This is a genomic window from Bacillus sp. FJAT-50079, assembly GCF_018343515.1.
Taxonomy (GTDB): Bacteria; Bacillota; Bacilli; order Bacillales; family Bacillaceae_C; genus Lederbergia.
Window position 1 is genome coordinate 539,485 of sequence record NZ_JAGYPD010000003.1, and the last position, 115,343, is coordinate 654,827.

Genomic DNA, 115,343 nt, shown 5'->3' on the forward strand with positions numbered 1-115,343 from the left:
TCATTTGGGACTTGAGAATTCACTTCAACAGTTTCTATTGTTTTTAAATCCGTTAGGGTCTTCCATATTATTTTTAAGTTTAGCTTTCCTTTTTAAAGGAAGGAAAAAATATATTTGGTTACTCATTATTGATTTCCTTTTATCTTTTCTTTTATATGCAAATGTTTTGTACTATCGCTTTTTTAATGATTTTATTACGCTACCAACATTAACGCAGACACAAAACTTTGGTGATGTAAGTGGCAGTGTCATTTCTTTGTTAAAACCTTATGATTTTTTATTTTTTATTGATATTATCGTACTTATCGCTCTTCTTGCTTTTCGATTTAGAAAAGTAGAAGTTATTGAATTGCCACGTCGTAAAGTTGCCGCTTTATTTTTTGTGGCGATTGCGATTTCTCTCGTCAATCTTGCTTTAGCAGAAGAGGACCGTCCTCAATTGCTTACAAGAGGATTTGACCGAAATTATATTGTGAAATATTTAGGGATGTACAATTACACGATTTATGATGCTTTTCAAAGCACACAGGCGTCAGCGCAAAGAGCAATGGCAGACGGCGACGACATCACAGAAGTGATTAACTATACGAAATCTAATTATGCCGAACCAAATCCAGCTTATTTTGGAATTGGAAAAGGAATGAATGTCATTTATTTGCATTTGGAATCTGTCCAAAACTTTTTGATCGATTATCAATTGCATGGAGAAGAAGTTATGCCATTTCTCAATTCATTAACAAGAGATGGAAACACGTTTTATTTTGATAACTTTTTCCATCAAACGGCACAGGGGAAAACGTCTGATGCTGAATTTATGTTAGAAAACTCATTGTATGGATTGCCACAAGGCTCAGCTTTTACGACGAAAGGATTAAACACATATCAAGCTGCGCCGGCTATTTTAGGTCAGCAAGGCTATACTTCCGCGGTATTCCACGGAAACTCAGGCAGTTTCTGGAATCGTAATGAAGTTTATAAATCATTAGGCTTTGATAAGTTTTTTGATGCGAGTTATTATGAAGCAAATCCTGAAGACATGGCATCTTACGGCTTAAAAGATAAGCCGTTCTTTGAGGAATCGATTCCGCTATTAGAATCATTGCCACAACCTTTTTATACAAAATTTATTACTGTATCACATCATTATCCGTACCCGATTGATGAAGAAGATGCGACAATTGGGCCGCATACAACAGGTGATAAGTCAGTCGATCGATACTTCCAAACAGCAAGATATGCGGACGAAGCTTTAGAGCAATTCTTCACATATTTAAAGGAATCTGGATTATACGACAATTCGATCATCATTATGTATGGTGACCATTATGGTATTTCACAAAATCATAATAAAGCTATGGCAAAAGTGCTTGAAAAAGAGATTACACCATTTGAAGGTGCTGGTTTACAGCGTGTGCCATTGCTCATTCGTGTTCCAGGCATGGAAGGTGGAGTCAATCACGAATACGGCGGACAAATTGATATACTTCCAACTCTTCTTCATTTACTCGGCATTGATACAAAAGAATATGTGCAATTCGGCACAGACTTATTATCAAAGGATCATGATGACTTAATTCCGTTCAGAAATGGTGACTATGTCAGCTCATCAATTACAGCTGTCGAAGGGAAGTTTTATGACTCGCAAACAGGAATGGAATTAGAAGAAGATCGATTGGAGCAGGCGAAGAAATATCAAGAAATTGTTCAACATAAATTGATGCTTTCAGATAAAGTCGTGAATAGAGACTTATTACGGTTCTATGCACCAGAGGGCTTTACACCAGTTGATCGATCTAAGTATAACTATAGTAAACCTCAAGATAATAATGATATGGATCAATAATCACAAACGAATATAATAAAAAGCTCAGATTACTCTGTGCTTAGACTGTAGACAACTTTGATAAAAAATAGAGTTTGTCTACGGTCTTTTTTTATTTTCTGAGAAATAAATTTTCAAACAATCATCAAGTTTTCCAAATTAATAAACGATCTGTATCAAAGATATCTGAATCGGACACTAAACGACTGACAAATAGTCAACTGTCATAGGATAATGGTAATATATTTGAGGAATCCCAAAAAGGAAGTGTTAAATAATGAATGTAGAAATGGTTATGCAGGAGCTTGAAGCCCTTGGCAAGGAACGAACGAAAAAAATATACATATCCAATGGTGCTCAAGAGCCGCTTTTCGGTGTGGCGACGGGCGCAATGAAGCCAATCGCTAAAAAAATAAAAATTGATCAAACGTTAGCTGAAGAGCTTTATGCCACAGGAAATTACGATGCCATGTATTTTGCAGGCGTTATTGCAGATCCAAATGCAATGACTGAGTTGGATTATGATCGTTGGGTGGAATCGGCATATTTTTATATGTTGTCCGATTATGTGGTAGCGGTCACTTTAGCGGAAGCGGATATTGCCCAAGAAGTTGCTGATAAATGGATCGCAAGCGGTAAAGAGCTAAAAATGTCGGCAGGTTGGAGTTGTTATTGCTGGCTTTTAGGGAATCGACCAGACGTTGAATTTACTGAGAGCAAGATTGCACATATGCTTGATACTGTGAAAAATACAATTCACGATTCGCCGGAACGAACGAAATCCGCAATGAATAATTTTATATATACGGTAGGGACTTCATATTTGCTATTACATGAAAAGGCAGTCGAAATTGCAAAGGCAGTGGGAACAGTTGAAGTGAAACGGGAAAAGAAAAAAAGCAGTTTCTTAAATGCTTACGAAAGCATTCAAAAGGAAGTAGATAAAGGCAGGATTGGTTTTAAACGTAAATATGTGAGATGTTAAATATAGCCAAAAAAGTTGATCCAGATTGGATTACCGCTCTTATTTGTTATAGTTATTTAAACTTCAACACAATCATTTGACAAATCAATAAACATTATTTAAGATTACAGTATAAAGTTGAATAGTTCTCCTAAAGGGGAGTAGCTTTTATAGCAAAGTCGTCATTTCAGAGTTTAAAACTCTCGGCTTTGTTAGCAATATTATGTTGTTAGCGAGACCTTTACCTCTGTTGGTAAAGGTGTTTATATACGGGAAAAAACCTTTACCAGATGAATGGTAAAGGTTTTTTTGTTTTTAACTAAACTTTATGTTTACAATGATCAATTTAAAAGGAGTGCATGAAACGATGAAAAAAGGAAAAATATCAATGGAAGAGTTAATTAGAGAAAACAAAGCGGAGCTTCTTAAAGATAAAGAGTGGATTGAGGAAATAGAAAAACGTATAGAAGAAAAATATATCAATCAAAATAAATAATATCGGAGGGATTTCATTGATATTGAGGAAATATATGTCCCTTTTAGGGATTGGTTCCGCAACAATTGATCTTACTTTGCCTAAGAAAACATATAAGGCTGGTGAGCATATTAACGGCTCTTTCATAATCAAAGGCGGTATCATTGAACAAAATGCTAAACGAATTGATTGTGATTTGATTATGACCGAACGAACGACGGGTGAAGAAAAAATAATTGATACAACAACTATTTTAACATCAAAGCTTATTCATTCGGAAGAAGTATACAAAGTATCATATATACGTAAAATACCGGCTGCCACCGTACCATCGAGTAAAGATGTCACTTATCATTTCAGAACAAAGCTTATTTTTAAAGAAGGGGTAGCGAGCAAAGACCGGGATATGATCGACATCATATAAGAAAGCAAATAAAAAATGAGAGGAATCATGCTAAATGATTGAAACAAAGGAAGATTTGCTAATTGAATTGAAAAAAAGCGAGGAGTGGGAAAAAAATCAGAATAAACTATGGTTTTGGGAAAAGATTGGTCGAATACCATTCAAACTATTGGATAAGGTGACACCAGCCTTTATACACAATAAAATTGGTGTCATTCTAGATGAGTTAGGTCAATACATTCAATCTGGAGGGAGGTATTTAAGTTCAGTTTCCTCACTCAAGTCCTATTATCCGAATAAACATGTCAATACGTTGGAAGATATAGATTTGCTTTCGATCGAAGAAATGGATGTTGCTGTTAATAGGCTGGCCAATAATCGGAAACGGCTGGCGACCTTCCAAGGAGCGAGCCTAGGTGTTGGAGGCGTTCTAACGTTATCAATGGATATACCATTGCTACTTGGCATTCAACTAAAGACTCTTCAAGATATTGCGATTTGCTACGGGTATAATCCAAATAATAAAAAGGAAAGAATGTATATCGTGAAAATATTGCAATTTGTCTCTTCAGACATCGTTGGGAAACAGGCAATAGTAAAACAATTATCTCTGATTGATTCTACTGAAGAAGAGAAGCAAAGGGCGGTTATTTCAGAGCTTCAAGGATGGAGAGAAGTTGTTATTACATATCGCGATCAAGTCGGATGGAAAAAGCTTTTTCAAATGATTCCAATCGCTGGACTCATTTTCGGTGCTTTTATTAATCGCTCCGCAGTGAACGATCTAGCGGAGGCAGGGATGATGTTTTATCGGAAAAGAAGAATTAAAGAACGTTTAAAAGGGCATTGAATGACTAGCTTCTATTTGTTTCACGTTTGAACGACAATGTTAGTGTAACTAGGGATGATCGCTTTATGTTTAGTCTACAAAGATATAAGTGATTCCGATCAATCTCTGATATAATGGATTTGCTAACGATGTATATGTTAGTTACCATGGCAGATGTCCAAGTCGAACTCAAATAGATTGGAGTTCGACTGTTTTGTGAGCGCGGAAAGGAAAGTAAGAGGATTCATGAAGGCTCCACAATCTACATGACAATCACTTGCTATCATTAGAAGGAGGAGGTGATTCACGATTGAACGAACGGCAAATAGAGCTCATGCATGTCTTACTTAGTGAAGACCGAGAGTATTTTTTAGTTGATCGTTTAGCAGAACTGGTTCAATGTTCAGAAAAAACAGTTCGAAACGATCTAAAAATTATTGATGATTTTCTTAAGAAGCATTCAAGTATGCATTTACATCGTAGACCTGGATATGGCATTTATTTACAAGGATCTGCTAAGGAGCGGAAAAGGCTACTTTCACATTTGCCAAAACATCGCGAAAGCCCACGAGAGGAGCGTCTGATTGATACAGCGTATCAGCTACTGATTGCTGATCAACCACTTACACTTCAGCATTTTGCCGATCAGCATTTTACAAATAAAGCGACGGTCAAGCAGGATCTGGAGGAAATATCTGCATGGCTTGAAACGTTTCATATTACACTCATTTCTAAACAAAGGCTTGGAGTATATATTGAAGGGGAAGAAACAAAAAAACGAAGCGCACTTGCTCATTTACCCCAACTTGCTACAATTGAGGCACCAACTCATGATTCGATTACAAAGTTATTTCCTGAACATGAAGTAAACCTTGTACGGTCAGCACTTAGACGGAGTGAAATTGCATTTACGGACGAAAGCTTTGATCGTCTAGTCATTCATATATTAATTATGATTAAACGAATTAAACAAAATAAGTCGATTAATATTCCTACTGAAAAACATCATTTTACTGAAGAGGAATATAAACAAGCTCAACGTTTAATTAAAGAAATTGAGCCAGCATTCGCTTTTCATGTTCCGGAAAGTGAAACGATTTATTTAGCTTGGCATTTTATGAGTGGTAAAAAGCGAGAGGCACATCATCTGCATAGCCCTGAGCTTCAAAATATTGTTAAACATTTAACTTCCTATATGACAGATTTAACGAAAGTTGATTTTATAAATGACCATGATCTTAATGAGGGACTTACGATCCATTTACAGCCGGTTCTAAATCGGATTACATATAAGTTGCCGATTAGCAATCCGCTATTATCAGAAATTAAAAGCATGTATCCTTACATGTTCAGCATGGTTATTTTAACTTTGGAATCGTTGGAGCAAAACTTTTCAATTACGCTTCCTGAAGATGAAGCGGCTTATATTGTCCTTCATTTTCAAGCGGCGATTGAGCGAAAAAAACGTTCGCTATCTGAAAAAAAGCGTGCGATCATCGTTTGTCATCTTGGGATTGGCATGTCCAATTTGCTACGATCAAGAATCGAACGACATTTTTTAGATATCCAAATTGAACATTGTATTGGCAGATCGGAAATTTCAAAATTTCCCGGCTATGATCTTATTATTTCAACGGTCGACTTGCCCGAGGTTAACACACCGAATATCGTTGTGTCACCGTTATTCCATTTAGAAGATCAAGAGCGTTTACGCGTCTTTTTACAATATAATCACAACCAAAATAAAACTGAATATGCGACGTTACTGCGTTTTATCGATGAAAACTCGATTTATCTACATGTTGATAAAGAGCATCGATATGAAGTAGTTGAAATGTTAGCGAACGCTTTTTATGACCAAGGCTCTGTAAAGAAGGAATATGTGCAAAGTGCGATGATGCGTGAAAGAATGTCACCTACATCGATTGGTAATGGAATTGCGATACCTCATGGTACCCCATCAGCCATCCAGCACCCTGGTATCGCGGTGGCGACATTAAAACAGCCGATCGAATGGGGAGAGGAAAAGGTTTCCCTCGTCTTTTTAATGGCGGTCGTAAACGAAGATCAAAAAATCATTAAACAATTATTCAATGAAATTTCCTTTCTTAGTGAGCAGACAGAACTTGTACAACAATTGTCCAAAGTGAGTGAGAAGGGAGACTTTTTAAAAATATTGTCGAAATAACTCTTTTTTACCGGAAGTTACGGTAAAAAGGAAAATATATACGCACCTCTTAGGGTATATGATGAATGTAGTCAAAAGATACTAGTCTAAAAGGAGGGCGTATGTATGAAAATTTTAGCTGTAACCGCTTGTCCGGTTGGAATCGCACATACATATATGGCTGCGGAAAACTTGCAAAAAGCGGGTGAAAAGCTCGGAATTGACATAAAAGTCGAAACGCAAGGATCGACGGGGGTTGAAAACGCGCTAACTGAAAAAGATATTCAAGAAGCAGATGGCATTATTATTGCCGCAGATAAAACGGTTGATAAAGAACGGTTTGCGGGAAAACGAGTGATCATCACTGGAGTGCAGGACGGGATTCGCCGTTCAGAAGAACTGATCACCCAATTTAAAACGGGCGATGTACCGATTTATAAACTAGAGCACCGTTCAATTGAAGAAGCAAAGCGTGAAAGGACTTCTAAACAAAACCCGATATATAGGCATTTAATGAATGGTGTATCATATATGATTCCATTCATCGTAATCGGCGGATTATTGATCGCGCTTGCTCTCACACTTGGAGGAGAGAAAACACCAGGTGGGATTGTTATCCCAGAGGATTCAATTTGGAAAATGATTGAAAGTCTCGGTGGTGCGGCCTTCACATTTATGATTCCTGTATTAGCAGGATTTATTGCGGTCAGTATTGCCGATCGTCCTGGTTTAGCACCAGGGGTCATTGGTGGTTTCATCGCGGCAAATGGTAGCTTTTATGGAAGTGAGGCTGGTGCCGGATTTATCGGTGGAATTATCGCCGGTTTTCTTGCTGGTTATGTTGCACTATTCATCAAAAAGATCAAAGTTCCAAAGGCGCTTCAGCCAATTATGCCTATTATCATTATTCCTATTCTGTCGACATTGATTGTTGGATTAATTTTTATTTACATTATTGGTGCTCCAGTCGCTGGAATATTCGTAGCTTTAACGTCTTGGCTTGCAGGTATGCAAGGAACAAGTTCGATATTACTTGCGCTCATCCTTGGTGCAATGATTGCCTTCGATATGGGTGGTCCATTTAATAAAGTTGCCTTCTTATTTGGATCAGCGATGATCGTTGAAGGAAATTATGAAATTATGGGACCGATTGCGGTTGCGATTTGTATCCCGCCAATCGGAATGGGGCTTGCTACTTTTATTAATAAAAGAAAATATCGCAAAGCGGAACAAGAGGCTGGTAAAGCTGCGTTTACAATGGGCTTGTTCGGGATTACCGAAGGAGCAATTCCATTTGCTGCACAAGATCCACTTCGCGTTATCCCAAGTATTATGGTCGGTTCGATGGTCGGATCTGTCATTGCGATGATTGGAAATGTCGGCGACCGAGTCGCACACGGCGGACCAATCGTAGCGGTGCTTGGTGCTGTTGATAATGTTGTTATGTTTTTTATCGCCGCAATTGTTGGTGTATTAGTGACAGCATTCATGGTTAACTTTTTAAAGAAAAATGTCGAGCCTGAGCTTGTGCTTGCAGGAGATACACCTACTCTTGAGCAAGATAATGAGCGAGTAGAGGAAGCATCAGTTGAAAAGGAAATCAATAAATTAACGGATATTACGAATGAAAAATTAATTGATGTTAATTTAAGTGGTACAACTCGTGACGAAGTAATCGACGAAATGATTGAAAAATTGTATGCTGAAGGTGTACTTGAATCTAAAGAGGCGTATAAACAGGCGATTTTAGACCGCGAAGCTCAAAGTACAACGGGAATTGGTACGAATATCGCCATCCCACACGGAAAATCAAAGGCCGTTAAACGACCAACAGTTATTTTTGGTCTTCATCAGGATGGTGTTGACTGGAAAAGTTTCGATGGAACTGACGCGAAAATTATCTTTATGATTGCAGTACCGGAAGAAAATGCAGGAGATGAGCATTTGAAAATTCTACAAATGCTATCAAGAAAATTAATGGACGATTCATTTAGAAATGAGCTTTTATCAGTAAAATCGACTGAAGAAGCCTATCAACTTTTAGATACGATACAATAAGGATGTCAGTGGGAACTTATCTATTAGAGGTAGGTTCCTACTCATGCTTTTACGTATTCATAGACGGGAGGATAAAGAAAATGGCAGAGCCTTTATTTTTACAGCCAGTTTTTCAAGAACGAATTTGGGGTGGCACAGCTTTAAAAGAGATGTTCGGTTATAACATTTCATCCGAGCATACGGGAGAATGTTGGGCCATTTCTGCACATCCGAATGGACCATCCGTTGTTAAAAATGGTAAGTATGCCGGTCAAACATTAATGGAGCTATGGAAAAAGCAACCTGAGCTATTTGGTCATCATCAAACGGATGTATTTCCGTTATTAACAAAAATCTTAGACGCAAATGCGAATTTATCCGTTCAAGTTCATCCAGATGATCAATATGCAAATATTCATGAAAACGGGGAGCTTGGCAAAACGGAATGCTGGTATATCGTTGATTGTAAAGAAGGGGCTGAAATTATTTTCGGTCATACGGCAAAAACGAAGGATGAATTCGTTGATCGTGTTGAAAAAGGCGAATGGCAAGAGCTGCTTAGCAAAGTAAAAATTAAACCTGGTGATTTTTTCTATGTGCCTAGTGGTACAATCCATGCGTTAGGTGAGGGAACGGTTGTGTTAGAAACACAGCAAAGTTCTGATACAACGTATCGTTTATACGACTATGACCGTGTTGATCAAAATGGACAATTGCGCGAATTACATATTGATAAAACGGTTGACGTGGCGATGATCCCACATCAAAATTCTAGTGCAACGCCTGAAAAAACGATCATTCCAGGTGCTGAAATTACTAAATTTGTGGAAGCGAAGTATTTTACTGTATATAAATGGGAAGTTGCTGGGAAAGCACAATTTGAATTCAAGCCATTTTTACTTGCGAGTGTCTTAGATGGAGAAGCGACTTTATCATTAGATGGTCACAACTATCTAATAAAAAAAGGCGACCATTTTATTATTCCAGCCCAGGCGGGGACTTTTGAGCTGGAAGGGAATGCAAAGCTAATTACTTCACACGTTTAAGCTTGTTGTTAACTGAGAAAAGAAGCCGACTTTACTTTTTGTAAGGTGGCTTTTTTGCATTTGTAATTAAAAATATTTTGTCGAAGGGGCATTGAATGATGATCATTGTACATCTTATGAATAGAAAAATAACTCAATGACCGGAGGGGAAAATGAATGAAGTTACTTTCCTTTTTTATTAGCCTTGTCGTATTTATTGGTTTAGCCCTCACTTTTAAACAGCCAGCAATAGTAAAGTATGATGTAAACATTCTTTTGTTTTTTGAAGGGATCCGAACAGAATTATTCAATCATGTATTTTATCTATTCACTGAGATTGGATCAATAAAACTTTTACTTCCGCTAGCGGTCCTCATTTCTATTTTTTTGTTGATAAAGAAAAGATATATTGAATCTATATTTGTCATGCTAACGTTTTGGGGAGTGAGGGGAGTAAATCATCTATTAAAAGAATGGTTTGAAAGAGAACGTCCATCCTTTAATTCACTCATTCATGCAGGTGATTATAGTTTTCCTAGTGGTCATGTGATGAATTCTATTGCCTTCTGGGGCATCGTATATTATATATTCGTACATATAATAAAAATGGGGCTGAAACGCCGAAGGCTATACTTTTGTACATTCGTAACAATGATTATTCTTATCGCAATAAGTAGAGTCTATCTTGGTGTGCATTATTTTACAGATGTTGTTGCGGGAGCTTGCGCTGGTTTCGTGTTTCTTCTTATTGATATTTATGTCTATCGATTCTTATTAAAGTTCATTCGATCAAGCACACTTGAAAAATTGCGATAAGGCAACACTTTTTCGCTACCCCCATCTATATAGAGTGAGGAAACATGATTGCCGTAGACCCACTCGTGTTTTGTTTGATATCATGTTTTAACAGCTAAGGTGGTGGTTAAAGATTGGAACAAGCAAGATATAATCAATTAAAAATGGGTGAGCGTGGAGCAATCATCAGCATCATTGCTTATATATTTTTATCGGCATTAAAATTAATTATCGGTACGATGGCAAACTCAGCAGCCTTAAAGGCAGATGGATTAAATAATGCGACAGACATTGTCGCTTCAATCGCAGTGTTGATCGGTCTTAAAGTATCGCAAAAACCTCCTGATAAAGATCATCCATATGGTCATTGGAAAGCTGAAACCGTCGCATCGATGGTTGCTTCTTTCATTATGATGGCCGTGGGGATTCAAGTTTTAGTTGAGGCCATCGTTTCATTATTTCAAGAAAAGCATGAATCACCTGATCTTATTTCCGCTTGGACAGGGATTTTCTGTTCGATCGTAATGTATCTCGTTTATCGATACAATATGAAATTAGGTAGAAAAATTAATAGTCAAGCTGTTATGGCGGCGGCAAAGGATAATTTATCTGATGCATGGGTAAGTATTGGTACAGTTATTGCTATTATCGGATCTCAATTTCATTTACCATGGCTTGACCCAGTAACGGCTGTTGTTGTCGGTTTGCTTATTTGTAAAACTGGCTGGGATATATTTAGGAAAGCCTCTCATGAGTTAACGGATGGATATGATGAAGATCAATTAAGCATTTATCGAAAGTCCATTCTCGATATTCGAGGTGTGAAAGGAATAAAGGATATAAGAGCGAGGAAATATGGAAGTAATTCAGTCGTTGATGTTGTTATCCTTGTTAATCCTACATTGGTTATTGGCGCTGCCCATGATATATCTGAACGTGTAGAACAAATATTAATTAATGAACATGGCGTATTTGAAGTTCATGTACATGTAGAGCCAAATTGAATGATTAAAAATGATCTAAAAGGCTAATCCCGTTATTTTCCTGCATCAATAAGCAGCTTCATACAAATACTTTGAATAAGAAGTATTGTAAAGAAATGCTGTTAGGGGGAGCATAATGGCGCTGATCCAATTATTTAAAAAAGGCAATACCTCATCAGGAATAGCGGCGCTCGGAAATACTGCCCTTGCTGTCATTAAAGGTGTTGCTTTTTTATTTAGCGGTAGTGGAACGATGTTTGCTTCTGCGATGCATTCACTAGCAGATGCAGTGAATCAAGGCTTTGTTTTTCTTGGCAGTGCATTATCAGAAATGAAGCCATCCAAACGATTTCCTCTTGGATTCGGACGGGTAGTGAATATATTTTGCATGGTCGCAGTTATCGTTGTCACGATTATGGCGTATGAAACAGTAAAAGAAGGGTGGCATCTCTTTCAATCCCCAACTGAGTCAAGCAAATTCTTTTTGAACCTCGCCATATTGGTGATCTCTTTTTTTGTAGATGGTTTTATTCTTTTAAAAGCGATGAAAGAAATTATGAAAGAATCCCGTGCTGAGAAAAAGAGCATAATTTCTGCATTTAATTATGCGAGAAAAGCAGCCCCAGCGACAAGGTTGGTTTTCTATGAAGATCTAGTCGCAACATCTGGTGCTGTGTTGGCGATTATTGGAATAGTCCTTTCGCAATTTTTTGGTTTGGTGAAAGCGGATGGCGTTGTTTCGATGTTGATTGGTCTTCTTATGTTTTTTGTTGCTTTCCGCGTTGGATATGATAATATGGTTGGCCTGATTGGAGTCGCGGCTCCGGCGGATGTTGAAAAGAAAGTAGCAAATATGATTATGAGACATCCAAAGGTTGTAGATATCTATGAGCTACGAGTTGTGCAAGAAGGTAGAATGTTCCATATTGACAGCATTATTGAGTTAACAAAAGGTATGGTACTCGCAGATGCAGATGACATTAAATTTCAGGTGAAAAATGATTTACTTCAAGATCCTGATATTGCCGATGTAACAATTGGAATCATTGAAGATGATGATATTAGAAGATGGCAATCATAAGGTTCATTTTTAATAAAGAACCTATTGATTGCTTTTTATTCACTCCCCTCGATCCTCACATTCATTTCCCATAATTTTCGATACAACCTCATTCGAATGGCGTCAAAATAAGCATCGTTAGGTAACGTTACCTGATTGCTATCATGAAACAAAATCTCATATTCAGACACTCCGTTTTCATTGTAAATCACGCGTTCAACTTCATCCCAAGAATAGGTATGATTTTTTCGTGAAAGCATCGTCCTATATGAAATTGCCTCTTCTGATAAGGAGGTATAAGAACGAGCAGTAAGGAAAAAAGCGATAAAACTAAATAATAAGCAAGCCGCACTTATAGTAATCGAGAACTTTCTTAGATGTAATAAAAATGGAATAAACATCGCAATAACTAAAAATAGAAGGCTAACCCCATAAACAAAATAATTTTCCATCGGAACAAAAACATGCCACGTGATTGTTGTATGATAAGTAATATTTGCGATTGTGTGAGGAACAAAGATGAGAAGGAAAGGAGAAGCGACGATAAGGCAAATTCCAAGCGCCATAAGCACATGCCTTGGCTCATAATATTTTTCCATGTTCATCCTCCTTTTTGTATATTATAAGATTAATCATCAGAAATTTTCTATATATTCAATCATATACTTGTACAAAACAATGGGGTTGATCATATGACGCTAGGTTTATATGCATTATGTAGCATACTAGCAATTTGTTTTGTCGGGGTATCTCTATGTATATATAGAAATCATCTATCGGTTATGCATGGAATGGTCTTTGCAATGGCAATCGCGATGGTTAATGGATTATTCGCAGGGACACTCGTTGGGATATTATTTCAAGGCAATCTATTTTTATCAACGATTATCGGGATCAGTATAGGTTCCAGCGCAGGCATCCTCATTGGTTCCTTTCATTCTATTATTGTCATTTTGGAGGGCGCATTATCGGGGGTCATGGCTGGGATGATGGGGGCGATGCTTGGAGAAATGGTCGCCGCTACATATTGGGATGTAATGATGTTCATTATGTTCGCGCTCGCATTATTCGTTTATCTACTTATTATCATTGAGGTCTTTAAAATGGGGAAAAATCATAAGATGAAATGAAACCTTCTTATTATAACGAGCGTCCATTGTATAAGAGGGAATGTGACGTATGAAAAAGCTTTTCATCTTCCGGGACAGTTATGCATGCCACCTTCTCATTAAATGGACAGGAATTCATGTGCATTGGTAGTTATGTCAAGCATGAATTTCCTTTTACTCCATCCATTTCATTGTACATAAACTGTGATTCAGAAGTTGAAATTGATCATGTATTTGGAAAGCTATCGGAAGGTGGAAAAGTTCTCATGCCATTAACGGCCTATCCATTTAGTAAGAAGTTTGCTTGGGTAGCTCATAAATTCGCTGTTTTTTGAGAACTGAGTCTAAAGGAGTAAGTCGACTGTTTTTAAGTTCGTACTATAAAAAGGTACGAGCTTTTATTTTAAGTTAATAAAGAAAGTTTATAAAATGCGGCATGGAAATATAGGAATATAGTGAAAAGCTTGCTATAATAATATTTGGAAAGATGAGAATACATTGCTTATTTTGACTAAAAGGAGCAAACATAAATGGATGAGCATTTCATTAATATGGGAGAAATTATTCAATCACTAAGGGTGTATAAAGGACTAGATATTGAGGAAGTAGCGGAAGACATTTGTTCCGTTGAGGAACTTGAATTAATTGAAAAAAACAAGCAATCTCCAACACTTGATCAATTATCAGAACTCGCGATTAAATTAAATGTGCAATTAAGTGATTTATTTGACTTCGTTAATGCCGACTCATTTAATTACGTATCAGCTGTTAATGAGTTAATAAAAAAGTATAAAAGAAATAGAAACTACCAGGCAATTTATGAAATTGTTCAAAGGGAAATGGACAATCCGTTGTATAATTTTCCCTTAGGTAAGCAATATTTGCTTTGGCATCAAGCGATTTGCCTATACTATTTATCGGATTCGAAAGATAAAGAGAAAGACTTAGCAATTAGAAGGCTAAACGAAGCAATTGAGATTACAAATCCGAAGAAAACGAGCCTTACTGAAAGAGAAATAGAAATTAAAATGGCAATTGCCATTATTGAAAAGGACAGTAAAGAACTAGAACAATCGATTATTATTTTCAAAGATATTCTTGAGGAAATAGATACACTACCGAGTCTTGGTGACCCTCGAGTAAGATTACGAGCTTTATTTGGACTAGCACAATCACTGTCAAATCTTGAAAGATATGTGGAATCACTAATATATTGCGAAAAAGGGATAGAACATTGTATTAATGATGATAGCTTATTTTTATTAGGTGAATTTTTATATCAAGCAGCTTTAAACAATGTAATGCTAGGGAGTAACGAGGATGGGAAAGAGTACCTAACAAAATCACTACATATTTTTAATCTTCAAGAGAACTCTAACTTGGCTGAGTTAGTAAAAGGGCAACTGGAAAAAATAGCTAGTCAATGATATAATGTAAATATTGAAAAAACTAAATGTGGGAGGAAATAAAAGTGAAGAAAATACTATTAGCAACTGTTCTAACTCTAGGGATCTTTAGTGTAGCAAGCCTAATTGGAGCAAATAATGTAGAACTAGCAGGCCATGGCTGGCCAGATATGCCTTCCCAACATAGCGTAACCCCAGGCGTAGAACTAGCAGGCCATGGTTGGCCAGATATGCCTTCCCAACATAGCGTAACCCCAGGCGTAGAACTAGCAGGCCATGGCTGGCCAGATATGCCTTCCCAACATAGCGTAACCCCAGGCGTAGAACTAGCGGGCCATGGTTGGCCAGATATGCCTTCTCAACATAGTGTTACGCCAGGTGTAGAATTAGCAGGTCATGGTTGGCCGGATATGCCCTCCCAACATAGCATTACACCTAAAACATTTGCATAATTTATAGAAATGATTCCGTTAAAAGAGGGAAGCCACCAATTAATTTTGGTGGTTTTTTAAAATCAACGAGTGTTTTTATTTTAAAATTAGGAAGTAAATAAAAAACGTTAGAAGTGAAAAAAATGAAGAGTAAACAAGCAAAAGAAGGAGTTTCTTTTCGTAGGTTATTCAATTTCTTTATTCCATTAGGTATTTCAGCGAGCTTGGTGACGATTTCGCACGTTATCATTAATAGTACGCTTGCACGTTCATCTGACCCTGTCGTAGTGATTGCCAGTTATTCTGTTGCTATGAGTTTATTTGCTATTTTTGAGCGCTGTGCCGTTATTTTACGGCAAACGTGTGCAACACTTGTCCGCGATAAACATTCTTTTCAACTCGTTTCGAAGCTTGCGATTGTCTTATTAGCATCGATTTTGGGGGTGAGCTTGCTCATCGGCTATTCGCCGATTGGCAGTCTGTTTTTTTCAAATGTACTCGGTGTGAAGGAGCATATGCTTGGACCCACGCTAGCTGCCTATCGCGTTCTCATGTTTGTGACGATTTTTTCTGGAATTCGCTGTCTGTTTCATGGAGTGATCATTTCTAATTTACGGACGAAGTGGCTGACGATTGGGATGGTGTTCAGGCTTGTGTTTATGGGTCTTTTATCCATTGTTTTATTAAAAAATGATTTAGTGAATCACGGATATGTTGGAGCTTATATCTTTTTAGCTGGAATGGTTATTGAGGCGCTCGTTAGTGTGATCGAAGGGCGTCATTTAGTGAAGAAGCTACCTGCTAAAAAAGAAGATCACCCAGTCGTTCATCGTTCACAAGTGACGAAATTTTATTTACCGCTTTTATTTGCCTCATTAATTGCAGTTAGCATTTCCCCGGCGACGAATGCGGTATTAGGGTCAAGTGGCAAGGCAGAAATTGCGATCGCTTCCTATGCCATTGCCTTTTCAATATTAACTTTACTTGTCAGTATTTCTTCTTATACTCATCAAGTGGTTATTAATTTTTATGAAAAGGATGCGAAAGCTGTAACAAGATTTACTTTTATTTTCAGTCTTATTCCTGCTCTCTTATTAATTTTTATTGCTTACTCCCCGATTGGAATTTGGGCGTTTCAATACGTGATGGGAGTTTCTGGAGAATTACTTGATCAAAGTATTTTAGCTTTAAAGTTCTTTATTCTCTTTGCCTTATGCTTCCCATGGCTTGATTATATTAATGGCATCCTTATGTTAAAAAGGCAGACAAAGGTACTTTCATTTTCACAAGGTGGAAATGTATTCATGACCTTTGTTGGCTTGTTCACATTCATATTTATCCTTCCGAATGGAGGAGGGATGATTGGTTCGCTTGCACAGTCGATCGGTATTCTAGCAGAAACAATCATTGCCTTTATTTTTTTAAAAGTTTTTTTGAAAAAAGAAAATCAACGGGGAAAAAAGTCCCTGGAATTTAGTTAGGGAAAACCCGCAAATGATAAATAATATTAAATTAGTAATCTAGTTCGGAAAAGGGGAAAAAATGAATATTCAACAAGAAACGAGAAGAAGGGACCCTTCCGAACGTTATTCAACTTTTTTATTCCATTAGGCATTTCTGCAAGTTCGGTAACATCATCATCAATAGTACGTTGGCGCGCTTACCAGACCTTGTTGTTGTGATTGAGAGCTATTCGGTTGCGAGTTTGTTTGAAGTTTTTAAACGATGTGCCTTTATTTTGAGGCAAGCATGTGCGACGCTTGCCGCGATAAACATTCTTTCAACTTGTCCAGAGACTAGTGTTCTTTTTACTAGCAGCAATTTTGGTAGTTAGCTTGTTCATCGGCTATTCGCCGATTGGCAGTCTGTTTTTTAAAAACGTACTTGGTGTAAAGGAGCATATGCTTGAGCCAACACTTGCTGCCTATCGCGTTCACATGTTTGTTACGATTTTTTCTGGGATTCGCTGTTTGTTTCATGGAGTGATCATCGCTAATTTACGGATGAGTGGCTGACGATTGGGATGATGTTCAGGCTTGTGTTTAAGGGGTTGCTAGCCATTGTGTTATTAAAAAATGATTTGGTTAATCACGGGTATGTTGGAGCGTATATCTTTCTAGCAGGAATGGTTATTGAGCAACTTGTTAGTGTGATCGAAGGACGTCATTTAGTGAAGAAGCTACCTGCTAAAAAAGAAGATCACCCGGTCGTCCATCGGTATTTTAACGAAAACAATCATTGCGCTCATTTTTTTGCGGACCATTCTAAGAAAAGAAAATCAACAATTCCAACAAAGCTAGTGAATCAAGCCTTTGATGAAAAATCAAGGCTTTTTTTTATTTTCGATTGATAAATATGTTACTATTTCTTTAATTACGATAAAACGAGGGATTAATATGGATAAACCGCGTATTTTAATTGTTGAAGATGAAGAAAAAATTGCGAGAGTGCTTGAGCTTGAGCTCACATATGAAGGGTATGAGACGGGAAAAGCGCTTGATGGTCTTGATGGGCTGGCGATGTTTCGTGAGGAGAAATGGGACTTAATCCTACTTGATGTAATGCTTCCGGGCTTAAGTGGAATTGAGGTATTGAGACGAATTCGATCGAGCGAATCAAATGTTCCAATCATTTTATTAACTGCCAAAGATTCAATCGAAGACAAAGTGTCAGGACTTGATTTAGGGGCAAATGATTATATAACGAAGCCATTTCAGATTGAAGAATTACTAGCTAGAATTAGGGCCGCATTACGAACGACAAGTCAGTCGGAAGCTGCGACGAATGATCAGGAGTGGCTGCGCTTTTCAGATTTAAAATTGAGTGAGGAAATGAGAGAAGTGTATCGAGGGGATGATCTCATTCAACTGACACCAAGAGAGTTTGATTTGCTTGTTTATTTAATGAAAAATCCTCGTCACGTTTTAAATAGGGAACAAATTTTGACGAGTGTATGGGGATACGATTATTTTGGCGATACGAATGTCGTTGATGTGTATATTCGCTATTTGCGAAACAAAATTGATAAACCGTATGCGGATCAACTGATTCATACAATTCGGGGAGTTGGCTACGTGCTAAAGGATGCGAAATGAAACTTCGAAGCAGAATCAATTTATATACGATCGTCATGTTTATTGTTTTACTCGTATTAGTGAATGGGGCGATTTATTTTACGTTTAGTCGCATGATGCTAGATAGCGATTTAGAGCGGGCAGGAGCGGAAGCGGCGAAGGCGGTGAATGGGCTGAACGAAGCGGAGCGGGCGACAGGGATTTCAGTTGATGCTTATCTTAGAGCATACATGCCTGTAAATGGAATGCTGCGACTGATTAATATCGACGGTACATCTGATGCAACAAGTACGGATCCGATTCAACAGCATCTAAGAAAAATTCCAATTCAATTTTATGAAAAGGAAATAAAAAAGCTGATCGAGTTCGAAGGACGGCACCATGCATTTGTATCGATTCCGATTATTAGAAGCTCGGGAGAGATCGGCAATTTACAAATGACAGAAAGCTTGGAAACAACCGACCATAATTTACGCATTTTAAGAATTGTATTAGTTGCAGTCACATTGCTTGCATCGATTCCAGTTATATTGTCATCGCGGCTTTTGAGTAATTTTATAACGAAGCCAATTTCATCGATGATTCGTACGATGGTTGACATTCGAAAAAGCGGTGAATATAAACGCTTACCATTGCCGAAGCAATCGAAAGATGAGCTTTATCAAATGGGGGAAACATTTAATAAAATGATCGATCAGCTTGAACGAAACTATGAGAAGCAAGAGCAGTTTGTTTCAAATGCTTCTCATGAATTGAAAACACCACTAACCGTGATTGAATCATATGCCAGTCTATTAAAGCGTAGAGGGATGACGCAACCGGAGTTATTTCAAGAATCGGTCGATGCAATTCATTCCGAGGCGATTCGTATGAGGGAATTGACAGAACAATTACTATTATTGGCTAGGAATGAAGAACAATGGAAAGTGGAAATGACAACTGTTGATGCAGGGAAGCTTGCTCAAGAAGTAATTCGCTCATTCCAGGCGGCTTTTCAAAGGGAAATTAGCGTTCAGTTAGAGGAAAACATAATTGTTTACGCAGATGAACAAAAATTAAAACAACTTCTCTATATTTTAATTGAGAACGCTTATAAATATAGTGAAGCTCCGATTATCGTTCATGTGCGAAAGGCTGAAAATCAAGGAATGATTGGAATCATTGATCAAGGTGTTGGCATACCGGCTGAAGAACTTCCAAAGGTGTTTGATCGATTTTATCGAGTCGATAAAGCAAGAACGAGAAAAACAGGTGGCTTTGGTTTAGGTTTATCGTTGGCAAGTGAAATCGCTGAGGCAATGGGGGCAAAGCTTAGTCTTGAAAGTAAGGTTGGCCAAGGAACGACCGCTAAAATATTGCTTGATATAACCAATACTCATTAAATTCTCATTTTTATTTAGTATGATGAAAAGAGAATTTATAATGGAGTGAGAATGATGGACAAAATAAATAAACGTCGAGCTACAATTGCTGGATTGCTTTTTATTCTGCTTGCTATCATTGTTTGGCAAGTGTGGAGCTTTTCAACTTCGGCGGAGCCGCTATCAAAGGAAGATGCGAAAAGAATCGCCCAAGAAAAATATGATGGAAACGTGTTAGAAGTAAATGTCGTTAATGATGTATACAGTGTGATTCTTAAATTAGATACAGGAACGTATGATTTGCGAATTGATCGTTCTTCAGGAGATGTGATGGAGATTATTCGTATCATGTCCGAGGAAGGAACTCATGAATTATCTGTAAATGATATTAAAGAGAAGATCTCTCAGAAAATGAATGGAAAAATAGAGAAACTTGTAAAAAACGGAGATGCTTATGATGCTATCGTTGATAACGATGGAAAGAAGACAAGCATTACCGTCAACTCCCAAACGGGGGAAGTACTAAGTATAAAGGATCAAGAACAAGAGGACGCGAATCAATCGGAAAAAAAATTGACTGAGGCAGAAGCGATTAAAATTGCTCTTGCAACTGTTCAAGGAAAAGTCGATGATGTTGATTTAGAAGAATCAAATGGGCTTTATTATTATCTCGTGGAAATTGAATTGGAGGATGATGATGACCGTGAAGCAACGGTTCACATTAATGCCATTACAGGAGAAGTAGTAACAATTACTTGGGATGATTGATACATTCTCAGCGAATTCTCATCTTATTATCTGCCTGTCCTCATTTAGACTCGTTATGATGTAAATAGATAAAAAAAAGGAGGACAATAAGATGAAAAGAAAAATAATGATTGCAAGTGTAATTGGATGCGTAATTTTTGGCGGTGCAATTGGAGCTAATGCTATTTCAAATACAAACTCACAGGTGAAAGAAGCAAATTCAAAGATATCGCTTGAAAAGGCAGCTGAAATTGCGAAGAACGAAGTCGGTGGAATTGTAGAAAGTGTAGAGCTTGATAAGGAGAATGGCCGTCTAATTTATGAAGTTGATTTTGTTGAAGACGATCTCGACGTGGATATTGATGCGGTAACAGGAGAAGTTGTAAAAGTGGATCGTGACGATGATCGCGCCGTTGTTAAGCAAAGCAAAACGATTTCTAAAGAAGAAGCAATCTCAATTGCTTTAAAGGATACTCCTGGAGTTGTAACGGAAGTGGATTTTGATTCGGATGATCATGAATACGAAATCGAAATCCAATCTGAAAAACAAGAAATTGAGCTAACAATTGATGCAGCGACTGGTAATATTTTGAATAAAGATTTTGATGATTAATTTTTAATAAATGTATTGACTATAATTAGTTAAATGTGATATATTTTACTATTTGCCCTGTTTGTGTTATGCTGTAAGTATAACAATTATAGGAGTGGATCTATTGTTTGAAATTGGCGACAAAGTCTTTTATCCTATGCATGGTGCAGGTGTAATTGAGGCCATTGAAAAAAGGGAGATCCTCGGTGAAACGCATAAATATTGCCTTTTCACGATATTTGGTAGCAATATGGATGTGATGATCCCGTTAAAAAATATGGAAAAAACAGGGATTCGTCAAGTTGTGAATAAGGAAACGGTGCGTGAAATTTTACATGAATTTCATACGGAAGAATCAACGTGCAAGCTTGCCTGGAAAGCTAGGTTTAAACAAAATACGGATAAGTTGAAAACCGGTAAAATGGAAGATGCTGCAGAAGTTGTTCGGGATCTTTTGCATCGCGAAATGGAATCGGCTTTAAATGCGAGTGAAAAACAAATGTTAAATAATGCACGTAAAATGTTAATTAGTGAACTAAGTATTATTAAAAATATTAGTGAGGACCAAGCAGCCGAAATGCTTATACTCTCACATTAATCGAGCAGCCTTTTCTTTGCTGAAAAGGCTGTATTTTATTTTTTGATTGGTGTATATTATACATATCTTATTTTTATTAAGGAGTGTAAGCACGATGAGGAAGCTATTTTTAGCGGTACTATCGTTTGGATTATTAGCGACACCTTTTTTTACAAATGCTCATGTGAAGTGGTTCACAGAGGTGGAGCCTGTAAAAGAATCAATTGAAAATATACTTTCCCCTTTATTTATATCATTAACCTTTCTTGCTGCAATTGTATTGGCATTCCTTGCAATTTTAATACCGAAAACAACAGGGTGGGCGTTCATACAAAAAGCCGATGAGAAACTTTCGGGATTAAGAAAGTATTCAAAAACAATCTTGAAGTATGGAACAGCAATCGCATTAATTATTCAAATTTTAAGCGGAACTTTGTTTGCTCCAGAGTTTCATCTTCATAGCACGATCGTCATCGTTTTCGTATGGGGTGTTATTGGCTGTCTATTGATCCCACATCCGATTGCAACAAAGATCGGTTCGGTTATTTTGCTTGGTTTATTTGTATATATTACGATGCAAAATGGCATTTTCCACATGCTTGACTACGGTTTTTATGTAGCGATTATCGGTGTGTTGCTTGTAAGTAATACGAAGTGGGAAAATATTGGCTTTCCATTTTTATATTTAGGGACAGGCTTATCATTATGTTGGGTTGCAGTCGAAAAATGGGTATATCCGGGCATGTCATTAGATATTGTCGTTCATCATCATGTTCCGACATTTGGATTTGCTCCGGCCGTATTTATTGTCATGGCAGCATTCATCGAATTTGTTGTAGGTTATTTACTCGTCGTTGGTATTTTAAATCGAGTGTTAGGATTTGTCGTAACAGTTATCTTTATTTTAACAACGATGCTATTTGGCTTCACAGAAATTATTGGCCATTTTATGATTCATATCGTTTTAATTATTTTTATTATTGAAGGGGTATCTTTCTATAATCCTCCGATTAAAATGCATAACCGGGTGATGGACCAATTTATCTTTGTTTTTCTGAACTTTTTATTCGTCATTTCAACATTCGTATTAATTTATTATCGTTTTGCATAAGCTGGCAATGTTTTTGCCAGTTTTTTTATTTAATAAAGTTTGGTGTGCAGTCATGAGAGTATTTACTTCCCACATTTTATGTATGTTATTTATTTCAACCTATACAGATTAATTTTTTTCTCTATTAAAGCAAATAAGGTAAAATGAAAAGAAAAGTTTAATGAGGATGTGATGCAATTTTGCTAAAACAATTAAAGCCATACACATTTCAAATTTCAATGGTTTTTATTTTAACGTTGGCTGGAATTATCCTTGAGCTATTATTGCCAACGCTAATGGCGAATGTAGTCGATATTGGGATTATCAATGGGGATATGCCATACATATTAAAAACAGGCGGCTGGATGATTGTCTGTGCTCTAGCAGCAGTAGGGGTAACGATTGCTGTTTCATATTTTGCATCAAAAGTAGCTCTAGGCTTTGGCAGGGATATGAGGCGCAGTTTATTTACGCATGTGGAGGATTTTTCGTTACAAGCTTTTGATAAAATTGGAACGGCTTCTTTGATTACTCGCTCAACGAATGATGTTAAGATCGTTCAAGATGTTCTTCATATGGTACTCCGAATGATGACAAGGGCGCCGCTGATGTTAGTTGGGGGAATCATTCTTGCTATTTCAAGAGATCCTAAATTATCTCTTGTTTTTCTAGGTGCCTTGCCTTTACTTACTTTATTAATCATTCTCATTTCTAGAAGAGCGATTCCGCTTTTTGGGGCATTACAAAAAAAGACAGACCGTTTAAACCTGCTCGTACGTGAAAGCCTAACGGGGATTCGTGTTGTTCGAGCGTTTAATCGCGTTGAATACGAAAAAAAGCGTTTTAATTTTGCAAATGAAGATTTTCGCGACACGGGGATAAAAGTAAATAAAATGATGGCGATGCTTTTTCCAGTGATGATCATTGTCATGAATTTTACGAATATCGCGATCGTTTGGTTTGGGGCGGTTCGGATTGATCAAGGATTAATGCAAGTAGGAAATTTAATGGCCTTTCTGCAATATGCGATGATGATTTTATTTTCATTAATCATGCTTTCGATGGGGTTCATTATGATCCCGCGCGCGCAAGCGTCTGTGAAAAGAATCAATGAAGTATTGCAAATGGAACGAGATATTAATGATCCGGAAAATCCGAAACAAGCAGATCAAATGCAAGCTGATGTTGTGTTTGAGAATGTTACATTTCGTTATCGAGGTGCAGAAAAGCCTGTGTTAAAAAACATAACATTCCAAGCGAAACGCGGGGAAACGACGGCAATCATTGGGAGTACCGGCTCTGGAAAGTCAACGCTCGTGAAGTTAATTCCACGATTTTATGATGTGGAAGAAGGAGCAATATTAGTTGATGGGGTCGATGTTAGAAAGATGACGCAAAAAGAGCTTCGACAAAAAATCGGTTATGTTCCACAAAAGGCCACGCTTTTTAGCGGTACAATCGCCGAAAATCTTCGTTACGGAAGGAAAAGCGCGACGAAGGAAGAAATGATGAATGCACTTGAAACAGCACAGGCAAGCGAGTTTGTAAGGGGAAAAGAAGAGGGGATAGAGGCGAATATCGACCAAGCTGGCGCAAACTTATCTGGTGGGCAAAAGCAAAGGCTTGCGATTGCCCGAGCCCTTATTAGAAAACCAGAAGTGTATATATTTGATGATAGTTTTTCAGCACTTGATTATAAGACTGATGCGCGATTAAGAATGGCTTTAAAGCGAGAAACCGGTCATTCGGCGATTATCATTGTTGCTCAACGAGTTAGTACTGTCATGGATGCGGATCAAATTATTGTGCTTGATGAAGGTGAAATAGCTGGTATTGGCACACATGATGAACTGTTAAAAGAAAACCGCATTTATCAAGAAATCGTTTCATCCCAAGGTGAAGAGGAGGAGGGCGCATGAGTAAGCAAGGTAAGAATCAAGCAGGAAAAGGCGGAGGCATGAGCCATCCAGGAAGGATTCCCGGGGAAAAGCCAAAGGAATTCAAAAAAACATTATGGAGATTATTAGGCTATTTAAAGCCACGTAAATACCAACTCATCTTTGTTACGATTGCAGCTGTTTTCTCGACATTATTTAATGTGGTTAGTCCAAAGTTTCTAGGGGATGCGACAACATCAATATTTACGAGTGTGAAAAGCGGAACGGGCATTGATTTCACCTTTTTAGGCAGGCTCGTCCTGCTGTTAATCGGTTTATATGTCTTATCAGCCTTATTCTCCTATTTGCAGCAATACATTATGGCGGGAGTATCACAAAAAACGACTGCAGAACTACGGAAAGAAGTGAATGATAAATTAACAAAATTGCCATTGCGCTATTATGACCAGCATCCGCATGGCGATGTATTAAGCCGAGTCATCAATGATATTGACAACATCAATAATTCGCTTCAACAAGCACTCTCGCAAATGATCACATCGGTGATTTCGATTATTGGAACGATCATCATGATGCTTATTATTAGTCCAATGTTGACGCTCGTCGTATTTATTACTTTTCCATTAAGTGCTTTAGTCATTCGCTATATTGCTTCTTTTTCACAAAAGCACTTTGTGAAGCAGCAAAAAGAGCTAGGTCATTTAAATGGACATATTGAAGAAACATTTTCAGGTCACCAAGTTGTAAAAGCGTTTGGTCGTGAAGAGTCTGCGATTGAATCCTTTGATGAAATGAACGAGCGTTTATACGAATCTGGTTGGAAAGCACAGTTTATTTCGGGGATTATGATGCCGTTAATGACCTTTGTCGGAAATCTTGGCTTTGTCTTTGTCAGTATTGGCGGAGGTATTCTTGTATTAAATGGAAGTATTCGAATTGGTGATGTGCAAGCTTTCATTCAATATTCCCAGCAACTTTCTCAACCAATGGCTCAAGCCGCGGGGATTGCAAATATGATTCAAACAGCTCTTGCATCTGCGGAACGTATCTTTGCTGTTTTAGATGAAGAGGAAGAAAGGCAAGAAACGCCGGCGCCTGTTGATTTACAACGACTTACGGGGAATATTATGTTTGAACATGTTCGTTTCGGATATGAGCAGGAAAAACCGATTATTAAAGATTTTAATTTGGATGTAAAATCAGGCCAAACAATCGCGATCGTTGGACCAACAGGAGCAGGGAAAACGACGATTATCAATTTATTAATGAAGTTTTACGAGATAGACAGCGGTCAAATTAAAGTTGATGGAAAAAGTTTAGCAGAGTTATCCCGTGAACAAGTTCGCTCTTTGTTTGCGATGGTTCTTCAGGATACATGGCTATTTAGTGGAACGATTCGCGAGAATATCGCATATGGACGCGATGATGCCACTGAGGAAGAAATCATTAGAGCTTCCAAAAGTGCCTTTGCTGATGAGTTTATTCGGACGATGCCTGACGGGTATGATACACAATTAGGTGAAGATGCAGCAAATATTTCCCAAGGTCAAAGACAGCTTATTACAATTGCCAGAGCGATTTTAGCTGATCCTAAAATATTAATTCTTGATGAAGCGACAAGCAGTGTCGATACGAGAACGGAAATGAATATCCAGCGTGCGATGAATCGCCTTATGAAAGGGAGAACAAGCTTTGTGATTGCCCATAGACTTTCGACTATTCGCGATGCCGATGTCATATTGGTCATGAATGAGGGGGATATAATTGAAAAAGGCTCACATGACGAATTGATCTCTAAAAACGGATTTTATGCAGATTTGTATAAAAGTCAATTTGCAGCGGATGTAGGTTAACGGGAAAAAGTGAGGTTTATAACTCGAATAAAGGGGGAAACATAATGGTACTAATACAAATGGGGGAATGCCATTATGATTGAAGAATTTGAAGTGAAAAAAGAAGTGTTTGAAAATTTACCCCATGGTTTGACTCATTTTGAGATTTCTTTGGACGGAAAAAGCTATGAAGGTCATTATAGAAATGGTGATGTAAATTGGTTTCATCCACATCCCCTTCAAGAGAATCACGAAATTCCGATTGAGGAAATCGAGGAGCAAGTCCGCGAAATTATTATAAAACATATTCATTAGAGGTTGATCAATTCAATAAAATAAAGCGGGTGAAGTAAACATCATTGTTCTTCACCCGCTTTTCTCTTTTGTTCAATCCTTGCTCGGCAAAGTAGCTATTTGTATTAAAAATTACGCAATACTTTTCTTGAACCGATGAATAACCAAGTACATAAGACAAATGGTAAAGTAAGCGGCGGAAGTCCAAAAGGCAGCAGCCATGTATCGACACTTGCTGTTACGAGTACACTCGCCATTGCAGCAAGTGTGCCGGCAAATGGAAATTTGCGCTGGCGAACGTTATATACCGACCCAATTGCAATCATCGTCAGGACAGCATTATAACTATACAGCCCTAAATTGAGCAACTTAAAATCTGCGCCAAGTAAATAGGCAACGAGCCAAGAAACGGCGGTCGCAAATAATGTATAGACACCATATTTCCACCCTGCCCAAAACACAGCAATTAATATGAAAACCCCAGACCAAAAAACATCAATTAAAAAAACTTCTGCTACTCCTTTGATTAGCCCCCTGAATAATTGTGGGGTTCCCTCAATATCTAAAACCCATTGTGACAATGATTGTGGGACGAGATCAGAGCTTAGTTGAAAAGCGGTAAAACGATACGCTGAAAGTAATAAAAACCATGTCAGAATTATAAACGGAAAGGTTAGTACAGGATAAGCAAACTTTTTTGCGGCATGCATGAAAGCAGCGGTTAAGAGAGCTGCTACGGCTGCACCTGCCATTGCAATCACCCAGCGAAGGCTTCCTTCCATAAAGATCATTATAGCAATTCCTGTGAGTACGGAGTTAAAGCCAAATAGTCCTTGGTGAACTTGTTTCTTATCTGCTCCCCCGAAGTCGGCAACTAAAGTACCAATTGCTGATGCAATAAAAGCGATTAGTCCGAGGGACGGTGAAGCAATAGAAAGTCCAAGTAAAATAATCAGTCCTGATACCGGATTTTCGAGCAGGATAACTTGAGATACTCCATTTAGCGTTGCGGGTATAAGCGATAAATAGTGATTGCTGTTAAAAAACTTATCCAATTTATATTGCAAGTGAAACCTCTCCTTAGATTGGAATTCAACTTTAATCGTCATTTTTTTCCTATTCCCTAATTATGTTACCTTTAATTCATCATTAGGACAATATTAAGATTGAAGCATGTAAAAAACAATGCCTAAACCTTGACAGGATGCATTTTCGGTATTAAAAATAGAGATAGAAGGACGAGTTATTATTCTACCATAGTTAATTCAATAATCCATATAGATTATTGAAATTCCGAAATGATGTAACATTGGTTTATTTTTCAAAAACGAGGGAAAACTGATACTTATCTTTCCAATACGCTTTTTGAAAAAATAACTCTCCCAAACAAACGATGCAAATGTCGGGATAGAAGACATTTAGCTTTTCACGTTTGTGAATTGAGAAAAAATGGCATTAATGTCATATTTTGAATAGGAGGAAAGAAGGATGCATCTATTACCGCGTGAGCAAGAGAAATTAATGATCGTCGTTGCTGCAGATTTAGCAAGGCGGCGTAGGGAAAGGGGATTGAAGCTGAATCATCCGGAATCCGTTGCATTAATTACATATGAATTACTGGAAGGTGCAAGAGATGGCAAGTCTGTTGCAGAATTAATGCAATACGGGGCGACGATCTTATCAGCTGAAGATGTCATGGAAGGCGTCCCTGAAATGATTGACGATATTCAAGTGGAAGCTACATTTCCAGATGGTGTAAAGCTTGTCACTGTTCATAACCCAATAAGATAGAACGGAGGAAACGATGAGAATGATACCAGGAGAATATATATTGTTAGATGAAGATATTATCTGCAATGAAGGAAAAGAAACGAAGAAAATTCAAGTTGTCAATAAAGGAGATCGGCCAATTCAAGTTGGCTCCCATTTTCACTTTTATGAAGTAAATGAAGCACTTGAATTTAATCGAGACGAAACATTTGGCTTTCGTTTAAACGTTCCAGCAGGTGCTGCTTTCCGTTTTGAGCCGGGTGATCCGAAGGAAGTGGAGCTTGTCGCCCTAGGTGGAGAGCGCAAGGTTTATGGATTAAACGAGAAAACAGAAGGTTCGGTTGACGGGAGGAACAATTTATGAGTTTTCGTATGACAAGAAAGCAGTACACAGATATGTATGGACCGACGAAAGGCGATGCCGTTCGTTTAGCTGATACAAATTTGTTTATTGAAATTGAAGAAGATCGTACGTTATATGGTGAAGAAGTTGTGTTCGGTGGCGGAAAAGTTATCCGCGAAGGGATGGGACAGCACCCGTTAGCGGTTCGTGGAGAAGATATTCCTGACTTAGTCATTACAAACATTATTATTTTAGATTATACAGGGATTTATAAAGCGGATCTTGCCATTAGGGATGGGAAGATTTTTAAAATTGGTAAAGCGGGAAATCCTTTAATCCAAGACAATGTTGACATCGTCATTGGGGCAGCTACGGAAGTGATTGCCGGAGAAGGAAAGATCGTGACGGCTGGTGCGATTGATACACACGTTCACTTTATTAATCCGGACCAAGTTGAAACGGCTTTAACAGCTGGTACGACAACATTAATCGGTGGTGGAACCGGTCCAGCGGAAGGATCAAAAGCGACGACAGTTACACCAGGGCCAGCGAATATTCATCGCATGTTAGAAGCGGTAGAAGGGCTACCAATTAATGTTGGTTTACTCGGTAAAGGACATGCAGCTTCAGAGGAGCCACTTGCTGAGCAAATTGAAGCGGGTGTTATCGGCTTAAAAGTACATGAGGATTGGGGAGCAACTTTTTCCTCCATTGATAACTCATTAAAAGTTGCTGATAAGTACGATGTTCAAGTTGCTTTACACGCCGACACATTAAACGAGGGTGGCTTCGTTGAAAATACAGTAGCCGCATTTAAAGACCGCGTCATTCACTCATTTCATACAGAAGGTGCTGGGGGTGGACATGCTCCTGACATTATTAAAGTTGCGAGCTACTTGAATGTTCTCCCAGCTTCGACAAACCCTACACTACCATTTACAGTTAATACAATCGATGAACATTTAGATATGCTAATGGTTTGTCACCATTTAAATCCAGACATTCCAGAAGATGTTGCATTCGCCGATTCAAGAATTCGAGAAGAAACGATTGCTGCTGAAGATATTCTCCAAGATATGGGGATTTTCAGTATTACAAGCTCAGATGCGCAAGCAATGGGACGGGTTGGAGAAGTAACCATTCGTACATGGCAAGTGGCAGATAAGATGAAGAAGCAACGTGGAAAACTAGAAGGCGACAATGGAGTCGGTGATAATAACCGCGTAAAAAGATATGTGGCAAAATATACAATTAATCCGGCAATTGCCCACGGAATTGGCGATTACATCGGTTCAATTGAAGAAGGAAAATATGCGGACCTCGTCATTTGGAGCCCGAAATTTTTTGGCGTGAAGCCAGATATGATCTTAAAATGTGGAATGGTTGTTAATAGCATCATGGGTGACCCAAATGCATCAATTCCGACACCACAGCCATATATTTATCGCCCAATGTATGCAGCGACAGGAAAGGCATTGCCTAAACATTCGATCACGTTCGTTTCGAAGGCTGCGTATGACAATGGAGTGAAAGAAAAGCTTGGTCTTGAAAAGATCATTCTACCAGTGCACGGCATTCGTAATTTAACGAAAAAAGATATGAAGCTCAATGCTGAAACCCCGGAAATTACCGTTGATCCACAAACATATGAAGTAAAAGTAAACGGTGAACATTTAACTTGCGAGCCAGTGGAAGTCGTTCCAATGGCACAACGATACTTTTTATTTTGAGGTGAATATATTTGATTATAGATCATGTCATTACACATATTGATGAAATCGATCAAAACGAGCTTGCGAAATATCATAAAGAAAAAGTGTATTTGGAAAGCAGTGATCTCGTTAAAAGAATTCAAAGAGTGACAACAGACCATGGAAAAGAGCTCGGCATTCGCTTAAAAGAAGCACGTGATTTAGTGGCAGGCGATGTTTTATACATGGATGATCATAATATGATCATCGTTGATGTGATGCCTGATGATTTATTAATTATTAAACCGCGCTCGATTCAAGAAATGGGAAATATCGCCCATCAGCTCGGTAATCGCCATTTACCTGCCCAGTTTGAAGGTGACGAGATGTTCGTTCAATATGACTATTTAGTAGAGGAATTGCTTCAAGAGCTCGCTATCCCTTTTGAACGAGAAAAAAGGAAAGTAAAGCAAGCTTTCCGTCATATTGGTCATAGCCATGGATAATTATTTACTCGCTTTGTTTCAACTTACGGATTCCCAACTTCCAACTGGGGCGTTTAGCCATTCATTCGGCTTGGAAACGTATATTCAGGAAGAAAAAGTGGAAGATCCGGAAACGTTTAAAGCGTGGCTAAATGTTTATTTGGATGAACAGTTGAAATATACGGACGGTCTAGTGAGCCGTCTCGTATATGAGGCGATGGAGCATGAAGCAACGGAAGAAATATGGAAGCTTGATCGATTAATCACCGTGCAAAATCTGCCGCGTGAAGTGAGAGAAGGAACATACAAAATGGGAGAGCGGATGTTAAGCTTAGCTTTATCACTTTATGACTTCCCAATCCTTTCCACGTACAAACAGCGGATCGAACAAGAGCAATCATTTGGACATCCAGCGATCGTATTTACGATGATTGCTTTTTGCTTAGAAGTCCCTAAACAAAGTGCCATTTCCGCATACTTGTATTCTTGCATATCTGGCATTGTGCAAAATGCTGTAAGAGGCATCCCTTTAGGACAAACGGCAGGACAGAAAATGTTAAGGGATATTCAACCATGGATCATGGAAACAACGAAGAAAACAGAAACATTAACGATCGATGATTTTGGTGTGACAGCACCGGGAATCGAAATTTCTCAAATGAAACACGAACGACTTACGATTCGAATTTTTATGTCATGAAAGGACGTGCTTATATGGAGCCAATTAAAATTGGAGTTGGAGGACCTGTTGGTTCAGGAAAAACGATGTTGATTGAAAAATTAACACGAGCAATGGCGGATGACATTAGCATGGCTGTTGTTACGAATGATATTTATACGAAAGAAGATGCGAAATTCTTAATGAAAAACGGGGTATTGCCATCTGACCGCATTATCGGTGTTGAAACAGGCGGTTGCCCACATACAGCGATTCGTGAAGATACTTCGATGAATACGGCTGCAATTGAAGATTTGAAAAAAACACATAAAGATTTGGAGATCATTTTTGTAGAAAGCGGTGGAGATAATTTAGCCGCAACATTTAGCCCAGAGCTTGTTGATTTCTCTATCTACATTATTGACGTTGCGCAAGGAGAAAAAATTCCGCGCAAAGGTGGACAAGGGATGATCAAATCTGATCTTTTCATCATTAATAAAACGGATCTTGCTCCATTTGTCGGCGCTAGTTTAGAAGTGATGGAATCAGATACGAAAGTATTCCGCGGCAATAAACCATTCGTTTTCACAAATCTAAAAGATAATACTGGTTTGGATGAAGTCATTGCTTGGATTAAGAAAAATGCATTGTTAGATGGTTTAGGAAAATGAGGAAATGGACAGGGGAACTACGGTTAGCCGTTGAATATAAAAGAGGCAAAACCATCCCAAAAGATGTGTACTTTCAAGGAGCATTTAAAGTGATGCGTCCCCATTATCTAGATAACTCCGGACAGGTCACATATTTTCTCATTAACCCTGGCGGCGGGTATGTCGATGGGGATACGTACCGTATGCAAGTAATAGCGGATGAAAAGGCGGAATTACTTTTAACGACGCAGTCAGCAGCAAAAGTATATAAAACACCGCGTATTCCAGTCATACAAGAAATGGAATTTTATTTGAAAAAGGACAGTCTCCTTGAATACATTCCAGATCCTTTAATCGGCTATGAGGATGCACGTTATATTCAAAGAAATGTGGTCCACATGGAATCCGGTTCTACCCTCATTTACTGTGATATCCTTACTCCGGGTTGGTCACCCCAAGGGACTTTATTTAGCTATGAAAAACTTCAGCTAAAAAACGAAATTTATTTAGACAATGAGTTAGTCGTCTTTGACCATTTAAAACTAGAACCGAGTAGCCAGCAGATTGGTGCGATCGGATTAATGGAAAACTACACACATCTTGGTTCGATGATTGTTGTAAGTGATAAGATGACATCTTCTTTTATTGATGAGCTTTATGATACATTAGGGGATATGGATGAAGCTTATAAAATAGGCATCTCTCAACTTACCGTACCAGGGTTTACAGTTAGGATGCTTGCCAATTCCACCCAAGAGATTGAAAAACAATTTATGAGGATCCACCAACATATTCGCGAACAATGGTTTCAAAAACAAGCAGTGTTTTTAAGAAAATATTAAAATAAATAGCTCGTAAAGAATGAAAAGTTTCTTTATGAGCTTTTTATTTGTCGTTAAAACCTCAAAAACAATCACAAACTTGAATGATTTTGAATTATTTTGGATGAAAGTGATTGACTGTTGAATAAAAATCTTATAATATACAATTCAAGGAGTGATCTTTATGTTGACACCTGAAAGGCATGCCATCATCCTTCAGATACTAAAAGAGAAAGGAACCGTTAAAATTCAAGAATTAGTAGAGAGAACGCAGTCTTCTGAATCAACGATCCGCAGGGATTTGACACAATTGGAAGAAGATCATTTCTTAAAGCGCATTCATGGAGGGGCTTCCTTATTACAAGGAAAATTGATTGAACCGAGCATGGTAGAAAAATCAACCAAAAACCTTCATCAAAAGCAGAAAATCGCTCAATATGCGGCAAGTATTGTAGAGGATGGTGACTGTATTTACTTAGATGCCGGCTCAACAACGAAGGAGATGATCCCATATTTAAATCAAAATGATCTTGTTGTTGTAACAAATGGGTTGGAGCATATTGCCCCATTACTTGAAAAAGGGATACGTACTTATTTAATCGGTGGCTACGCAAAAAATCGAACAAATGCAACGATTGGTAGAGGAGCGTTAGTAAGTCTCGGACAATATCGATTCGATAAATGTTTTCTCGGTGTGAATGGCATCCATTCAGAGCTTGCTTTTACAACGCCTGATCAAGAAGAGGCGATGGTTAAGAAAAAAGCGACAACGCTTTCTAATAAAAATTATGTACTTGCCGATGAAACAAAATTTGGAGAGATTTCTTTTGCGAAAATCATGGATTTAAATAAGGCAGATATCATTACAACTCAACTTGATCAAGAGATTCTATCACTCTTCAAAGGTAAAACAACAATAAAGGTCGTGAGCGAATGATTTATACATTGACATTAAACCCATCGATTGATTACGTGGTTGAGGTGGAACCATTTCAGATTGGACAATTAAATAGAATCCAAAAAGAAACAAAATTCCCTGGTGGGAAAGGGATCAATGTATCGAGAGTACTTCACGAACTTAGGGTAGAAAGTACTGCGCTCGGCTTTATTGGTGGCTTTACAGGCCGATATATAGAAGATTATTTAAATAGTGAAAATATCAAAAGTGATTTTATTCGTGTGAAAGGTGATACACGCATTAATGTAAAGCTAAAAACAGATCAAGAAACGGAAATTAATGGGCAAGGTCCACAAATTGAAAATGAAAACATTGAGCAGTTAAAAACGAAAATCAAAAGCTTGAAAAAAGGGGATCAATTAATTCTTTCAGGCAGCATTCCGGCTGCGCTTCCAACTACCATTTATAAAGAACTCGTAAAAATATGTGTCGAGTTAGATGCTTCGTTCGTTGTTGATGCAGAAGGTAATCTATTAAGGAATGTGTTAGCCTATCGGCCTTTTCTAATAAAACCAAATCATCATGAATTAGCAGACCTATTTCAAACTACTATTGATACACCAGAAGAAGCGATCAAGTATGGTAAACAATTACTTGAAATGGGTGCACAAAATGTAATTGTTTCAATGGCAGAAAAGGGAGCTATCTTTATAAATAAAGAGAAGGTCTTGCATGCGACAGTCCCTTCTGGAGATGTAAAAAGTTCAGTTGGTGCAGGAGATTCGCTTGTTGCTGGATTTTTAGCACAATTCTCGAAAACAGGCAATGTTGAAGAGGCTTTTCAATATGGCGTTGCATCAGGAAGTGCTACTGCTTTTTCCTTCGGTCTTTGCACCAAAGAGAAGATTGAGGCACTCCTTCCGCAAGTGAAAGTAAGCAAAAGGGGAGATTCAGGATGAAAATAACAGAACTGTTAACCTTAGAAACCATCAATCTATCACTGAAAAGTCGTGATAAGCTCGGTGCAATTGATGAATTAGTCGATCAGTTGCATCGTGCTGGGAAGCTAAATGACAAGGAGAAATTTAAAACGGGCATTATGAAACGCGAAGAACAAAGCACGACAGGAATTGGAGAAGGCATCGCTATACCACACGCAAAAACAGATGCTGTGAAAGTTCCGGCGATCGCCTTTGGAAAGTCCATCGATGGGATCGATTATGATTCACTAGACAATCAGCCTGCGCATTTAGTTTTCATGATTGCAGCACCTGAAGGAGCCAATAACACTCATTTGCAAGCGCTCGCAAAATTATCTTCCATTTTAATGAACGTGGATGCAAGAAAAGAACTAATGGATGCAAACACAGCAGAAGAAATCATTGAGACAATGAATCGGTATGATCAAGAGGTTGAGGAAGAACAAGGAGAAGCACCGCTAAAAGCCGCGAGCATAGTCGCTGTCACAGCCTGTCCAACGGGAATTGCCCATACGTATATGGCCGCAGATGCTTTGAAAGCAAAGGCAAAAGAGTTAGGTGTTTCGATAAAGGTTGAAACAAATGGTTCTGGTGGAGCTAAAAACGTATTAACATCTGAAGACATTGAAAAGGCTACGGCCGTTATTGTTGCAGCAGATACGAAAGTAGAAATGGATCGCTTCAGCGGAAAACATGTTATCAAAGTCTCCGTCGCAGATGGAATTCGCAAGCCGCAGCAATTGATTGAAAATGCGCTGAAACAAGATGCTCCAATTTATCAAGGTGATGGCAGCCAGCAATCAAATCGTCAATTTGAAACGTCTAAAAAACGGGCTGGGTTTTATCAGCACTTAATGAATGGCGTATCGAATATGCTTCCATTTGTAGTCGGCGGGGGAATATTGATAGCGATATCATTTATGTTTGGAATTCAATCAGCTGATCCAAATGATCCATCATATAATGCATTTGCAGCAGCTCTTAATACGATTGGGGGCGGAAATGCTTTTGGTTTAATGATTCCAGTATTAGCAGGATTCATTGCGATGAGTATTGCTGATCGACCAGGACTCGCTCCAGGCATGGTTGGCGGTCTGATGGCTGCAACAGGCGGAGCTGGTTTTCTTGGCGGATTAATTGCTGGTTTCTTAGCAGGGTATATCGTTGTACTATTAAGAAGGATTTTCTCTCGATTGCCTGATTCATTAGAAGGAATCAAACCTGTCCTTCTTTACCCACTCTTTAGTATTTTGTTCACGGGACTTATTATGTTATTTATCGTTATTGACCCTGTAAAAGCAATGAATACTGGATTAACAAATTGGTTAAATGGCCTCGGTACAGAGAACCTTATTATTTTGGGAATTATTCTTGGCGGCATGATGGCAATTGATATGGGCGGACCAATTAATAAAGCCGCATTCACATTTGGTATCGCGATGATTGATGCTGGGAATTTTGCTCCTCATGCGGCGGTGATGGCTGGCGGAATGGTGCCGCCACTTGGCTTAGCGTTAGCGACGACCTTTTTTAAACATAAATTTACCGCACAAGAAAGAGATGCGGGAAAAACGAATTATATTATGGGCGCGACCTTTATTACAGAAGGGGCGATTCCATTTGCAGCAGCAGATCCATTACGGGTCATTCCTTCAATCATTTTCGGCTCAGCGGTTGCAGGCGGATTGTCAATGGCATTTAAAATTGGCTTACCCGCTCCACATGGAGGGATCTTTGTAATCCCAATCATCGAAGGAAGCATCTTATTATATTTGCTCGCCATTGTTGCAGGATCAATCGCAACAGCTTTACTCATCGGTTTACTGAAAAAACCTGTGAACCGATAACATGATACTAAAAACGGTGGGGCTGTCCTAGTAGTTAGAATAGCCCCGCTTTTATACACAGGCAGTATCCATTTCCCTTACCGGAAGAAAAATTCCCGAAACGGTCAATCGGCCCCCGCTCGATTGCCCCATTTCCAGCAAAACTCCCGAATACGGTCAATCGCCCCCCGTTCGATTTTCCCATTCCAGCAAAGACTCCCGAATACGGTCATTCGGACCCCGTTCGATTGCCCCATTTCCAGCAAAACTCCCGAATACGGTCAATCGCCCCCCCGTTCGATTGCCCCATTCCAGCAAAAAATTCCCCAAACGGTTATTCGCCCCCCGCCCGATTTCCCCATTCCAGCAAAAAATTCCCGAAACGGTCAATCGCCCCTCGCTCGATTGCCCTATTCCGGAAGAAAAATTCCCGAAACGGTCAATCGGCCCCCGCTCGATTGCCCCATTTCCAGAAAAACTCCCGAATACGGTCAATCGCCCCCCGTTCGATTGCCCCATTCCAGCAAAAAATTCCCGAAACGGTCAATCGGCCCCCGTTCGATTGCCCCATTTCCAGAAAAACTCCCCAATACGGTCAATCGAACCCCGCTCGATTTTCCCATTCCAACAAAAACTCGCCAATAGGGGCAATCGAGTGCACGATGTTTACCAAAAGAGCAATTAGTATTACCTTTTAGACAGTCCCCTCCGAAGTTGATGTTGAAGCATTATTAAAGTAGACAAAGGTGCATAAATAAAGGAGAAGCTGCTCGTCTATGAAGCAGCTCCTTTTTGATTAGTCACTTTTCGGATCCAGTGCATCACGGAGTCCGTCACCTACGAAGTTAAAACATAGTACGGTAATTAAAATAAGTAAACCAGGAAAGGCGGGATACCAAGGCGCTTTTAAGAGAACGGTAAAGTTTTGTGCATCTTGGAGCATATTGCCCCAGCTCGGTGTAGGAGGTTGAACTCCAAGCCCTAAGTAACTTAAAGCCGCTTCTGAGAGAATAACTCCACCTACTAATAGAGTAGCTGCAACAATGATAGGCCCCATAGCATTAGGCAATATATGGCTGAAAATAATTTTTGATGCTCTCGTCCCTATTGTTCTCGATGCTAATACAAATTCCCGGGATCTTAATGTTAGAAATTCCCCTCGAACTAGCCTAGCTGTGCTTGTCCATGAAGTTAATGCAAAAATAATAATAAGCTTGTCCCAACCAGGTTCAAAAATAGTAACAACCGTAATGAGTAAAAATAAACTGGGGATAGAAATGACAATATCAACAAATCTCATAAGAATAGCATCGATAATACCGCCAAAATATCCTGCAAGTGCACCAATCGTAGTGCCAATTATCATTGCGCCAGCTACGGAACAAAATGCGACTAATAAGGAAATTCTGCCACCGAAAAGCAGACGAGAAAAAATATCACGGCCGAATCGGTCTGTACCCAACCAATATTCCTTTCCGGGGGGAGTAAGTTTAGCTACCAGATTTGGTTTATCTGGATTATACGGAGCGATCAAGGGTGCAAATATAGCCATAAGGATGATAATCAGTAAAATAATCGCACCTATTACAGCTAACTTATTTTTCATAAATTTACGTACAAATATTCTTGTCAACGTTTCGGGTTTTTGAATATTGGGATTTAACTCCGGCCCATCAATCGTCGTATTTGTATTATATTGTACCAAATTCAATCCCTCCTCAATACTCGATACGTGGATCGAATACCGCATATAATATATCCGCAATTAAATTTCCAATAACGACAAATACGGAAGAAATAACTGTTAAGGCCATGATTACCGGATAATCACGTGTGAATGCTGATTCAATGAATAATCGACCGAGGCCTGGCCAACTGAAAACTGACTCCGTAATAGCTGCACCACTGATAAAAGAAGGAATCATAAGTCCGAAAATGGTGATGATTGGTATTAATCCATTTCTAAGTCCATGTTTTAAAACGACTTTTAGTTCTTTAAAGCCTTTAGCCCTTGCCGTTCGAATGTAATCTTGATGAAGGACATCCAACATGCTTGAACGTGTGTATCGGGTGAGTGCGGCCATATCGGAAGCAGCCAATACAAATGCGGGCATAATTAAATGGTGAATTCTATCCCAAATGCTAAATGGCGCATTAAGTGTAGCTACACCACCAGTTGGGAACCATTTAAGTTGAACACCAAAAAATATAATCATCATTAATCCGAGCCAAAAGTTTGGAGTGGCGACTCCGAGAAATGAACCAACTGTTACGGAATAATCTTTAATTGTATAAGGCCGCATAGCTGATATAATACCTAGTGGTACGGCAATGATAATCGCAAGAAGTGTAGAAACCCCCATAAGCAATAAAGTATTGGGAAGGCGGGCCAAGATCATTTCACTGACTGGAACACCACGATTTATAATTGAAGTACCAAAATCGCCTTGAATCATTTTTCCAAGCCATACGATATATTGTTTATGGACAGGTTCATCTAAGCCGTATTTTTCTCTAAACTTTATTTGATCTTCTGGTTTTAAATTTGGATCCATCATTAATGTTGTTGGGTCACCGGGTGCTGCTTGAATGATGGCAAATGATATGATCGTAATTCCGAGCAATAATGGGATGGCCATCAGTGTGCGACGAATAATATAGGAAACCATTTTTTATCCTCCTTTCAAATTCATCATTGTATCTAAAGATATGCAATCGCATATTAATTTTCGAAGTTTTGGATAAAAAAGAAAAAGGGGAGGCGAATAGCCATTCCCCTTTTCTATACTCTCATCGATTATTCAGTTGGTTTTAACCACCACTTATGAGCTTTGTAAATATAATTTTTTGCATGGAATTCATATCCCTGCATTTCTGCTGGCATAGCACGATACTCTTCAGGATAATAAATGAACGTATATGGTTGATCTTCAGCTAATTGTTGTTGGATTTTTCCAATTAGCTCTTTACGTTTTTCTTTATCTCTTTCTTGCAATTGCTCATCCATTAGTTTATCAAGCTCGGGGTTGGAGTAAGCAATCATGTTATTCCCGTTTTCAATATTTTTCGTATGGAAAATCCCGCTTGGATCTGGGTCCGTCGCTAAGCTCCAGCCAAGGAGAAGCGCTTCAAAATTTCTGTTTGGTGGGTTAATATCTTTAATTAAGGCACCAAATTCCATGATTTTTGGTTTCGCTTCGATGCCAATTTCTTTAAATTGATCTTGTAGAAGAACGGCTATATCTTCACGAGTTTTATTACCTTGGTTTGTTTTAACTTCAAAGGAGAAGCGTTTCCCGTCCTTCTCAAGAATTCCATCTGAGCCTGGCTCCCAACCTGCATCAGCAAGCATTTGTTTCGCTTTTTCCGGATCATATTCGAATCTTGGAACATCATCATTATAAGCCCAGCTCAATGGACTTTCAGGGACGTCAGCGACTTTCCCTTTTCCTTCCATGATGACATCTACAATGGTTTGACGGTCGATTGCATGTGTAAGTGCTTGACGTACTTCCTTTTCTTTAAATAAATCATTTGCTTCGTTGTAACCTAAGAAAGTGTAGGAAAGTGCAAGACCATGTTCAAGTTTAATACCAATTTCATCCGCAAAGCCTTCCACTGTTTCTACATCCGATAAGTTGACACCGGACCAGAAGTCAATATCACGATTTTGCAGCTGTGTTAACATCGCATTTGCATCCGTAATGATTTTCATTGTAATGGTATCCAAATGTGGTCGACCTAAATAAAAATCATCGAATGCTTCTACCTTCACATATTCTCCGGCTTTATTCTCGACAAATTTAAATGGACCTGATCCAATAGGTGTTTTCGTATTGAATGAATGTTCACCGAGCTCTGCAATCGGAACATCACCAAGAATATGTTCAGGAAGAATTCCAAAGCTTAATCCAACGGATGGGAATTGGACGTCAACTTTATTTAAATGGAATTTCACCGTTAAATCATCGACTTTTTCAACGCTTTCCAATGATTCGAAATAATCACCGCGGATCCCATCATAATCCTCACTTAATGGAATATTGTATGTGAATACAACGTCGTCAGCAGTTAAAGGCTCGCCATCATGGAATTTAATTCCTTCACGAAGCTTAACGGTTAAAGTCATTCCATCATCTGATTCTTCGATGCTTTCAGCCATTGCATCCTCTGTAGTTGCCTCGAACCCATCCACCTCTGAGCTAACTAAGCCGTCAAAGATTAGAGCTTCAACATCGGAGCTCACTGAGTCATTAGAATAAAGCGGGTTAAATAATGTCGGATTCCCACTTGAACCAATAACTAAATCCCCGCCATCAACTGGTTCATTACTAGCCTGTGGTTCTTCTTTTTCCGGCTCTTCCTGTGCCGGTGGTTCATTGCTTTCTGGTTCATTGTTCGCATTGTTTCCACCGCTACAAGCGGCTAGAAACATCGATAAGACGAGCATCATACTTAATAAAAGCCAAGCTGGTTTTCTCATATTACTCCCCCCAAATCGTTTAATTAAATCATTTGAAACTTGTAAGCGTAGATTCTCATGAATCACCCCTTTCAAGTAGTCGCTTGATTTATTCAGATGGATATAAATGACAAGCAACATAATGTTCAGGCTTCACTTCTCGGAAGGTCGGCACTTGTTTGCGACAAATATCCATCGCCGCCGGGCAGCGTGTATGGAAGACACAACCAGCGGGTGGATTTGCCGGACTTGGCAATTCACCGGTAAGTACAATTCGTTCACGTTTTTGCATACCTCTTCTTTTTGGTACAGGAACAGCCGAAAGCAATGCTTGTGTATAAGGGTGAAGCGGGTCTTCATATAAATCTTTCTTTTTTGCCAATTCCATCATTTTCCCAAGATACATCACACCAACACGGTCACTTATATGGCGAACAACACTTAAGTCATGGGAAATGAAAATATATGTAAGTCCAAATTCTGCTTGCAAATCTTCCATTAAATTTATAATTTGCGCTTGAATCGACACGTCTAATGCGGAAACGGCCTCATCAGCAATGATTAATTCAGGATTGAGTGCAAGGGCTCGGGCAATTCCAATTCGCTGTCGTTGACCACCGGAAAATTCATGCGGATAACGGTTAATAAATGATGGATTAAACCCCACTCGTTCTAAAAGCTCGGAAATTTTTTCTTCTCGGCGTTTATAGTCATATAAACCGTGAGTAATCAAAGGTTCACTTAAAATCGATTTCAATGTTTTGCGCGGATTCATTGAGGCATAAGGATCTTGAAAAATCATTTGTATATTTTTCCTTACATGCCGACTCAATGCTCGTTCTGATATATGTGTAATATCATGACCTTTAAATTGAATCTTGCCATCTGTTGGTTCATAAAGACGAATCAGTGTTCTGCCAGCCGTCGATTTTCCGCATCCTGATTCTCCGACAATTCCTAGTGTCTCACCTTTTTTTACGTAAAAGGAGATGCCATCGACCGCTTTAATATGACCAACTGTTTGTTGGAAAATACCAGCCTTAATTGGGAAGTACTTTTTTAAATTATCAACCTTTAATAAAAATTCTGAATCATCTTTGGGTAATGAAGCATTTGCTGACTCAACTAGCGTACTCATGTTTTGGCCTCCCCTTTGTCATCGTATAAAAAGCAGCGTACAGAACGTTGATCATCAACAGCAGTCAGGCTCGGCATTTCATGATAACAACGATCAAACGCATGTGGACAACGAGGTGCAAATCGGCAACCTTTCGGAAAGTTTTCCGGTGAGGGAACACTTCCATGGATGGGAACGAGTCGCTCGGAATCATCATCAACAGATGGGATCGATTCCATTAATCCGATTGTATATGGGTGAAAAGGCTCTGTAAACAAATCATCGACCGGTGCATTTTCAACTACCTGTCCACAGTACATGACAAGCACCTTGTCAGCAATTTCGGATACAACGCCAAGGTCGTGGGTAATGATTAAAATAGAGGTGCCAAATTTAACGCTTAGTTCTTTCATTAGATCTAAAATTTGTGCTTGAATTGTAACATCAAGTGCAGTTGTCGGCTCGTCGGCAATTAATAGTTTCGGATCGCAGCTCATCGCCATCGCGATCATCACACGTTGCCTCATTCCACCTGAAAGACGATGAGGATAATCATTCAATATTTCCTCTGCTCGTGAAAAACCAACCAATTTTAATAAATCAATCGCTTTTCGAGTCGCTTCTCTTTTCGTCAACTTTTTATGATAAATAAGTACTTCCGTAATTTGCTCTCCAATCGTTAGAACGGGGTTAAGAGAAGTCATCGGTTCTTGGAAAATCATTGAAATATCATTGCCACGGACATGGCACATATCGTTTTCAGAAAGCTTCACTAAATCGGTTCCATTAAATACGATTTCACCATCAACGATTTTTCCCGGCGGACTTGGGATCAGCTTCAAAATCGAAAGGGAAGTAATACTTTTCCCAGACCCAGATTCGCCAACGAGCGCAACGGTTTCACCTTTTTTGATTTTAATATCGACACCATCCACAGCTGGGATGACTTTATCATTATTAAAAAAATGTGTTTTTAAGTTTTTCACATCTAATAATGTAGACAAAAGATTGTCACCGCCCTTAGTTTATACGGAATATTATAAAAATTGTTGATATATAAATTGTATAACAGTCTACCAATCTACTCAATCTTAAATCATATGTCTTAACTACTATTTTGATATATTAAAGTATTCTAAAAAAACTTACTTATTATGTATATTATTATAAATCTGTTTTGAATACAATAACTTTTTATCATTTCATATATAGGACCATAGTAAGGAAATACTAGAAGAATGGGGAGGATTGTCATATTTTCGAATATTATTTCGAATTTTTGAATATATCGGGTTGCGAACTATGCTACAAAAATGTATTGGAAAGAGCGGTCCCGTAAAAGGACCGCCCTTTCTACCTTGCTCGATTACGACCGGTAATAAGATTAAAAATGAAAACGATAACGGCAGCAACGAGTAAAATATGAATTAGAGCTCCTCCAACTTTCGCAATAAAACCAAGGAGCCAGAGAACAAGTAAAATCCCAATAATTGTCCAAAGCATATGCATAATCCTTTCTTTTTGAAATGTGATCTATTATTAATGTTACCCATAGGGCGATGAATAAAACATCCGACCGATACATTAAGGAGAATGTAGGCCTCATTTTGCGATGTGCAAATTAGAGCAATTTTGGCGCAATGGATGGATCAAAGGCAAATTTAGCGCCTTTCTTGGCAATGCCTTTGTAACTTTCAACATGCGGGGTTCTATGGCAAGCCGATTGTGACTCTAGTTTCTGGGCTTTGATCTGGACACAAATAGCCTTTATAAAAAAATTACTTCTTTACCTTTGTAGAAAATCCATGAATTGTTCCTTTTTTAGTTTGGGTATATTCGGTATAATAGTAAGATGAACAAAATACCGATTAAAACTTCATTTTATCGGTGAAAGAGGAGACGAAGGAATGACTTCTCAAAAAAAGCCGATTCCTAAAATAGATTATGGAATAATATTGACGCTCATGTTAATGACAATCATTAGCTTGGTTGCTATTTACAGCGCTCAAACAACGGGGCAATACGAGGATAATTTTATAAAAAAACAAATGGTCTGGTACGTTATTAGTATAATCGCCATTATTGTCGTTATTCAGCTTGACTCAGATCAACTGAAAAAAATATCATGGTATATGTATGGATTTGGGCTATTGCTATTATTAGTTTTATTTGTTGCTCCAGGTAATCTCTCGTTTGCAAGGGAAGTGAATGGGGCACAAAGTTGGTTTTTCACTCCAATTGGTTCTATTCAACCCTCAGAATATATGAAAATTTTTACAATTGTAGTACTTGCCAAAGTAGCAGCGGATCACCATCAAAAGTTTATAAATAAAACGATTAAAACAGATCTTTGGCTCATGACTAAGCTTGGAATCGTTACGGGACCTCCCGCGATATTAATTTACGAGCAACCAGATTTGGGTACGACCCTTGTATTTATTTTTATTTTATTTGCTGTGATTCTTGTGTCAGGCATTTCGTGGAAGCTTTTAGTGCCGATGTTTTCAGTGTTAACAATTGTCGGAAGTATGCTTTTATATATTGCGATTTGGAAATATGAATTATTGAAGGATGTGCTCAAACCACATCAATATAAACGGATTTATTCTTGGCTCGATCCCTTTTCTTACAGATCTGATGAAGGTTTGCAGCTTGTGAGATCCTTGCTTGCCATTGGTTCAGGGCAAACGGGTGGAAAGGGATTTGGAAACAGGGAAGTGTATATGCCAGAAAGCCACTCGGATTTCATTTTTAGTACGATTGGGGAAGAATTCGGCTTTATTGGCGGTAGCATTGTTATCATTCTCTTTTTCATGCTCATCTATCAAATAACGAGGATTGGTTTAGAGACGAAAAATCCATTTTACTCCTATATTTGTGTCGGGGTGATTGCAATGATTACTTTCCATGTATTTCAAAATATCGGGATGACCATTCAGTTGCTTCCTATTACGGGAATTCCACTTCCATTTATTAGTTATGGAGGTAGCTCCTTACTGAGTAATATGCTGGCGATTGGAATGATTTTATCGATTAGGTATCATTATAAAAAATACATGTTTTCTTCAAATGAAACCTAAGTCCTAAAGATTTGTTAAAACAGTTTATTAAAATTAGGAGACGAAGTGATGACTTCACAGAAAAAGCCGATTCCTAAAATAGATTATGGAATTATATTAACCTTAATGCTTATTACAATTATTAGTCTTGCATCGATATATAGCTCTCAGTCCACTGGCCAATATGTTGCCAATTTTCTAATCCAACAGATTATGTGGTATGTCATTGGTACTGCTGTGATTATTGTTGTGATGCAGTTAGATTCAGAACAGCTAAAGAAAATTACGTGGTATATGTATGGGTTTGGTTTATTTTTATTATTGATTTTGTTTGTAGCTCCGAATACAGAGTTTACTCCCGTTCGAAATGGGGCACAAAGCTGGTTTGTAATTCCAAAAGCTGGTGCGATCCAGCCATCAGAATTAATGAAAGTTTTTACGATTGTTGCATTGGCAAAGCTTGTAGCGGATCACCATCAAAAGTTTATTAATAAAACGGTGAAAACTGATTTTTGGTTATTAATTAAAATTGCTGCCATTACCTTTTTGCCAATCGTATTCATTATGAAACAGCCTGATCTTGGTACTTCACTTGTCTTTTTAGCGATCTTTTTGGGGATCGTACTCGTTTCAGGAATCACATGGAAAATATTATTGCCGATCTTTTCTACGGTATCCCTTATCGGTGGTACGGTGATGTATTTCGCCATTTATAAACCTGAATGGCTAAAATATATCGGAGTAAAACAATATCAGTTTAAACGGATTTATTCGTGGCTTGATCCGTATACGTATCAGTCAGATGAAGGATTTCAACTTGTTAAATCATTGCTTGCGATTGGTTCGGGGGAAACGAGTGGAAAAGGATTCCGCAATCGAGAAGTATACATGCCAGAGAGCCATTCTGATTTCATCTTTAGTACGATTGGTGAGGAGTTTGGGTTTATTGGCGGCAGCATCGTTATCAGTTTATTTTTCATGCTAATTTATCAAATTACAAAAACAGGGTTGAATACAAAAAATCCGTTCTATTCCTATATTTGTGTCGGCGTCATCTGCATGCTTGCTTTTCACGTCTTCCAAAATATTGGGATGACGATTGGACTATTACCTATTACAGGAATTCCTCTTCCGTTTATTAGTTATGGGGGAAGTTCATTGCTAGGCAACATGCTTGCAATGGGGATTATTTTATCCATACAGTACCATTATAAAAAATATATGTTTGCCTCTAGTGAAGAATAAATAAATAAAAACAACCACAGCTGTGGTTGTTTTTATTTATAAGGGAAGAATGGGGTTGTTTATTCGACCGTTCCTGATTGGATGATCGTAATATTTGGTTCAATCTTAAATGTGACATGCTTATATTGATCTTTCCATTTCTTCGGGTCGAAGTCTCTATTTTGTTGTCTAAACTTCCGCTCGATTCCTATTGGATCAATGTTCACTGATTGGAATTCTTCCAATAATGCAAGGCATTCCCTTGTAATCTTTTCTTCCACCTGCTTTGTAATTTGATCGATGATGGCGCGCTCGGCTTTATGTCCTGTGTATCTACTAATCGCACCTATCATTTTATAATTCACCTGGACAGTCAATGTGTCGTAATCGGTTTTGATTGTTGTTTTTGTTTTTATATTTTCAATGACTGCATGGTGATTGTCTACTTTCACCTCCATGCTACTTTTTATGTGCTTATCAACCAATATTTTAAAATAAAACATTTGATCAGGGGAAATGTAATGAACAAAGTGAGCATCGTCAAAAATAGCAAGTCCAGAAATTTTCAGCTTATCTTCTCCTTGTCTTTTTAAAATAGGCAAATACGCATCCTTCCCTTTTTCAAAAAAATCGGAAGTGAAAAGATGTAAATTTGTTCTTGGAATGTCCCGGTATTTAATATTGTGTGCGATCATTCTGGAAATGTATTGCCCATTTCCCTTAAATTCATAATCTCCTGCAAGCAAATCCTCCACTGAATCTTCGGTCATGACGATGTAAATTCTTGAACCGAGATCTGCACTTCTTTGCAGCGTATCAATAATTGGGAACAAGCCAATTTTAGCGGCCTCGGCTCCTAATACGAGTACTTCTATGTCTCCGAATACGACTGGCTTACTCGCTTCACGGTCCAAATGTTCAAGTAGATCTTCGTTTTTTGGAATCGTCACTTTTAATCGTTTGTTCTCAACTTTTTTATCGGGAGTGAAATGGTTGTATATGGTTATCATCTCTATTTTATCACCTACAAAATCAATTCCTGCTACCGAAATTAAATCTAAATCATCAATAATTCTTGAGTTTACACAACTAACCAACAGCGGCACGATCAATAGAGAGGCGATGGAAATTTTAATTTTCAGCTTTTTTCACCTTCCTTGCGATAAAAATGAATAGCAATAATAGGGGAACGTAGATAAAATTAAAAATAATCCCTATATTTCCCATCAAATTAAGAAATGTAATAATTTGCTGTCTTGTTTCAAAGAAGCTAGAGGCAATTAAGACAATGAAACTAATGAGAAATAATGCTTTTCGTTGCGTGATTTTAATCGTTTTTTTCATTAGTCTACTTGCACACCATAATGTAATACAAATATTAGGTAATATGACAAGAAACCATGTGGAAATGCCGATATACTCAAAGCGCCATAGAAAACTAAATTTCACAATTTTCCAAAGTGATGGAGTCGCCCAAATAATATGGGAAAGTTGGGGCTCACTATAAAATCCGAAAGAGATGAATGTAATGTATAAATAGATGAATCCTGTCATTAAAATGCCTAAATAGGCCCATTTTTTTGCCTTTTGACGGTCTTCGATAAATGGAGAAAAGATGAGTAAAGCCTCATAACCAATAAAGGACAAGGATAATTGAAAAGAAGCTTTAATAATCTTTGAAAACGAATGATGCAATAATGGAAGAAAGTCAGAGTAATCCGAATAGGGAACGGCAAATAAAAAGATAAAATATAAGTAAAAGGGTAAGATTACACTAAAAAATGCAATGCCGACGATGGTTCTGAAGCCGCCATTTATAATGTATATGGCCAACAGTAAAAAGCTAAAAGAGAACCAAAATACACTTAAATCTTCGAACAACCATACTTGTAAAATTTCAATATACGTACGAATGATGGCGATCGCAACACCTATGAAATAGAGGCTGGTTATCATATTAAAAAGACGTCCAAATATCTTTCCGTATACAAAATAATGGGTGTCAGCTAAATCATCTTTTCCAAGTTCAAGTACTTTGAACATGATAAATAAAGAGATTAGTGCGCAAATGGTTCCGATAATAACCGATAACCATGAATCATACCCGGCCGTTTTGGCAATGTCACGTTGAAAGCCAAGAATGCCAATGCCTATTTGCATCGCATGGATGACAAAAAAGACAAGATAGGGGCTAATTTGTTTCGTTTTAGGAATTGGAACCATCGCTCGCTGCCTCCAACTTTATCATTCATCAATGTCTCGTTTTGGTTTAGCATCATTCGCTTGAAAACGAATCGGTTTTTGCGTTTGCAAATAACCTGGTCGTTTATATCGGCTTGCAAATTGCACTTTCATAAAAGAATCCTTTATATCGTTGAAGCGAAAAGGATAAATTGGCTCCATGAATGGTCTACCGAGTGAATTAAGCTGGATAAGATGTGCTAAAAAGAAAATAAAGCAATAAACCATTCCAAGCAATCCCCATAATTGAGCAAAAAGCAAAAAAGGAAAACGAATGATCCGAATGGTCGATGTAATTTTATAAACAGGTGTCGTAAAAGCAGCTAACGCACCTAATGAAACAAAAATCAACAGAACATTGCTTGTCAAGCCAGCTTCAACAACGGCAGTTCCTAACACAATACCTCCAACAATACCGATTGTTTGCCCAATTTTAGTAGGCAAACGCGCCCCGGCTTCTCTAAGCAGCTCAATACTTAATTCGAGAAATAGAGCTTCCATAATCGGTGGAAACGGGACAGTTTCTCTGGAGCTAATGAGTGGAGCCATTAAATCCTTTGGGACGATTTCGGGATGATAAGTCAAGATTGCGACATATAAAGGGGTTGCAAAAATGGAAAATGTAACGCCAAAAATCCTTAAAATACGGATAAACGTTGATAAAATCCAATTGTTTAAATAATCTTCATATGAAACAAAGTAGGAAATAAATGTTGTCGGACCTAATAGAACAAAGGGGGAGCCGTTCACAATGACGGCTACCTTCCCCTCTATTAAATCGCTTGCAACCTTTACGGGATTTTCAGTGCTAATCAACTGTGGGAATGGTGAATTATGATTTCCCGATATTGTTTCTTCAATAAAATGACTATCTGTAATTTGGTCAATATTAATTTCATTGATCCGTTGCCTCATCGTATCTACATTTTCAATATTTGTTAGACCATCTATGTAAAGAATAGCGATTCGTGTCCTTGTATACGTGCCAACGGTAAGTTCTTCTGAAACTAGTTCCTTTAGTGGAATCCGGGTTCGAATAAGATTAATGTTTTGATCAATCGATTCAACAAAGGCAGCTTTTGGGCCTTCAACCGTATATTCAATATCTAACTGGTCGATATTTCTGCCCACTTCAGCTGGAGCAGGAAGAAGAGCGACCGTCTTTTCTTCCCCTTTAATGCGGATTAATACATTTCCTGAGAGCAGTTTTTCTTCAATTTCCCTCAAATTAGATGTAATGAACACCTGGCCAGTTGGAATGATATTTAGGCAATCGGAAAGGGTATAAAAATTCCCTTGCAGTAAAGGGGGCAAAATATCCTCTGCAATAATGTCGTTATTTACTAATGTGGAAAAGTATTCGATTGAAAAATGCACATCGGTTTGCTGATTTGTAGCACTAGACTGAACGTAATCGTTTGATTTACGCAATTGGGCTAATAATGTTGAAAGGGAATCCGGGGAACTGTTTTCGTTTGGTTGATCCTTCTTCTTATTTTTAAATAATGCCATCATCATCCCTCCAATAAGAGATTGCCCCATTTTCATAAAAAAATACGGCAGCCGCATGCTACCGTATAAAGATTATTGAAGTTTATTTTCTAAGTCATCAAGCATAAGGTTCGCCGCGATGACGCCTCCAGCCGTATTCCAAATCGAATCATCTACTTTATGAATATTATCAGCTTTTACAACTTCCAAGTTTTTAAATAACGGGTTATTAATCCATTCTTTTTCTAATGTATTTGCTTCTCCATTGCCTGTTTCGTAAGTGAAGTAAAAAAGAATATCTCCGTCCATAGCAGGAATTCTTTCCTCTGAAACGTTTGTTTCTGCTAAGTCATCCACATTTTGACTTTCAGGTCGGGCAAACCCAATTTGTTCAAGGATCACGCCCGCGAATGAATCTTTATGATAGATTCGAACATCACCAGCTATGAAACGTATGAGTGAAATTTTCTTATCTAGCTTGTCAGCAAACTTTTCTTGTAATTGTGCCACTCTACCATCGAAGTTATCCAAAACTTCTTCGCCTTTTTCTTCTAGATTAACGGCTTTTGCATATAGTCGGAAGTTTTCCTTCCAGTCGCCGCGTAATGCTTCTGCAAAAATCGTTGGCGCTATTGCTTTAAGTTGTGGGTAAATTTCTTCTTGGCGCATTTTATTGCCAATGATTAAATCCGGTTTTAATTTCGCAATCGCCTCAACATTGATCTGGCTTTCCGTTCCAACGACTTCGACATCTGTCATTTGGTCGCTAATATGTGGGTACCAAGGATCACCTACCCATGATTGAACAGCTCCTACTGGCTTGATTCCAAGTGCGAGTAATGCTTCTGTGCCTTCGTTCGTTAAAATAACAATTCTTTTCGGTGTATTTGGTATTTCAGTACTTTCCATTGCATGTTCAACCATGTATGCAGTACTATCGTTGTCGTTCGTTTTTGTTTCCGTATCTTTTTTAGCGTCACTCTTATTTCCGCAAGCAGCGAGCAACGCGATAATCAAGATTGTGACGAGCAGATAGTGTAATTTTTTCATCGTATGATTTCCTCCAAAATATGTATGATAATGATTATCAATTAAGACTTTTTTATCATAATGGGAAGAAAAGTGAATGTCAACAAATAATTGAGAATGATTTTCAAGATCATTGACTAAATGGCGAATATTCCTTAAAATAAGTTTGAAATTCATACGGAAGTTTCCGAATCTGCTTTGAAAGGTAATGGGGAATGTTATTTGAAAAGAATAGTCAAAAGCTTGGATTGCTCATGTTCGCGCTTTTTATGCTGCTCATTTTGATTGGAATGAGTATTGTATTAGGGTATACAGATACTTCAATTAAAACGGCAATTCATGCTTTTTTTAATTTTAACGGGTCAAACGAGCAAATCGTGATTAAATATGTGCGCTTACCAAGAGCTTTAATTGCTGCGGCGGTAGGGGCTTGTCTTGCGATTGCAGGCGTCATGATGCAAACATTAACAAAAAATCCGCTCGCTTCACCAAGCATACTTGGTGTGAATGCTGGAGCAGGCTTTGCTGTTGTCGTGGCGGTTACGCTTTTTCAAGTTTCGAGCTTGCAAGTGTTCTCTTGGATTTCCTTTGCCGGTGCAGCTATTGTCGCCATCGGTGTATATGTAATCGGATCAGCAGGAAGGGAAGGGCTGACGCCAATGAAGCTCACGCTTGCCGGGGCGGCAATGGCTGCGCTTTTTACTTCATTCACTCAAGGGTTGCTTGTCCTAAACGAAGCAGCGCTTGAACAAGTGCTATTTTGGCTTGCCGGCTCTGTTGCTGGTCGGAAAATAGATATTTTGCTTTCGGTTCTCCCTTATATGGTTGTCGGATGGGGCTTTGCGTTATTGATCGCAACAAAGATGAATGTGTTGGCAATGGGGGAGGATCTTGCCAGAGGCTTAGGATTACATACAGGTTTCGTGAAAATTTTTATCGGTTTCATCGTTATTATCCTTTCTGGCAGTGCGGTTGCTGTCGCTGGGCCGATTGGCTTTGTAGGCATCATCGTTCCACATCTATCACGGAAAATCATTGGGATTGATCATCGTTGGCTCATTCCTTTTTCAGGATTATTAGGAGCGATGCTGCTTATCATCGCAGACATCGGGGCAAGGTTCATTATTATGCCGCAGGAAGTTCCCGTCGGCGTAATGACTGCCGTTATTGGCGCACCATTTTTTATTTACGTCGTAAGGAAGGGGTTTAGCCAGTAATGGGGAAATATAAAAGCTTTCGCATCTGGAAGGGAAACATTTCTTTTCTTGTTGATAGACGGGCGGTAAACGTTATTTGGATTTTAGCGGGAATCTCCGTTGCTATATTTATTATTGGAGTCGGACTAGGGGATATGAAAATAAATCCGTTCACCGTTCTTCATGTCTTTTTTGGTGGCGGTGATGATTTCGAAAGACTTGTCGTTTTACAATTCCGCTTGCCGCGCATGATCGTATCTGTACTTGTTGGGATGGCGCTTGCGGTTGCAGGGGGAATCCTTCAGGGAATCATTCGAAATCCGCTTGCTTCCCCCGATATTATCGGAATTACTGGGGGAGCGAGTGTAGCGGTAGTAAGCTTTTTAGCGTTATTTAGCGATGCGAATAATTCATTAAAGGTTGGAATTGAATGGCTTCCTGCCGCTGCATTTATCGGTGCTACATTCACGGGGTTACTCGTTTATTTTCTCGCTTGGCGCAATGGTGTTTCACCGATCAGGCTTGTTCTTATAGGAATTGGGATTTCCGCGCTTATGCAAGCTTTTACAACGATGGTGATGATATTAGGTCCGATTTATCAGGCGAGTCAGGCGAATATATGGATCACTGGAACCGTAAATGGCGCAAATTGGGAGCATGTTGCTGTTCTTTTACCAATCGTCATTGTTCTTTTATGTATCGCGATCATTTCTGCCCGAAAAATCAATGTCCAAGAGCTTGGTGATGAACTTGCGACAGGAATAGGAAGCAAGGTGCAAAAACAGCGCTTTTTTCTATTGTTAATTGGGACAGGATTAGTTGGAGCAGCAGTCGCTTTCGCTGGTGGAATTGGGTTTGTCGGTCTGATGGCACCACATATGGCGAGACGGCTTGTTGGTTCTACCTTCGGTGCGCTGCTTCCTGCTTCTGCAATCATTGGCAGCGTTCTTGTTTTATTAGCAGATTTGATTGGGCGGACATTATTTTTACCACTGGAGGTACCTGCGGGAGTATTCACGGCAGCAATTGGTGCACCATATTTTATTTATCTTTTATTTAAAACGAGGAATGTGTAAGGGGTGTAAGTCGTGGAAACGATCGAAACGAAACAATTAACTTTATCATACGGTGATCAACTCATTATTGATGAATTAAATTTAACGATACCAAAAGGTGAGATCACTGTTTTTATCGGTGGAAATGGTTGCGGCAAATCGACACTTCTTCGCTCCATTGCAAGATTGCTCAAGCCAAAAGGTGGCTCTGTCCTGTTAGCAGGCGAAGACATTGCCAAACTTCCAACGAAGGGAGTTGCGAAAAGACTAGCTATTTTACCGCAAACGGCGATTGCGCCTGAAGGACTGTCCGTATTACAACTTGTTAAACAAGGGAGATATCCTTATCAGTCATGGCTTAAACAATGGTCCAATCAAGATGAAATGGTAGTGAATCGGGCATTGGCAGCAACAGGAATGGAAACGATGAAGGAGCGCTTGGTCGATGAGCTTTCTGGCGGGCAGCGGCAAAGGGCTTGGATTGCGATGACGCTTGCACAAGATACAGAAATTTTATTGTTAGACGAGCCAACTACTTATTTAGACATGACACATCAAATTGAGATTTTAGATTTATTATTCGAATTGAATGAAAGGGAGGGCCGGACGATTGTGATGGTATTGCATGATTTGAATTTGGCATGTAGATACGCTCACAATATCGTCGCCATTCGTGATCGACAAGTATATGCACAAGGGAAACCGGAAGACGTAATTAACAGCACGCTAGTTTATGATGTATTTAATATGCATTGTCAAATTACTGTCGATCCGCTTTTTGGCACTCCGCTATGCATTCCACATGGACGAGGAAGACGTCTGAAAATCAGCGGCGTACAAAGCCGCTGATTTTTATATTTTTCGAATGTGAATATAGTACGTAATAATTTGAACAACTGGAATGAACAAGATCAAGTAAATTGGAAAATGAATAAATTGATTTTGAAAAAGGGGGAAAAATACAAACAAGGTGGCGGCAATTGACGCTGATATCCACGTTGCAATAAACGCCTTTCTACAAGCCTCCCCTGAGATCTGCTGTTCACGCTCATCTTCTTCTGTAAATTCGAAAGGATAGAGCCAAAGGGAACGTTTGTCTTTGTGTTTTCTTTTGCCAAAATAAAAAAAAGACAAAATAAGTGTAAACACGAGCAGCAATAAAAGAGGTAAAAAATAAAAGTTAATTTCCCATGGTGGCTCGGGATTTTTTAATATATGGGCGAACTGGCTGAGCATATCATAAAGAGAAATTAACACCCATCCAATAATAAGGATCGACAAGAGGCTTAATATCATCGATACGAACGGTTTTTTCATTACTATTCCTCCTTTTCTTCTAACCAAAACACTTCTTCCATCGGGAGCTTGACTGCTTGGCAAATGGCTAGCCCGAGCAATAACGATGGAACATAGTCACCTTTTTCAATCGCCGCAATCGTTTGGCGTGTCACCCCTGCCAAGTTTGCCAAGTCAGTTTGCGAATAATTAAAACGAGCGCGTAGCTCTTTTACACGATTTTGCAAGATCACATATGCAACCTCCTTGTTAAGTTGACTTAACATTCTATTTGTATTGTATGTTGTAATTAACAAAATGTAAAGGCTATTTAACATCAATTTGGTTGGAATGTAATGAATTGGGTAATACGCAAAAAACACCCGAAAAGTAATTACACTTCGGGTGTTAAGGCAGCTAACAGTACATCGGCAATATGTACAGCTTCAATTTTTTCACTTAAACCAGCACGCTCGATTCCAAGCTTCATTTGCAGTAGACATCCCGGGTTAGCTGTGACGATCATGCCTGGTTGAACCGCCTCAACCTTTTTCATTTTATGATCGAGAATTTGCATCGACATGTCCGGTTCAACGATATTATATATCCCGGCTGATCCGCAACAGCGATCTGCCTCGGGTAATTCTCGGTACTCAGCGTCATCAATTGCTTGAATTAATGTGCGAGGTGCAGAGGCAGTATGCATGACATTACGCAAATGGCAGGAATCTTGATAAGTGAGAATCGTTCCGGACAAACGCAAACGATGCAAACGGTGGAAGTCAAGCTCAACGAGAATTTGCGAAATATCCTTGAGCTTACTCGTAAATTCTTTTGCACGCTCGCTCCACTCCAATTGGTCAGCTAATAAGTGATCATAGCCGATAAGAAAGCCGCCACAGCCTCCCGCATTGGTTACAATATAATCTGCTCCTGTTGCCTCAAAAGCTAAAATATTTTTCTTCGCAAGCTCGATCGCTTTTGCCTTTTCACCACTATGCCCGTGCAAAGCGCCACAGCAGCCTTGATCTTTCGGAATGATAACATCGCAGCCAGCGAGTTGGAGAAGCTTCATTGTTGCGTCATTCGTTCCCATAAACATCGTGTCCATCAGGCAGCCTGAAAAGAAGGCGACGGTCGCTTTTTTTCCGCCTTTTGCTTGTAAAAAATCGGGGCGGACTTTCATTTCTTTCTTTTTAGGGACAGATGGTAATACTCGCTCCATTTGTGCTAAGTTTTCTGGAAAGAGCTTCATAAATCCAATTTTACGAACGGTTTTTTGCAAACCGGATCGTTGATAAAAGCCGAGTAAGCCTGTTACATTCACCATCCGATTTTGATGGGGAAAGAGCCCTTCAAATACGGTATTTCGCAATGTTTTCACAGGGAGGCTTTGCTTTTTATTTTGCCAAATAATATCGCGAGCGTCTTCGAGTAACATTCCGTAATTCACACCAGCCGGACAGGCTGGTTCACAGGCACGGCAGCCAAGGCAAAGGTCGAGCGCTTCCTCAACATCATCATCAAAATCAATCAAACCATCAGCAACTGCTTTCATTAAAGCAATTCTTCCGCGAGGGGAATGTTTTTCTTGAAAATTCGTTTCGATATATGTAGGACAGGCAGGCAAGCAGAAGCCGCAGCGCATGCAGTTGAGCAATTCATCCATATCCATTTTTTCCGAAAACTGTTGCTGGATGGTTGTGGTCATTGTGATACCACCACCCTTTTTCTGCTTTCCTTTGCAAATACTTTTCCGGGATTCATAATGTTATTTGGATCAAATGCCGATTTAATCGCTTTCATTGCTGCGATTCCTTCAGGAGCGAGCTTCCATTCAAGATAGGGTGCCTTAACAATGCCAACACCATGCTCACCTGTAATTGTACCGCCAAGTTCAATTGCTGCTGCAAAAATTTCTTCAAACGCTTTTTCAACTCGTTCCATCTCATCCTTGTCCCGAATGTCTGTCGGACATGTTGGATGTAAATTGCCATCCCCGGCATGCCCAAACGTACAAATCATTACATCGTATTTTTGAGCAATTTTTTCAATAGCATTGACCATTTTTGCAATTTCCGATCTTGGAACGGTTGCATCTTCAAGAATCGTCGTTGGCTTTAAGCGAGCAAGCGCTGATAAAGCAGAGCGTCGGGCCATGCTAAGCTTTGCGGCTGTTTCTACATCAGCTGCAATTTCTACTGATTCCGCCGCCTGTTCTTGACAGATCGTAGCGATCATTTCAATATCACGATCAACAATTTCAGCAGGGCCATCTTGTTCGATTAATAAGACGGCTTTTACATTTGTCGGTAAGCCAATTTTTGCAAAATCTTCGACTGCTTCCAGCGTTGGCTGATCTAAAAATTCAAGTGTTGCCGGTATGATTTTGTTTGCAATGATTTTAGATACGGAGCGGGCCGCCGCATCGAGATCTTGATATAAAGCGAGTAATGTTTTTTTTGTTTCCGGCATTGGAATGAGCTTTAATGTCGCTTCGGTAATTACCCCAAGAGTACCTTCAGATCCAACGAATAACCTAGTCAAATCATAGCCAGCGACATCTTTAGCTAACTTTCCACCCGTGCGAATGATATCGCCATTCGGGAGAACGATTTCAAGTGCCAATACATAATCGCGGGTAACCCCGTATTTTAGTCCGCGCAACCCACCTGAGTTTTCATTTATATTCCCGCCAATTGTAGAGATGCTCATCGAACTTGGATCGGGTGGATAGAATAAACCTTTTGCCTCGACCGCACGGATGAGATCGAGAGTAATGACCCCGGGCTGAACCGTAACTGTTAGATTTTCTTCATCAATTTCGAGAATATTGTTCATATGCTTGAACAATAAAACGATACCGCCTTCAATCGGAGTCGTTCCCGCACATAAATTTGTTCCTGAGCCTCGAGGGACAATCGGAATCTGAAATTTATCGCAAAGCCGCAAAATCTCTGAGATCTCTTTTGTCGATCGGGGTGCAACGACAACGTCAGGCATCGACTGAAACTGTGGTGTTGCATCATACGAATATACCAATCTACCAACTTGTGAATCATCAACATTCTCCTTGCCAACGATGGCAATTAACTTCTCAATGATTTGTCGTGTAAGCATAAATCCCCCTCCTACGTTTAAATTATATCGTAAATAGTTGACAAGTGAAGGAATAAAAAAAGTATTCCGGTAATTTAGCGGTGGATGAAAAGAGTTTTTATGTATAAAACAGGCAATCGATCAATTTCCAATAAAAAACCTGAAGCGCTAATGCTTCAGGTTTTTTAAAAAGAAATCATCTAATTGCTTTGCTAGGGAGATTTTTCCCCTTACTGCATGCCGCCATTATAAGGAAACTGATTCGTATAACCAACATGCTGTTGATATGATTGTTGAATTTTTTGTTCGTCTTGGGCCTCTAGTTTGTACCAGCCTTTTTGGAACATGAGATTAAATAAATTCCGCTGCGCTTGCTCTGTTTCTGTATATATAGCGAGTAAATCATCATAAAGATGTTGGTGGCTTGCTTCATGTATAGCGGTTGTGTAAGAGCTTGTCATATACTTTTCCGTTGCTAGCATGTCATTGACAAAATCACGTTCGTTCATTTGCGGTGTTTTTGGAATTTGCATCGCTGGATTTTGAATACTTTTTCCGTTTTGGTTTGGATTTTGATTTTGCATCGTAAGCACCTCCGTTATTGCATTAATGTATTAGAATGCTGTTTTTCTTGTAGGTGGAATAGTAATTTTTCGTAGTGACGTTGATGCATTTGCCCACAAGCGTTAAGCGCTTGTTTGAGTTGCGGATCTTGACATTGAGTAGCAAAGAAATGCGCTTTTTTTGTTGCAAGCAAGTTCCATGAAAGCATATCATTAATATAAGCGAAATCTTTTGTCGTAATAATATGTGGTGGTTGCTGCATGATCGGTTGCTGATGTTGACCGGGCTGGTTCATTTGTTGATTGTGCATAAACAATCCCTCCTTTATTTTCATGATTTAGCTTGCCTGAATGGGGTGAAATTATGCAAAATTTGATGCATGGAGGAAACTTTATGGAAAATGTGATTCGCCAATTCTTTTTATTTTTATCAAAAAGTAAAGTGCTCACAAAAGTGGCCAAAAAATACGGTCTTCATTTCGGTGCGGCAAGATTTGTCGCGGGAGAAACGATTGAGCAAGCAATAAGTGTCATTAAGCAATTAAATGAAAAAGGTTTGGCTGTGACGCTCGATCATTTAGGGGAGTTCGTTAAAAGTGAAAAAGAAGCTTATGAGAGAACGGAGCAAGCGATTGAAGCGATTCGAGCAATACGCCGTGCAGGGGTAAATTCGCAATTATCGTTAAAGCTTACATCGCTTGGGTTAGATATTTCGTCTGAGCTTGTCCTTAAAAATATGAGAGAAATTCTTGATGTTGCAAAACAAGAAGATGTGTTCGTTACAATCGATATGGAAGATTATGGACATTGCCAACAAACACTTGAACTGTTTAAAAAGTTAAAATCAGAATATGACCGAGTTGGCACTGTTATTCAGGCGTATTTATATCGGTCAGCGAGTGATATGGAAGATCTACATCAATATTTCCCACATCTTCGACTCGTGAAAGGAGCTTATAAAGAATCATCAGAAGTTGCTTTCCCTGAAAAAAAAGATGTGGACGAAAACTTTAAGCAAATCATTCAACACCAGCTTTTGCGTGGGCATTATACTGCAATAGCCACGCATGATGATGCGATTCTTGATTTCACAACATTGATTGTAAAGGAAAATGGTATTTCAACCGATCAATTTGAATATCAAATGTTATATGGAATTCGAACAGAGCGACAATTGCAATTGCAACAGGAAGGATATACAATGCGCATTTATTTACCGTATGGAACCGATTGGTACGGGTATTTTATGCGTAGGCTCGCTGAACGACCAGCAAATGTTGCCTTTGTTTTGAAAGGAATTTTCAGATAGTAGAGAAAGTTTAGGATTGAAACAATTTGGGAAATCCGCTATATTTAAAGTAATCTAATATCATTTATATTTTTTTAATCATAAAATGAATGATCATTCATTCAATAAAGAGGGGGAATAGATGTTGAAGTACGATATTAAAAAAGCGGCAGTCATCGGCTCAGGTGTGATGGGGTCTGGCATTGCGGCTCATCTTGCCAATATCGGGATCCCATCATTGTTACTCGATATCGTTCCAGATGAGCTTTCAGCAGATGAAAAATCGAAAGGACTTACATTAGAAGATCGAGTTGTTCGCAATCGCTTTGCGAATGCCGCATTAACCAAATTAATAAAACAAAAACCCGCGCCACTTACAAAAAAGGAAAATCTCGCAATGATTACAGCGGGCAATCTTGAAGACGATATCAAGCTTCTATCTGAGGTAGATTGGATCATTGAGGTCGTTGTTGAGAATTTGGACGTGAAAAAGAAAGTTTTTGAAAGCGTTGACAAGCATCGTAAACTTGGAAGTATTGTTAGCTCTAATACATCAGGAATATCAGTCGAGAAAATGTCGGCAGGACGTTCAGCTGATTTTCAAAAACATTTTATCGGTACTCATTTTTTTAATCCCCCTCGCTATTTAAAACTACTTGAAATTGTTCCTACGGAAAAAACAGATAGAGATGTTATTCAATTTATGCAAACCTTTGGTGAGGATACGCTTGGGAAAGGCGTTGTTATTGCCAAGGATACACCGAATTTTATTGCCAATCGAATTGGGACATATGGTTTACTCGTAACCGTGAGAGAAATGTTAAAGGGCGGGTATCGAATCGGTGAAGTGGATTCGATCACGGGCACATTAATTGGGCGTCCGAAAAGCGCCACCTTCCGTACACTCGATGTCGTTGGACTTGATACGTTCATTCATGTTGCAAATAATGTATATGAGCAAGTTGATGGAGCTGAAAAACAAGTATTTGAGATACCGGAATTTATGCAACAAATGCGAGAAAAAGGCTGGTTTGGCAGTAAATCAGGTCAAGGATTTTATATGAAAAAAGGAAAGGACATTCTTGAATTAAATCCTGAAACACTGGAATATGAACCAAGGAAAAAATTAAAAACACCAGGGCTTGAAATGGCGAAGCAGGCAAAGGGGACAGCGGAAAGATTGAAGATGCTGCTCTATTCGGACGATCATGCTGGTACATTGCTATGGAATATTACAGCTCCTGTGCTTGCGATCTCAGCTGAATTGCTTGGAACGATTGCGGATGATGTTGTTGCGATCGACCAGGCAATGAAATGGGGATTCGGCTGGAAACATGGGCCATTTGAAATATGGGATGCGATTGGCCTTGAAAAGTCGATTGAAAAAATGGAGATAGACGGAATTTCCGTCCCTTTTTGGGTAAAAGAGATGCTCGAAAACGGGCACACTTCCTTTTATAAAGAAGTAGATGGAAAGCTGTCCTATTATATGAACGGAGAATATAAAGCGGTCGCGATCAATTCAAAAGTGATTGATTTACAGCTTTTGAAAAAACAAGGTAAAGTCATAAAAAAGAATATTGGCGCGAGCTTAATCGATATTGGCGATGATGTTGCCTTGCTTGAATTTCACTCGCCAAACAATGCGATTGGCTTTGATATTATCCAAATGATCAATTATGCGATTGATGAAGTAGCAGACAACTACAAAGGCTTAGTTATTGGCAATCAAGGGAAAAACTTCTGTGTTGGAGCCAATTTAGCGATGATTTTAATGGCTGCCCAAGATGACGATATATTCGAAGTCGATTTGGTCGTAAGACAATTTCAGCAAGCGATGATGAAAATTAAATATAGCGCAAAGCCAGTCGTAGCGGCACCATTTGGGATGACACTTGGCGGTGGGGCGGAAGTTTGTCTGCCCGCTGCACATATTCAAGCGTCATCTGAAACATATATTGGGCTTGTTGAAACAGGTGTCGGTCTTATTCCGGGGGGCGGGGGAAATAAAGAATTATATATGAAGACATTGCGAGAGATGCCCGAAGGAATTGATTTTGATTTACAAAAAGTCGCAAATAAAGTGTTTGAAACGATTGCAATGGCGAACGTATCAACATCTGCAGATGAAGCGAATGAAAAAGGCTTTCTTAATCATAACGATGGTATTAGTGTCAATGGAGATCATCTTCTATATGATGCGAAACAATCCGTTCTATCATTATATGAAAAAGGCTATCGACCACCTGTACGAAGGAAGGTTCCGGTCACTGGCGAAACCGGCTATGCAACCTTATTACTCGGTGCCGAGGCCATGCGATTATCTGGTTATATTTCTGATCATGATTTGAAGATTGCCAAAAAGCTTGCTTATGTTATTGCTGGAGGAATGGTGCCATACGGGACAGAAGTAGATGAACAATATTTGCTTGATCTTGAAAGGGAAGCGTTCATTAGTCTCGTTGCTGAACCAAAATCACAAATGAGAATGCAACACATGTTGGTGAAGGGGAAGCCATTAAGAAACTAAATAGGGAAAGTGAGGGGGAAGCCGATGCGTGAGGCAGTCATCGTTGCGGGTGCAAGAACACCGGTCGGAAAAGCGAAGAAAGGGACACTCGCTTCAGTAAGACCAGATGATCTCGGGGCAGCAGTTGTCAAGGAAACGTTGAGACGTGCAAGTAATTATGATGGGGATATTGATGACTTGATTTTTGGCTGTGCGATGCCTGAAGCAGAACAAGGATTGAATATGGCAAGGAATATTGGTGGCTTAGCTGGGCTACCAAATACCGTTCCGGCAATCACAATCAATCGCTACTGTTCTTCAGGGTTACAGGCGATTGCCTATGCGGCTGAACGGATTATGATTGGCAGTGCAAATACGATTATCGCAGGTGGGGCGGAGTCGATGAGTCTTGTGCCGATGATGGGCCATGTTGCTCGCCCAAATCGCAAACTTGCAGAAAAAGCTCCCGAGTATTATATGAGTATGGGGCATACGGCAGAAGAGGTGGCAAAACGCTTTGCTATTTCACGTGAAGATCAGGACGCATTCGCCGTTTCTAGTCATCATAAGGCTGCAAGAGCGATTGCGGATGGAAAATTCACAGAAGAAATTGTTCCCGTTGAGGTCACTCATAAACAGGTAAATGCCGAATATAAATTAACGGAAAAAAAGCTCATTTTTTCGGAAGATGAAGGAGTACGCCCAAATACGAATATCGGGGTGCTTGCAACATTAAGACCGGCTTTTTCCATTTCAGGTTCTGTTACGGCAGGAAATTCTTCACAAACGAGCGATGGGGCTGCAGCGGTTATGGTAATGGATCGTGAAAAAGCTAAGTCACTTGGGCTTAATCCAGTATTAAAGTTTCGTTCGTTTGCGGTTGCTGGCGTTCCACCGGAAATTATGGGAATCGGCCCTGTTGCAGCGATTCCAAAAGCATTGAAATTAGCTGGACTGGAGCTTAGTGATATTGGCTTATTTGAATTAAATGAAGCATTTGCTTCACAATCAATTCAAGTGATTCGCGAGCTTGGCTTAAATGAGGAATTGGTAAATGTGAACGGTGGGGCGATTGCGCTCGGTCATCCACTCGGATGTACGGGAACGAAGCTTACGTTGACGCTTGCTTATGAAATGAAGCGACGAAATGTTCAATTTGGAATTGTAACGATGTGTATTGGTGGGGGAATGGGAGCGGCTGGTGTCTTCGAATTAATTTAAAAGGGGGAACGAAAGGATGGCAAAGGAAACGAAGAAGTTAATAAAGGGCGGATCGTTTTTAATTGAAGATATTACGGCGGAGCAAATGTTTACACCAGAGGACTATACAGATGAACATAAAATGATCGCGAAAACGACAGAGGACTTCGTCATTAATGAAGTGATGCCTCAAATCGAACATATTGAAAATCATGAATTTGATCGATCTGTAAAACTATTAAAACAGGCGGGGGAACTTGGGCTTCTCGGTGCTGAGGTTCCGGAGGAATACGGTGGACTGGGGCTTGATAAAATTAGCGGATCATTAATTTCAGAAAAATTAGCGCAGGCTGGTGGATTTTCAATTTCTCATGGGGCGCATGTTGGGATTGGCTCCCTTCCGATCGTTTTATTTGGCAATGAGGAGCAAAAGAAAAAATATTTGCCGAAGCTAGCGACAGGGGAATGGTTAGCAGCATATGCGTTAACAGAACCGGGTTCAGGTTCGGATGCACTCGGTGCCAAAACAACGGCTATATTGAATGAAGCGGGTACTCATTATCTTTTAAATGGGGAAAAACAATGGATTACAAACTCTGCTTTTGCGGACGTTTTCATTGTCTATGCGAAAATAGATGGGGAACAATTTTCCGCCTTCATCGTTGAGCGCAATTATTCAGGAGTTTCAACAGGACCAGAGGAAAAGAAAATGGGAATTAAAGGCTCCTCGACAAGAACGCTTTTATTAGATAACGCCCAAGTTCCAGTTGAAAATTTATTAGGAGAAGCGGGAAAAGGTCATCGAATCGCATTTAACATATTAAATATTGGTCGCTATAAGTTAGGAGTCGGGGCAATTGGTGGTTCAAAACGTGCATTCGACATTACGCTGAAATATGCGAATCAGCGAAAGCAATTTAAAACTCCGATTTCTCAGTTCAATTTGACAAAGGAAAAATTCGGAACGCTTGGCGCACAAATTTATGCTGCGGAAAGTTCGGTTTATCGGACCGTTGGATTGTTTGAAGAGCGGATGGGACAGTTATCGGAAACACATGATGGGACAGAAGTAGCGAAATCAATTGCTGAATATGCAATCGAATGCTCGTTAAATAAAATTTTTGGTTCTGAAGTGCTTGATCATGTCGTTGATGAAGGCGTTCAGATTCATGGCGGTTACGGATATATGCAAGAATATGAGATTGAAAGAGCGTATCGTGACTCCCGGATAAACCGTATCTTTGAGGGAACAAATGAAATTAATCGTTTGCTCGTCCCAGGGACATTTTTACGAAAGGCATTTAAAGGTGAGCTCCCATTGCTGGAAAAAGCCCAAAGCTTGCAAGAAGAATTAATGATGCTTATGCCAGAAGAGCCGGGTGACGAACCACTTGATCAAGAAAGACATTTAGTGCGAGGAACAAAAAAAGTGGCCTTAATGCTTGCGGGACTTGGTGCGCAAAAATACGGGCATGCCTTGGAGAAAGAACAAGAAATTTTAGCAAAGCTAGCTGATATCGTATCATTCGCCTATGCAATGGAATCCGTTTTATTGCGGACTGAAAAGGCGATCAAACGTGATGGAGTTGAGAAACATAGACAAAAGCTGCTTTACACACAAATTTTCTGTCAAGATTCGATCGTGAAAGTGGAGCAGTTTGCGCGCGAATGCTTGACAGCTATTGAAGAAGGCGATACATTCCGCATGATGAATTCCGCCCTCCGAAAGCTTATTCGCCATACACCTGTGAATGTAATTGCAAAAAAACGTGAAGCTGCTGATCGCTTAATCGTAGCAGAAAAATTCATCGTATAAGCCGTCATTTATGACGGCTTTATTTACTACATTTAGCTGGAATTGCACGATTTCTAGCTTAATTGCGCAACTTTGGATCGTAATTGCGCCACTTTTGGAATAATTGCGTGACTTTTACCGGCAATTGCGTAACTTCCTCTTTTTAGCGGCATTCGGTTATAATAGTGAGGATAATTATGAAGGGGTGAGGAAATGTCACTTACATTTTATTCATATCCTCCATGTGGAACATGCCGTAAAGCGAAAAAATGGCTGGAGGAAAACGGACTAACGTTTGAGGAAGTGCATATTGTTGAACATACGCCATCAAGTGAAGAGGTAAAACAATTGCATGAGATAAGTGGACTAGAATTAAAGAAGTTTTTTAATACAAGCGGACAAAAATATCGTCAGCTTGGTTTAAAAGATAAAGTTGGCAGTGCATCAAATGAAGAATTATATGAACTGCTCGCTTCCGATGGGATGCTTATAAAACGTCCGATCGTAACGGATGGTGAGAGAGTAACGGTTGGATTTAATGAGTCGACATATGAGGATACTTGGGGAAAGGTTAACTAACACGTTATCTTGCTTTCAAGCGATTCTTTTTGTACATTAAGACTAGAAAAGATGTTGGGGGGATGTATAAATGATTATACCAAAAGAGCTTCGTTATTCTGATGAACATGAATGGGTAAAAGAAGAAGGCGAAACGGTACGAATCGGAATTACTGAGTTTGCTCAATCCGAGCTTGGTGATATTGTTTACGTCGAGCTTCCTGAAATAGGCGATGAAATTAAAGCGGATGAACCATTTGGCAGTGTAGAATCTGTAAAAACAGTTTCCGAGCTATATGCTCCACTTAGCGGAAAAGTTGTGGCTGTAAACGAAGAACTTGAAGATAGCCCAGAGTTTGTAAACGAATCACCGTATGAAAAAGCGTGGATGATCGTCATTGAACCGTCGGACGAAAGTGAAAAAGAAAAACTGATGTCAGCGGAAGAATACGAAAGAGTGACGAGCGAGTGATTCGTTGAGCACCTTGTACTACATGCAAGGTGTTTTTTCTACATAGGAGGTCATGTTTGGATGGATACTTCCGAAGAAAAGGTCATTATCGTCGAAGGATTAACAGATAAGAAAAAAGTAAAGACGATTGTCAAAGAACAAGTAGAAATTATTTGTACGAATGGGACGATTAGTTTTTCTAAGCTCGAACAGTTAATTGAGGAGCTTGAAGGAAAAGAAATATATATATTGGTAGATGCTGATCTCTCAGGGGAAAAGCTTAGAAAACAGCTGAAACGAGAATTTCCACTTGCCAGGCATCTTTATATAGATAGTATTTATAAGGAAGTGGCTTCAGCCCCGGAACAACATTTGGCACAGATCTTATTGAGAGCAAATATAGATGTATTTGTTGAATTTTTATAAAGGATGAATCATGGTTATGAAGGAATGGTCTAAGAACGACATAACGAAAGTGATAGAAAATAGTGGGAATTCCGTCATTTATTTTTATACCCCATTATGTGGAACATGCGCAGTAGCTAGTAAAATGTTGAATGTTGTCGAACGATTAATTACAGCGATTTCATTTGCTAAAGTTGATTTAAACTATATGCCAGAAATGGCAGAACAATTCTCAATTGAAAGTGTGCCTTGCTTGATCATTATAAAGGAAGGAAAACCGATTGAAAAAGTATATGCTTTTCAATCAGTTCCATATTTATATGAATTAATCAATGGTATTTACGATTAATTTCCCGGGAAACTGTCAGAACTTTGTCGAAAATGGAAATTAAATGCCGTTGACGAATAAAAGTCTCCATGATAGAATCTCATTTGTAGTTCATTTTGACTATTTAAAATGAATAGATTTTACTCTTATTAAGAGTGGTGGAGGGATGTGCCCGATGAAGCCCGGCAACCATCACAGCGTTGAAAAGGTGCCAAATCACACAAAGCAGCATGCTTTGAAAGATGAGAGAAGGGTTTATTGTTAATACCTTTCTGTCATTTGTGCAGTGAGGTATTTTTTATTTGAATGAAGAAAGTAGGTGTACACCGAGTTGATCAGCATAAAAGATGCAAAAAAGGTGTTTAAAACGAAAAGTGGAACAGTTCATGCTGTTGAAAATGTTAATATTCAAATTAATAAAGGCGAGATCTTCGGTGTAATTGGATACTCAGGTGCCGGAAAAAGTACTTTGATCCGAATGTTAAATGGTTTGGAAATACCAACATCGGGTTCGGTTAATATAGATGGTCTAGAGATTTCAAAAATCAGAGGGAATGAATTAAGAAAGGCACGCCAAGGAATTGGGATGATCTTTCAACATTTCAATTTGCTTTGGTCAAGAACAGTAAGAGAAAATATTGCTTTTCCACTTGAGATCGCAGGTGTTCCAAAAAAGAAGCGAATGGAAAAAGTAGATGAATTAATTAAACTCGTCGGGTTGGAAGGTCGAGAACATGCGTATCCATCTCAATTAAGTGGTGGTCAAAAACAAAGAGTTGGAATTGCTCGTTCGTTAGCAAATGACCCACAAGTCTTGCTTTGTGATGAGGCTACGTCGGCGCTAGATCCAGAAACGACCGATTCGATTCTTGATTTACTCGTTGATATTAATAAAAAACTTGGTTTAACAATTGTATTAATTACTCATGAAATGCATGTTATCCGAAAAATATGCCATCGAGTAGCAGTAATGGAAGCCGGAAAAGTCGTTGAAATGGGAGATGTATTGGATGTATTTAGAAATCCGCAAGCTCCAGTGACACAAAGATTCGTACAACAAATATCAGATCCGGATGAATCAAAGGAACTTGTTGAACATTTAGTTGAGGCTTATCCGGAAGGGAAAATTGTCAAGTTAACTTTTATTGGGGAAGCGGCAGAGCAGCCAGTTATTTCGAAATTAATCAGAGAATTCGAATTAACGGTCAATATTATTCAGGGGAATATTAAGCAAACGCAAAATGGATCTTATGGAGTATTGTTTATTCAGATTAATGGAGAAAAGACAGAGATGAAACGAGCAATTGACTTTTTACAGCAACAGAATGTCGGGGTTGAGGTGGTGACCGACAATGATTGAAAATTTATTTCCAAATGTGAAATGGGATAAAATGTGGGAGGCAACCATTCAAACCCTTTATATGACTGGTATTTCCGTTTTAGCTACATTTATTATCGGTATTTTCCTTGGATTACTCCTGTTTCTTACGTCAAGGGGAAATATGTGGGAGAATACAGTCATTAATGGATTTGTTTCTGCTATTGTCAATATTTTCCGCTCGATTCCGTTTATTATATTAATCGTCCTCCTCATTCCGTTTACAAAATTTTTAGTTGGGACGATGATAGGACCAAATGCAGCATTGCCTGCTTTAATTATTGGTGCTGCCCCATTCTATGCAAGGATGGTAGAAATCGGTTTGCGTGAAATTGATAAAGGAGTCATTGAGGCAGCTAAAGCAATGGGAGCAAAATCGAGCACAATTATAATGAAGGTTTTATTACCTGAATCAATGCCGGCTCTTATTTCTGGAATTACTGTAACAACGATTGCACTTGTCGGTTATACAGCGATGGCTGGTGCGATTGGCGCTGGAGGTCTTGGAAACTTAGCGTATTTAGACGGGTTCCAACGAAGCCGTGAAGATGTTACATTTGTTGCGACTGTTCTCATTTTAATCATTGTGTTTATCATCCAATTTATTGGTGATGTCATAACAAAAATAATTGATAAGCGCTAAATGGCGCGAAACATTAAGGGGGAAAAGGAAATGAAAAAATGGTTGACTGTATTATTTGCAGTGCTATTAACTGTAGCTCTTGCAGCATGTGGATCATCGAATGACTCAAACTCATCTGGAGCAGACGATCAAGGGGCAAAAGAAGCAGAAAAGAAGGAAAATAGTAAACTAGTCGTTGGTGCATCGAATGTGCCTCACGCTGAAATTCTTGAACAAGCAAAACCGATTTTGGCGGAAAAAGGAATTGACCTAGAAATTACAGTTTTCCAAGATTATATTTTGCCAAACAAAGCGTTGGAAGATAAAGAACTTGATGCGAACTTCTTCCAGCATATTCCATACTTAAATAAGCAAATTGATGACTTTGGCTATGATTTTGTTAATGCCGGTGCGATTCATATTGAACCAATGGCAATTTATTCGAAAAAACATAAGTCAATTGAAGACATTCCTGAAGGCGGAGAAATTATTTTCAGTAGCTCTGTTGCTGAACACGGCCGTGTATTATCATTGTTAGAAAAAAATGGTCTAATTAAACTAAAAGATGGCATTGATAAAACGACAGCTGAAGTAGATGACATTGTTGAAAATCCAAAAAATTTAACATTTAAATATGAGTATGAGCCTGCGTTACTACCACAAGTATATAATAATGATGAAGGCGATGCAGTTGTTATCAACTCAAACTATGCGCTTGATATTGACTTAAATCCACTTGAAGATTCGATTGCGATCGAAGAGTCAGATTCACCATATGCGAATATTATTACGGTTCGTAACGGCGATCAAGATGATGAAAGAATTAAAACTTTAGTAGAGGTTCTTCACTCTAAAGAAATCCAAGATTTTATTCTTGAAGAATGGGAAGGCTCTGTCGTTCCAGTTAAAGAATAAATAGAACATAAAAAAATTCCGGATCATAACAAATCCGGGATTTTTTATGTTCACGAAAAGCAGCCCAATAAAGTGTCGAATTAGCCTAATTATGAGAAAATGGGCGATTTCACCTCGTTTTTACTAGTCAAAAATATTAAACTGATGCTAAAGGAAGGCAAAGTCATTCCTAGTTGATAATAATTTTAATATGGTATAAGATAATAATTGAGAATAAAATGAGAATAAACTCATCAGAATAAGAAAATCACTTTCTATTTAACGGAGGTATGATCATGGCATCAACATTAACGATCAAAGATTTGCATGTAGAGATCGATGGTAAAGAGATACTTAAAGGTGTAAACCTTGAAATAAAAGGTGGAGAAATCCATGCAGTAATGGGACCGAACGGTACAGGGAAATCGACTTTGTCCGCTGCGATTATGGGTCATCCAAAATATGAAGTAACAAAAGGATCGGTTACGCTTGATGGAGAAGACGTGTTGGAAATGGAAGTTGACGAGCGCGCTCGTGCGGGTCTTTTCTTAGCGATGCAATATCCAAGCGAAATTAGTGGTGTAACAAACGCTGAATTCCTACGTTCATCTATTAACGCACGCCGTGAAGAAGGAAAAGAAATTTCATTAATGAAATTTATTCGTGAAATGGATAGCAAAATGGAAATGCTTGAAATGGATCCGAATATGGCACAACGCTATTTAAATGAAGGATTCTCCGGTGGGGAAAAGAAGCGTAACGAAATTTTACAATTAATGATGCTAGAGCCGAAAATTGCTATTTTAGACGAAATCGACTCAGGTCTTGATATTGATGCGTTGAAAGTTGTTTCAAAAGGAATTAATGAGATGCGTTCAAGCGACTTTGGCTGCTTGATTATTACTCACTATCAACGTCTATTAAATTATATTACTCCTGACCATGTACATGTCATGATGCAAGGACGTGTTGTTAAATCTGGTGGTCCGGAATTGGCACAACGTCTAGAAGCAGAAGGATATGACTGGATTAAAGAAGAGCTTGGCATCGAAGACGAAACCGTTGGTCAAGAAGCATAAGTGTTAGGAGGATAATCATGACAATTGATACGAAAATGATGATCGATCAAGAGTACGTCCGCTCTTTTTCATCAGGAAAAGGCGAGCCAACATGGCTTACTGAGCTAAGAGTACAAGCTCTAGCTAAAATGGATGAGCTATCCATGCCAAAGCCTGATAAAACGAGAATTACGAATTGGAACTTTACTGATTTCTCCGAGCATCAAGCAAAGGGATTGACGTTCCAATCACTAGCTGATTTGCCAGAAGCGGCAAAGGCGGCAGTAAATATTGATGAAGAAAATCAAAATTTATATATACAGCATAATCAAGCGCCAGCATATTTGTCATTATCTGACGAATTGAAGGAGCAAGGCGTTATCTTTACGGATATTTTTACAGCGGCTAAAGAACATAGTGACTTAGTGCAAAAATACTTTATGAAGGATGCTGTAAAAGTAGATGAACATAAATTAACGGCTTACCATGCAGCATTAATGAACGGTGGAGTATTTTTATATGTACCGAAAAATGTAGAAATTAAAGAGCCGATTCAAGCAGTATATATTTTGGATAATAAAGAGGCTGCTACATTTAATCATGTGCTCGTTGTTGCTGACGATAATAGCGCCGTAACTTTTGTAGAAAACTATATTTCTACCGAAGAAGAAGTTAACGGAATTGTGAACATCGTTGCTGAAGTCATTGCTAAAAACAATGCCAAGGTTGCATTTGGGGCAGTTGACACAATTGCGAAAGGATCGACTATATACGTTAATCGTCGTGGAATCACGGGACGCGATGCACAGTTGGACTGGGCACTAGGCATGATGAATGACGGAAATACGATCTCTGAAAACATCACAAACTTAATTGGTGAAGGATCAAACAGTAATGCGAAAACGGTTGTTGTTGGAAGAGGGAAGCAAACGCAAAACTTTACAACGAGCATCGTTCACTTCGGTAAAAATACAGAAGGTTTTATTCTTAAGCATGGTGTAATGAAAGATCAAGCTTCTTCTATTTTTAACGGAATCGGAAAAATTGAAAAAGGTGCTTCTGGAGCGAACGCTGAACAGGAATCAAGAGTATTAATGTTGAGCGACAAGGCGCGTGGAGATGCAAACCCAATTCTTCTTATCGATGAAGACGATGTAATGGCTGGACATGCCGCTTCTGTCGGACGTGTCGACCCGCTGCAGCTTTATTATTTGATGAGCCGCGGGATTACGCAAAACGAGGCAGAACGCCTTGTTATTCATGGATTCCTTGCACCAGTTGTTGAGCAGCTGCCAATCGAAGCAGTGAAACGTCAACTTGTTGATGTGATCGAAAGGAAAGTACGCTAATGAATGTAGCTGAGGTTCGCAAACAATTCCCGATACTTGACCAGGAAGTGAACGGACATCCGCTCGTTTATTTAGACAGTGCTGCGACCTCACAAAAACCTGTGCAAGTGATTGAAGCAATTGATGATTATTACCGTCAATATAATTCGAACGTGCACAGGGGCGTTCACACGCTCGGTACGAAGGCGACCGATAAGTATGAAGGCGCTCGTGAAAAGGTCCGCAAATTTATTAATGCTGCATCGATTGAAGAAGTGATTTTCACTAGAGGAACAACAACGGCTTTAAATACTGTTGCTGCAAGCTATGGCCGTGAGAATTTAACTGCCGGTGATGAAATTGTTATTACGTATATGGAGCACCATAGTAATATCATTCCGTGGCAACAGCTCGCACGTCAAACAGGTACTGTACTGAAATACTTGCCTTTACAAGCAGATGGGACGATTTCACTCGATGACGCGCGTGCAACGATTACTGCTAATACGAAAATTGTTTCGATTATGCATGTGTCAAACGTCCTTGGGGTGATAAACCCGATTAAAGAGATCGCGGCGATTGCTCATGAGCATGGTGCTGTAATGGTTGTCGATGGTGCTCAAAGTGCGCCACATATGAAAATTGATGTGCGTGATCTCAATTGTGATTTTTATGCTTTCTCTGGTCATAAAATGTGTGCTCCAACAGGGATTGGTGTGCTTTATGGCAAGAAGGAGCTTTTAGAAAATATGGAGCCAATCGAATTTGGTGGAGAGATGATTGATTTCGTCGGCTTGCAAGAATCAACATGGAAAGAGCTACCGTGGAAATTTGAGGCGGGAACTCCGATTATCGCTGGGGCAATCGGGCTTGGTGCAGCAATTGATTTCTTAACGGAAATTGGTCCAGAGAACATATTGGAGCATGAGCATAAACTTGCTGCCTACGCTTTAGAGAAAATGTCTGCGATCGAAGGATTATCAATTTATGGACCTAGAGGAGCGGAACAACGCGCTGGCGTGATCACGTTTAATTTAGAAGAAGTCCATCCACATGATGTGGCAACCGTGCTTGATGCTGAAGGGATTGCTGTCAGAGCGGGTCATCATTGTGCACAACCATTAATGAAATGGTTGGATGTTTCCGCCACAGCTAGAGCAAGCTTTTATTTATACAACACGGAACAAGACATTGATAGGCTTGTTGATGGGCTTATCAAAACAAAGGAGTATTTCACGAATGTCTTTTAATAACCTAGATAACCTCTACCGACAAGTCATCATGGATCATTATAAAAACCCGCGCAATAAAGGGAGCTTGGAAGAGGGCAACTTGGTCGTTGATATGAATAACCCAACATGTGGAGACCGAATCCACCTAACGATGAAGGTCGAGGACGGAAAGGTAACGGATGCAAAATTTGATGGTGAAGGCTGTTCCATTTCGATGGCGTCGGCGTCGATGATGACGCAAACGATTATTGGTCAAGAATTGGAAGAAGCATTAAAATTATCACATATTTTTTCCGAAATGATTCAAGGTAAAGACTTTGATGACGAAGACATGGATTTGGGGGATATCGAGGCTCTTCAAGGTGTTTCGAAGTTTCCAGCTCGCATTAAATGTGCAACACTCGCATGGAAGGCGATGGAAAAAGGGTTAAAGGAACAGCAATAAATGAATGGAGGAATAACATATGGCTAAAAAAGCTCCAGATATTGGAGATTACAAATATGGCTTTAGTGATAAGGACGTTTCGGTGTTTCGTTCCGAGCGCGGATTGACTCGCGAAATCGTTGAAGAAATTTCGAAAATGAAAGAAGAGCCGCAATGGATGCTTGATTTCCGTCTAAAATCATTAGAGCAATTTTATAAAATGCCAATGCCACAATGGGGTGGAGATTTAAGCTCACTCAATTTTGACGAAATTAGATATTACGTAAAACCATCTGAGCAAACAGAGCGCAGCTGGGATGAAGTTCCTGAGGAAATCAAACAAACATTTGATAAATTAGGGATTCCAGAAGCGGAGCAAAAATATCTTGCAGGTGTTTCTGCACAATACGAATCAGAGGTTGTTTATCATAATATGAAGGAAGACCTTGAAGAAATGGGAATTGTCTTTAAGGATACAGACTCAGCGTTGAAGGAAAACGAAGATATTTTCCGTAAGCATTGGGCAACTGTCATTCCTCCTGCGGATAATAAGTTTGCTGCACTGAATTCGGCTGTTTGGTCTGGTGGATCTTTCATTTATGTACCACCTGGCGTAAAGGTTGATACACCGCTTCAAGCATATTTCCGTATTAACTCGGAAAATATGGGGCAGTTTGAGCGTACGCTTATTATTGTTGATGAAGGGGCTTCTGTACATTATGTTGAAGGGTGTACAGCACCAGTCTACACAACAAATTCACTTCATAGTGCGGTTGTTGAAATCATCATTAAAAAGGATGCGTACTGCCGTTATACGACGATCCAAAATTGGGCAAATAACGTCTACAATCTCGTTACAAAACGTGCCGTTTGTGAAGAGCGCGCAACAATGGAATGGATTGACGGAAACATCGGGTCGAAATTAACAATGAAATATCCAGCAGTCTTGCTTAAAGGTGAAGGCGCACGCGGAATGACATTGTCAATCGCTTTAGCTGGTAAAGGGCAAGTTCAAGATGCAGGAGCGAAAATGATGCACTTAGCACCAAATACGTCTTCAACAATTGTATCGAAATCGATGTCCCAGCATGGTGGAAAAGTAACGTATCGCGGAATCGTTCACTTTGGCCGTAAAGCAGACGGAGCACGCTCGAACATTGAGTGTGACACGATGATTCTAGATGATAAATCAACATCCGATACAATCCCATACAACGAAATCTTTAATGACAATATTTCATTAGAGCATGAAGCAAAGGTTTCTAAAGTTTCTGAAGAGCAGCTCTTCTACTTGATGAGCCGTGGAATTCCAGAGCTAGAAGCAGTTGAAATGATCGTTATGGGCTTCATTGAGCCATTTACGAAAGAACTTCCAATGGAATATGCGGTTGAAATGAACCGCTTGATTAAGTTCGAAATGGAAGGTTCGATCGGTTAAATTATTTCCCCTTGTCACGATGATGTGGCAAGGGGTTTTTATATGTTATAATAGATATAATGAATCGATGTCAGGAGGACTTTAAATGAGTGGGTTATCCATTGAATCAAAAGAATTCAAACAAATTTTGCATAATCTTCATTTAGAAAATATGTCACTCCCTGTCGAGCTTCACCAAAAAATTATTGAAATTGTTCAAAATAAACAAGAAATTACACCTGAATTGATACGAGGGCTTGTTAGGAAATGAATAAATACCGGACAGAAGATCAAGGCGATTATTTATTAAAACATAATTTACTTGGTGCAACTTCATATGACGAGTTAGAGCAACTGGAGGCAGTTGCTTTTTCTATACGTTCTTCACAATTGGAAATAGAAGGTTTTAGTTGGTTAATTCCACCAACAACTGAAACAATAAAGCAACTCCATTTTTATCTATTTCAAGATGTGTATCCTTTTGCTGGAAAGATACGTGACGTTCAGCTGATGAAAGGGATGACTCGATTTTGCCGAGCAGAATACATTGAAATGAATTTGGCTAGATTGTGTGAACAGCTTGAAAAAGAACAACGATGGAAAAATATCGAGCACGCTGCTGAACGATTAGCTTACTATAAAACTGAATTGAATATTATCCATCCTTTTCGGGAAGGAAATGGTAGAACGATTCGAATAATGATTCGAGAAATTGCACAAGATCATGGGTTTGATTGGAATTTTGAAGAAATGGATAGAGAAATCTATATGCAAGCGATGATTCAATCGGTAACCGATGAATTTCCTTTGAAATCTCTTATAGAAAATACATTAAGGCCAATTCAATAAACGATTAGTATAGAGACAACAATAAAACAGTGAACCTCCTTGATAAACAAGGGGTTCACTGTTTTATTGTAGCGTTTTAAAAGAGTGTTCTTATCAATATAATCTTAAGATAAAAAGTGTAGCAACTATTACATTACTTCTTAACTGAGCAGTTTTTCTCTATAAAACCGGAAAACGGTCCTTGCTCTAATTTTAAGGTTCTTCAGTTTCGATAATCTCAATTCAATGAATGGTTGAGCTACTAATGTGGCGATTTTGCTTGATAATAGGATCGTTAATAATAGGGAAACTCCCGCAAGCAATAAGAAGTTTTCTGGTTCAGTAAACAAATATTGCAATCCGCTCACCCTAAATACACGTACAAAGAAACCGTGTAGCAAGTAAACATAAAGTGTGTTTTTCCCTAGGTTTGTAAAGAAATATTGTTTTCGTGGAACGAGTGAAAAAAAGCTGAAAACCATCATTAAGCTTAAAACATAAAAGCCAAGTCTTGTGAATAACGCACTGAATTGTGCTGCTCCTAATTTTGCATACGGTTTTGACCCTAATAACCATTCATAATTAATATCCGGATAAACAATGAAGCCAATAGAAACGGAAATAAATATGATCAAAGCAACTGTCTTTACTTGTGGCGTTTGTAAAAACTGAAAATGAGCTTTCTTCATATAATAACCAATTAGAAATAAAGGAAAGAACACAAATGTTCTTGACAGGCTTAAATAGTGTGTAATCCAATCGGCATATCCGACAAGTAATCCGATCAATATTGCAATAGAGATTGAATAAGCTGGTTTCCATTTTGTAAAAAGAATGAGCATGATGTTCCAGAAAAATAAGCTGATCAGAAACCATAATGACCAATGCGGTGTAAACGGATCAACCGTTAATGTTGATTTGTCATAAAGAAAATAGTAAAAAATTGAATAAACGAGCTGGAAAATAATATAGGGCAAAATTAACTTTTTTGCGATTTTTGCTATATATCCCTTTTTATTAAATCCCCTGGCAAAATAACCTGATATTAATATAAATGCTGGCATATGGAACGTATAGATAACTTTATAAATGGTATAAATTGTATTGCTATCATTAATAAAGGAGCGTAACAAATGACCAAAGACAACAAAGCTTATTAAAATAAATTTTGCATTATCAAAGTAAAAATCACGTTGTTTCATACATCCTCCCTATTAATGACCCCCGTACATATCCTTTTAAGCCTTTACCCATGTTAACATGAGTTAAACATTCTAGTAAAAGTTAAAAATTGGCTTTGATTCCTAATATAATCATATTTATGAACAATCAATTTGTGATTAGTCTAATATCCCATTTCTTGCAGGCGTAACATGCCCGTGTTACAATAAAAACATAAAAAGTAAGTAAATTCGTTCAGTGAAAGTTTTTGATAGGGAAACCTGTATCGTAGTAATTCGATCGTTGGTAGGTGCATTTTTTGGTGGAAATACTTCCATCTGGAGATCGTTGATCTTACCGAAGTTCAGTTTTACAACAAATTATAAATAACACTCCCTATGATGGGGGTGTTTTTGTCTATTGGAGTTGATCACATGATTAATATCGGGGTAACGGGCTGGGGTGATCATGAATCACTTTATCAGAATCGGGTTCCGAGTCGTGATAAATTACAAGAGTATGCTGCACATTTTCCAACTGTTGAGGTAGATGCTTCTTTTTATGCCATTCAGTCTAAGAACACTGTGCTAAAATGGGTGAATGATACGCCAGAAGCATTTCGCTTCATTGTAAAGGCTTATCAGGGCATGACCGGGCATCAACGCGGCGAACAACAGCATGCGACAAAAGAAGAGATGTTTCAGGCTTTCATTGCGTCATTGGAGCCATATGTACAATATAATAAATTAGCGATGGTTTTATTTCAATTTCCGCCATGGTTTGATTGTACGAAGGAGCATGTCAGTTATTTACGTTATTGTCGAGAGAAAATGGGGAATTTTCCAGTAGCTCTTGAATTTCGTAATCAAACATGGTTTTATCCACAATATCTTGAAAATACACTTCGATTTATGGAAGGGGAGCGCTGGATTCATAGCATTTGTGATGAGCCACAAGCAGGGATCGGCTCCGTTCCGACGATTCTACAAGCGACGAGTAAGGAAAAAACACTTGTCCGTATGCATGGACGGAATGTCGCGGCATGGATGAAGCCGGGTGGAGATAATTGGCGTGAAGTCCGTTATTTATATCGCTATAACGAAAAAGAATTACTCGAATGGAAAAATAATTTACTAAAGCTTCAACAAGAGACGAGGGATATTTATGTCGTCTTTAATAATAATTCCGGTGGGGATGCTGCCGATAACGCTAAGCAGCTCATACAATTATTAAATATTGATTATCAAGGACTTGCGGCAAAACAACTCGATTTATTTTGAAAATTGTGCATCGATAGGAAGTGTACATGTGAAAGAAAGAATTCATATTTATCATACAAATGATTTACATAGTCATTTTGAAAATTGGCCGAGGATGTTCGATTTTATAAAAGAACGCCAATCATTCCACAAAGAAAACGGGGAAGAGGTATTTCTATTCGATATTGGAGATTTTGCGGATCGCTGGCATCCATTTACAGAAGGTGCAATGGGAAAAGGCAATGTTTCCTTGCTAAATGAAGGTGGCTACACGGCGGTTACGATTGGTAATAATGAGGGAATCACGTTACCATTTGAACAGTTAAATGATTTATATGACAAAGCGAACTTCGATGTAATTGTGGCGAATTTATATTATAAAGGTAGGGTAAGACCTGACTGGGCGTTACCTTATCAAATATATGAAACAAGAAAAGGGACAAAAATCGGTGTGACAGCGGTTACGGCCTATTATCAAAAATTGTATGAAATTCTTGGCTGGGAACTTTCCGAGCCGATTACTGAGCTAGAAATGCAATTAAATCAATTGAAAGAAAAGGTGGATGTGATTATTGTTCTCTCTCATTTAGGTATTTATGATGATGAGAAAATAGCCGAGCTTTTTCCACAAGTCGATTTAGTTTTAGGCGGTCATACCCATCATGTTTTATATGAAGGAAAACAAGTGAAGAACACGACTCTTGCTGCCGGCGGAAAATACGGCCGTTATGTTGGGTATGTTACGCTTGATGTCGATCAAGATTTACCGACAAAAATAGAGGCAACCCTTTATAAAACAGCAGATTTACCAAAGTCAGTTAACGAGGATGAAAAGATCGCTGAATTTCGTGAAATTGGCAAAGACAAATTGGATAAGGAAATAACGGTCATCCCACAAGCTCTTTCATTTGATTGGCATTATGATTCAGATATACCGACTATGCTATGTGAAGCGATCCATGAGTGGTGTAATGCAGATTGTACAATGATTAACTCGGGTCTAGTTTTAACAGCGTTAAAAGAAGGACGTGTAACGAAATACGATCTTCATCAAATGTTACCGCATCCGATCAATCCATGTACAGTGGAAGTATCAGGAGCAGAGTTAAAGGAGATTCTTCTGCATTCACAAGATGAGCAATGGCCCGAATTGACCGTGAAAGGACTTGGTTTTAGAGGAACGGTCATGGGGAAGTTTGTTTATTATGGCATTGGCATCGATCGAGAAAAGCATGAGGTAAAAATTGGGGGACAACCGCTTATTCCAACACAAGATTATACTTTAGGTACTGTCGATATGTTTACATTTGGTAAGTTTTTTCCGGAAATAAGACGATCTGAGAAGAAACATTATTATATGCCGGAATTTCTTCGAGATGTGATGGAATGGAAACTTCTTAAACTTTATCGTGGCGGTCAGTAAACTATTGCACACACCTTTCATACATATGAGTATTGAAAGGAGTGATGTCATGGTCTCGGTAACACCAATTATGATTGAAGGACATACGTTTATTGCTACATCTGTAAGCCTTCCGAAAACGACGTTGCTTACAGTATCAAATGATGTTGGATATATTATGTGTGGTGCTTTAGATGTAGCGCTGCTTAATGATCGTTTAAAAGATCGAAAAATTATTGCTGGAAGAGCCGTTGGTGTAAAGACGATTGAACAATTGCTAGAAGCACCACTTGAATCAGTTACAACCGCATCCGAAGAAATCGGAATTACAAAAGGAATGATTGGTAAGGATGCATTGTTAAAAATGGTATAAAAGAGTAAATTAAAAATATAGATGAGGGACAAAAATTCCCTCATCTAAATATGATCGAAAAAAAATTAGTAGGTGTCCAAACCGATGATGCGATTCGAAGAACGAGTTCATAAATATGAATATAAGCTAAGTGATACCGAGGATCAAATTGTAGAGTACATCATACAACATAGGCAGGAAGCAGCGTCTATGTCGATCCAAACGTTAGCCAGGAAGCTATATACTGTGCCGAACACAATTACAAGATTTGCTAAAAAACTTGGCTACGATGGGTATTCTCAAATGAAGATGAGTTTGAAGGAAGACATTCATCAAGAACAGATGCCTTCCGAAAATAGTTTTACATATAATATAAATAAAACAATCGAGCTAATTGATCGAGATAAATTGGCGATTGTGACTAAAATGATACAAGATGCACATCGGGTTCTTTTTTTTGCTGTCGGGGATACGGTGCCATTTTGTGAGATTATGGTGAAAAATTTAAAGGTTGTTGGAAAACAGGCAGAATATTATGTTCACCGACATGATATTGTTTATGGAATTAATCAACTTGAAGAGACTGATATTCTTTTTCTCATTAGTTTATCAGGTGAAACATCTCAGGTTTTAGAGATGGCTGAGCTTGCGAAGCGAAGAGGGACGCAAATCATTTCGCTGACCCATTTTGATGATAATTCATTGCAAAAAAAGGCGGATGTACGCTTATATTGTTATGCTCCATATAAAAGATTAAATGATTATAATATTACCGATAAAACATCAGTCATGCTTGTGTTACGTGCATTAGCTGAATTTTATTGGGATGCGTCCAAATGATGTGTAAAAATACACATGGAAACGCTTTATATAAGGAATACTGTGTAAAAATAAGAAGATCCCAGCTTCTTATTTTTTTTTTGTTATGATGTATCCATAGTGGTCCACAGATAAGTTGAGAGGGGTTACAAGTATGTTGTTAAAAAGCTTAACATCAGCATCCTTAATAAGTGTAAAGCAATCGTTTACCTCTAAAGAGGAAGTGATTCGCTACTTAGTTCATCAATTAGCTGCTGAAGGTAAATTACACTCTGAAGAAGCTTTTTATCAAGCCGTAATGGAAAGGGAGGCATTATCACCTACTGGGTTCGAGGGTGGTTTAGCTATTCCTCATGGAAAATCATCGGCAGTGAAAGAAGCGGTATTTGCAGTGGCAACGCTCGAAAAACCGATAGAAACATGGGAAAGTGTTGATATCAATAATAAAGTGAATTTGGTTATCTTATTGGCTATACCGAAAGAAGAAGAGGGATCGATTCATCTTTCCTTATTATCAGAATTTGTTACGAGACTTTCGAATGAAGCATACAAGGATAATTTATTGCAGGCTCAATCGAATGTAGAGCTATATGAACGACTTGATGCAATTCAACAAATGGATGAAACAAATGATGTAGAAAAGTTGAATAAAACGATATTAGCGATCACAGCATGTCCAGCAGGAATTGCCCATACGTATATGGCAGCTGAAGCACTTGTGAAAGCGGGAAGAGAATTAGGTATCGACGTATATGTTGAAAAGCAAGGAGCCAATGGCATTGAGGATCGCCATACACAAGCCCAATTAAAAAAAGCAGATGCTGTTGTATTTGCGGTAGATGTAGCGGTGAAAGACGAAGAACGGTTTAACCATCTTCCAAAAATAAAAACAACAGTCGCTGCACCATTACGCGATGCACAAAGTATTTTAAAACAAGCATTAAAAAAGGCGGAAAATGCTCCGAAGCGACAATATATAACGGAAGATGCTCCAGATTTTGAAGAAACCGATCGCAAATCAGTGAAAACAGAAATTAAAGATTCGGTATTGACAGGTATCTCACATATCATTCCAGTCATCGTTGCCGGTGGTATGACATTAGCAGCAGCTGTATTTATTTCCCAAGCATTCGGTCTTCAAGAATTATATGGAACGGAAGGCTCGTGGCTATGGCTATTGCGTCAGCTAGGTGGCTCACTTTTAGGGCAATTAATGATTCCGATTCTCGCAGCCTATATGGCTTACTCGATTGCTGATAAGCCGGCACTAGGACCGGGTTTTGCCGCAGGGGTAGCTGCAAACTTAATTGGTAGCGGCTTCTTAGGTGGAATGCTCGGTGGTTTATTGGCAGGGTATTTCTTAAAGTATTTGAAAAATACGGTGAAGCCTAAAGGAACATTCGCAGGTTTTATAAGCTTCTGGTTCTATCCAGTCATCGGAACACTTGTAGTTGGCTCAATCATGTTATTTGTTATCGGTAAACCGTTAGCAGCATTAAATAACGGATTAATCCAATGGTTAGATGGTATGAGCGGTGCAAATGCAATCATTTTAGGAGCGATTCTGGGAGCGATGGTTTCATTTGATCTCGGCGGACCAGTAAATAAAGCGGCATATACTTTCTGTATCGGGGCAATGGCAAGCGGAAACATCGTTCCATACGCTGCATTTGCTTCAGTAAAAATGGTATCGGCATTTTCAGTAACAGGAGCAACAATTATTGGTAAAAAGTATTTTACGAAACAAGAAAGAGAAGTTGGAAAGCAAACTTGGTTACTAGGGTTAGCTGGGATCACAGAAGGAGCCATTCCATTTATGATTAATGACCCATTGCGTGTCATTCCATCACTCATCGCGGGTTCTGCTGTTACAGGTGCAATCGTATCCTATTTCAATATCGGTCTCAATGTACCTGGAGCAGGGATTTTTTCACTAGCATTAGTAGAGGGACAACCATTAATGGTGGCTGCGAGTGTATGGTTAGGCGCTGCATTAATCGGAGCAGTCATTTCAATGATCTTATTAATTTTAACTCGTAAACATAAATTAAAAAGAAAAAGTGGTATAGAGCAACAAGCAGCATAAGACTAGACAATCAGTTTTATAGGAGGAAGTCATGACAAACGTTCATATTGTTCCACATATGCATTGGGACAGAGAGTGGTATTTCACAACAGAAGAATCAAGAATTTTGCTAGTTAATAATATGGAAGAAATTATGGACATGCTAGAAAATAATCCTGATTATCCTTATTATGTGTTAGACGGTCAAACGTCCATTTTGGAAGATTATTTCGCTGTGAAGCCGGAAAATAAAGAGCGCGTAAAAAAGCTTGTGCAAGAAGGGCGTTTAATTATTGGTCCATGGTATACACAGACGGATGAGATGGTAGTCGGCGGGGAATCGATCGTCCGAAATTTATTATATGGCATTAAGGATAGCGAACAATTTGGCGAGTATATGAGAATTGGCTATCTGCCAGATTCATTTGGGCAATCAGCGCAAATGCCAATGATTTTAAATGGATTTGATATTACGTATTCGATCTTCTGGCGCGGTACTTCTGAACGGCATGGCACAGATAAAACAGAGTTTTATTGGGAAACGGATGATGGATCAAAGGTGCTTGTCCAATTGTTTCCTTTGGGGTATGCGATTGGTAAGTATTTACCAGAAGATGAGGAGGAACTTCAGGAACGAATCGATAAATATTTTGCTGTGCTTGATCGAGGTGCAACAACAGATCATATCATTATTCCAAATGGGCATGACCAAATGCCGATTCAAAAAAATATTTTTACGATTATGGAAAAGCTGCGCAAGCTTTATCCAGATCGAGAGTTTTTTCTAAGTAAATATGAAAATATTTTTGAAGAGCTGGAAAAACAAGACGATCTAGCTATCTTGCAGGGAGAATTTTTAGACGGAAAATATATGCGCGTCCATCGCAGTATTTATTCGACGCGAATGGATATTAAGGCCGCTAATACAAGAATCGAGAATAAAATTACAAACATTTTAGAGCCACTTGCCTCGATGGCGTATAAACTAGGGTTTGAATATCATCACGGATTAATTGAACTGATTTGGAAGGAAATCATGAAAAATCATGCGCATGATAGCATTGGCTGCTGTTGTTCTGATAAGGTTCACCGTGAAATTTGCAATCGTTTCTTTCTTGCCGAAGAAAAAGTCGATCAACTCATCAATTTTTATAAACGTAAAATTGTTGATTCGATGGATACGGAAAAACAACATGATCGGCTAACACTGTTTAATTTCCTTCCATATGAACGGACGGAAGTAGTAACAGCTACTGTAATGACGAAGTTACAATCCTTTACATTAGTTGATCAACATGAAAAAGAACTTGATTTTGAGATTGTTAGTAGTGAAATAACCGATCCAGGATTAATTGACCGACAAATTGTCCATTACGGAAACTATGATCCTTTTATTAAATATACGATTCAGCTAAAAGATACACTCCCAGCTATGGGCTATAAAACGTATTTTGTTGTTGAACATGAACACCTAAAAGGTGACTCATACGCAAATGTGGAGAAGATAGAAACGGATTATTATGATATTACGGTAAATCCGAATGGAACATTGAATATTTTTGATAAAAAAATAAACGAGAGCTTTGAAAATGTTCTTCTCTTAGAAAATGGCGGAGATGATGGCGATGAATATGATTACTCACCACTTGCCAATGAAAAATTAATTTATAGTGATCAAGTTAATGCAGTCACAGAGGTGAAGCAAAATCGTTACGGGGCAACGATTGATATTACGTATTCATTACTAGTCCCATCTAATCTTGAAAAACGAAAAGCGCAAGTCTTTGATCGTTCGATTGATATTCATATGGTGATTCATGTACCTCATCATAAGCCAGTCATTAACGTAAATGTTGAAGTGAGTAACCGTGCAAAAGATCATCGTCTAAGAATGCTTATCCCGACAAATATCGCCTCCGCATTTTCGATTGCTGACAATCAATTTGGAGCGATTAAACGAGACGTAATCGATGCTGCGATCGAAGTATGGGAAAAAGAAGATTGGGACGAGCGTCCCGATTCGATTTATCCGATGTTAAGTTATGTAGGTTTAGCGAATGAGCATTATGGTGTAAGTGTGCTGACGAATAGTACGAGGGAATATGAAATTGTTGGTGAACAATTTGATACTATTGCGGTCACATTGTTTAGAAGCATTGGTGTTCTCGGTAAAGAGAATTTACAGCGCCGTCCAGGTCGTCCTTCGGGCATTAAATTACCGACGCCGGATTCGCAAATGCTCGGCAAGATCTCGATCGATTTTGCGATTACGTCTTATTTCGCTCATGAAAATGTCGCTCGAATGGCTAAAGAGTACTTAACGCCTGTGGAAACATATAATAAAATTCCTTATAATGCTATGAAGCTGAATGTTGCGGATGTGAAAACACCACTTGAATATAGTTTTCTCCAAGAGGTTCAGCCAAATGTTGTACTAAGTACATTAAAAAAGGCGGAGAAGGAAAATCAATTTGTTCTACGTTTCTTCAATCCAATGGATGAAGAAAAAACAGCGGTGTTTCGATTTAACGATGAGATTGGTCAAGCGAAGATGGCGAATTTAAATGAAGAAGCATTACAAAGTCTTCAAGTGAATGATCGTCAAATTGAGGTAAAAGTTGTTACGAATCAAGTAAAGACCATAATGTTTTAAAGGATCAAGAAAAGACACTGTATAAGTGTCTTTTCTTAGGTAGGACTCATTACTCAACTTGAGCAGGAAGGCATTCATTCGTCGCCAATATTTAGCAATACTTTGTATAGAGAGGAATAGATGATATGAAAGTACTGATTGCGATGGACTCCTTCAAGGAAAGTTTATCATCTTTAGAATGCGGTAAAGCCATTTGTGAAGGGATTCGGGAAGTTTATAAAGAGGCAGAAATTGTAGCAGTCCCAATTGCCGATGGAGGGGAAGGGACAATTGAAGCGCTTGTTCATGCGGCCGAAGGTGAATGGGTTGAAAAAGAAGTAATTGGCCCTCTAGGAACGCCTATTCAAGCACAATATGGTATTTTAGGGCAAAACCATGCAGCGGTGATAGAAGTATCAGCAGCTTGTGGATTGCCACTCGTTCCGAAAAATAATCGAAATCCGTATGTAACAACGACATATGGAGTTGGACAGCTCATTTGTGATGCCATTGATAAAGGTTGCCGTGAATTTGTGATTGGACTTGGGGGAAGTGCAACAAACGATGCGGGAATCGGAATGCTTCAAGCATTAGGTTACTCTTTTAAGGATGGGAATAATAAAGAGGTTGGATTTGGCGGTCATGTACTTCAGCAAATCCAAACGATTGATACGAGTAATGCTCACCCCCTCTTAAAAACTTGCACATTTAAAATTGCTTGTGATGTTAATAATCCACTATATGGTGAAAATGGAGCTGCTTATGTCTATGGACCGCAAAAAGGAGCGACACCGGAAATGGTAGAAGTGCTGGATTCCGGACTGAAACAATTTGCTACGATTTTACATCGTGAATGTAAAATACATATTCATGATGTGCCTGGTGCAGGAGCTGCTGGTGGACTTGGAGCTGCGTTTATTGGATTCTTACATGCACAGCTATACTCAGGCGTTGATATCATTATGGATATGATAGGCATTGAACAAAAAATGCAAGATGCCGATCTAGTTATTACTGGTGAGGGGAGACTAGATGGTCAAACCTCAAGAGGGAAGGCGCCATTAGGAGTAGCTAAAATTGCGGAAAAGCATGGAGTTCCAGTCATTGCTTTGGCCGGAGCAGCTACACAGCAGGCATCGATATTAAATGAGATGGGAGTGACGTCTTACTTTTCGATTTTGAATGAACCAATGCTAGTGGAAGAGGCAATGGATGCTCGTATTACATTTGAAAATTTAAGATCAACAACGATTCAATTATTTAAGTTGATTGCCGCAATGAAAGAATAATCGCTGTTACTGATTTCATGATATTGCATTATATCCCCTCATACAAGCATATAGTAGCTTGTAAGGGGGGATTTTTTTGGCTGTATTTCGAGCTCGCCATACACGGCAAGGCCCTTTACCGTTTCGATATGTCGTATTGCTTTCTTTTGTATTTTTTATTTTCTCAACGATGTTTGGACTTTGGATTGTAAATAAAGGAATCAAACCAATGCTTATGGACTATGCAGAATCACAAACGAAGAAAATAGCGCCGATGGTCATTAACAAAGCCATTAAGGATGTGATTCCGAATGTGAAAGATATAAATGAAATATTAGAAATTGTTCCGAATGGAGCAGGCGGTTCAGCCGTTAAGTATAAAACAGATATTATTAATCAGACGCAAGCCGATCTTTCAAGAGCGATCCAATTGAATTTAAAACAGGCGGAAATTGGCAACTTAGAGGCACTCCAGGCAGAGACAGGGATTGAAATTGATTATGAAAAATCAAACGAAGGGGAAGGGATTGTCTATTCATTCCCATTAGGACAAGCGACGAATAATGCCTTGCTCGGTAACCTTGGACCGCGAATTCCAATTCGTTTTACGCCAATTGGAAGTGTAAGTACGAATGTGGATATGAATGTGAAGCAATATCCGATTAATAATATGTTTGTTGATGTCATAATTGAAGTGGAAGTGACCGTCCAAATTATTATTCCAATCGGCACGGAACAAACCGTTGTCAAACAGAAAGTTCCGATCGCTGGAGGGCTGTATCCAGGTCAAGTTCCTCAATTTTACAATGGTAATGGTGGAACGAACCCATCAATCCAGTTGCCAACCATTCCGTAAAGTTAAGAAAGAAATATTAGTTCATTCATAAACCTTCTCAAAATCGGATGGGGGTAGAGGCGCAGAAGAGTTGAGTAGCCTGAGTGAGGGTAACAACGATAATTCCAGTTAAAAGGTTCTTTTTCCGAAGCGAAGATGAGTGTCTAGTTATTTTCGTTGGTATTGCTTTGAATAGGAGTAATACTTTCATTGTTAGCGGTTTGCTGGCAATCGGGAGCTACATACCCGGTGGAGAACCGACATTATAAGAGTAATGATAGAATCTCTGTCATGGCTCTTTTTTATGTCTAAATTGGTCTGTACCTCCAAAAGCATTTTAGCGCATAGGAAGCGTAGGAGGAAGTAGGGAAAATTCCATCTTTTCATTATTGCTGCCTGTATTAGTCAATGAAACGTGGCTGGTGCGGCGCAGAGATTGTCGCGGGCACATTGCTACTTGCCAAAGGCAATCAAATTCATTCAGTTGCATTTATTTGGGACGTAGCTAAAGATATTTAATTGAACCCGTAATGGTGGGGAGTTCAATAAAAATGAAGTTAGAAATTAGATTGCAACTTATTAAAGTGTATTTTTGACAGATTGGTGACAAAAAGTTATACTAATTTTTAAATTGAGTAAATAATCTGAAAACAAGAGAGGAGGAAGATATATGGAGAAGCGCGCACAATTTACTTCTCGTGCTGGTTTTATTTTTGCTGCGGTTGGTTCAGCGATTGGACTCGGGAATATATGGAGATTCCCTGCGGTAGCATATGAAAATGGAGGCGGAGCATTTTTTCTACCTTATTTATTTGCACTCTTAACGGCAGGGATTCCTCTTTTAATTCTTGAGTTCACGATTGGACATAAGTATCGTGGTTCATCACCTTTGTCTTTAGCAAGAATTAGTAGGGGAGCAGAATGGATCGGTTGGTGGCAAATTGGAATCTCTTTCGTTATTGCAACGTATTACTCTGTCATTATTGCATGGGCAATGGCGTATACGGTCTTTTCATTCAAACTGGACTGGGGCAAGGATACAACAAGCTTTTTAATTGAGGATTATTTACAAGTTGGAGACCCGGCTTCGATGGGAAGTTTTGTTCCTGGTGTTTTTATTCCACTCGTGCTCGTTTGGATAATTGTGCTTGGGATTTTATTTGCCGGAGTCAGAAAAGGGATTGAATTAGCAACAAAAATTATGATTCCTTTATTGGTCTTCTTATTTTTAATTATTGTTATTCAGGCACTTACACTAAATGGAGCAGTAGAAGGATTAAATCAATTTTTTAAACCGGATTGGAGCAGTATTTTTAATGGAAAAGTTTGGGTAGCCGCATACGGACAAATTTTCTTCAGTTTATCGATTGGATTTGCTATTATGATTACTTATTCAAGTTATTTACCGAAAAAAGCGGATATTACCAATAGTGCTTTTATTACAGGGTTTGCCAACTCTTCCTTTGAATTGCTTGCAGGGTTCGGTGTGTTCGCAGCTTTAGGATTTATGGCAGCACAGCAAGGAGTAGGTGTTGATGAGGTTGTCAAAAGTGGGGTTTTACTCGCTTTTGCTGCATTTCCAACGATTATTAATGAACTGCCGGCTTTTCAGCAAGCGTTTGGAATTCTCTTCTTCGTATCATTGACGCTCGCTGGACTAACATCGCTCATCTCCATTCTTGAGACCTATGTAGCAGGAATTCAAGAAAAATTCAATATGTCACGCTCGATGGCTGTTTCTATCGGTGGTGGGCTAACCGCGCTTATTTCCCTGTTTTTTGCAACACAAAATGGATTAAATTTACTTGATGTCGCTGATTATTTTATTAATAATTTTGGGGTTGCAATGGCAGGCTTATTCGAAGTTATTTTTATCGCTTGGTTTGCTAAACAGCTTAAGCCACTTCAAGCACATGCAGATGCAGTTTCAGATATTAAGCTTGGTGCTTGGTGGAGAATTAGTTTATCCGTCATTACCCCGGCGGTACTTGGGTATATGATGTACGATAATTTAAAGCAAAATTTAATGGGCGATTATGGTGGCGGCGATTATTCGCGTGAATTTCTCTTTAATTATGGTTGGACCGTTGCGCTCGCCGCTATCTTCTTCGGAGTGCTCCTTACAATGAAGCCATGGAAACAAGTGACGCTTGATGAGAAGGAGGGGTTATGATGAGTGGCAGTGCGATCACAATGATGATTATTGGAGTTCTCATCATCTGGGGAGGCTTAGGGGCCAGTGTAGCATTAGCAATTTTGAAGGCGAAAGAAAGTAAAAGAAAGGGATAAAGCAAAGGGGCTTTGGATTTCATCCGAAGCTCCTTCTACTTTTTCCCCATTCTTTCCCATCTTTTCAAATGTGGATATGGATCAAAGGAAAATTCATTTTTTCCATTGTCTTTATACATGCCAAAATGTAAATGGGGTGGGAATTTACCTGCTGTTCCAGGCGGGCCATATCCTGAGCTACCAACGCTTCCAATGATTGTTCCTGGCTGAACAATGTCGCCTATTTTTACGTCTTTTGCAAATCCGTTTAAATGAGCGTAGTAGTGGTACGTATTGTTTACATCACGAATCCCAATTCGCCAACCACCAAACTTATTCCAGCCTTTTAATTCGACAACTCCATAGGCAACAGCTTGAACAGGGGCTCCATAATTGGCGAAAATATCCGTTCCTTCATGGATTCTTCGACCTCCCCAGCCTCTGCGCGCTCCCCATGTACTATTGTATGAGTAATGATGCCCTTTCAAAATAGGAAATGCTTTCTCATTCAAATCAATTCGATCGAATTGTCGATACAATTTTACGTTTGTCATAATTGCGTTAACCGATTGATCACGATGGTAATATTCCCATAAAGCAAGTCTAAATGCGTTATCATTCACACCAAATTTGGAAATATAGTGTGCCAATGTATAAAGAAGATCCTCATGATTATTTTTATCAGATTTTCCGTCTCCGTCTCCGTCCAGCCCCATACCGCCAAATATTCCAATCGTTAGTGGATTTTGATCATTTTGATTTGGATTTGTTGGACCTATCCATTGTTGCTCGGATAAATAATAACCCGTAATGCTATCGGGCTTAGGCAAATCTTTACGGACAAAGCGAATGCTTCTTTCAAATTGATCGATTGCTGCAATATAGTACCAAGGAACCTGTGCTGCCGCTTCTGTTTTTTTATAAAGTTCCATTCGTTGTTTATACATTTCAGCATCCGAAAGCTCTGCCGCGTTTATCTGCCAAGGGAGAATGAAAAAGAGAAGGAGACCGAACAGAAAATGTTTCACGGAATTGTTCGCCTCTTTTCTAATATGAATCAGCCTTAATTATTTCCCTTTTTCTAATTCCATTCGATAATCGTTCTTTTCTAAATGGAAGTTCGTACGGTCATTTGTTTCTCCATTTGCATTTTCACCATCATTTAAATGCCTGCCTTGGGGTGAACGTTCAAGCATAAGTTTCACCGTCTTTTTTACGGTCTCATCTTTATCCGTTGATCTTGTGTTCAAAGAAGCGATATTTGCAATGTTTTGTCTAAGTGATGGGTCATCAGTGACATATATATGGTACCAACGTGGAACGGCAGACAGTGCAATCTTTTTCACTTGGTCTGCGGTTTCAAATCGTGCCTGTTCTTCCTCATTATGAATTTCATATGCGACTAACACCTCTTGATCAGTGACAAGAACACTAGCGTCGACAACATTTGGAAGCGTGATCGCAATTTTACTAATATTATTTGCGACTTCCTCCCTATTCATTAATTGAACTTCACGCGCTTCAGGCTTATTATCTGTAACGGATGTTTTTACTTGGCGAACAAAACCAAATTGTTCATCGTTCATTTCCTGGTTATACACTTCATTCTCTCTTTCAAGGTGTATCGTGTTATCCCCTTTTTCATATAAGTTTCTCTTTTCTGCAACTGTGCCACAGGCAGTTAAGAGAGCAATCGTAGCAAGAAATGGGATGGTTCGCTGCAATTTCATTGTAAAACCTCCTTCTTTGCATAGGTTGTGCAGGAAAATGATAATTTTTCATAGAAAAAGTTGGATGATAGGATATAATTGATAATGACTGGTGAAAAGTAGGTGAAATAAATATGATCACGATTAATAATCAACATTATGAGGTCGTTGAGGAATTTCGGGATGGATTTAATGAAGAGGCGATCCGTGACCGTTATAGTGATATTCTTGCGAAATATGATTACATCGTAGGTGACTGGGGATACGGTCAGCTACGTTTGAAAGGCTTTTTCTCCGATCATAATCAAAAGGCATCATTTGATACAAAGATTGGAACGCTAAAGGAATATTTGTATGAATATTGTAATTTTGGCTGTGCTTATTTTGTTTTGAAGAAAATGGATAAATAAGATGAGCTTGCCCAATTTTGAACAAGCTCGATGAAAACTAACTATTTTCATACGGTTGCTGTGTTTCTCTTTCCGGATCATCATGGGTTGGATGCGCATCCGGGGCTTTGCGTGGCTTGTTTTCGTGCATCGATTTGAATTCATAATTGAAGGCACTGTATGATCGTTGTCCTTCTTTCCACGGAGTTGATTTATTTTCAACCTGGGTATATTCCCCGCGTGGAGCACCATATGCACCTTCAGGCATTTCTTCAGGGATGACATAATTTTTCTTTGTTTCGGCATTTGATACGTCGGTATATTGGACGTTTTCGTCAGTAAACATAGATGCAGGCCCCCTTTTATTTCTTAACATGTCCAGATGGGGAAATGTCATTCATAGGGCGATTTTTTTCATTAATTGGAGGTTTGGAAATGTATTTTGTTGATCGACAAAAAATGGAAGAAACATTAACATTTATGGAAAATCAGCTTTCTATCATAAAAAAACATCGTACATGGGAATCAGAACTAGAACAATTAGCGCTTGAGCGTCTTGCCCATACGGTGATCGAAGCAATTCTTGATACAGGCAATGCGATGATTGATGGCTTTATTATGCGTGATCCTGGAAGTTATGAAGACATTGTTGACATTTTATTGGATGAAAAAGTAATAACTGATCAGTTAAGTGTCGCTTTGAAAGAGCTTATTTTATATCGGAAAATGCTCGTTCAACAATATGTACAAGTAGATCATTTGGCATTGCAGCAATTGCTGTCTGAAAAAATGCCAGTTATTGAACAATTTCCAGATCGTGTGAGAACGTATTTAACAAATGAACTTGGACCAATATCAGCATTTGTAAAATAAAAGATGCGCTTTCGATCGTGAAGGCGCTTTTTCATTTAGGGGGCGAAAATGGCATGAAAAAAAAGTATGAGGGGTATTTAATCGATCTCGATGGGACGATGTATCGGGGAACAGAAAAAATTGCTGCTGCAATCGAATTTGCCGAGCAATTAAATGCAAAACAAATCCCACATTTATATGTGACAAATAACTCGTCAAAAACACCAGAGCAAGTTGCGCTTCATTTACAACAATTTGGGATTGAGGCAACGGCTGAGCATGTCATCACAACAGCGATGGCAACCGCTCAATATTTGAAACAGACAAAGCCGGCAGCTAAGGTATTTATGATTGGTGAGGAGGGACTACGAACGGCTCTCCTGGAAAAGGGTTTAACACTTACAGACGATAATCCAGATGTAGTTGTTGTTGGACTTGATCGTACTGTTGATTATGAAAAACTTGCAATCGCAACGTTAGCAGTAAGGAATGGTGCGCTATTTCTTTCAACAAATGGCGATGTGGCGATTCCGACGGAAAGAGGACTTATGCCGGGAAATGGTGCAATTACATCGGTTATAACGATCTCAACGGGGATTAAACCAATTTTTATTGGCAAGCCCGATTCGATCATGATGGAGCAAGCACTTGCGATTTTAGGGACGGAAAAAGCAGCAACTTTAATGGTTGGAGATAATTATGATACAGATATTTTGGCGGGAATAAATGCCGGGCTTGACACTTTACTCGTTCATACAGGGGTAACAACGAAGGAGCATTTAAAAGGGAAGGATATTCAGCCGACCTATGCGATTGCTTCGTTGGAGAAGTGGAATTGGTAAATTTGATAAACGCGAAAAAAGGTATAATCCAGTGAGGTGGCACCCCCTAAAAGTTAGAGTTTTTATTATGCAGCTGATTGGCTAGATTGAGTTCGGTATTCGACCGGACTCAGTCCAGTCAATTTTACTTTTGATCGTACGTGATTATACTTTTTTGATTACTTAATTTATCCCCAATTGTAATGGCATTTCTTTCTAGCTCCAGTCGCCCGGCGACTAACAAACTTCACGAATTGCCCTACATTGGCGCGCCTCTCGAACTCACTGTGTTTAGGTCAGCAGACAGCAGGTCACAACGGTGTTACCACAGGACGTGACGAATTATCCTCTTTCTTGCAAAAGAAAGTACGTCGTTAAAGGCTTTTGTGCTTTTATTAAGCTAGGGGAGCGTATATGATCGCCGCTTAATTAGGAACCCCATCAATAAGTTTCCGGGTCTAATGGACAGCAATGGCTGCTATAATAGAAATTGAGTCGATAAGGCCGCGTTTAATGGACAGCAATGACCGCTTTAATAGAAGTTGAGTCGATAAGGCCGCGTCTAATGGACAGCGATGACTGTTTTAATAGAAGTTGAGTCGATAAGGCCGCGTTTAATGGACAGCAATGGCTGCTTTAATAGAAATTGAGTCGATAAGGCCGCGTCTAATGGGCAGCGATGGCTGCTTTAATAGAAGTTAAGTCGATAAGGAAGCGTCTAATGGACAGCAATGGCTGCTTTAATAGAAGTTGAGTCGATAAGGCCGCGTTTAATGGACAGCGATGACTGTTTTAATAGAAGTTGAGTCGATAAGGCCGCGTTTAATGGACAACAATGGCTGCTTTAATAGAAATTGAGTCGATAAGGAAGCGTCTAATGGACAGCGATGACTGTTTTAATAGAAGTTGAGTCGATAAGGCCGGGTCTAATGGACAGCAATCGCTTCTTTAATAAAAATTGAGTCGATAAGGAAGCGTCTAATGGACAGCAATGGCTGCTTTAATAGAAATTGAGTCGATAAGGCCGGGTCTAATGGACAGCGATGACTGTTTTAATAGAAGTTGAGTCGATAAGGCCGCGTTTAATGGACAACAATGGCTGCTTTAATAGAAATTGAGTCGATAAGGAAGCGTCTAATGGACAGCAATGGCTGCTATAATAGAAATTGAGTCGATAAGGCCGCGTCTAATGGACAGTAATGGCTGCTTTAATAGAAATTGAGTCGATAAGGCCGCGTCTAATGGACAGTAATGACCGCTTTAATAGAAGTTAAGTCGATAAGGCCGGGTCTAATGGACAGCAATGACTGTTTTAATAAAAATTGAGTCGATAAGGAAGCGTCTAATGGACAGTAATGACTGTTTTAATAGAAGTTGAGTCGATAAGGAAGCGTCTAATGGACAGCGATGACTGTTTTAATAGAAGTTGAGTCGATAAGAAAGCGTCTAATGGACAGCAATGTCAGCTTTAATAGAAATCAGGTCGATAAGATCGCGTCTAATGGACAGAGATCACTGATTACTTATGAAACCTGTCCATAAGTAAGACATGGCTAACAGACAGATACCAACCGCTGCTTATTAGTTAACCGTATAACCTCGAAGAATTAATAAGTATTGGAGTGGATTCCGAAATTTTCACTAAACACGACTTTAGCTGATAGTTGTACAACCTCCATTTTATGAGGAAAATCACAGCGTTAACAGTAAAAAAACTAAAACCCAAAAATGTTGATTTAGCAGCATTCTCGGGTTTTAAATTGGACTTTTTATATTTCTCCTTTTGCACTGTGGGCAAGTCTACTTGATGCGGCAGCCGCAATTGCACCGACAATATCATCGAGGAAAGTGTGGCAATTTCCGGACGAATGATCATTTAATTTTTTCAAAATACCGGGCTTTTGCTTGTCGATAAACCCGTAGTTCGTAAAACCAATTGATCCGTATACATTGACGATTGAAAACGCAAGAATTTCATCGACACCATACAAGCCTTCGTCACTGGAGATGATCGATTGTAACGGCTCCTCTAGCTTACCTTGCTCGGCAAGAATGTCTAATTGAATGCCAGTCAGTATTGCATTTTGAACTTCACGTTTTTCTAATACACGTTCGATATTATAAACACATTGCTCCATTTTTAGGCCTGGATGATATTTTTCTTGTAAATACATGACAAGTTCACCAATATCTTCAACCGTTACCCCTCGCTCTTGTAAATAACGGCGGGCCGTTTTTTCCAATGTGCTCATTTTTCTTTTCTCTTCCATTTGTCTCACCCTTTTTCTTTGGTTACAATCTTATCTAAGATTACAAACTTTATTACATCATCTCCCTCCACTGTACATATATTTTATGATGGGGAGGGAAAATGAATGCCTATGGACATTATTGAAAAATACTTTGGGCTCAAGCCACACTCTACCATTCAGGATGGTATGTGGACGCGCTATGTCATGGATGATTTACTTTATACAATTGTACCTGTTACGAATTTCGAAGAAGATACATTAATTGAATTATATGAGATGTCTGAGCATATGGCAAAGTATGGGGATCGAAGAGTGTCTGTTTTCGTAGCTAGTCTCGATAATAAATATTTAATTACACATAAAGAGCAAGACTATGTACTTTTAAAAAATAAATATGTGACAAGTTCGCGAGGGAAAAATACAGGGAGAATGTTGGCAAAATTTCATGAGCGTGGGAAAACACTTACTAGCGCTCCGTCCACTGTAAGTCGAATGGGACAATGGAAAGAATATTGGATAAAAAGACTTGAGCAGTTGGAACAAGTTTGGCAAGCGACCGTAGCTGAACGGCCAGATGAAGAGTTTGAAAAAGTATTTATCGACTCTTTTCCATATTATTTAGGGCTATGTGAAAATGCGATTCAATATGTAACAGATACGGAAATGGATGTAGGATCGGACATGGGTGAAAGGGGAACGATTTGTCACGAGCAATATCGCGAGGAAACATGGGCAGGATCAATCAAAATTAGAAGCCCTTTTGACTGGGTATATGATCATCATAGCCGTGATGTCGCTGAATGGATTAGAGATTGTTATTTTAAAAATAGCCGCTCGTTTCAGCCGGCAATGAATCAATTTCTACAAGGATATCAATCAATTGCGCCATTATCGGATCTGTCTTGGCGATTGACCTATGCCAGATTGCTGTTTCCCCTTCATTATTTTTCTTGTGTAGAAGAATATTTTATTGGGAGTTCGCGTTGGTCAAAAGCAGAGCTAGTTACAAATTTACGTAAATACATTCGTGACTCCACTGATTATGAATTATTTCTTAAACATTTTTATCAATTAGCCGGCGCAAAAAAATTTCCTATTTTAGATTGGTTATGAAATAAAAAAAGCGATCCATTTAGTGGATCGCTTTGATATTAAAATACTTGTTCAACTTCTAAAATGCCTGGAACTTCTTCTACAAGAGCACGTTCAATTCCCGCTTTTAATGTAATCGTCGAACTCGGGCATGTTCCGCAAGCACCTAACAGGCGTAGTTTTACAACTCCATCTTCTACATCAACGAGCTCACAATCTCCACCGTCACGAAGTAGGAAGGGACGAAGTTTATCTAATACTTCCTGTACTTTATCGGTAATAGTCGCTTCTTCATACATTGATATCGACTCCTTTCTTTATAAACATTATAAACAGTATTGAGAAAAAAATCTAGATAACAGGCTATAATGGAAGAAAAGGGGGAAGCTCGATGAGAAAGAAACTCGATATTTTCGTTTATGGTGCTGAACAAATTTGTGCAAGCTGCGTCGGCTTACCGTCATCACGTGAAACGTACGAATGGCTTGAAGCCGCAATTAGTCGGAAATATCCTAACCAGCCTTTCTCCATCTTTTATATTGACATTTTTAACCCACCTAATGAAAAACATCAACAAATTTGTTTGCAAATATTGGAAGATGATATGTTTTATCCTGTTGTGAAAATTGCGGGTCGGATCGTCGGGGAAGGGAATCCACGTTTGAAAAATATTTTTACTGTCATGGAGCAATATGGTTATCGCTAAGGCAAGAAAAAATTGATTTTCATACGGAAGTGAAAGACCGTCTTAGCAGAAATAAAAAACTGTCCTTCAAATGTGAACTGAAAGACAGTTTTCAAGCGGAAGTCTAACTACTAGCGTAGACTTCGTTTTCATATTTTCTTATCCCTTATGATACTTATACATCCAAAGAACGCCGGATTTAAGAATTCGTGCAATTCTTCCCGTGATTGCCCGCTCATTCATTAGCCCGAAACCTTGCTTTTTCCCGAGCGATCCAAGGACGCCTTTAAGTTTAATGGTCGGCAGTGATTCAGGAAGTTCTTTTCCTTCCCAACGCCTTTGCATGATTTGGACAATTTGTTCTGCTTGTCCTTCAGCTAATTGGGCACTAGGCGCATACGGAAGGCTTGCACAGTCGCCAACAACGTAGACGTTCTCATACTTTGGAATGTAATGATGCTTCGTTAGGACAACCCTTCCTTGTCCGTCTTTTTCAACGTCAAGATCTCGTACAATTTTATTTGGCTGAATTCCTGCCGTCCAGACGACAACATCTGTTGAAACGGGGCGATCATGATTGTAAATAAGACCTTGTTCTACCTTTGTAATATTTGCTTCATTAATGACTTCAACACCGTTTGTATGAAACCAATTTTGAACGTAGCGGCTGATTCTTTCTGGAAAAGAAGAAAGAATGGTTTTTCCGCGGTCGAATAATTTTATTGTTAAATCAGGTCGACTTTCTCGAAGTTCACTTGCCAGTTCGATTCCGCTTAGTCCTCCACCAACAATGCTAACGATAGAGCTAGCTGGTAGATTATTAAGCGTCTGGTATGTTTCCCGAGATTTTCCGATCGTTTGAATGCTATGAGAGAATACATCTGCACCTGGTACATTATGGAATTTATCTTCGCAACCAAGACCGATGACCAATTCGTCGAATGTCAATGGCTCTCCATCAGAAAAATAAATAACGCTTTCTTTTAGGTCGATTGTTTCAATTTCACCATATCTCTTTTTTAAACGTGGATGTTCCGGAAAGGTTACGCGCACATCTTGATCCGAAACAGTTCCAGCGGCAAGCGCATAATATTCGGTTTTTAAACAATGGTAAGGCACACGATCAACGAGTATAATTTCAATATCATCTGGTAGTTGATTTGGGAGTAACTCGCGTAAAATGCGCATATTCCCGTATCCAGCCCCAAGCAAAACTAATTTTTTCATGCAAATATCCCCTTTTGCCGTCTTCTTAGATCGATGCTCAATCAAAATGAACATTGCTACGCTCTATTGTAATGTATTTATCCCATGTAAAAGTATAGCGGATTCAGCTTTTATATACAACCGATCCCAAAGAATCAAGCTTTTTCTTTTGACTATCAAAAGCGAAAGGAGTAGGATAATAGTGTTAATGGGGTGATGGAAATGAATCCGATCATTGAATTTTGCTTGAGCAATCTTTCAAGTGGTGGATACGAAGCGATGGAAATTCTAGAGCAAGACCCAGATTTAGATATCGTCGAATATGGCTGCTTAGATCATTGCGGAATTTGTGATGAAGGCTTATTCGCATTAGTAAATGGTGATGTCGTGAAAGGTACTTCCCCCGAGGATCTCGTACGAGCCATTTATCAATATATTGAAGAAAATCCGATGTTTTAGCACCTCTGTCTATTGAGAATGAATACGATGGGGTATATACTGTAAATAATATCAGCAATTGCTGGGATGAGAGGAGTGCAGATGATGAGTTCAATTATTACGTTGACAGAAGCAGCTGCTTTGCAAATCAAAGATATGATGAAACATAATGGAGAAGAAGGCGCTTATTTCCGTTTTTCCATTAATGGGGGCGGATGCAGCGGTTTATCATACGGCATGAGCTTGGACCAGGAAAAGTCTGAAACAGATCATTTCTTTGAGCAAAATGGCATAGAAATTGTCATTGATGAGGAAAGTGCACCACTTTTAGTGAATACTGTGATTGATTATAAACAATCTCTCATGGGCGGCGGTTTCACAATCGATAACCCGAATGCCCTCGTATCCTGTGGCTGCGGTTCGTCGTTTCGAACAGCGAAAGTGACGGGGACGCCGGAGAATTGTTAAACATTTGAGCCTGGGCGATTGCTCGGGTTCTTTTTTTGCATGAAAATAGGAAAGGCATAGCTCATTAAGAGTATGCCTCTTTTATCTTAATGTTCAAACATTGACGTGCTGTGCATTGGTTGCAGTCTTGCTTTTGGATCAATATATGCTTTTGCGTTGCTAACGGCTGTTGGTGCTTCGCCAAAACCTGTTGCAATCAGCTTTACTTTTCCTTCATATGTCGTAATGTCACCTGCTGCATAAATGCCAGGGATGTTTGTTTCCATTTTGCTATTCACGACGATTGAATTTCGTTCAATTTCGAGTCCCCAGTTTTTAATTGGACCAAGGGAAGAAACGAACCCATAGTTACAAATAACTTCATCGACTTCAAGCGATTTTTGTTCATCGCCTCTTACTTCTTGAAGAATAATTTCTTTAATGGCGTCTCCATCATGTACAATATTTTCAGCTGTAAACGGAGTAATAATCTCAACTGCTGAATTTTGCAGTTGAACAACGCTGCTTTCATGTGCACGGAATTTATCGCGGCGGTGAACCAACGTAACTTTTTCAGCAATTGGCTCAAGCATAAGTGCCCAGTCAACAGCAGAATCTCCGCCACCAAGAATTGCTACTTTTTTTCCAGCAAATTTATTCATGTCATCGATAAAATAATGTAAGTTCTTTCCTTCGTAACGATTAGCTTCCTCAATTTCTAGGCGTCGCGGTTGGAAAGCACCAATTCCACCCGTAATAATGATCGCTTTAGTGTAATGAATCTCTTCAGTTGTTGTAAGTTTAAAACTTTCATCTTCAAGCTTTTCTAGATTTTCAACCGTTTGTCCTAGACAAATGGTTGGGGAAAATAATGTAAGTTGCTCTTTCAAATTATTTACAAGGTCTTGTGCTTTAATTTTCGGGAAACCAGCAACATCATATATATATTTCTCAGGATAGAGAGTAGCAAGCTGTCCACCAAGCTGTGGAAGGCTTTCAATAATTTTCACGCTTGCATCTCGCATTCCGCCATAAAATGCAGTGAATAGTCCTGCTGGGCCTCCTCCTATTATTGTTATATCATATATTTTTTTATCTTCTTTCAAAGGAAATCCCTCCTGATTTGCTAAAAATCCTTTCTATCATACCATATACGCTTTCATCTATCACTATCTGTAACTTTAGGAATAGCGTGAATATTAAATACGGAATATTCGCAAATTTTCTTTTTCCTTTAAATTGCTTGAAAAGGATGGGTAAAAACCATATGATGTATGTGAGCGAAATATTAATAATTTATGACATTTTTCTCGTTTTTTTATCATTGTACGTGAAGGGCATCACATTAAACATTCAACGTGATAAACTTACGCGTGTAATCTCACATACTACGAAGCAAAGGTGGAAGTATTAACTATGAAAAGGCCCAAAATTGTTGTACTAGGCGCAGGATATGGTGGATTAATGACGGTCACTCGTTTACAAAAACAACTTAACGCGAATGAAGCTGACATCGTTTTAGTAAATAAAAACGATTATCATTATGAAACGACATGGCTACATGAAGCTTCTGCTGGAACGCTTCATCATGACAAAGTTCGCTATGACATTTCATCTGTCATTGACAGTGGCAAAGTTGATTTTGTTCAAGCGGTGGCAGAAAGAGTAGACCATCAAGCGAAAAAGGTCATCCTTGATAATGGCGAGATTCCTTATGACTATTTAGTTGTAGCGCTTGGCGGAGCATCTGAAACATTTGGTATTTCAGGACTTGATAAATATGCATTTTCCATTTCCAATGTAAATTCAGCGCGTCAAATTCGTGAGCATATTGAATATCAATTTGCTACTTACAAAGTGGAAGGGGAAAAGAACCCTGAAAGATTGACAATTGTTGTTGGTGGTGCTGGGTTCACAGGTATTGAATTTTTAGGTGAGCTAGGAAACCGTATTCCAGAGCTATGCAAAGAGTATGATATCGATCAAAAGAAAGTCCGTGTCATTTGTGTAGAAGCGGCACCGACAGCATTACCTGGATTTGATCCAGAGTTGGTTGAATATGCAATGGCAAGCCTTGGAAAAAAAGGCATTGAATTCATGATTGGTACAGCGATCAAAGAAGCTACACCAGAAGGAATTGTTGTTGCAAAAGGTGAGGATGAAACCGAAGAAATTAAAGCGGGTACGGTTGTATGGGCAGCAGGTGTAAGAGGAAATCCGATTATTGAAACATCAGAGTTTGAAAATATGCGTGGACGTGTAAAAGTAGAAGCTGATCTACGTGCGCCAGGACTTGAGGATGTATTCGTTATTGGTGACTGTTCACTTGTGATTAACGAAGAAATCAATCGTCCATATCCTCCAACTGCACAAATTGCTATGCAACAAGGTGAGCTTGTAGCTGCAAATATTGCTAAGCTTGTAAAAGGCAATAAGAACCTTCAATCATTTACATTTGATAATAAAGGAACGGTTTGTTCACTTGGACACGATGATGCGATCGGTGTTGTCTTTGGTAAAAAAGTGACAGGCACAAAAGCATCCTTCATGAAAAAAATGGTTGATAATCGTGCGTTATTCATGGTTGGTGGAGTGCCATTAACGATGAAAAAAGGAAAATTTAAGTTCTTTTAATTCGAATCAGCAGAAATTCTCCCTTCTGTTAGTGGCGGGATGAAATTAGAGGGAGTTCAAGCTTCCTCACAGATTTTTCGAGTGAACTCGAAAAAGTAGGAGCAATGACGCCGAGCCGTCATTGATTTAGGCGTGACAGAATCCGGAGGGGTTCTGTCTTTTTTTGTTTTGTCATAAATTCGCCCTTACCTCTTTATTGACGCTGTTCCTGACATTCAGTAAACTTAATCATAGTGTCAAGCAAGGAGGAACACATATTATGATGAACATCCCACTTTTACTAATATCGATGCTCTTATTTTTTGTTTTATTTTTTGGAATTGGTTTTTTATTAAATATGCTACTGCGCATGACTTGGATTATGGCCATCATTTATCCGATTATTGCTATTTTAATTATCGATGATGTCAAATTCATGGAGTATTTCACTAATCCAGGCACTTCATTTTCTAGCTTAGGTGAAAAAGTTACTAGTCTGGCTGTCGCAGATATTGCCATTATGTTAAGTGGATTAGCTGGTGCCATCGTTTCGGGAGTGATAATGAGGGTGCTTAGAGCAAAAGGATATCGAATGTTTTAAAATGGTCCGTTTTTTGTATCTTATTACATAGTTATCAATTATAGAAATGAATAATTCCTTTCAACTTAGGAAATCACTAGGTTGAGAGGAGTGGATTACATGTTATTCATAAAAAAATTGGGAATACGCCTCATGATGACCGCATTACTCGTGACCGCATTATTTACGACATGGGAAGCGGTAACAGGAATCGATGCCTATACATTTGTTTCATGGTGGAAGAAAGATAAAGACTTAGATTTATATAGGAACAAAGCATCTCAAGTGTTTGGTGAAAATATTCCACCTACGTTGGAAGAATATGAAGATTGGTCAAAATACCCTAGCAAGCAAGTAACTGCAACAGGCTATACGGCCGGAAAAGAATCTACTGGAAAAGACCCTGGTCATCCATTATATGGTATTACCTTTTCAGGTGTAAAAGTAAAAAGAGATTTATATTCAACGATTGCAGCGGATCTTAACGTATTTCCACTTGGAACGATTTTGTTTATCCCTGGATATGGTTACGGAGTCGTTGCTGATACAGGATCTGCTATTAAAGGAAACATTATCGATCTTTATTACGAGACGGTTGCCGATGTTTACAATGAATGGGGTAAGCGGACGGTTGACGTGTACGTTATACAAGAAGGACAGGGAAAGATTAGCGAGGAAGAGTTAACGGCGTTAAACGAAAATGAAACGATGCAGGTGTTTCGCCAACAATACATCAAGTAAAATGGAAATAGTTTTGACAGTAAAACCCACCATTGAAGGTGGGTTTTACTTATCGCTTATTATTAAAATAAGAGAGTATATAATATAAGCGCCCAAATCACGCCTGTTAATCCGCCGAAAAATACTTCAATCGGTTTATGGCCGAGAAGTTCCTTCAGTTTTTTTATTTCATGTTTGCTTTGCGACTGCCGCCATGTCTTCGATTCTTTACGTATTTGCTCGAAATCAGCAGTTAGTCTATTAAGAACCGCTGCATGTTCTCCTGCCTGTCTGCGAATTCCTTTTGCATCGTACATAACGATCATTGCTAAAACAGCTGAAATCGCAAACAAAGTCGATCCAGTGCCATGTTCAAGGGCTACTCCTGTTGCTAGAGAAGTGACAGCCGCGGAATGGGAACTCGGCATGCCTCCTGTCGAACTAATAAGTGTCCAATCCGTTTCTTTTGTGAGTAAATAGTGAATTGGTACTTTAATGAACTGGGCAAAAAAGATCGCTGATGCTGCTGCCCAAAATGGGAAGTTTGTAAAAATCTCCATCGGAAACACCCTCTCGTTGGCATATACGTTAATCTGTTACTATGTATCATACCACAATTAACCTTGAAGAAATCGTTATTAAAGCAGGCATTCGAAATGAAATCGCAAATTCGTTATAATGGATGGAGAGGTGATAAGAATGTTTAAAGTTATACATAATGATCCATTTTCAAGTCATCAAGAATGCATGCTCATTGGACTTTTTGATAAGCCAGAAAAGTTTACTGGCATCCTTGAGCCACTTGATGGTCTTTTTCAAGGAGAATTAACTGAACTTGTTAAATCAGGTGATGTTTCAGCCAAACTAAAAAGTGTTTCGGTTGTTCATAGTTTGGGCAGAGCAAATATGAAGCGGTTAATTTTTATTGGACTTGGCAAGGAAAAAGAGTTGACGTTTGATCAATTAAGGGAAGCGTTTGGAATTGCTTTTAAAAAGACGAAAGCGATCAAGGTGAAATCTATCTCTGTCGCATTTGATTCGTTTTGTAGTGAGCGTCTGGTAGAAGTCGATGTCGCTCATGCGTTAAGTGAAGCATTTGCCCTTGCGACGTATGAATTTGCAATCTATAAGCAAAAATCAAATGAACCTGATGTGGATGTTTCAGCTTTTGAAGTATTCACGAAAGCGGACCAAAGTGAAATAAAGGCAGCTTTATTTGTTGGGGATGCACTTGGGAAAGGAACAAATTTTGCACGATCACTTGTAAACACTCCGGGAAATTTGATGACAGCGACACATCTTGCTGAATATGCGAAGGATGTAGCGGAACGATATGATTTTGAACTTGAAATTTTGGAAAAAGCGGATATAGAAAGGCTCGGAATGGGTGCCTTTTTAGCGGTCAATCAAGGATCTGAAGAACCGCCGAAAATGATTGTTTTAAAATATCAAGGACGTGAAAACTGGGAAGATGTTCTTGGGTTTGTCGGAAAAGGGGTTACGTTTGATACGGGGGGCTATTCGATTAAACCGAAAGACGGCATCGTTGGAATGAAAGCAGATATGGGTGGAGCAGCAGCTGTACTTGGAGCGATGGAAATCATTGGCCGCCTGCAACCAGAACAAAATGTCGTTGCAGTCATTCCTGCAACAGATAATATGATTAGCGGAAAAGCATTCAAACCGGACGATGTGATTACATCATTAAACGGGAAAACGATCGAAGTATTGAATACAGACGCGGAAGGTCGGCTTGTTTTAGCAGATGCAGTCACATATGCACAGCATCATGGAGCTGAATATTTGGTCGATGTGGCTACATTAACGGGCGGTGTTATCGTCGCTTTAGGTCTGGATAAAACAGGAGCATTAACAAATAATGAAGATTTCTTCGAAGAAGTGCTTGAAGCTTCTTTTGAGGCAGGAGAATTCATTTGGCAGCTCCCGTACACAGAAAAAGATAAAAAAAGAGTAAGAGGAAGTAAAATCGCTGATTTAAATAACTCGCCAGGTAGAGAGGGACATGCAATCATGGGAGGAGCCTTCATTGGTGAATTTGTAGAAAATAAACCGTGGGTTCATTTGGATATTGCAGGAACAGCGACAACAAATGCAGCACATGAACTCGGACCAGCGGGAGCAACCGGAGTGATGACGCGCACGCTTGCATTGCTTGCCGAACGGTTTGAGCCGAATAATAAAAGGAAAGAGCAGTAAAGAATGAATGGCTAAATTGGGCCAAAAACGAAATAATCACCACTTCCAGCTTAATTTGGGGAAACAAAGAAAATCGGGTTCGCACGAGCTGGATTTTCTTTGTCTTTCATTACATTAGGGTATTCCTTTACCAATAAAATACATTGACAGCCTGGTCGTTCAAGTGTATGCTATGAGTTGTCGTTTTAACACTCTACCAAGGTAAAGGATTTTAGGAGGATTTTCATGAATGCTGTTGTTGTTGCTGTTGGCATAATGCTTATTTTAAGTTTATTAAGAATAAATGTTGTTTTAGCTTTAGTAGCCGGAGCGATTGCGGGTGGGCTCGCGGGCGGCTTAGATGTAAAAACAATCATTGATGCTTTTTCCAGCGGTGTTGGCGGTGGTGCGAATATTGCTTTAAGTTATGCGTTACTTGGAGGATTTGCCGTTGCGCTCTCATATACTGGCTTGCCGAAATGGCTTGTCGATAATGTTTTACGTGTTGTAAGTAATTCAACAGATTCTAGAGGCAAAGCGTTATCAAAAGCACTCATTGTATTTGTCATTTTACTTATTGCCTGTTTTTCACAAAATTTAATTCCGATTCATATTGCATTTATACCTATTCTTATTCCGCCATTGCTTTATATTATGAATGAATTGCAAATTGATCGTCGTTTGATTGCTTGTGTTCTTACATTTGGACTTACCGCACCGTATATTTATCTTCCGGTCGGATTTGGACAGCTCTTCCACCAGCTTTTAGCTGAAAACATTGAAAAAAGTGGGCTTCAAGTAGCGCTTGAAGACATCCCCCATACACTACTGATTCCGGTACTAGGGATGGTCGTTGGTTTATTATTTGCGATTTTCATTACGTATCGTAAACCACGAAAATATAACGTTGCAACGATTGCTGAAGAAAGTCCCGGGCAGGTGTACACAAAATGGGGAGTTGCTTTTGCGATTATAGCGATCATAGCGACGGTTGTTGTTCAAGTATTATCGAAGTCGATGATTTTTGGGGCACTTACAGGGATTATCGTGTTATATGCTAGTGGTTCGGTTAAATGGAAAGAAGCCGATTCCTTATTGACTCAAGGGATGCAAATGATGGCATTTATCGGATTTGTGATGATCGCTGCATCTGGTTTTGCTGAAGTTGTCGGGCAAACGGGAGATGTAGAAAGCCTTGTGCAAGCATCAGCCAATTGGATTGGGGATAATAAATCACTCGGTGCCTTGCTAATGCTGATTGTTGGATTACTCGTTACAATGGGAATTGGTTCCTCATTTTCAACAATTCCAATTATTACTACCATTTTTGTTCCGCTTTGCTTGCAACTTGGTTTCAGTCCATTGGCAACGATTAGTATCGTTGGTACGGCAGCAGCATTAGGAGATGCAGGATCGCCGGCATCAGATAGTACATTAGGGCCAACCGCTGGATTGAATGCGGATGGGCAACATAATCATATTTGGGATTCATGTGTGCCAACATTTATACATTATAATATTCCGCTCGTTTTATTTGGCTGGCTGGCCGCAATGATTTTATAATTTGCCCATGCCATATACTCCTTTGTCGCATAAATAATAGAGAAGGGCTTTTTCTCAGAGATAAAGGAGGTATAGATAATGTATTATTATCGCGGCCCAAATCCAAACCAAGAACGCTTTTTCCCATTTTTATTCGGAGCTCCACTCATTGGTGGATTTTTCGGTGGTTTACTTGGTGGGGGCCTTGTTGCTGCTGCGTTTTCACGTCCTCGTCCATATCCATACCCGTACCCATATCCATATCCACCGGTTCCACCAGGTCCGCCAGTATATTATGGAAGACCACCTGTCCCATATGGTTATGGCGCTCCTTATGTATACTAAATAAGAGAAGTTCTCCGAAAACGGGGAACTTTTCTTATTGTTTGCAGGAATGTTGCCTACCAATATGGAAGTTTAAGAAAGTAGAAGAATGGAGTGGATAATCATGGAATTAAAACATACGTTAATGGAGTCACTTGGAATAAAAATGGTGGAAATTGGTCATGGGCGTGTTATTGCAACAATGCCAGTTGATGAACGGACACGGCAGCCATATGGCTATTTGCATGGTGGAGCATCTGTTGCGTTAGCGGAAACGGTGGCAAGTGTAGGGGCAGCAGCCTTAATTGATTTAGAGAAAGAAGTTTGTTTTGGCCTTGAAATAAATGCGAACCATATTCGTGCCAAAAAAGATGGAGTTGTTACAGCGGTTGCAGAAGTGCTTCATCAAGGGAGAAGTACAATGGTCTGGGAAGTAAAAATAACAGACGAAGAGGATCAGCTCATTTGTGTGTCCCGATGCACGATTGCGATTGTTCCGAAAAAGTAAGCTTGTTGCCCATTTCATAAAATGCCCAAACGTACATATATTGTATAAGGCTTTTATAAAGGTGGGGATTGGGTGGTTACGAGTATTATTATTCTCACGTACAATGAGTTGGCGTTGACGAAACAGTGTCTTGAAAGTATTTATACCCATACAGATCATAACAAGATTGAAGTTATCGTCGTCGACAATGGCTCATCGGATGGGACAGTTGATTATATAAAAGAACAAAAAGAGATCACGGCTGTTTTTAATGAGAAAAACCTTGGATTCGCGAAAGGCTGTAATCAAGGAGTGAAAATGGCGACGGGAGAACGGTTTTTATTTTTGAATAATGATACAGTCGTTACGAAAAATTGGCTAGATCGCATGTTGGATGTCCTTGAACATTCAGACAAAATTGGAATGGTTGGACCTGTCAGCAATTATGTTAGTGGACATCAAAAAGTGGATGTACTATATGAAAGTTTAACGGAATTAGATGCTTTCGCAAATACTTACTGCGAGAAAAAACGAGGGAAAACGCGACAGGTGCTCCGGTTAGTTGGTTTTTGTCTATTAGTGAAACGTGAAGTTTTAGATGTAATCGGCGTATTTGACGAACAATTTGAATATGGTTCATTTGAGGATGATGATTTATGTTTGCGCGCATTGCAACATGGATATCAATTGCATATCGTTGAGGACTCCTTTGTTCACCATCATGGTCATGCAACGTTTACAGGAAATAAAGAAATAAATATGAATGAGTTGTATTGGAAAAATCGTCAACGTTTTATAGAGAAATGGCAAGTTGATTTGACGTATTTTATGCATCCACGACCAGAAATTGTCCAAATGGTGCCAGCCGAAGCGGTGCGGATATTAGATGTAGGGTGTGGGGCGGGTGCGAGCGGATTAGAGTTAATCAATCGTCAATCATGTCAGTTATACGGGATTGAGCTACATCCACTCGCTGCCGCAATTGCTAGGGCGAATTATAAACAAGTGTTGGAAGAAGATGTCGAATTGTTAGAGCTTCCTTGGCCAGAATCGTATTTTGATGTTATTCTTTTTGCGGATATTTTAGAGCATCTCAAAGATCCTTGGAAAGTGATTCAATCATATGCGACTGTGTTAAAAAAGGGAGGGAGCGTGATTTGTAGCATTCCAAACATTATGCATGCAGAGGCATTATTTCCATTATTACAAGGGGAGTGGAATTATCGACATGCTGGTATATTAGATCGAACTCATTTACGATTTTTCACTCCACAAACGATTCACACATTGTTTCCACCATCGATGTTCGAAATTCAGACTTATTCAGAAAATGAAATTGCAGTCGATCCGAAAGTTTCATTATTTTTTAGAGAAATTAGCCAGTTGGCAGAAAAATTTCAATTTCCCATGAAGCAATTATCCGATCAAATAAGTAAATATCAAATGCTCATTCATGTGATAAAAACATAAACCTCACTGGCTTAAAATCCGTTTAAAATAGTCACGGTTAGATAAAATGCTCGGATGGTTAGGGTGATATTGAGCGGCGATTTCATTATGTTCATTTGCTAGTTGATGTTGACCAAGTCGGTCATAGCAAACAGCTAATTGGAGATGTGGCAACCAAGTAGAATGGGCGTAATTGTGAAAAAACCTTGGTTTATTTTCCTGTTCATCCGCAATTGCTTGTTCGTACCAATGTGCTGCCGATGTATAATCCGCTTTTTGCAAAAAGATGAAACCTAATCTACAACAAGTTTCGGGATTAGGTACAGCGTAGGAAAGAGCTTGAAACGTCCAATAAACATTCATATCTTCTAAACCTAGTTGATGATAGCCGTCTGCTAATTTATGGCAGGCACGAATATTGTCCTCAACCCACCCGTTTTTTGTGTTTAAAAAGCGTAAATAGTAGGTCATTGCTTTTTCATAAAATCGATGATCCATTAATTCATTCGCATAATAAAAGAGATCCCTTGGGGTAAATGGTTTGCCTGATGATTGCATGTTTTCGTAAATTTGTAAATTACGTTCGGAAGGTTTTTCCTCAGGCGAAGGAAGATGTGTTACAGCTACATCACTATTTAATAAATTTCCTGATATCGGTAAATATTCATGCACATATCCGACCCAGCGGAAAGATTTGTCTTTTTTCACAAGTCGATATCTGCGAAGGCTGGAGGTTACATTCCCTTCGGAATCAAAAGCTAAATGATAGTCCATGGAAACCGCATCGACTGTTTGATTTAGATCTTGTTTTAATTGCAGCAATTTTATCTTTTCTTTATCTTCAATAACATCATCTGCATCTAGCCAAAGAATATATTCTTTCGTTGCTTGGTCAAATGAAAAATTACGGGCTGCCGCAAAATCATCGATCCAAACAAAATCGAATATTTTATTTGTATAAGTACTTACTATTTGCTTCGTACGATCTGTTGAACCTGTATCAACAATAATAATTTCATCAACGATGTCACATACAGAATCAAGACATCTGCCAATCACCTTTTCCTCATTTTTTACAATCATACATAAACTAATCGTAATCAAAATAATCACCTCCCAACAATATATTTATGCTCGTAAACAAAATCGGTTTGTTTATTTTCTTAAAAATAGATAGCCGGAGGATGTGTTACTGTGAAAGGAATTATTTTAGCCGGAGGGAGCGGCACGAGATTATACCCATTGACAAAGGTATTATCAAAACAATTGCTCCCCGTACATGATAAGCCAATGATTTATTATCCACTATCTGTGCTTATGTTAGCGGGAATCAGAGAGATATTAATTATTTCTACACCAAATGATCTTCCTGCCTATGAAAAATTATTAGGGGACGGCTCCCAACTGGGGCTTCATTTTTCTTATGCGATTCAGAAAGAACCAAAAGGAATTGCTCAAGCATTTATCATTGGTGAAAGTTTTATTAAACAAGATTCCGTTGCATTAATTTTAGGCGATAATATTTATTATGGGCATGATTTTCCTCTCGTTTTAGAACGGGCGGTAAAACGGAAAAAAGGAGCGGTCATTTTCGGATATCGGGTGAAAGATCCAAAAAGATTTGCGGTAATCGAATTAAATGAGAAACAGCAACCTTTATCAATTCAAGAGAAACCGAATGTTCCCAAGTCTAACTACGCGGTGACTGGCTTATATTTCTATGATAATCAAGTGATCGATTTAGCTAAACATGTTCGTCCATCAAAACGGGGAGAGTTAGAGATTACATCAATCAACAATGCTTATTTACAAGAAAAACAACTACATGTCGAATTATTAGGACGAGGATTTGCTTGGTTAGATGCTGGGACACATGAATCATTAAAACAAGCTTCTACTTTTATTGAAACGCTCGAGCATCGCCAAGGATTAAAAATTTCTTGTATTGAAGAAATTGCTTTTCGAAAAGGATTTATTACGAGTGATCAATTAGCCAATATTGCGAAGCCGATCAAAAATTACGAGTATGGTCAATATTTACTTAGTTTAATTGAATGATCAAACATTTGAGGTGAAGAGGATGAAAATCATTCCAACTCGCTTTGATAAGGTTATTTTAGTAGAGCTTACGAAATATGAAGATCATCGAGGTTATTTTCTAGAATCGTATCATGAGCATCTATTTAAGCAATATGGAATTGATTGTAAATTCATCCAAGACAATCATTCTTATTCTAAACAAAGCGGGACTATTCGCGGGCTTCATTATCAGCTTCAGCCGAAGGCGCAAAGTAAATTAGTTCGTGTAACAAGAGGAGCGATTTATGATGTAATTGTAGATATTCGTGCGAATTCACAAACGTATGGCAAGTGGGAGGGGTATAAATTAACTGCGAAAAATCAACGGCTTTTGTTTGTCCCAAAAGGATTTGCTCACGGTTTTTGTACGCTTGTAGAAGAAACGGAGGTTCAATATAAAGTTGATGAATATTATTCACCTGAACATGAAAGAGGGGTTTACTGGAACTCGTCTAAACTGAACATTGATTGGCCGGTAACGAATCCGATTATATCTCATAAAGACGAAAAGCTTCCTCGCTTTGATAAGGCGGAAAAATTTTATTTTTAGGAGATCGATGTATGAATCTATTAATTACTGGAGGAGCAGGGTTTATTGGCAGCCATTTTATTAAATATATGATCAATAAATATCCTGCGTATCGACTGATCAACTACGATGCTTTAACGTATGCAGGGAATTTGGAAAATGTAAAATCAATAGAAAGGGACGAAAACTATCGGTTTATTAAAGGGGATATTATCAATCGAGATTTTTTGCAGCATGTCGTTAAGGAATATATGATCGATATCATTGTTAATTTTGCAGCAGAATCACATGTTGATATAAGCATTCATCAGCCTGAGCGATTTATTAAAAGCAATATCGAGGGAACACATACATTGCTAGACGTAGCAAAATCAGCAAATATAAAGAAATTTATTCAAATATCTACTGATGAGGTATATGGTTCATTGGGAAAGACGGATTCTTTTTCTGAAGATCATCCACTACAACCTAACAGCCCGTATTCGGCTAGTAAAGCGGCAGCTGATTTGCTTGTAAGGGCATATTTTAAAACATACGGTTTACATGTCAATGTTACAAGATGCTCCAACAATTATGGACCATTTCAATTTCCAGAAAAGCTTATACCATTGTTAATTACAAATGGGATTACCGGTAAGGATTTACCGATTTATGATGATGGCTTAAATGTTCGGGATTGGTTACATGTGATGGATCACTGCTCTGCGATTGACCTTGTTCTCCATCAAGGCAAGGCTGGGGACGTATACAATATTGGTGGCCATAATGAACGAACGAATCAAGAAATTGCCGAAATGGTTGTGGGGAAGCTCGGAATTCCTCAGAGTAGAATAAAATATGTAAAAGGTCGACCTGGTCATGATTTTCGCTATGCGATTAACCCTGATAAAATTATAAACGAGCTTGGCTGGAAACCAATCTATTCATTTGATCAAGGGATTGATGAGACGATCCAATGGTATGTACAAAATGAAGCGTGGTGGCGGAATGGGTAAATTGCAGGTGCTTGTTACCGGGGCAACAGGGCAATTAGGATTGGAAATAATCGAGATGCTTCAAAGCCGACAAATGCACGAATATGTTGGGGTTGGTAGAAATGAACTAGATATAACGAGTATGAGTGAAGTTAAGCGTGTAATTTCGACGATAAAACCTGATGTGATCATTCATTTAGCAGCATATACGCAAGTAGACATGGCCGAACAAAATTCGCAGGCAGCATATGCTGTGAATGCATATGGAACAAGAAACATCGCTGTTTTGGCACAAAACATTGGTGCCAAATTATTATATGTAAGTACGGATTATGTTTTTAACGGAGAGAAAGGGGCAGCTTATGATGAGTTTGATTCCGTTTCTCCAATCAGTATTTACGGGAAATCAAAAGCAGCAGGTGAGGCATTCGTTCGGGAATTATGTTTGCGCCATTTTATCGTCCGAACTTCATGGCTATATGGTCAACATGGCAATAATTTTGTGAAGAAAATTTTAGCATTATCAAATGACAAAGAGAACATATCGATTGTATCTGATCAAATCGGCTCACCGACCTATACAGTTGATCTTTGTAGGTTTTTACTAGCATTAATAGGAACGGAGAAATATGGAACATATCATATGTCCAACTCCGGGTTTTGTTCTTGGTTTGAGTTCGCCAAAGCAATTATAGATCTATCCGGATCAACAGTAAATGTGCATGCTTGTCAAACAGACAGACAGCTTTATCCTGCTCCTAGACCTATATACTCTGTGTTAAACCATCAAGGACTGATTTTAAATGGATTTGAGAAGCCGAGGATGTGGCAGGAGGCATTAAATGAGTTTATAAATGGAGAAAAAATAGATAAAGAAGCGGGTTTGATATAGGTAGAGGAATCTTCTACTCGTACAGGCATACACCTGTTTAACTCTCTGATCTGCTATAATGAAAGATTTTCGAATATGCAAGGGGCATCCAACAGCCGAAAAAATTTAACGGATAGGATGCCCCAAATTAAAGTGATTAGTTGATTGTAATTCCCGCACTGGCGTATCCAGCTAATGTAGTAGCAACGGTAAAACCAGTAGCAGAAGTTGAAAATACGAGTAGTAATCGAGTTTGTGGTGTCACAGGAATATTCAGTCCTGTTGTGATGCCGTTCGCGATTGCACCAAGCGAGATGAGCCCGGAAAGTGATGGGCTTAATGTTACGATTGCCCCTGGAATTGGAGAAAATATATTATTTGGAGTAGTTGATTGATACAATTGTGCTT

At 38.9% G+C, this 115,343-nt stretch carries 118 protein-coding genes, 1 pseudogene and 2 riboswitches (2 of these 121 only partly in view); of the genes and pseudogenes, 89 read left to right on the forward strand and 30 right to left on the reverse strand.

What is annotated here, in order from left to right; genetic code table 11:
- From ltaS to KHA95_RS10235, 11 genes are all read left to right on the forward strand, one after another.
- Nucleotides 1–1,843, forward strand: the 3' portion of a protein-coding gene (ltaS, locus tag KHA95_RS10185; protein WP_213137379.1) for a lipoteichoic acid synthase. Its footprint begins 113 nt before the window's first position; only the last 1,843 of its 1,956 coding nucleotides appear in the window; its start codon lies beyond the left edge, outside the window; it ends in the stop codon at nucleotides 1,841–1,843.
- Between the two features lie 256 nt (nucleotides 1,844–2,099).
- Nucleotides 2,100–2,807: a DNA alkylation repair protein gene (locus KHA95_RS10190; protein WP_213137380.1), complete on the forward strand. Its 708-nt coding sequence runs from the start codon at nucleotides 2,100–2,102 to the stop codon at nucleotides 2,805–2,807.
- Nucleotides 2,808–3,153: 346 nt separating this feature from the next.
- Nucleotides 3,154–3,282, forward strand: a complete 129-nt coding sequence (locus KHA95_RS10195) for an FbpB family small basic protein (protein ID WP_213137381.1) — start codon at nucleotides 3,154–3,156, stop codon at nucleotides 3,280–3,282.
- A 16-nt stretch (nucleotides 3,283–3,298) separates the two neighbouring features.
- On the forward strand, nucleotides 3,299–3,685 hold the full coding sequence (locus tag KHA95_RS10200) for a sporulation protein (protein ID WP_213137382.1): 387 nt from the start codon (nucleotides 3,299–3,301) through the stop codon (nucleotides 3,683–3,685).
- Between the two features lie 34 nt (nucleotides 3,686–3,719).
- Nucleotides 3,720–4,514: an EcsC family protein gene (locus KHA95_RS10205; RefSeq protein ID WP_213137383.1), complete on the forward strand. Its 795-nt coding sequence runs from the start codon at nucleotides 3,720–3,722 to the stop codon at nucleotides 4,512–4,514.
- 289 nt (nucleotides 4,515–4,803) lie between these two features.
- Nucleotides 4,804–6,681, forward strand: a complete 1,878-nt coding sequence (locus tag KHA95_RS10210; protein WP_213137384.1) for a BglG family transcription antiterminator — start codon at nucleotides 4,804–4,806, stop codon at nucleotides 6,679–6,681.
- A gap of 105 nt (nucleotides 6,682–6,786) precedes the next feature.
- Nucleotides 6,787–8,718, forward strand: a complete 1,932-nt coding sequence (locus tag KHA95_RS10215; RefSeq protein ID WP_213137385.1) for a PTS fructose transporter subunit IIABC — start codon at nucleotides 6,787–6,789, stop codon at nucleotides 8,716–8,718.
- 80 nt (nucleotides 8,719–8,798) lie between these two features.
- The gene (manA, locus tag KHA95_RS10220) at nucleotides 8,799–9,743 is read left to right on the forward strand and encodes a mannose-6-phosphate isomerase, class I (RefSeq protein WP_213137386.1); all 945 of its coding nucleotides are present in this window, start codon (nucleotides 8,799–8,801) and stop codon (nucleotides 9,741–9,743) included.
- A 156-nt stretch (nucleotides 9,744–9,899) separates the two neighbouring features.
- Nucleotides 9,900–10,538, forward strand: coding sequence for a phosphatase PAP2 family protein (locus KHA95_RS23165; RefSeq protein WP_213137387.1), 639 nt, complete (start codon nucleotides 9,900–9,902; stop codon nucleotides 10,536–10,538).
- Between the two features lie 113 nt (nucleotides 10,539–10,651).
- Complete coding sequence (locus tag KHA95_RS10230) at nucleotides 10,652–11,521, forward strand: cation diffusion facilitator family transporter (protein WP_283248157.1); 870 nt, start codon at nucleotides 10,652–10,654, stop codon at nucleotides 11,519–11,521.
- Between the two features lie 115 nt (nucleotides 11,522–11,636).
- Nucleotides 11,637–12,581 (forward strand): cation diffusion facilitator family transporter, encoded by a 945-nt coding sequence (locus KHA95_RS10235; RefSeq protein WP_213137388.1) that lies wholly within the window; start codon nucleotides 11,637–11,639, stop codon nucleotides 12,579–12,581.
- Between the two features lie 35 nt (nucleotides 12,582–12,616).
- Here the strand turns inward: KHA95_RS10235 and KHA95_RS10240 are convergent, their stop codons facing one another.
- Nucleotides 12,617–13,159: a hypothetical protein gene (locus tag KHA95_RS10240; RefSeq protein WP_213137389.1), complete on the reverse strand. Its 543-nt coding sequence runs from the start codon at nucleotides 13,157–13,159 to the stop codon at nucleotides 12,617–12,619.
- Between the two features lie 93 nt (nucleotides 13,160–13,252).
- Between KHA95_RS10240 and KHA95_RS10245 the strand changes: the two genes are divergently transcribed.
- From KHA95_RS10245 to KHA95_RS10320, 16 genes and pseudogenes are all read left to right on the forward strand, one after another.
- Nucleotides 13,253–13,690 (forward strand): hypothetical protein, encoded by a 438-nt coding sequence (locus KHA95_RS10245; protein ID WP_213137390.1) that lies wholly within the window; start codon nucleotides 13,253–13,255, stop codon nucleotides 13,688–13,690.
- Between the two features lie 71 nt (nucleotides 13,691–13,761).
- A pseudogene (locus tag KHA95_RS10250) lies at nucleotides 13,762–14,004 on the forward strand (VOC family protein); the annotation flags it as partial.
- Nucleotides 14,005–14,199: 195 nt separating this feature from the next.
- Entirely contained in the window at nucleotides 14,200–15,096 is an 897-nt protein-coding gene (locus tag KHA95_RS10255; protein WP_213137392.1) for a helix-turn-helix domain-containing protein, read from the forward strand.
- 44 nt (nucleotides 15,097–15,140) lie between these two features.
- Nucleotides 15,141–15,527, forward strand: a complete 387-nt coding sequence (locus tag KHA95_RS10260) for a hypothetical protein (RefSeq protein WP_213137393.1) — start codon at nucleotides 15,141–15,143, stop codon at nucleotides 15,525–15,527.
- Between the two features lie 122 nt (nucleotides 15,528–15,649).
- Complete coding sequence (locus tag KHA95_RS10265) at nucleotides 15,650–16,987, forward strand: multi antimicrobial extrusion protein MatE (RefSeq protein WP_213137394.1); 1,338 nt, start codon at nucleotides 15,650–15,652, stop codon at nucleotides 16,985–16,987.
- 342 nt (nucleotides 16,988–17,329) lie between these two features.
- On the forward strand, nucleotides 17,330–17,521 hold the full coding sequence (locus tag KHA95_RS10270; RefSeq protein ID WP_213137395.1) for a hypothetical protein: 192 nt from the start codon (nucleotides 17,330–17,332) through the stop codon (nucleotides 17,519–17,521).
- Between the two features lie 47 nt (nucleotides 17,522–17,568).
- Nucleotides 17,569–17,856 (forward strand): hypothetical protein, encoded by a 288-nt coding sequence (locus KHA95_RS10275; RefSeq protein WP_213137396.1) that lies wholly within the window; start codon nucleotides 17,569–17,571, stop codon nucleotides 17,854–17,856.
- Between the two features lie 46 nt (nucleotides 17,857–17,902).
- A complete protein-coding gene (locus tag KHA95_RS10280) occupies nucleotides 17,903–18,601 on the forward strand; it encodes a response regulator transcription factor (RefSeq protein ID WP_213137397.1) in 699 nt (232 codons plus the stop codon).
- Nucleotides 18,598–19,962: a sensor histidine kinase gene (locus KHA95_RS10285; protein ID WP_213137398.1), complete on the forward strand. Its 1,365-nt coding sequence runs from the start codon at nucleotides 18,598–18,600 to the stop codon at nucleotides 19,960–19,962. Before KHA95_RS10280 ends, KHA95_RS10285 begins: the two co-directional genes overlap by 4 nt.
- A gap of 54 nt (nucleotides 19,963–20,016) precedes the next feature.
- A complete protein-coding gene (locus KHA95_RS10290) occupies nucleotides 20,017–20,709 on the forward strand; it encodes a PepSY domain-containing protein (RefSeq protein WP_213137399.1) in 693 nt (230 codons plus the stop codon).
- A 91-nt stretch (nucleotides 20,710–20,800) separates the two neighbouring features.
- On the forward strand, nucleotides 20,801–21,301 hold the full coding sequence (locus KHA95_RS10295; protein ID WP_213137400.1) for a PepSY domain-containing protein: 501 nt from the start codon (nucleotides 20,801–20,803) through the stop codon (nucleotides 21,299–21,301).
- Nucleotides 21,302–21,404: 103 nt separating this feature from the next.
- The gene (locus KHA95_RS10300) at nucleotides 21,405–21,878 is read left to right on the forward strand and encodes a CarD family transcriptional regulator (RefSeq protein WP_213137401.1); all 474 of its coding nucleotides are present in this window, start codon (nucleotides 21,405–21,407) and stop codon (nucleotides 21,876–21,878) included.
- A gap of 94 nt (nucleotides 21,879–21,972) precedes the next feature.
- Nucleotides 21,973–22,968 (forward strand): hypothetical protein, encoded by a 996-nt coding sequence (locus KHA95_RS10305; protein WP_213137402.1) that lies wholly within the window; start codon nucleotides 21,973–21,975, stop codon nucleotides 22,966–22,968.
- A gap of 218 nt (nucleotides 22,969–23,186) precedes the next feature.
- On the forward strand, nucleotides 23,187–24,866 hold the full coding sequence (locus KHA95_RS10310) for an ABC transporter ATP-binding protein (RefSeq protein WP_213137544.1): 1,680 nt from the start codon (nucleotides 23,187–23,189) through the stop codon (nucleotides 24,864–24,866).
- The gene (locus KHA95_RS10315; RefSeq protein WP_213137403.1) at nucleotides 24,863–26,698 is read left to right on the forward strand and encodes an ABC transporter ATP-binding protein; all 1,836 of its coding nucleotides are present in this window, start codon (nucleotides 24,863–24,865) and stop codon (nucleotides 26,696–26,698) included. Before KHA95_RS10310 ends, KHA95_RS10315 begins: the two co-directional genes overlap by 4 nt.
- A 75-nt stretch (nucleotides 26,699–26,773) precedes the next feature.
- Complete coding sequence (locus KHA95_RS10320) at nucleotides 26,774–26,992, forward strand: hypothetical protein (protein WP_213137404.1); 219 nt, start codon at nucleotides 26,774–26,776, stop codon at nucleotides 26,990–26,992.
- A 104-nt stretch (nucleotides 26,993–27,096) separates the two neighbouring features.
- Here KHA95_RS10320 and KHA95_RS10325 read toward each other — a convergent pair whose 3' ends face one another.
- The gene (locus tag KHA95_RS10325; RefSeq protein WP_213137405.1) at nucleotides 27,097–28,038 is read right to left on the reverse strand and encodes an urea transporter; all 942 of its coding nucleotides are present in this window, start codon (nucleotides 28,036–28,038) and stop codon (nucleotides 27,097–27,099) included.
- Nucleotides 28,039–28,459: 421 nt separating this feature from the next.
- On the opposite strand from KHA95_RS10325, the gene KHA95_RS10330 reads away from it, so the two are divergent.
- From KHA95_RS10330 to KHA95_RS10375, 10 genes are all read left to right on the forward strand, one after another.
- Entirely contained in the window at nucleotides 28,460–28,762 is a 303-nt protein-coding gene (locus tag KHA95_RS10330) for an urease subunit gamma (protein WP_213137406.1), read from the forward strand.
- Between the two features lie 19 nt (nucleotides 28,763–28,781).
- Complete coding sequence (locus KHA95_RS10335) at nucleotides 28,782–29,105, forward strand: urease subunit beta (RefSeq protein ID WP_213137545.1); 324 nt, start codon at nucleotides 28,782–28,784, stop codon at nucleotides 29,103–29,105.
- Complete coding sequence (gene ureC, locus KHA95_RS10340; RefSeq protein ID WP_213137407.1) at nucleotides 29,102–30,814, forward strand: urease subunit alpha; 1,713 nt, start codon at nucleotides 29,102–29,104, stop codon at nucleotides 30,812–30,814. The genes KHA95_RS10335 and ureC overlap by 4 nt, the downstream gene beginning before the upstream one ends.
- 17 nt (nucleotides 30,815–30,831) lie before the next feature.
- Nucleotides 30,832–31,281, forward strand: a complete 450-nt coding sequence (gene ureE / locus KHA95_RS10345; RefSeq protein ID WP_481748435.1) for an urease accessory protein UreE — start codon at nucleotides 30,832–30,834, stop codon at nucleotides 31,279–31,281.
- A complete protein-coding gene (locus KHA95_RS10350; RefSeq protein ID WP_213137409.1) occupies nucleotides 31,274–31,960 on the forward strand; it encodes an urease accessory protein UreF in 687 nt (228 codons plus the stop codon). Before ureE ends, KHA95_RS10350 begins: the two co-directional genes overlap by 8 nt.
- 14 nt (nucleotides 31,961–31,974) lie before the next feature.
- Entirely contained in the window at nucleotides 31,975–32,589 is a 615-nt protein-coding gene (gene ureG, locus KHA95_RS10355) for an urease accessory protein UreG (RefSeq protein ID WP_213137410.1), read from the forward strand.
- Entirely contained in the window at nucleotides 32,586–33,410 is an 825-nt protein-coding gene (locus KHA95_RS10360) for an urease accessory protein UreD (RefSeq protein WP_213137411.1), read from the forward strand. Before ureG ends, KHA95_RS10360 begins: the two co-directional genes overlap by 4 nt.
- Before the next feature lie 163 nt (nucleotides 33,411–33,573).
- Nucleotides 33,574–34,326, forward strand: coding sequence for a DeoR/GlpR family DNA-binding transcription regulator (locus tag KHA95_RS10365; protein ID WP_213137412.1), 753 nt, complete (start codon nucleotides 33,574–33,576; stop codon nucleotides 34,324–34,326).
- The gene (gene pfkB / locus KHA95_RS10370) at nucleotides 34,323–35,246 is read left to right on the forward strand and encodes a 1-phosphofructokinase (protein WP_213137413.1); all 924 of its coding nucleotides are present in this window, start codon (nucleotides 34,323–34,325) and stop codon (nucleotides 35,244–35,246) included. The genes KHA95_RS10365 and pfkB overlap by 4 nt, the downstream gene beginning before the upstream one ends.
- A complete protein-coding gene (locus tag KHA95_RS10375; RefSeq protein ID WP_213137414.1) occupies nucleotides 35,243–37,114 on the forward strand; it encodes a PTS fructose transporter subunit IIABC in 1,872 nt (623 codons plus the stop codon). The genes pfkB and KHA95_RS10375 overlap by 4 nt, the downstream gene beginning before the upstream one ends.
- 156 nt (nucleotides 37,115–37,270) lie before the next feature.
- Here KHA95_RS10375 and KHA95_RS10380 read toward each other — a convergent pair whose 3' ends face one another.
- The 7 genes from KHA95_RS10380 to KHA95_RS10410 form a co-directional block, all read right to left on the reverse strand.
- Nucleotides 37,271–37,612: a hypothetical protein gene (locus KHA95_RS10380; RefSeq protein WP_213137415.1), complete on the reverse strand. Its 342-nt coding sequence runs from the start codon at nucleotides 37,610–37,612 to the stop codon at nucleotides 37,271–37,273.
- A 277-nt stretch (nucleotides 37,613–37,889) separates the two neighbouring features.
- A complete protein-coding gene (opp4C, locus tag KHA95_RS10385; protein ID WP_249316753.1) occupies nucleotides 37,890–38,798 on the reverse strand; it encodes an oligopeptide ABC transporter permease in 909 nt (302 codons plus the stop codon).
- A gap of 13 nt (nucleotides 38,799–38,811) precedes the next feature.
- Nucleotides 38,812–39,762, reverse strand: coding sequence for an ABC transporter permease (locus KHA95_RS10390; RefSeq protein WP_213137417.1), 951 nt, complete (start codon nucleotides 39,760–39,762; stop codon nucleotides 38,812–38,814).
- Between the two features lie 128 nt (nucleotides 39,763–39,890).
- The gene (locus KHA95_RS10395; protein WP_213137418.1) at nucleotides 39,891–41,576 is read right to left on the reverse strand and encodes a peptide-binding protein; all 1,686 of its coding nucleotides are present in this window, start codon (nucleotides 41,574–41,576) and stop codon (nucleotides 39,891–39,893) included.
- An 88-nt stretch (nucleotides 41,577–41,664) separates the two neighbouring features.
- Complete coding sequence (locus tag KHA95_RS10400) at nucleotides 41,665–42,693, reverse strand: ABC transporter ATP-binding protein (RefSeq protein ID WP_213137419.1); 1,029 nt, start codon at nucleotides 42,691–42,693, stop codon at nucleotides 41,665–41,667.
- Nucleotides 42,690–43,676, reverse strand: a complete 987-nt coding sequence (locus KHA95_RS10405) for an ABC transporter ATP-binding protein (RefSeq protein WP_213137420.1) — start codon at nucleotides 43,674–43,676, stop codon at nucleotides 42,690–42,692. Before KHA95_RS10405 ends, KHA95_RS10400 begins: the two co-directional genes overlap by 4 nt.
- Before the next feature lie 349 nt (nucleotides 43,677–44,025).
- Nucleotides 44,026–44,175, reverse strand: a complete 150-nt coding sequence (locus tag KHA95_RS10410; protein ID WP_213137421.1) for a lmo0937 family membrane protein — start codon at nucleotides 44,173–44,175, stop codon at nucleotides 44,026–44,028.
- A 404-nt stretch (nucleotides 44,176–44,579) separates the two neighbouring features.
- Between KHA95_RS10410 and KHA95_RS10415 the strand changes: the two genes are divergently transcribed.
- A complete protein-coding gene (locus KHA95_RS10415; protein ID WP_213137422.1) occupies nucleotides 44,580–45,752 on the forward strand; it encodes an FtsW/RodA/SpoVE family cell cycle protein in 1,173 nt (390 codons plus the stop codon).
- Between the two features lie 48 nt (nucleotides 45,753–45,800).
- Entirely contained in the window at nucleotides 45,801–46,976 is a 1,176-nt protein-coding gene (rodA, locus tag KHA95_RS10420) for a rod shape-determining protein RodA (RefSeq protein WP_213137423.1), read from the forward strand.
- A 59-nt stretch (nucleotides 46,977–47,035) separates the two neighbouring features.
- On the opposite strand, the gene KHA95_RS10425 is transcribed toward rodA, so the two are convergent.
- From KHA95_RS10425 to KHA95_RS10440, 4 genes are all read right to left on the reverse strand, one after another.
- Nucleotides 47,036–48,061 (reverse strand): Ger(x)C family spore germination protein, encoded by a 1,026-nt coding sequence (locus tag KHA95_RS10425; protein ID WP_349305465.1) that lies wholly within the window; start codon nucleotides 48,059–48,061, stop codon nucleotides 47,036–47,038.
- 25 nt (nucleotides 48,062–48,086) lie between these two features.
- Nucleotides 48,087–49,178: a GerAB/ArcD/ProY family transporter gene (locus tag KHA95_RS10430; protein WP_213137425.1), complete on the reverse strand. Its 1,092-nt coding sequence runs from the start codon at nucleotides 49,176–49,178 to the stop codon at nucleotides 48,087–48,089.
- Between the two features lie 21 nt (nucleotides 49,179–49,199).
- Nucleotides 49,200–50,711, reverse strand: coding sequence for a spore germination protein (locus KHA95_RS10435; protein WP_481748428.1), 1,512 nt, complete (start codon nucleotides 50,709–50,711; stop codon nucleotides 49,200–49,202).
- Nucleotides 50,712–50,780: 69 nt separating this feature from the next.
- Nucleotides 50,781–51,737, reverse strand: a complete 957-nt coding sequence (locus KHA95_RS10440) for an ABC transporter substrate-binding protein (RefSeq protein WP_213137546.1) — start codon at nucleotides 51,735–51,737, stop codon at nucleotides 50,781–50,783.
- Between the two features lie 194 nt (nucleotides 51,738–51,931).
- Between KHA95_RS10440 and KHA95_RS10445 the strand changes: the two genes are divergently transcribed.
- The 3 genes from KHA95_RS10445 to KHA95_RS10455 are packed head-to-tail and all read left to right on the forward strand — an operon-like array spanning nucleotide 51,932 to nucleotide 54,816.
- The gene (locus KHA95_RS10445) at nucleotides 51,932–52,933 is read left to right on the forward strand and encodes a FecCD family ABC transporter permease (protein ID WP_213137427.1); all 1,002 of its coding nucleotides are present in this window, start codon (nucleotides 51,932–51,934) and stop codon (nucleotides 52,931–52,933) included.
- Entirely contained in the window at nucleotides 52,933–53,988 is a 1,056-nt protein-coding gene (locus KHA95_RS10450) for a FecCD family ABC transporter permease (protein ID WP_213137428.1), read from the forward strand. Before KHA95_RS10445 ends, KHA95_RS10450 begins: the two co-directional genes overlap by 1 nt.
- A 12-nt stretch (nucleotides 53,989–54,000) precedes the next feature.
- Nucleotides 54,001–54,816, forward strand: a complete 816-nt coding sequence (locus KHA95_RS10455) for an ABC transporter ATP-binding protein (RefSeq protein ID WP_213137429.1) — start codon at nucleotides 54,001–54,003, stop codon at nucleotides 54,814–54,816.
- A gap of 3 nt (nucleotides 54,817–54,819) precedes the next feature.
- On the opposite strand, the gene KHA95_RS10460 is transcribed toward KHA95_RS10455, so the two are convergent.
- The 6 genes from KHA95_RS10460 to KHA95_RS10485 all read right to left on the reverse strand — a co-directional run bounded on the left by KHA95_RS10460 (nucleotide 54,820) and on the right by KHA95_RS10485 (nucleotide 59,215).
- A complete protein-coding gene (locus KHA95_RS10460) occupies nucleotides 54,820–55,284 on the reverse strand; it encodes a DUF2178 domain-containing protein (RefSeq protein WP_213137430.1) in 465 nt (154 codons plus the stop codon).
- 2 nt (nucleotides 55,285–55,286) lie between these two features.
- On the reverse strand, nucleotides 55,287–55,493 hold the full coding sequence (locus KHA95_RS10465) for a helix-turn-helix transcriptional regulator (protein ID WP_349305466.1): 207 nt from the start codon (nucleotides 55,491–55,493) through the stop codon (nucleotides 55,287–55,289).
- Between the two features lie 143 nt (nucleotides 55,494–55,636).
- Complete coding sequence (locus KHA95_RS10470) at nucleotides 55,637–56,953, reverse strand: (Fe-S)-binding protein (RefSeq protein ID WP_213137431.1); 1,317 nt, start codon at nucleotides 56,951–56,953, stop codon at nucleotides 55,637–55,639.
- A complete protein-coding gene (glcD, locus tag KHA95_RS10475; protein WP_213137432.1) occupies nucleotides 56,950–58,362 on the reverse strand; it encodes a glycolate oxidase subunit GlcD in 1,413 nt (470 codons plus the stop codon). Before glcD ends, KHA95_RS10470 begins: the two co-directional genes overlap by 4 nt.
- A gap of 209 nt (nucleotides 58,363–58,571) precedes the next feature.
- On the reverse strand, nucleotides 58,572–58,925 hold the full coding sequence (locus KHA95_RS10480) for a spore coat protein (RefSeq protein WP_213137433.1): 354 nt from the start codon (nucleotides 58,923–58,925) through the stop codon (nucleotides 58,572–58,574).
- 14 nt (nucleotides 58,926–58,939) lie between these two features.
- Nucleotides 58,940–59,215 (reverse strand): hypothetical protein, encoded by a 276-nt coding sequence (locus KHA95_RS10485; RefSeq protein WP_213137434.1) that lies wholly within the window; start codon nucleotides 59,213–59,215, stop codon nucleotides 58,940–58,942.
- An 83-nt stretch (nucleotides 59,216–59,298) separates the two neighbouring features.
- Between KHA95_RS10485 and KHA95_RS10490 the strand changes: the two genes are divergently transcribed.
- The 18 genes from KHA95_RS10490 (at nucleotide 59,299) to KHA95_RS10575 (ending at nucleotide 76,640) form a co-directional block, all read left to right on the forward strand.
- Nucleotides 59,299–60,213 carry a proline dehydrogenase family protein gene (locus tag KHA95_RS10490; protein ID WP_213137435.1) on the forward strand — a complete coding sequence of 305 codons (915 nt, stop codon included), beginning with the start codon at nucleotides 59,299–59,301 and terminating at the stop codon, nucleotides 60,211–60,213.
- Between the two features lie 121 nt (nucleotides 60,214–60,334).
- The gene (locus KHA95_RS10495; protein ID WP_481748429.1) at nucleotides 60,335–62,722 is read left to right on the forward strand and encodes a 3-hydroxyacyl-CoA dehydrogenase/enoyl-CoA hydratase family protein; all 2,388 of its coding nucleotides are present in this window, start codon (nucleotides 60,335–60,337) and stop codon (nucleotides 62,720–62,722) included.
- Nucleotides 62,723–62,746: 24 nt separating this feature from the next.
- On the forward strand, nucleotides 62,747–63,922 hold the full coding sequence (locus KHA95_RS10500) for an acetyl-CoA C-acetyltransferase (protein ID WP_213137436.1): 1,176 nt from the start codon (nucleotides 62,747–62,749) through the stop codon (nucleotides 63,920–63,922).
- A 16-nt stretch (nucleotides 63,923–63,938) separates the two neighbouring features.
- Entirely contained in the window at nucleotides 63,939–65,717 is a 1,779-nt protein-coding gene (locus KHA95_RS10505) for an acyl-CoA dehydrogenase family protein (protein WP_213137437.1), read from the forward strand.
- 192 nt (nucleotides 65,718–65,909) lie between these two features.
- Nucleotides 65,910–66,275 carry an arsenate reductase family protein gene (locus KHA95_RS10510; protein ID WP_213137438.1) on the forward strand — a complete coding sequence of 122 codons (366 nt, stop codon included), beginning with the start codon at nucleotides 65,910–65,912 and terminating at the stop codon, nucleotides 66,273–66,275.
- 70 nt (nucleotides 66,276–66,345) lie between these two features.
- Nucleotides 66,346–66,726 (forward strand): glycine cleavage system protein GcvH, encoded by a 381-nt coding sequence (gcvH, locus tag KHA95_RS10515; protein WP_213137439.1) that lies wholly within the window; start codon nucleotides 66,346–66,348, stop codon nucleotides 66,724–66,726.
- 60 nt (nucleotides 66,727–66,786) lie between these two features.
- The gene (locus KHA95_RS10520) at nucleotides 66,787–67,131 is read left to right on the forward strand and encodes a toprim domain-containing protein (RefSeq protein ID WP_213137440.1); all 345 of its coding nucleotides are present in this window, start codon (nucleotides 66,787–66,789) and stop codon (nucleotides 67,129–67,131) included.
- 16 nt (nucleotides 67,132–67,147) lie between these two features.
- Entirely contained in the window at nucleotides 67,148–67,459 is a 312-nt protein-coding gene (locus tag KHA95_RS10525) for a thioredoxin family protein (RefSeq protein WP_213137441.1), read from the forward strand.
- Between the two features lie 122 nt (nucleotides 67,460–67,581).
- A riboswitch (SAM riboswitch) is annotated at nucleotides 67,582–67,687 on the forward strand.
- 82 nt (nucleotides 67,688–67,769) lie between these two features.
- Nucleotides 67,770–68,798, forward strand: a complete 1,029-nt coding sequence (locus tag KHA95_RS10530) for a methionine ABC transporter ATP-binding protein (protein ID WP_213137442.1) — start codon at nucleotides 67,770–67,772, stop codon at nucleotides 68,796–68,798.
- Entirely contained in the window at nucleotides 68,791–69,459 is a 669-nt protein-coding gene (locus KHA95_RS10535) for a methionine ABC transporter permease (protein WP_213137443.1), read from the forward strand. The genes KHA95_RS10530 and KHA95_RS10535 overlap by 8 nt, the downstream gene beginning before the upstream one ends.
- A 30-nt stretch (nucleotides 69,460–69,489) precedes the next feature.
- The gene (locus tag KHA95_RS10540) at nucleotides 69,490–70,353 is read left to right on the forward strand and encodes a MetQ/NlpA family ABC transporter substrate-binding protein (protein WP_213137444.1); all 864 of its coding nucleotides are present in this window, start codon (nucleotides 69,490–69,492) and stop codon (nucleotides 70,351–70,353) included.
- Nucleotides 70,354–70,625: 272 nt separating this feature from the next.
- On the forward strand, nucleotides 70,626–71,411 hold the full coding sequence (sufC, locus tag KHA95_RS10545; RefSeq protein ID WP_213137549.1) for a Fe-S cluster assembly ATPase SufC: 786 nt from the start codon (nucleotides 70,626–70,628) through the stop codon (nucleotides 71,409–71,411).
- 17 nt (nucleotides 71,412–71,428) lie between these two features.
- Nucleotides 71,429–72,739 (forward strand): Fe-S cluster assembly protein SufD, encoded by a 1,311-nt coding sequence (gene sufD / locus KHA95_RS10550; RefSeq protein ID WP_213137445.1) that lies wholly within the window; start codon nucleotides 71,429–71,431, stop codon nucleotides 72,737–72,739.
- Complete coding sequence (locus tag KHA95_RS10555) at nucleotides 72,739–73,968, forward strand: cysteine desulfurase (protein WP_213137446.1); 1,230 nt, start codon at nucleotides 72,739–72,741, stop codon at nucleotides 73,966–73,968. Before sufD ends, KHA95_RS10555 begins: the two co-directional genes overlap by 1 nt.
- Nucleotides 73,958–74,395 carry a Fe-S cluster assembly sulfur transfer protein SufU gene (sufU, locus tag KHA95_RS10560; protein ID WP_213137447.1) on the forward strand — a complete coding sequence of 146 codons (438 nt, stop codon included), beginning with the start codon at nucleotides 73,958–73,960 and terminating at the stop codon, nucleotides 74,393–74,395. Before KHA95_RS10555 ends, sufU begins: the two co-directional genes overlap by 11 nt.
- Nucleotides 74,396–74,414: 19 nt before the next feature.
- Nucleotides 74,415–75,812: a Fe-S cluster assembly protein SufB gene (gene sufB, locus KHA95_RS10565; RefSeq protein ID WP_213137448.1), complete on the forward strand. Its 1,398-nt coding sequence runs from the start codon at nucleotides 74,415–74,417 to the stop codon at nucleotides 75,810–75,812.
- An 85-nt stretch (nucleotides 75,813–75,897) separates the two neighbouring features.
- On the forward strand, nucleotides 75,898–76,062 hold the full coding sequence (locus tag KHA95_RS10570; RefSeq protein WP_213137449.1) for a Zn-dependent hydrolase: 165 nt from the start codon (nucleotides 75,898–75,900) through the stop codon (nucleotides 76,060–76,062).
- Nucleotides 76,059–76,640: a Fic/DOC family protein gene (locus KHA95_RS10575; RefSeq protein WP_213137450.1), complete on the forward strand. Its 582-nt coding sequence runs from the start codon at nucleotides 76,059–76,061 to the stop codon at nucleotides 76,638–76,640. The genes KHA95_RS10570 and KHA95_RS10575 overlap by 4 nt, the downstream gene beginning before the upstream one ends.
- A 140-nt stretch (nucleotides 76,641–76,780) precedes the next feature.
- Here KHA95_RS10575 and KHA95_RS10580 read toward each other — a convergent pair whose 3' ends face one another.
- Complete coding sequence (locus tag KHA95_RS10580; protein ID WP_213137451.1) at nucleotides 76,781–77,821, reverse strand: acyltransferase family protein; 1,041 nt, start codon at nucleotides 77,819–77,821, stop codon at nucleotides 76,781–76,783.
- A 393-nt stretch (nucleotides 77,822–78,214) separates the two neighbouring features.
- On the opposite strand from KHA95_RS10580, the gene KHA95_RS10585 reads away from it, so the two are divergent.
- The 10 genes from KHA95_RS10585 to KHA95_RS10630 all read left to right on the forward strand — a co-directional run bounded on the left by KHA95_RS10585 (nucleotide 78,215) and on the right by KHA95_RS10630 (nucleotide 90,701).
- The gene (locus KHA95_RS10585) at nucleotides 78,215–79,060 is read left to right on the forward strand and encodes a DUF72 domain-containing protein (protein ID WP_213137452.1); all 846 of its coding nucleotides are present in this window, start codon (nucleotides 78,215–78,217) and stop codon (nucleotides 79,058–79,060) included.
- 28 nt (nucleotides 79,061–79,088) lie between these two features.
- Entirely contained in the window at nucleotides 79,089–80,462 is a 1,374-nt protein-coding gene (locus KHA95_RS10590; protein WP_213137453.1) for a bifunctional metallophosphatase/5'-nucleotidase, read from the forward strand.
- A gap of 49 nt (nucleotides 80,463–80,511) precedes the next feature.
- Nucleotides 80,512–80,814, forward strand: a complete 303-nt coding sequence (locus KHA95_RS10595; protein ID WP_213137454.1) for a YunC family protein — start codon at nucleotides 80,512–80,514, stop codon at nucleotides 80,812–80,814.
- Between the two features lie 84 nt (nucleotides 80,815–80,898).
- Entirely contained in the window at nucleotides 80,899–81,633 is a 735-nt protein-coding gene (locus KHA95_RS10600; RefSeq protein WP_249316761.1) for a MurR/RpiR family transcriptional regulator, read from the forward strand.
- 133 nt (nucleotides 81,634–81,766) lie between these two features.
- Entirely contained in the window at nucleotides 81,767–83,698 is a 1,932-nt protein-coding gene (gene mngA / locus KHA95_RS10605; RefSeq protein WP_213137455.1) for a PTS 2-O-a-mannosyl-D-glycerate transporter subunit IIABC, read from the forward strand.
- Between the two features lie 31 nt (nucleotides 83,699–83,729).
- Nucleotides 83,730–86,330, forward strand: a complete 2,601-nt coding sequence (gene mngB / locus KHA95_RS10610) for a mannosylglycerate hydrolase (protein ID WP_213137456.1) — start codon at nucleotides 83,730–83,732, stop codon at nucleotides 86,328–86,330.
- A gap of 125 nt (nucleotides 86,331–86,455) precedes the next feature.
- On the forward strand, nucleotides 86,456–87,598 hold the full coding sequence (locus KHA95_RS10615; protein ID WP_213137457.1) for a glycerate kinase: 1,143 nt from the start codon (nucleotides 86,456–86,458) through the stop codon (nucleotides 87,596–87,598).
- Between the two features lie 76 nt (nucleotides 87,599–87,674).
- Nucleotides 87,675–88,433, forward strand: a complete 759-nt coding sequence (gene yunB, locus KHA95_RS10620; protein ID WP_213137458.1) for a sporulation protein YunB — start codon at nucleotides 87,675–87,677, stop codon at nucleotides 88,431–88,433.
- Nucleotides 88,434–88,479: 46 nt separating this feature from the next.
- A riboswitch (Lysine riboswitch) is annotated at nucleotides 88,480–88,661 on the forward strand.
- 421 nt (nucleotides 88,662–89,082) lie between these two features.
- Entirely contained in the window at nucleotides 89,083–90,585 is a 1,503-nt protein-coding gene (locus KHA95_RS10625) for a sodium-dependent transporter (protein ID WP_213137459.1), read from the forward strand.
- On the forward strand, nucleotides 90,585–90,701 hold the full coding sequence (locus tag KHA95_RS10630; protein ID WP_213137460.1) for a methionine/alanine import family NSS transporter small subunit: 117 nt from the start codon (nucleotides 90,585–90,587) through the stop codon (nucleotides 90,699–90,701). The genes KHA95_RS10625 and KHA95_RS10630 overlap by 1 nt, the downstream gene beginning before the upstream one ends.
- Nucleotides 90,702–90,736: 35 nt before the next feature.
- Here the strand turns inward: KHA95_RS10630 and KHA95_RS10635 are convergent, their stop codons facing one another.
- Nucleotides 90,737–91,708: a M23 family metallopeptidase gene (locus KHA95_RS10635; RefSeq protein ID WP_349305457.1), complete on the reverse strand. Its 972-nt coding sequence runs from the start codon at nucleotides 91,706–91,708 to the stop codon at nucleotides 90,737–90,739.
- Nucleotides 91,709–91,747: 39 nt separating this feature from the next.
- Nucleotides 91,748–92,410, reverse strand: a complete 663-nt coding sequence (locus KHA95_RS10640) for a YhcN/YlaJ family sporulation lipoprotein (protein ID WP_213137461.1) — start codon at nucleotides 92,408–92,410, stop codon at nucleotides 91,748–91,750.
- Nucleotides 92,411–92,523: 113 nt separating this feature from the next.
- On the opposite strand from KHA95_RS10640, the gene KHA95_RS10645 reads away from it, so the two are divergent.
- Nucleotides 92,524–92,799 (forward strand): YutD family protein, encoded by a 276-nt coding sequence (locus KHA95_RS10645; RefSeq protein WP_213137462.1) that lies wholly within the window; start codon nucleotides 92,524–92,526, stop codon nucleotides 92,797–92,799.
- A gap of 37 nt (nucleotides 92,800–92,836) precedes the next feature.
- Here the strand turns inward: KHA95_RS10645 and KHA95_RS10650 are convergent, their stop codons facing one another.
- Nucleotides 92,837–93,124 (reverse strand): cytosolic protein, encoded by a 288-nt coding sequence (locus tag KHA95_RS10650; RefSeq protein ID WP_213137463.1) that lies wholly within the window; start codon nucleotides 93,122–93,124, stop codon nucleotides 92,837–92,839.
- An 89-nt stretch (nucleotides 93,125–93,213) separates the two neighbouring features.
- Here KHA95_RS10650 and KHA95_RS10655 point away from each other — a divergent pair, with 89 nt between their 5' ends.
- Together KHA95_RS10655 and KHA95_RS10660 are read left to right on the forward strand one after the other, a co-directional pair.
- Nucleotides 93,214–93,651 (forward strand): DUF86 domain-containing protein, encoded by a 438-nt coding sequence (locus tag KHA95_RS10655; protein ID WP_213137464.1) that lies wholly within the window; start codon nucleotides 93,214–93,216, stop codon nucleotides 93,649–93,651.
- Nucleotides 93,652–93,704: 53 nt separating this feature from the next.
- Complete coding sequence (locus tag KHA95_RS10660; protein WP_213137465.1) at nucleotides 93,705–94,472, forward strand: TIGR01457 family HAD-type hydrolase; 768 nt, start codon at nucleotides 93,705–93,707, stop codon at nucleotides 94,470–94,472.
- A 1,748-nt stretch (nucleotides 94,473–96,220) separates the two neighbouring features.
- Here the strand turns inward: KHA95_RS10660 and KHA95_RS10665 are convergent.
- Nucleotides 96,221–96,721 (reverse strand): phosphatidylglycerophosphatase A family protein, encoded by a 501-nt coding sequence (locus KHA95_RS10665; protein ID WP_213137466.1) that lies wholly within the window; start codon nucleotides 96,719–96,721, stop codon nucleotides 96,221–96,223.
- A gap of 105 nt (nucleotides 96,722–96,826) precedes the next feature.
- Here KHA95_RS10665 and yutH point away from each other — a divergent pair, with 105 nt between their 5' ends.
- Nucleotides 96,827–97,816 carry a spore coat putative kinase YutH gene (gene yutH / locus KHA95_RS10670; protein WP_213137467.1) on the forward strand — a complete coding sequence of 330 codons (990 nt, stop codon included), beginning with the start codon at nucleotides 96,827–96,829 and terminating at the stop codon, nucleotides 97,814–97,816.
- A gap of 38 nt (nucleotides 97,817–97,854) precedes the next feature.
- Here yutH and KHA95_RS10675 read toward each other — a convergent pair whose 3' ends face one another.
- Nucleotides 97,855–98,094 (reverse strand): NifU family protein, encoded by a 240-nt coding sequence (locus KHA95_RS10675; RefSeq protein WP_213137468.1) that lies wholly within the window; start codon nucleotides 98,092–98,094, stop codon nucleotides 97,855–97,857.
- 92 nt (nucleotides 98,095–98,186) lie between these two features.
- Between KHA95_RS10675 and KHA95_RS10680 the strand changes: the two genes are divergently transcribed.
- Entirely contained in the window at nucleotides 98,187–98,501 is a 315-nt protein-coding gene (locus tag KHA95_RS10680) for a YuzD family protein (protein ID WP_213137469.1), read from the forward strand.
- Between the two features lie 138 nt (nucleotides 98,502–98,639).
- On the opposite strand, the gene KHA95_RS10685 is transcribed toward KHA95_RS10680, so the two are convergent.
- Entirely contained in the window at nucleotides 98,640–99,707 is a 1,068-nt protein-coding gene (locus KHA95_RS10685) for an NAD(P)/FAD-dependent oxidoreductase (RefSeq protein ID WP_213137470.1), read from the reverse strand.
- Between the two features lie 201 nt (nucleotides 99,708–99,908).
- On the opposite strand from KHA95_RS10685, the gene KHA95_RS10690 reads away from it, so the two are divergent.
- Both KHA95_RS10690 and KHA95_RS10695 read left to right on the forward strand, forming a co-directional pair.
- Nucleotides 99,909–100,145 carry a YuzB family protein gene (locus tag KHA95_RS10690; RefSeq protein WP_213137471.1) on the forward strand — a complete coding sequence of 79 codons (237 nt, stop codon included), beginning with the start codon at nucleotides 99,909–99,911 and terminating at the stop codon, nucleotides 100,143–100,145.
- A gap of 84 nt (nucleotides 100,146–100,229) precedes the next feature.
- The gene (locus tag KHA95_RS10695; protein WP_213137472.1) at nucleotides 100,230–100,592 is read left to right on the forward strand and encodes a HesB/IscA family protein; all 363 of its coding nucleotides are present in this window, start codon (nucleotides 100,230–100,232) and stop codon (nucleotides 100,590–100,592) included.
- An 86-nt stretch (nucleotides 100,593–100,678) separates the two neighbouring features.
- On the opposite strand, the gene KHA95_RS10700 is transcribed toward KHA95_RS10695, so the two are convergent.
- The gene (locus tag KHA95_RS10700; RefSeq protein ID WP_213137473.1) at nucleotides 100,679–101,677 is read right to left on the reverse strand and encodes an NAD(P)/FAD-dependent oxidoreductase; all 999 of its coding nucleotides are present in this window, start codon (nucleotides 101,675–101,677) and stop codon (nucleotides 100,679–100,681) included.
- 310 nt (nucleotides 101,678–101,987) lie between these two features.
- On the opposite strand from KHA95_RS10700, the gene KHA95_RS10705 reads away from it, so the two are divergent.
- The 3 genes from KHA95_RS10705 (at nucleotide 101,988) to KHA95_RS10715 (ending at nucleotide 104,505) form a co-directional block, all read left to right on the forward strand.
- The gene (locus tag KHA95_RS10705) at nucleotides 101,988–103,205 is read left to right on the forward strand and encodes an NAD(P)/FAD-dependent oxidoreductase (protein ID WP_213137474.1); all 1,218 of its coding nucleotides are present in this window, start codon (nucleotides 101,988–101,990) and stop codon (nucleotides 103,203–103,205) included.
- A gap of 262 nt (nucleotides 103,206–103,467) precedes the next feature.
- A complete protein-coding gene (locus KHA95_RS10710; protein WP_213137552.1) occupies nucleotides 103,468–103,785 on the forward strand; it encodes a YuiB family protein in 318 nt (105 codons plus the stop codon).
- Nucleotides 103,786–103,884: 99 nt separating this feature from the next.
- Nucleotides 103,885–104,505: a 3D domain-containing protein gene (locus KHA95_RS10715; protein ID WP_213137475.1), complete on the forward strand. Its 621-nt coding sequence runs from the start codon at nucleotides 103,885–103,887 to the stop codon at nucleotides 104,503–104,505.
- A gap of 62 nt (nucleotides 104,506–104,567) precedes the next feature.
- Here KHA95_RS10715 and KHA95_RS10720 read toward each other — a convergent pair whose 3' ends face one another.
- Entirely contained in the window at nucleotides 104,568–105,044 is a 477-nt protein-coding gene (locus KHA95_RS10720) for a divergent PAP2 family protein (protein WP_213137476.1), read from the reverse strand.
- A 139-nt stretch (nucleotides 105,045–105,183) separates the two neighbouring features.
- On the opposite strand from KHA95_RS10720, the gene KHA95_RS10725 reads away from it, so the two are divergent.
- The 5 genes from KHA95_RS10725 to KHA95_RS10745 all read left to right on the forward strand — a co-directional run bounded on the left by KHA95_RS10725 (nucleotide 105,184) and on the right by KHA95_RS10745 (nucleotide 110,503).
- A complete protein-coding gene (locus tag KHA95_RS10725; RefSeq protein WP_213137477.1) occupies nucleotides 105,184–106,701 on the forward strand; it encodes a leucyl aminopeptidase in 1,518 nt (505 codons plus the stop codon).
- A 225-nt stretch (nucleotides 106,702–106,926) separates the two neighbouring features.
- On the forward strand, nucleotides 106,927–108,243 hold the full coding sequence (locus KHA95_RS10730; protein ID WP_213137478.1) for a Na+/H+ antiporter family protein: 1,317 nt from the start codon (nucleotides 106,927–106,929) through the stop codon (nucleotides 108,241–108,243).
- Between the two features lie 78 nt (nucleotides 108,244–108,321).
- A complete protein-coding gene (locus tag KHA95_RS10735) occupies nucleotides 108,322–108,567 on the forward strand; it encodes a hypothetical protein (RefSeq protein ID WP_213137479.1) in 246 nt (81 codons plus the stop codon).
- 103 nt (nucleotides 108,568–108,670) lie between these two features.
- Nucleotides 108,671–109,054 (forward strand): PaaI family thioesterase, encoded by a 384-nt coding sequence (locus tag KHA95_RS10740; protein WP_213137480.1) that lies wholly within the window; start codon nucleotides 108,671–108,673, stop codon nucleotides 109,052–109,054.
- 72 nt (nucleotides 109,055–109,126) lie between these two features.
- Nucleotides 109,127–110,503: a glycosyltransferase gene (locus tag KHA95_RS10745; RefSeq protein ID WP_213137481.1), complete on the forward strand. Its 1,377-nt coding sequence runs from the start codon at nucleotides 109,127–109,129 to the stop codon at nucleotides 110,501–110,503.
- Nucleotides 110,504–110,506: 3 nt separating this feature from the next.
- Here KHA95_RS10745 and KHA95_RS10750 read toward each other — a convergent pair whose 3' ends face one another.
- Nucleotides 110,507–111,586, reverse strand: a complete 1,080-nt coding sequence (locus KHA95_RS10750; protein ID WP_213137482.1) for a tetratricopeptide repeat-containing glycosyltransferase family 2 protein — start codon at nucleotides 111,584–111,586, stop codon at nucleotides 110,507–110,509.
- A 90-nt stretch (nucleotides 111,587–111,676) separates the two neighbouring features.
- On the opposite strand from KHA95_RS10750, the gene rfbA reads away from it, so the two are divergent.
- Genes rfbA through rfbD form a run of 4 tightly spaced genes read left to right on the forward strand, consistent with a single transcriptional unit; the run spans nucleotide 111,677 to nucleotide 114,956 of the window.
- Complete coding sequence (gene rfbA, locus KHA95_RS10755) at nucleotides 111,677–112,540, forward strand: glucose-1-phosphate thymidylyltransferase RfbA (RefSeq protein ID WP_213137483.1); 864 nt, start codon at nucleotides 111,677–111,679, stop codon at nucleotides 112,538–112,540.
- 22 nt (nucleotides 112,541–112,562) lie between these two features.
- Nucleotides 112,563–113,111 carry a dTDP-4-dehydrorhamnose 3,5-epimerase gene (gene rfbC, locus KHA95_RS10760; RefSeq protein ID WP_213137484.1) on the forward strand — a complete coding sequence of 183 codons (549 nt, stop codon included), beginning with the start codon at nucleotides 112,563–112,565 and terminating at the stop codon, nucleotides 113,109–113,111.
- An 11-nt stretch (nucleotides 113,112–113,122) separates the two neighbouring features.
- On the forward strand, nucleotides 113,123–114,085 hold the full coding sequence (rfbB, locus tag KHA95_RS10765; protein ID WP_213137485.1) for a dTDP-glucose 4,6-dehydratase: 963 nt from the start codon (nucleotides 113,123–113,125) through the stop codon (nucleotides 114,083–114,085).
- Nucleotides 114,078–114,956 carry a dTDP-4-dehydrorhamnose reductase gene (rfbD, locus tag KHA95_RS10770; protein WP_349305458.1) on the forward strand — a complete coding sequence of 293 codons (879 nt, stop codon included), beginning with the start codon at nucleotides 114,078–114,080 and terminating at the stop codon, nucleotides 114,954–114,956. The genes rfbB and rfbD overlap by 8 nt, the downstream gene beginning before the upstream one ends.
- Before the next feature lie 136 nt (nucleotides 114,957–115,092).
- On the opposite strand, the gene KHA95_RS10775 is transcribed toward rfbD, so the two are convergent.
- Nucleotides 115,093–115,343, reverse strand: the end of a protein-coding gene (locus tag KHA95_RS10775) for an exosporium glycoprotein BclB-related protein (protein ID WP_213137554.1). It continues 2,200 nt past the right edge of the window; 251 of the gene's 2,451 nt are visible here — the last part of the coding sequence; the start codon falls outside the window, past its right edge; its stop codon occupies nucleotides 115,093–115,095.

What these genes read in the sequence shown, in the direction of transcription:
- KHA95_RS10520 (WP_213137440.1), top strand. Translation starts at nt 66,787, where the DNA reads ATGGATACTTCCGAAGAAAAGGTCATTATCGTCGAAGGATTAACAGAT.
- KHA95_RS10595 (WP_213137454.1), top strand. Translation starts at nt 80,512, where the DNA reads ATGGTCTCGGTAACACCAATTATGATTGAAGGACATACGTTTATTGCT.
- KHA95_RS10630 (WP_213137460.1), top strand. Translation starts at nt 90,585, where the DNA reads ATGAGTGGCAGTGCGATCACAATGATGATTATTGGAGTTCTCATCATC.
- rfbB (WP_213137485.1), top strand. Translation starts at nt 113,123, where the DNA reads ATGAATCTATTAATTACTGGAGGAGCAGGGTTTATTGGCAGCCATTTT.
- KHA95_RS10295 (WP_213137400.1), top strand. Translation starts at nt 20,801, where the DNA reads ATGAAAAGAAAAATAATGATTGCAAGTGTAATTGGATGCGTAATTTTT.
- KHA95_RS10510 (WP_213137438.1), top strand. Translation starts at nt 65,910, where the DNA reads ATGTCACTTACATTTTATTCATATCCTCCATGTGGAACATGCCGTAAA.
- KHA95_RS10580 (WP_213137451.1), bottom strand. Translation starts at nt 77,821, where the DNA reads ATGAAACAACGTGATTTTTACTTTGATAATGCAAAATTTATTTTAATA.
- KHA95_RS10280 (WP_213137397.1), top strand. Translation starts at nt 17,903, where the DNA reads ATGGATAAACCGCGTATTTTAATTGTTGAAGATGAAGAAAAAATTGCG.
- gcvH (WP_213137439.1), top strand. Translation starts at nt 66,346, where the DNA reads ATGATTATACCAAAAGAGCTTCGTTATTCTGATGAACATGAATGGGTA.
- KHA95_RS10600 (WP_249316761.1), top strand. Translation starts at nt 80,899, where the DNA reads ATGATGCGATTCGAAGAACGAGTTCATAAATATGAATATAAGCTAAGT.
- KHA95_RS10430 (WP_213137425.1), bottom strand. Translation starts at nt 49,178, where the DNA reads ATGGTTCCAATTCCTAAAACGAAACAAATTAGCCCCTATCTTGTCTTT.
- KHA95_RS10335 (WP_213137545.1), top strand. Translation starts at nt 28,782, where the DNA reads ATGATACCAGGAGAATATATATTGTTAGATGAAGATATTATCTGCAAT.
- KHA95_RS10725 (WP_213137477.1), top strand. Translation starts at nt 105,184, where the DNA reads ATGTTTAAAGTTATACATAATGATCCATTTTCAAGTCATCAAGAATGC.
- KHA95_RS10655 (WP_213137464.1), top strand. Translation starts at nt 93,214, where the DNA reads ATGTATTTTGTTGATCGACAAAAAATGGAAGAAACATTAACATTTATG.
- KHA95_RS10255 (WP_213137392.1), top strand. Translation starts at nt 14,200, where the DNA reads ATGGATGAGCATTTCATTAATATGGGAGAAATTATTCAATCACTAAGG.
- KHA95_RS10685 (WP_213137470.1), bottom strand. Translation starts at nt 99,707, where the DNA reads ATGAAAAAATTAGTTTTGCTTGGGGCTGGATACGGGAATATGCGCATT.
- KHA95_RS10730 (WP_213137478.1), top strand. Translation starts at nt 106,927, where the DNA reads ATGAATGCTGTTGTTGTTGCTGTTGGCATAATGCTTATTTTAAGTTTA.
- KHA95_RS10575 (WP_213137450.1), top strand. Translation starts at nt 76,059, where the DNA reads ATGAATAAATACCGGACAGAAGATCAAGGCGATTATTTATTAAAACAT.
- KHA95_RS10640 (WP_213137461.1), bottom strand. Translation starts at nt 92,410, where the DNA reads ATGAAATTGCAGCGAACCATCCCATTTCTTGCTACGATTGCTCTCTTA.
- KHA95_RS10555 (WP_213137446.1), top strand. Translation starts at nt 72,739, where the DNA reads ATGAATGTAGCTGAGGTTCGCAAACAATTCCCGATACTTGACCAGGAA.
- KHA95_RS10500 (WP_213137436.1), top strand. Translation starts at nt 62,747, where the DNA reads ATGCGTGAGGCAGTCATCGTTGCGGGTGCAAGAACACCGGTCGGAAAA.
- KHA95_RS10400 (WP_213137419.1), bottom strand. Translation starts at nt 42,693, where the DNA reads ATGAGTACGCTAGTTGAGTCAGCAAATGCTTCATTACCCAAAGATGAT.
- KHA95_RS10195 (WP_213137381.1), top strand. Translation starts at nt 3,154, where the DNA reads ATGAAAAAAGGAAAAATATCAATGGAAGAGTTAATTAGAGAAAACAAA.
- sufB (WP_213137448.1), top strand. Translation starts at nt 74,415, where the DNA reads ATGGCTAAAAAAGCTCCAGATATTGGAGATTACAAATATGGCTTTAGT.
- sufD (WP_213137445.1), top strand. Translation starts at nt 71,429, where the DNA reads ATGACAATTGATACGAAAATGATGATCGATCAAGAGTACGTCCGCTCT.
- KHA95_RS10490 (WP_213137435.1), top strand. Translation starts at nt 59,299, where the DNA reads ATGGAAAATGTGATTCGCCAATTCTTTTTATTTTTATCAAAAAGTAAA.
- KHA95_RS10415 (WP_213137422.1), top strand. Translation starts at nt 44,580, where the DNA reads ATGACTTCTCAAAAAAAGCCGATTCCTAAAATAGATTATGGAATAATA.
- KHA95_RS10735 (WP_213137479.1), top strand. Translation starts at nt 108,322, where the DNA reads ATGTATTATTATCGCGGCCCAAATCCAAACCAAGAACGCTTTTTCCCA.
- KHA95_RS10505 (WP_213137437.1), top strand. Translation starts at nt 63,939, where the DNA reads ATGGCAAAGGAAACGAAGAAGTTAATAAAGGGCGGATCGTTTTTAATT.
- KHA95_RS10285 (WP_213137398.1), top strand. Translation starts at nt 18,598, where the DNA reads ATGAAACTTCGAAGCAGAATCAATTTATATACGATCGTCATGTTTATT.
- KHA95_RS10365 (WP_213137412.1), top strand. Translation starts at nt 33,574, where the DNA reads ATGTTGACACCTGAAAGGCATGCCATCATCCTTCAGATACTAAAAGAG.
- KHA95_RS10205 (WP_213137383.1), top strand. Translation starts at nt 3,720, where the DNA reads ATGATTGAAACAAAGGAAGATTTGCTAATTGAATTGAAAAAAAGCGAG.
- KHA95_RS10665 (WP_213137466.1), bottom strand. Translation starts at nt 96,721, where the DNA reads ATGGAAGAGAAAAGAAAAATGAGCACATTGGAAAAAACGGCCCGCCGT.
- rfbC (WP_213137484.1), top strand. Translation starts at nt 112,563, where the DNA reads ATGAAAATCATTCCAACTCGCTTTGATAAGGTTATTTTAGTAGAGCTT.
- manA (WP_213137386.1), top strand. Translation starts at nt 8,799, where the DNA reads ATGGCAGAGCCTTTATTTTTACAGCCAGTTTTTCAAGAACGAATTTGG.
- KHA95_RS10410 (WP_213137421.1), bottom strand. Translation starts at nt 44,175, where the DNA reads ATGCTTTGGACAATTATTGGGATTTTACTTGTTCTCTGGCTCCTTGGT.
- KHA95_RS10460 (WP_213137430.1), bottom strand. Translation starts at nt 55,284, where the DNA reads ATGAAAAAACCGTTCGTATCGATGATATTAAGCCTCTTGTCGATCCTT.
- ureC (WP_213137407.1), top strand. Translation starts at nt 29,102, where the DNA reads ATGAGTTTTCGTATGACAAGAAAGCAGTACACAGATATGTATGGACCG.
- KHA95_RS10290 (WP_213137399.1), top strand. Translation starts at nt 20,017, where the DNA reads ATGGACAAAATAAATAAACGTCGAGCTACAATTGCTGGATTGCTTTTT.
- KHA95_RS10535 (WP_213137443.1), top strand. Translation starts at nt 68,791, where the DNA reads ATGATTGAAAATTTATTTCCAAATGTGAAATGGGATAAAATGTGGGAG.
- KHA95_RS10705 (WP_213137474.1), top strand. Translation starts at nt 101,988, where the DNA reads ATGAAAAGGCCCAAAATTGTTGTACTAGGCGCAGGATATGGTGGATTA.
- KHA95_RS10375 (WP_213137414.1), top strand. Translation starts at nt 35,243, where the DNA reads ATGAAAATAACAGAACTGTTAACCTTAGAAACCATCAATCTATCACTG.
- KHA95_RS10215 (WP_213137385.1), top strand. Translation starts at nt 6,787, where the DNA reads ATGAAAATTTTAGCTGTAACCGCTTGTCCGGTTGGAATCGCACATACA.
- KHA95_RS10690 (WP_213137471.1), top strand. Translation starts at nt 99,909, where the DNA reads ATGAATCCGATCATTGAATTTTGCTTGAGCAATCTTTCAAGTGGTGGA.
- KHA95_RS10440 (WP_213137546.1), bottom strand. Translation starts at nt 51,737, where the DNA reads ATGAAAAAATTACACTATCTGCTCGTCACAATCTTGATTATCGCGTTG.
- KHA95_RS10485 (WP_213137434.1), bottom strand. Translation starts at nt 59,215, where the DNA reads ATGCACAATCAACAAATGAACCAGCCCGGTCAACATCAGCAACCGATC.
- KHA95_RS10310 (WP_213137544.1), top strand. Translation starts at nt 23,187, where the DNA reads ATGGTTTTTATTTTAACGTTGGCTGGAATTATCCTTGAGCTATTATTG.
- KHA95_RS10315 (WP_213137403.1), top strand. Translation starts at nt 24,863, where the DNA reads ATGAGTAAGCAAGGTAAGAATCAAGCAGGAAAAGGCGGAGGCATGAGC.
- KHA95_RS10395 (WP_213137418.1), bottom strand. Translation starts at nt 41,576, where the DNA reads ATGAGAAAACCAGCTTGGCTTTTATTAAGTATGATGCTCGTCTTATCG.
- KHA95_RS10645 (WP_213137462.1), top strand. Translation starts at nt 92,524, where the DNA reads ATGATCACGATTAATAATCAACATTATGAGGTCGTTGAGGAATTTCGG.
- KHA95_RS10525 (WP_213137441.1), top strand. Translation starts at nt 67,148, where the DNA reads ATGAAGGAATGGTCTAAGAACGACATAACGAAAGTGATAGAAAATAGT.
- KHA95_RS10320 (WP_213137404.1), top strand. Translation starts at nt 26,774, where the DNA reads ATGATTGAAGAATTTGAAGTGAAAAAAGAAGTGTTTGAAAATTTACCC.
- glcD (WP_213137432.1), bottom strand. Translation starts at nt 58,362, where the DNA reads ATGCTTACACGACAAATCATTGAGAAGTTAATTGCCATCGTTGGCAAG.
- KHA95_RS10650 (WP_213137463.1), bottom strand. Translation starts at nt 93,124, where the DNA reads ATGTTTACTGACGAAAACGTCCAATATACCGACGTATCAAATGCCGAA.
- KHA95_RS10625 (WP_213137459.1), top strand. Translation starts at nt 89,083, where the DNA reads ATGGAGAAGCGCGCACAATTTACTTCTCGTGCTGGTTTTATTTTTGCT.
- KHA95_RS10660 (WP_213137465.1), top strand. Translation starts at nt 93,705, where the DNA reads ATGAAAAAAAAGTATGAGGGGTATTTAATCGATCTCGATGGGACGATG.
- KHA95_RS10380 (WP_213137415.1), bottom strand. Translation starts at nt 37,612, where the DNA reads ATGGGGCAATCGAACGGGGGGCGATTGACCGTATTCGGGAGTTTTTCT.
- KHA95_RS10245 (WP_213137390.1), top strand. Translation starts at nt 13,253, where the DNA reads ATGACGCTAGGTTTATATGCATTATGTAGCATACTAGCAATTTGTTTT.
- KHA95_RS10350 (WP_213137409.1), top strand. Translation starts at nt 31,274, where the DNA reads ATGGATAATTATTTACTCGCTTTGTTTCAACTTACGGATTCCCAACTT.
- rfbD (WP_349305458.1), top strand. Translation starts at nt 114,078, where the DNA reads ATGGGTAAATTGCAGGTGCTTGTTACCGGGGCAACAGGGCAATTAGGA.
- KHA95_RS10570 (WP_213137449.1), top strand. Translation starts at nt 75,898, where the DNA reads ATGAGTGGGTTATCCATTGAATCAAAAGAATTCAAACAAATTTTGCAT.
- KHA95_RS10740 (WP_213137480.1), top strand. Translation starts at nt 108,671, where the DNA reads ATGGAATTAAAACATACGTTAATGGAGTCACTTGGAATAAAAATGGTG.
- KHA95_RS10360 (WP_213137411.1), top strand. Translation starts at nt 32,586, where the DNA reads ATGAGGAAATGGACAGGGGAACTACGGTTAGCCGTTGAATATAAAAGA.
- KHA95_RS10450 (WP_213137428.1), top strand. Translation starts at nt 52,933, where the DNA reads ATGGGGAAATATAAAAGCTTTCGCATCTGGAAGGGAAACATTTCTTTT.
- KHA95_RS10390 (WP_213137417.1), bottom strand. Translation starts at nt 39,762, where the DNA reads ATGGTTTCCTATATTATTCGTCGCACACTGATGGCCATCCCATTATTG.
- mngB (WP_213137456.1), top strand. Translation starts at nt 83,730, where the DNA reads ATGACAAACGTTCATATTGTTCCACATATGCATTGGGACAGAGAGTGG.
- KHA95_RS10305 (WP_213137402.1), top strand. Translation starts at nt 21,973, where the DNA reads ATGAGGAAGCTATTTTTAGCGGTACTATCGTTTGGATTATTAGCGACA.
- KHA95_RS10435 (WP_481748428.1), bottom strand. Translation starts at nt 50,711, where the DNA reads ATGATGGCATTATTTAAAAATAAGAAGAAGGATCAACCAAACGAAAAC.
- rodA (WP_213137423.1), top strand. Translation starts at nt 45,801, where the DNA reads ATGACTTCACAGAAAAAGCCGATTCCTAAAATAGATTATGGAATTATA.
- sufU (WP_213137447.1), top strand. Translation starts at nt 73,958, where the DNA reads ATGTCTTTTAATAACCTAGATAACCTCTACCGACAAGTCATCATGGAT.
- KHA95_RS10615 (WP_213137457.1), top strand. Translation starts at nt 86,456, where the DNA reads ATGAAAGTACTGATTGCGATGGACTCCTTCAAGGAAAGTTTATCATCT.
- pfkB (WP_213137413.1), top strand. Translation starts at nt 34,323, where the DNA reads ATGATTTATACATTGACATTAAACCCATCGATTGATTACGTGGTTGAG.
- KHA95_RS10710 (WP_213137552.1), top strand. Translation starts at nt 103,468, where the DNA reads ATGAACATCCCACTTTTACTAATATCGATGCTCTTATTTTTTGTTTTA.
- KHA95_RS10445 (WP_213137427.1), top strand. Translation starts at nt 51,932, where the DNA reads ATGTTATTTGAAAAGAATAGTCAAAAGCTTGGATTGCTCATGTTCGCG.
- KHA95_RS10330 (WP_213137406.1), top strand. Translation starts at nt 28,460, where the DNA reads ATGCATCTATTACCGCGTGAGCAAGAGAAATTAATGATCGTCGTTGCT.
- KHA95_RS10720 (WP_213137476.1), bottom strand. Translation starts at nt 105,044, where the DNA reads ATGGAGATTTTTACAAACTTCCCATTTTGGGCAGCAGCATCAGCGATC.
- KHA95_RS10675 (WP_213137468.1), bottom strand. Translation starts at nt 98,094, where the DNA reads ATGTATGAAGAAGCGACTATTACCGATAAAGTACAGGAAGTATTAGAT.
- KHA95_RS10235 (WP_213137388.1), top strand. Translation starts at nt 11,637, where the DNA reads ATGGCGCTGATCCAATTATTTAAAAAAGGCAATACCTCATCAGGAATA.
- KHA95_RS10540 (WP_213137444.1), top strand. Translation starts at nt 69,490, where the DNA reads ATGAAAAAATGGTTGACTGTATTATTTGCAGTGCTATTAACTGTAGCT.
- yutH (WP_213137467.1), top strand. Translation starts at nt 96,827, where the DNA reads ATGCCTATGGACATTATTGAAAAATACTTTGGGCTCAAGCCACACTCT.
- KHA95_RS10680 (WP_213137469.1), top strand. Translation starts at nt 98,187, where the DNA reads ATGAGAAAGAAACTCGATATTTTCGTTTATGGTGCTGAACAAATTTGT.
- KHA95_RS10190 (WP_213137380.1), top strand. Translation starts at nt 2,100, where the DNA reads ATGAATGTAGAAATGGTTATGCAGGAGCTTGAAGCCCTTGGCAAGGAA.
- mngA (WP_213137455.1), top strand. Translation starts at nt 81,767, where the DNA reads ATGTTGTTAAAAAGCTTAACATCAGCATCCTTAATAAGTGTAAAGCAA.
- KHA95_RS10695 (WP_213137472.1), top strand. Translation starts at nt 100,230, where the DNA reads ATGAGTTCAATTATTACGTTGACAGAAGCAGCTGCTTTGCAAATCAAA.
- KHA95_RS10240 (WP_213137389.1), bottom strand. Translation starts at nt 13,159, where the DNA reads ATGGAAAAATATTATGAGCCAAGGCATGTGCTTATGGCGCTTGGAATT.
- KHA95_RS10715 (WP_213137475.1), top strand. Translation starts at nt 103,885, where the DNA reads ATGTTATTCATAAAAAAATTGGGAATACGCCTCATGATGACCGCATTA.
- KHA95_RS10265 (WP_213137394.1), top strand. Translation starts at nt 15,650, where the DNA reads ATGAAGAGTAAACAAGCAAAAGAAGGAGTTTCTTTTCGTAGGTTATTC.
- KHA95_RS10495 (WP_481748429.1), top strand. Translation starts at nt 60,335, where the DNA reads ATGTTGAAGTACGATATTAAAAAAGCGGCAGTCATCGGCTCAGGTGTG.
- KHA95_RS23165 (WP_213137387.1), top strand. Translation starts at nt 9,900, where the DNA reads ATGAAGTTACTTTCCTTTTTTATTAGCCTTGTCGTATTTATTGGTTTA.
- KHA95_RS10585 (WP_213137452.1), top strand. Translation starts at nt 78,215, where the DNA reads ATGATTAATATCGGGGTAACGGGCTGGGGTGATCATGAATCACTTTAT.
- KHA95_RS10470 (WP_213137431.1), bottom strand. Translation starts at nt 56,953, where the DNA reads ATGACCACAACCATCCAGCAACAGTTTTCGGAAAAAATGGATATGGAT.
- KHA95_RS10480 (WP_213137433.1), bottom strand. Translation starts at nt 58,925, where the DNA reads ATGCAAAATCAAAATCCAAACCAAAACGGAAAAAGTATTCAAAATCCA.
- ureG (WP_213137410.1), top strand. Translation starts at nt 31,975, where the DNA reads ATGGAGCCAATTAAAATTGGAGTTGGAGGACCTGTTGGTTCAGGAAAA.